This is a genomic window from Bacillus sp. SM2101, assembly GCF_018588585.1.
GTDB lineage: Bacteria > Bacillota > Bacilli > Bacillales > SM2101 > Nanhaiella > Nanhaiella sioensis.
Genome location: NZ_JAEUFG010000001.1, coordinates 346,027 through 456,777, shown reverse-complemented (window position 1 = coordinate 456,777; position 110,751 = coordinate 346,027). Strand labels below are relative to the sequence as shown.

100 protein-coding genes, 1 other RNA gene and 2 other annotated features are annotated in these 110,751 nt (G+C 35.1%); of the genes, 87 read left to right on the top strand and 14 right to left on the bottom strand.

What is annotated here, in order from left to right; translation table 11 throughout:
* Positions 1-286: 286 nt before the first annotated feature.
* Positions 287-676, bottom strand: coding sequence for a TIGR04086 family membrane protein (locus JM172_RS02230; RefSeq protein WP_214480421.1), 390 nt, complete (start codon positions 674-676; stop codon positions 287-289).
* A 401-nt stretch (positions 677-1,077) separates the two neighbouring features.
* On the opposite strand from JM172_RS02230, the gene JM172_RS02225 reads away from it, so the two are divergent.
* Positions 1,078-2,367 (top strand): ArsB/NhaD family transporter, encoded by a 1,290-nt coding sequence (locus JM172_RS02225; protein ID WP_214480420.1) that lies wholly within the window; start codon positions 1,078-1,080, stop codon positions 2,365-2,367.
* A 292-nt stretch (positions 2,368-2,659) separates the two neighbouring features.
* Positions 2,660-3,163 (top strand): GNAT family N-acetyltransferase, encoded by a 504-nt coding sequence (locus tag JM172_RS02220; protein ID WP_214480419.1) that lies wholly within the window; start codon positions 2,660-2,662, stop codon positions 3,161-3,163.
* A 229-nt stretch (positions 3,164-3,392) separates the two neighbouring features.
* Here JM172_RS02220 and spoVB read toward each other — a convergent pair whose 3' ends face one another.
* Positions 3,393-4,958 (bottom strand): stage V sporulation protein B, encoded by a 1,566-nt coding sequence (spoVB, locus tag JM172_RS02215; RefSeq protein ID WP_214480418.1) that lies wholly within the window; start codon positions 4,956-4,958, stop codon positions 3,393-3,395.
* A gap of 151 nt (positions 4,959-5,109) precedes the next feature.
* On the opposite strand from spoVB, the gene JM172_RS02210 reads away from it, so the two are divergent.
* The 6 genes from JM172_RS02210 to dtd all read left to right on the top strand — a co-directional run bounded on the left by JM172_RS02210 (position 5,110) and on the right by dtd (position 14,265).
* A complete protein-coding gene (locus JM172_RS02210; protein WP_214480417.1) occupies positions 5,110-5,409 on the top strand; it encodes a post-transcriptional regulator in 300 nt (99 codons plus the stop codon).
* A 178-nt stretch (positions 5,410-5,587) separates the two neighbouring features.
* Positions 5,588-7,819, top strand: coding sequence for a protein translocase subunit SecDF (secDF, locus tag JM172_RS02205; protein ID WP_214480416.1), 2,232 nt, complete (start codon positions 5,588-5,590; stop codon positions 7,817-7,819).
* A 367-nt stretch (positions 7,820-8,186) separates the two neighbouring features.
* Positions 8,187-10,544, top strand: coding sequence for a single-stranded-DNA-specific exonuclease RecJ (gene recJ / locus JM172_RS02200; RefSeq protein WP_214480415.1), 2,358 nt, complete (start codon positions 8,187-8,189; stop codon positions 10,542-10,544).
* Positions 10,535-11,047 carry an adenine phosphoribosyltransferase gene (locus JM172_RS02195; protein ID WP_214480414.1) on the top strand — a complete coding sequence of 171 codons (513 nt, stop codon included), beginning with the start codon at positions 10,535-10,537 and terminating at the stop codon, positions 11,045-11,047. The genes recJ and JM172_RS02195 overlap by 10 nt, the downstream gene beginning before the upstream one ends.
* Positions 11,048-11,602: 555 nt before the next feature.
* Positions 11,603-13,804 carry a RelA/SpoT family protein gene (locus tag JM172_RS02190; RefSeq protein WP_214480413.1) on the top strand — a complete coding sequence of 734 codons (2,202 nt, stop codon included), beginning with the start codon at positions 11,603-11,605 and terminating at the stop codon, positions 13,802-13,804.
* A 14-nt stretch (positions 13,805-13,818) separates the two neighbouring features.
* Complete coding sequence (dtd, locus tag JM172_RS02185) at positions 13,819-14,265, top strand: D-aminoacyl-tRNA deacylase (RefSeq protein WP_214480412.1); 447 nt, start codon at positions 13,819-13,821, stop codon at positions 14,263-14,265.
* A 47-nt stretch (positions 14,266-14,312) separates the two neighbouring features.
* Here the strand turns inward: dtd and JM172_RS02180 are convergent, their stop codons facing one another.
* Positions 14,313-16,094: an N-acetylmuramoyl-L-alanine amidase family protein gene (locus JM172_RS02180; RefSeq protein WP_214480411.1), complete on the bottom strand. Its 1,782-nt coding sequence runs from the start codon at positions 16,092-16,094 to the stop codon at positions 14,313-14,315.
* Between the two features lie 166 nt (positions 16,095-16,260).
* Here JM172_RS02180 and JM172_RS02175 point away from each other — a divergent pair, with 166 nt between their 5' ends.
* The 5 genes from JM172_RS02175 (at position 16,261) to JM172_RS02155 (ending at position 21,262) form a co-directional block, all read left to right on the top strand.
* Positions 16,261-16,437 (top strand): hypothetical protein, encoded by a 177-nt coding sequence (locus JM172_RS02175; protein ID WP_214480410.1) that lies wholly within the window; start codon positions 16,261-16,263, stop codon positions 16,435-16,437.
* A gap of 75 nt (positions 16,438-16,512) precedes the next feature.
* Positions 16,513-16,805: a binding site (T-box leader), on the top strand.
* 50 nt (positions 16,806-16,855) lie between these two features.
* On the top strand, positions 16,856-18,127 hold the full coding sequence (gene hisS / locus JM172_RS02170; RefSeq protein WP_214480409.1) for a histidine--tRNA ligase: 1,272 nt from the start codon (positions 16,856-16,858) through the stop codon (positions 18,125-18,127).
* 10 nt (positions 18,128-18,137) lie between these two features.
* Entirely contained in the window at positions 18,138-19,910 is a 1,773-nt protein-coding gene (gene aspS / locus JM172_RS02165; RefSeq protein WP_214480408.1) for an aspartate--tRNA ligase, read from the top strand.
* Between the two features lie 64 nt (positions 19,911-19,974).
* Positions 19,975-20,160: non-coding RNA, 6S RNA (gene ssrS, locus JM172_RS02160), on the top strand.
* A 334-nt stretch (positions 20,161-20,494) separates the two neighbouring features.
* Entirely contained in the window at positions 20,495-21,262 is a 768-nt protein-coding gene (locus tag JM172_RS02155) for a tRNA threonylcarbamoyladenosine dehydratase (protein ID WP_214480407.1), read from the top strand.
* Positions 21,263-21,347: 85 nt separating this feature from the next.
* On the opposite strand, the gene JM172_RS02150 is transcribed toward JM172_RS02155, so the two are convergent.
* A complete protein-coding gene (locus JM172_RS02150) occupies positions 21,348-22,070 on the bottom strand; it encodes an RsfA family transcriptional regulator (protein WP_214480406.1) in 723 nt (240 codons plus the stop codon).
* A 340-nt stretch (positions 22,071-22,410) separates the two neighbouring features.
* On the opposite strand from JM172_RS02150, the gene adhE reads away from it, so the two are divergent.
* Entirely contained in the window at positions 22,411-25,014 is a 2,604-nt protein-coding gene (gene adhE / locus JM172_RS02145; protein ID WP_214480405.1) for a bifunctional acetaldehyde-CoA/alcohol dehydrogenase, read from the top strand.
* Between the two features lie 15 nt (positions 25,015-25,029).
* Positions 25,030-27,285: a formate C-acetyltransferase gene (pflB, locus tag JM172_RS02140; RefSeq protein ID WP_214480404.1), complete on the top strand. Its 2,256-nt coding sequence runs from the start codon at positions 25,030-25,032 to the stop codon at positions 27,283-27,285.
* A gap of 112 nt (positions 27,286-27,397) precedes the next feature.
* On the opposite strand, the gene JM172_RS02135 is transcribed toward pflB, so the two are convergent.
* Entirely contained in the window at positions 27,398-28,693 is a 1,296-nt protein-coding gene (locus JM172_RS02135; protein ID WP_483297234.1) for a replication-associated recombination protein A, read from the bottom strand.
* Between the two features lie 510 nt (positions 28,694-29,203).
* On the opposite strand from JM172_RS02135, the gene cymR reads away from it, so the two are divergent.
* The 21 genes from cymR (at position 29,204) to JM172_RS02030 (ending at position 51,158) form a co-directional block, all read left to right on the top strand.
* A complete protein-coding gene (gene cymR / locus JM172_RS02130; protein ID WP_214480402.1) occupies positions 29,204-29,620 on the top strand; it encodes a cysteine metabolism transcriptional regulator CymR in 417 nt (138 codons plus the stop codon).
* A gap of 292 nt (positions 29,621-29,912) precedes the next feature.
* Positions 29,913-31,058, top strand: a complete 1,146-nt coding sequence (locus tag JM172_RS02125; RefSeq protein ID WP_214480401.1) for a cysteine desulfurase family protein — start codon at positions 29,913-29,915, stop codon at positions 31,056-31,058.
* A 30-nt stretch (positions 31,059-31,088) separates the two neighbouring features.
* Positions 31,089-32,201, top strand: coding sequence for a tRNA 2-thiouridine(34) synthase MnmA (mnmA, locus tag JM172_RS02120; protein WP_214480400.1), 1,113 nt, complete (start codon positions 31,089-31,091; stop codon positions 32,199-32,201).
* 211 nt (positions 32,202-32,412) lie between these two features.
* On the top strand, positions 32,413-33,066 hold the full coding sequence (locus tag JM172_RS02115) for a tetratricopeptide repeat protein (protein ID WP_214480399.1): 654 nt from the start codon (positions 32,413-32,415) through the stop codon (positions 33,064-33,066).
* A 267-nt stretch (positions 33,067-33,333) separates the two neighbouring features.
* A complete protein-coding gene (gene recD2 / locus JM172_RS02110; protein ID WP_214480457.1) occupies positions 33,334-35,703 on the top strand; it encodes an SF1B family DNA helicase RecD2 in 2,370 nt (789 codons plus the stop codon).
* Positions 35,704-35,737: 34 nt separating this feature from the next.
* Positions 35,738-36,211: a PRC-barrel domain-containing protein gene (locus JM172_RS02105; protein ID WP_214480397.1), complete on the top strand. Its 474-nt coding sequence runs from the start codon at positions 35,738-35,740 to the stop codon at positions 36,209-36,211.
* Between the two features lie 14 nt (positions 36,212-36,225).
* On the top strand, positions 36,226-36,417 hold the full coding sequence (locus JM172_RS02100) for a hypothetical protein (RefSeq protein ID WP_214480395.1): 192 nt from the start codon (positions 36,226-36,228) through the stop codon (positions 36,415-36,417).
* Between the two features lie 26 nt (positions 36,418-36,443).
* Positions 36,444-36,581 carry a YrzQ family protein gene (locus JM172_RS02095; protein ID WP_214480393.1) on the top strand — a complete coding sequence of 46 codons (138 nt, stop codon included), beginning with the start codon at positions 36,444-36,446 and terminating at the stop codon, positions 36,579-36,581.
* 89 nt (positions 36,582-36,670) lie between these two features.
* The gene (locus JM172_RS02090; protein ID WP_214480392.1) at positions 36,671-37,732 is read left to right on the top strand and encodes an AI-2E family transporter; all 1,062 of its coding nucleotides are present in this window, start codon (positions 36,671-36,673) and stop codon (positions 37,730-37,732) included.
* A gap of 589 nt (positions 37,733-38,321) precedes the next feature.
* On the top strand, positions 38,322-40,958 hold the full coding sequence (gene alaS / locus JM172_RS02085) for an alanine--tRNA ligase (RefSeq protein WP_214480391.1): 2,637 nt from the start codon (positions 38,322-38,324) through the stop codon (positions 40,956-40,958).
* 79 nt (positions 40,959-41,037) lie between these two features.
* A complete protein-coding gene (locus tag JM172_RS02080; RefSeq protein WP_214480390.1) occupies positions 41,038-41,304 on the top strand; it encodes an IreB family regulatory phosphoprotein in 267 nt (88 codons plus the stop codon).
* 4 nt (positions 41,305-41,308) lie between these two features.
* Positions 41,309-41,725, top strand: coding sequence for a Holliday junction resolvase RuvX (ruvX, locus tag JM172_RS02075; RefSeq protein ID WP_214480389.1), 417 nt, complete (start codon positions 41,309-41,311; stop codon positions 41,723-41,725).
* 12 nt (positions 41,726-41,737) lie between these two features.
* On the top strand, positions 41,738-42,025 hold the full coding sequence (locus JM172_RS02070) for a DUF1292 domain-containing protein (protein ID WP_214480388.1): 288 nt from the start codon (positions 41,738-41,740) through the stop codon (positions 42,023-42,025).
* A 529-nt stretch (positions 42,026-42,554) separates the two neighbouring features.
* Complete coding sequence (mltG, locus tag JM172_RS02065) at positions 42,555-43,679, top strand: endolytic transglycosylase MltG (protein ID WP_214480387.1); 1,125 nt, start codon at positions 42,555-42,557, stop codon at positions 43,677-43,679.
* Between the two features lie 334 nt (positions 43,680-44,013).
* Positions 44,014-44,661, top strand: a complete 648-nt coding sequence (locus JM172_RS02060) for an O-methyltransferase (RefSeq protein ID WP_352222720.1) — start codon at positions 44,014-44,016, stop codon at positions 44,659-44,661.
* 3 nt (positions 44,662-44,664) lie between these two features.
* Entirely contained in the window at positions 44,665-45,594 is a 930-nt protein-coding gene (locus JM172_RS02055; RefSeq protein ID WP_214480386.1) for a peptidase U32 family protein, read from the top strand.
* Positions 45,595-45,877: 283 nt separating this feature from the next.
* Positions 45,878-47,149 (top strand): peptidase U32 family protein, encoded by a 1,272-nt coding sequence (locus JM172_RS02050; protein WP_214480385.1) that lies wholly within the window; start codon positions 45,878-45,880, stop codon positions 47,147-47,149.
* A gap of 1 nt (position 47,150) precedes the next feature.
* The gene (gene udk / locus JM172_RS02045) at positions 47,151-47,786 is read left to right on the top strand and encodes a uridine kinase (protein ID WP_214480384.1); all 636 of its coding nucleotides are present in this window, start codon (positions 47,151-47,153) and stop codon (positions 47,784-47,786) included.
* A 185-nt stretch (positions 47,787-47,971) separates the two neighbouring features.
* Positions 47,972-48,448: a transcription elongation factor GreA gene (gene greA, locus JM172_RS02040; RefSeq protein WP_214480383.1), complete on the top strand. Its 477-nt coding sequence runs from the start codon at positions 47,972-47,974 to the stop codon at positions 48,446-48,448.
* A 49-nt stretch (positions 48,449-48,497) separates the two neighbouring features.
* Complete coding sequence (locus JM172_RS02035) at positions 48,498-50,264, top strand: peptidoglycan D,D-transpeptidase FtsI family protein (protein ID WP_214480382.1); 1,767 nt, start codon at positions 48,498-48,500, stop codon at positions 50,262-50,264.
* Between the two features lie 78 nt (positions 50,265-50,342).
* Positions 50,343-51,158, top strand: coding sequence for a YrrS family protein (locus JM172_RS02030; RefSeq protein ID WP_214480381.1), 816 nt, complete (start codon positions 50,343-50,345; stop codon positions 51,156-51,158).
* A gap of 284 nt (positions 51,159-51,442) precedes the next feature.
* Here the strand turns inward: JM172_RS02030 and JM172_RS02025 are convergent, their stop codons facing one another.
* The gene (locus tag JM172_RS02025) at positions 51,443-51,649 is read right to left on the bottom strand and encodes a YrzA family protein (protein ID WP_214480380.1); all 207 of its coding nucleotides are present in this window, start codon (positions 51,647-51,649) and stop codon (positions 51,443-51,445) included.
* A gap of 449 nt (positions 51,650-52,098) precedes the next feature.
* Between JM172_RS02025 and mtnN the strand changes: the two genes are divergently transcribed.
* The 22 genes from mtnN to argS all read left to right on the top strand — a co-directional run bounded on the left by mtnN (position 52,099) and on the right by argS (position 72,541).
* Positions 52,099-52,794 carry a 5'-methylthioadenosine/S-adenosylhomocysteine nucleosidase gene (gene mtnN, locus JM172_RS02020; protein ID WP_214480379.1) on the top strand — a complete coding sequence of 232 codons (696 nt, stop codon included), beginning with the start codon at positions 52,099-52,101 and terminating at the stop codon, positions 52,792-52,794.
* Positions 52,795-53,115: 321 nt separating this feature from the next.
* Positions 53,116-54,039 (top strand): PLP-dependent cysteine synthase family protein, encoded by a 924-nt coding sequence (locus JM172_RS02015; protein WP_214480378.1) that lies wholly within the window; start codon positions 53,116-53,118, stop codon positions 54,037-54,039.
* A gap of 1 nt (position 54,040) precedes the next feature.
* On the top strand, positions 54,041-55,177 hold the full coding sequence (locus JM172_RS02010) for a bifunctional cystathionine gamma-lyase/homocysteine desulfhydrase (protein ID WP_214480377.1): 1,137 nt from the start codon (positions 54,041-54,043) through the stop codon (positions 55,175-55,177).
* A gap of 216 nt (positions 55,178-55,393) precedes the next feature.
* Positions 55,394-55,630 (top strand): YrhC family protein, encoded by a 237-nt coding sequence (locus tag JM172_RS02005; RefSeq protein WP_214480376.1) that lies wholly within the window; start codon positions 55,394-55,396, stop codon positions 55,628-55,630.
* Between the two features lie 378 nt (positions 55,631-56,008).
* A complete protein-coding gene (locus tag JM172_RS02000; protein ID WP_214480375.1) occupies positions 56,009-56,149 on the top strand; it encodes a YrzI family small protein in 141 nt (46 codons plus the stop codon).
* Between the two features lie 793 nt (positions 56,150-56,942).
* Positions 56,943-57,464, top strand: a complete 522-nt coding sequence (locus tag JM172_RS01995) for a cytochrome c3 family protein (protein WP_214480374.1) — start codon at positions 56,943-56,945, stop codon at positions 57,462-57,464.
* Positions 57,465-57,469: 5 nt separating this feature from the next.
* Positions 57,470-58,921, top strand: coding sequence for an ammonia-forming cytochrome c nitrite reductase subunit c552 (locus tag JM172_RS01990; RefSeq protein ID WP_214480373.1), 1,452 nt, complete (start codon positions 57,470-57,472; stop codon positions 58,919-58,921).
* Positions 58,922-59,572: 651 nt separating this feature from the next.
* Positions 59,573-60,637: a hypothetical protein gene (locus tag JM172_RS01985; RefSeq protein WP_214480372.1), complete on the top strand. Its 1,065-nt coding sequence runs from the start codon at positions 59,573-59,575 to the stop codon at positions 60,635-60,637.
* 12 nt (positions 60,638-60,649) lie between these two features.
* Positions 60,650-61,090: a cytochrome c maturation protein CcmE gene (locus tag JM172_RS01980; RefSeq protein WP_214480371.1), complete on the top strand. Its 441-nt coding sequence runs from the start codon at positions 60,650-60,652 to the stop codon at positions 61,088-61,090.
* 16 nt (positions 61,091-61,106) lie between these two features.
* Complete coding sequence (locus JM172_RS01975; RefSeq protein ID WP_214480370.1) at positions 61,107-63,089, top strand: heme lyase CcmF/NrfE family subunit; 1,983 nt, start codon at positions 61,107-61,109, stop codon at positions 63,087-63,089.
* Positions 63,079-63,597, top strand: a complete 519-nt coding sequence (locus tag JM172_RS01970) for a cytochrome c-type biogenesis protein CcmH (protein WP_250886447.1) — start codon at positions 63,079-63,081, stop codon at positions 63,595-63,597. Before JM172_RS01975 ends, JM172_RS01970 begins: the two co-directional genes overlap by 11 nt.
* A 12-nt stretch (positions 63,598-63,609) precedes the next feature.
* Positions 63,610-63,996 carry a hypothetical protein gene (locus JM172_RS01965; protein ID WP_214480369.1) on the top strand — a complete coding sequence of 129 codons (387 nt, stop codon included), beginning with the start codon at positions 63,610-63,612 and terminating at the stop codon, positions 63,994-63,996.
* 1 nt (position 63,997) lies between these two features.
* Positions 63,998-64,396 carry a hypothetical protein gene (locus tag JM172_RS01960; RefSeq protein ID WP_214480368.1) on the top strand — a complete coding sequence of 133 codons (399 nt, stop codon included), beginning with the start codon at positions 63,998-64,000 and terminating at the stop codon, positions 64,394-64,396.
* A gap of 15 nt (positions 64,397-64,411) precedes the next feature.
* Entirely contained in the window at positions 64,412-65,110 is a 699-nt protein-coding gene (locus JM172_RS01955; RefSeq protein WP_352222712.1) for an ABC transporter ATP-binding protein, read from the top strand.
* A 1-nt stretch (position 65,111) separates the two neighbouring features.
* Positions 65,112-65,795 carry a heme exporter protein CcmB gene (locus JM172_RS01950; RefSeq protein WP_214480367.1) on the top strand — a complete coding sequence of 228 codons (684 nt, stop codon included), beginning with the start codon at positions 65,112-65,114 and terminating at the stop codon, positions 65,793-65,795.
* 3 nt (positions 65,796-65,798) lie between these two features.
* The gene (locus JM172_RS01945; protein WP_214480366.1) at positions 65,799-66,536 is read left to right on the top strand and encodes a cytochrome c biogenesis protein; all 738 of its coding nucleotides are present in this window, start codon (positions 65,799-65,801) and stop codon (positions 66,534-66,536) included.
* Between the two features lie 194 nt (positions 66,537-66,730).
* Positions 66,731-66,859, top strand: coding sequence for a CcmD family protein (locus tag JM172_RS01940; RefSeq protein ID WP_214480365.1), 129 nt, complete (start codon positions 66,731-66,733; stop codon positions 66,857-66,859).
* A 135-nt stretch (positions 66,860-66,994) separates the two neighbouring features.
* On the top strand, positions 66,995-67,513 hold the full coding sequence (locus JM172_RS01935; RefSeq protein WP_214480364.1) for a TlpA family protein disulfide reductase: 519 nt from the start codon (positions 66,995-66,997) through the stop codon (positions 67,511-67,513).
* Positions 67,514-67,934: 421 nt separating this feature from the next.
* Positions 67,935-68,648 (top strand): ABC transporter ATP-binding protein, encoded by a 714-nt coding sequence (locus tag JM172_RS01930; RefSeq protein WP_214480363.1) that lies wholly within the window; start codon positions 67,935-67,937, stop codon positions 68,646-68,648.
* Positions 68,645-69,409: an ABC transporter permease gene (locus tag JM172_RS01925; protein ID WP_214480362.1), complete on the top strand. Its 765-nt coding sequence runs from the start codon at positions 68,645-68,647 to the stop codon at positions 69,407-69,409. Before JM172_RS01930 ends, JM172_RS01925 begins: the two co-directional genes overlap by 4 nt.
* Before the next feature lie 324 nt (positions 69,410-69,733).
* Complete coding sequence (locus JM172_RS01920; protein ID WP_214480361.1) at positions 69,734-70,276, top strand: PadR family transcriptional regulator; 543 nt, start codon at positions 69,734-69,736, stop codon at positions 70,274-70,276.
* A gap of 73 nt (positions 70,277-70,349) precedes the next feature.
* Positions 70,350-70,596: a binding site (T-box leader), on the top strand.
* Positions 70,597-70,852: 256 nt separating this feature from the next.
* Positions 70,853-72,541 (top strand): arginine--tRNA ligase, encoded by a 1,689-nt coding sequence (argS, locus tag JM172_RS01915; protein WP_214480360.1) that lies wholly within the window; start codon positions 70,853-70,855, stop codon positions 72,539-72,541.
* Between the two features lie 693 nt (positions 72,542-73,234).
* Here argS and JM172_RS01910 read toward each other — a convergent pair.
* Complete coding sequence (locus tag JM172_RS01910) at positions 73,235-73,657, bottom strand: DUF4064 domain-containing protein (RefSeq protein WP_214480359.1); 423 nt, start codon at positions 73,655-73,657, stop codon at positions 73,235-73,237.
* Positions 73,658-73,866: 209 nt separating this feature from the next.
* Here JM172_RS01910 and JM172_RS01905 point away from each other — a divergent pair, with 209 nt between their 5' ends.
* Both JM172_RS01905 and JM172_RS01900 read left to right on the top strand, forming a co-directional pair.
* Positions 73,867-74,328: a 2-thiouracil desulfurase family protein gene (locus tag JM172_RS01905; protein ID WP_214480358.1), complete on the top strand. Its 462-nt coding sequence runs from the start codon at positions 73,867-73,869 to the stop codon at positions 74,326-74,328.
* Positions 74,329-74,917: 589 nt separating this feature from the next.
* A complete protein-coding gene (locus JM172_RS01900; protein WP_214480357.1) occupies positions 74,918-75,808 on the top strand; it encodes a DUF4349 domain-containing protein in 891 nt (296 codons plus the stop codon).
* A 74-nt stretch (positions 75,809-75,882) separates the two neighbouring features.
* Here the strand turns inward: JM172_RS01900 and sigK are convergent, their stop codons facing one another.
* Positions 75,883-76,596, bottom strand: coding sequence for an RNA polymerase sporulation sigma factor SigK (sigK, locus tag JM172_RS01895; protein WP_214480356.1), 714 nt, complete (start codon positions 76,594-76,596; stop codon positions 75,883-75,885).
* 203 nt (positions 76,597-76,799) lie between these two features.
* Between sigK and JM172_RS01890 the strand changes: the two genes are divergently transcribed.
* Positions 76,800-78,590, top strand: coding sequence for a M3 family oligoendopeptidase (locus JM172_RS01890; RefSeq protein WP_214480355.1), 1,791 nt, complete (start codon positions 76,800-76,802; stop codon positions 78,588-78,590).
* Positions 78,591-78,770: 180 nt separating this feature from the next.
* On the opposite strand, the gene JM172_RS01885 is transcribed toward JM172_RS01890, so the two are convergent.
* Positions 78,771-79,133, bottom strand: coding sequence for a VOC family protein (locus tag JM172_RS01885; protein WP_214480353.1), 363 nt, complete (start codon positions 79,131-79,133; stop codon positions 78,771-78,773).
* Between the two features lie 658 nt (positions 79,134-79,791).
* On the bottom strand, positions 79,792-79,932 hold the full coding sequence (gene sda, locus JM172_RS01880) for a sporulation histidine kinase inhibitor Sda (RefSeq protein WP_214480351.1): 141 nt from the start codon (positions 79,930-79,932) through the stop codon (positions 79,792-79,794).
* 592 nt (positions 79,933-80,524) lie between these two features.
* On the opposite strand from sda, the gene JM172_RS01875 reads away from it, so the two are divergent.
* The 8 genes from JM172_RS01875 to JM172_RS01840 all read left to right on the top strand — a co-directional run bounded on the left by JM172_RS01875 (position 80,525) and on the right by JM172_RS01840 (position 85,859).
* The gene (locus JM172_RS01875) at positions 80,525-81,040 is read left to right on the top strand and encodes a YqeG family HAD IIIA-type phosphatase (RefSeq protein WP_214480350.1); all 516 of its coding nucleotides are present in this window, start codon (positions 80,525-80,527) and stop codon (positions 81,038-81,040) included.
* A gap of 4 nt (positions 81,041-81,044) precedes the next feature.
* A complete protein-coding gene (gene yqeH / locus JM172_RS01870; protein ID WP_214480349.1) occupies positions 81,045-82,151 on the top strand; it encodes a ribosome biogenesis GTPase YqeH in 1,107 nt (368 codons plus the stop codon).
* Positions 82,152-82,490: 339 nt separating this feature from the next.
* Positions 82,491-83,333, top strand: a complete 843-nt coding sequence (gene aroE, locus JM172_RS01865) for a shikimate dehydrogenase (RefSeq protein ID WP_214480348.1) — start codon at positions 82,491-82,493, stop codon at positions 83,331-83,333.
* Positions 83,327-83,620, top strand: coding sequence for a ribosome assembly RNA-binding protein YhbY (yhbY, locus tag JM172_RS01860; protein WP_214480347.1), 294 nt, complete (start codon positions 83,327-83,329; stop codon positions 83,618-83,620). The genes aroE and yhbY overlap by 7 nt, the downstream gene beginning before the upstream one ends.
* A 12-nt stretch (positions 83,621-83,632) precedes the next feature.
* A complete protein-coding gene (locus JM172_RS01855) occupies positions 83,633-84,202 on the top strand; it encodes a nicotinate-nucleotide adenylyltransferase (RefSeq protein ID WP_214480346.1) in 570 nt (189 codons plus the stop codon).
* Entirely contained in the window at positions 84,192-84,779 is a 588-nt protein-coding gene (gene yqeK, locus JM172_RS01850) for a bis(5'-nucleosyl)-tetraphosphatase (symmetrical) YqeK (RefSeq protein ID WP_214480345.1), read from the top strand. The genes JM172_RS01855 and yqeK overlap by 11 nt, the downstream gene beginning before the upstream one ends.
* Positions 84,766-85,122, top strand: coding sequence for a ribosome silencing factor (rsfS, locus tag JM172_RS01845; RefSeq protein WP_214480343.1), 357 nt, complete (start codon positions 84,766-84,768; stop codon positions 85,120-85,122). The genes yqeK and rsfS overlap by 14 nt, the downstream gene beginning before the upstream one ends.
* Positions 85,119-85,859 (top strand): class I SAM-dependent DNA methyltransferase, encoded by a 741-nt coding sequence (locus JM172_RS01840; protein ID WP_214480341.1) that lies wholly within the window; start codon positions 85,119-85,121, stop codon positions 85,857-85,859. The genes rsfS and JM172_RS01840 overlap by 4 nt, the downstream gene beginning before the upstream one ends.
* A 100-nt stretch (positions 85,860-85,959) precedes the next feature.
* On the opposite strand, the gene comER is transcribed toward JM172_RS01840, so the two are convergent.
* A complete protein-coding gene (gene comER / locus JM172_RS01835) occupies positions 85,960-86,778 on the bottom strand; it encodes a late competence protein ComER (RefSeq protein WP_214480339.1) in 819 nt (272 codons plus the stop codon).
* A gap of 89 nt (positions 86,779-86,867) precedes the next feature.
* Between comER and JM172_RS01830 the strand changes: the two genes are divergently transcribed.
* The 3 genes from JM172_RS01830 to JM172_RS01820 all read left to right on the top strand — a co-directional run bounded on the left by JM172_RS01830 (position 86,868) and on the right by JM172_RS01820 (position 90,783).
* Positions 86,868-87,476 carry a helix-hairpin-helix domain-containing protein gene (locus tag JM172_RS01830; protein ID WP_214480337.1) on the top strand — a complete coding sequence of 203 codons (609 nt, stop codon included), beginning with the start codon at positions 86,868-86,870 and terminating at the stop codon, positions 87,474-87,476.
* Positions 87,477-87,772: 296 nt separating this feature from the next.
* Positions 87,773-88,342 (top strand): ComE operon protein 2, encoded by a 570-nt coding sequence (locus JM172_RS01825; RefSeq protein WP_214480335.1) that lies wholly within the window; start codon positions 87,773-87,775, stop codon positions 88,340-88,342.
* A 131-nt stretch (positions 88,343-88,473) separates the two neighbouring features.
* On the top strand, positions 88,474-90,783 hold the full coding sequence (locus JM172_RS01820) for a DNA internalization-related competence protein ComEC/Rec2 (RefSeq protein WP_214480334.1): 2,310 nt from the start codon (positions 88,474-88,476) through the stop codon (positions 90,781-90,783).
* 164 nt (positions 90,784-90,947) lie between these two features.
* Here the strand turns inward: JM172_RS01820 and JM172_RS01815 are convergent, their stop codons facing one another.
* Positions 90,948-91,082 (bottom strand): YqzM family protein, encoded by a 135-nt coding sequence (locus JM172_RS01815; RefSeq protein ID WP_214480333.1) that lies wholly within the window; start codon positions 91,080-91,082, stop codon positions 90,948-90,950.
* A gap of 299 nt (positions 91,083-91,381) precedes the next feature.
* Between JM172_RS01815 and holA the strand changes: the two genes are divergently transcribed.
* Positions 91,382-92,401 (top strand): DNA polymerase III subunit delta, encoded by a 1,020-nt coding sequence (gene holA, locus JM172_RS01810; RefSeq protein WP_214480453.1) that lies wholly within the window; start codon positions 91,382-91,384, stop codon positions 92,399-92,401.
* A 349-nt stretch (positions 92,402-92,750) separates the two neighbouring features.
* On the opposite strand, the gene rpsT is transcribed toward holA, so the two are convergent.
* Positions 92,751-93,017, bottom strand: a complete 267-nt coding sequence (rpsT, locus tag JM172_RS01805) for a 30S ribosomal protein S20 (RefSeq protein WP_214480331.1) — start codon at positions 93,015-93,017, stop codon at positions 92,751-92,753.
* 185 nt (positions 93,018-93,202) lie between these two features.
* Here rpsT and gpr point away from each other — a divergent pair, with 185 nt between their 5' ends.
* The 12 genes from gpr to mtaB all read left to right on the top strand — a co-directional run bounded on the left by gpr (position 93,203) and on the right by mtaB (position 108,688).
* A complete protein-coding gene (gpr, locus tag JM172_RS01800) occupies positions 93,203-94,321 on the top strand; it encodes a GPR endopeptidase (RefSeq protein WP_250886446.1) in 1,119 nt (372 codons plus the stop codon).
* Positions 94,322-94,440: 119 nt separating this feature from the next.
* A complete protein-coding gene (gene spoIIP, locus JM172_RS01795; RefSeq protein WP_214480330.1) occupies positions 94,441-95,640 on the top strand; it encodes a stage II sporulation protein P in 1,200 nt (399 codons plus the stop codon).
* Positions 95,641-95,960: 320 nt separating this feature from the next.
* Positions 95,961-96,323: a YqxA family protein gene (locus JM172_RS01790; protein ID WP_214480328.1), complete on the top strand. Its 363-nt coding sequence runs from the start codon at positions 95,961-95,963 to the stop codon at positions 96,321-96,323.
* Positions 96,324-96,890: 567 nt separating this feature from the next.
* Positions 96,891-98,717, top strand: coding sequence for a translation elongation factor 4 (gene lepA, locus JM172_RS01785; protein ID WP_214480326.1), 1,827 nt, complete (start codon positions 96,891-96,893; stop codon positions 98,715-98,717).
* A 183-nt stretch (positions 98,718-98,900) separates the two neighbouring features.
* The gene (gene hemW / locus JM172_RS01780) at positions 98,901-100,037 is read left to right on the top strand and encodes a radical SAM family heme chaperone HemW (protein ID WP_214480324.1); all 1,137 of its coding nucleotides are present in this window, start codon (positions 98,901-98,903) and stop codon (positions 100,035-100,037) included.
* A gap of 116 nt (positions 100,038-100,153) precedes the next feature.
* Complete coding sequence (gene hrcA / locus JM172_RS01775) at positions 100,154-101,185, top strand: heat-inducible transcriptional repressor HrcA (RefSeq protein ID WP_214480323.1); 1,032 nt, start codon at positions 100,154-100,156, stop codon at positions 101,183-101,185.
* A 191-nt stretch (positions 101,186-101,376) separates the two neighbouring features.
* The gene (gene grpE / locus JM172_RS01770; RefSeq protein ID WP_352222738.1) at positions 101,377-101,937 is read left to right on the top strand and encodes a nucleotide exchange factor GrpE; all 561 of its coding nucleotides are present in this window, start codon (positions 101,377-101,379) and stop codon (positions 101,935-101,937) included.
* Positions 101,938-101,987: 50 nt separating this feature from the next.
* A complete protein-coding gene (gene dnaK / locus JM172_RS01765) occupies positions 101,988-103,823 on the top strand; it encodes a molecular chaperone DnaK (RefSeq protein ID WP_214480320.1) in 1,836 nt (611 codons plus the stop codon).
* Positions 103,824-104,143: 320 nt separating this feature from the next.
* Positions 104,144-105,265: a molecular chaperone DnaJ gene (gene dnaJ / locus JM172_RS01760; RefSeq protein ID WP_214480319.1), complete on the top strand. Its 1,122-nt coding sequence runs from the start codon at positions 104,144-104,146 to the stop codon at positions 105,263-105,265.
* 324 nt (positions 105,266-105,589) lie between these two features.
* Complete coding sequence (prmA, locus tag JM172_RS01755; RefSeq protein ID WP_214480318.1) at positions 105,590-106,531, top strand: 50S ribosomal protein L11 methyltransferase; 942 nt, start codon at positions 105,590-105,592, stop codon at positions 106,529-106,531.
* A 40-nt stretch (positions 106,532-106,571) separates the two neighbouring features.
* Positions 106,572-107,324 carry a 16S rRNA (uracil(1498)-N(3))-methyltransferase gene (locus tag JM172_RS01750; protein WP_214480317.1) on the top strand — a complete coding sequence of 251 codons (753 nt, stop codon included), beginning with the start codon at positions 106,572-106,574 and terminating at the stop codon, positions 107,322-107,324.
* A 5-nt stretch (positions 107,325-107,329) separates the two neighbouring features.
* A complete protein-coding gene (gene mtaB, locus JM172_RS01745; protein ID WP_214480316.1) occupies positions 107,330-108,688 on the top strand; it encodes a tRNA (N(6)-L-threonylcarbamoyladenosine(37)-C(2))-methylthiotransferase MtaB in 1,359 nt (452 codons plus the stop codon).
* A 318-nt stretch (positions 108,689-109,006) separates the two neighbouring features.
* On the opposite strand, the gene JM172_RS01740 is transcribed toward mtaB, so the two are convergent.
* The gene (locus JM172_RS01740) at positions 109,007-109,948 is read right to left on the bottom strand and encodes a Na/Pi symporter (RefSeq protein ID WP_352222698.1); all 942 of its coding nucleotides are present in this window, start codon (positions 109,946-109,948) and stop codon (positions 109,007-109,009) included.
* Between the two features lie 160 nt (positions 109,949-110,108).
* Here JM172_RS01740 and rpsU point away from each other — a divergent pair, with 160 nt between their 5' ends.
* Both rpsU and JM172_RS01730 read left to right on the top strand, forming a co-directional pair.
* Positions 110,109-110,282, top strand: coding sequence for a 30S ribosomal protein S21 (gene rpsU / locus JM172_RS01735; RefSeq protein ID WP_003152957.1), 174 nt, complete (start codon positions 110,109-110,111; stop codon positions 110,280-110,282).
* A 14-nt stretch (positions 110,283-110,296) separates the two neighbouring features.
* Positions 110,297-110,743, top strand: a complete 447-nt coding sequence (locus tag JM172_RS01730) for a GatB/YqeY domain-containing protein (protein WP_214480315.1) — start codon at positions 110,297-110,299, stop codon at positions 110,741-110,743.
* Positions 110,744-110,751 lie beyond the last annotated feature (8 nt).

Below are 110,751 nucleotides of genomic sequence, written 5' to 3'. Positions count from 1 at the left end.
TTATTGGACATAAAAAAGCCCCCTTAAGGTAATCAGATTTTATTTTTTAATCTGTCTACCTTAAGGGGAGCATATCATATTATTTAGTCAACCTCTTTTCATTTGCACAGCCTTACTAAAAGACCTTTCATTTAGCATAGTTGATCATATCCGATTTAAATTCCATCGTTCTAGAAAGAAAAAATGCCGGTATCAATGTTCTTTTCATAGTTTGAAAAATTAATATGACTCCAACCTTCTTTTTTTACCTCATGTAATAACCGAGTAATGATCTTCTTTTACACATTTAAGTTTCTCTTGTTGGTGAGGAGGAAATATTCACTCCTATGATCCCTCCAAAAATAGAAGTAACTAAAAAGCCAGTGTGGAACAACAACTGCTGTAATGTAAAGGGAGAATCGTATCCTAAATATTGTACGAGGAAAACAATGAAAGTATACACAATACTAGTCATGGCACCGACTAGCCATCCTTTTTCTTTTCCTTTACCTCCTGAAACAAATCCTCCAATAAAGACAGCGATGAACCCAACGATTGTAATAACCCAAGAAAGAGACAATTCATTTAAGTTAGTAAACCTAAGAAGTAAGGAAAATAACATGCTCATTCCCAAGACAATAATTAAAATTGTTAATACTCCATAGAGTACTGCTCCACTCATTTTTTTTGTTTCCATTTTCACCATTCCCCTTCCGTATATATTGAACATTCGACTACGCTTTTCTTAATGTCCAGCTCCAACGCCTATCTCCTCGAGCTCACTTCACTATTTGATTCCAAGGCGAGAAATGCCTTCAAAAAAAATTCTTCCAGTGTTTGTCGGGGATAGTCCAAGGCGTCTCCGCTTTTCTTATAGTACGAGCATATTCAGTAAATAAAAAAATAGAATATAAATATTTTTTTGGATAAGCATCATATGATTATAAAGAAGGTGTTCAAAAAGTAGGAGAAAGATAAATAACATAACTGTACTGGAGCTTTATGTACCCATCTATATTCGCTATGAAACATTACAGCTCTTAGTAAGAATTTCTTTTTGAACAAGATATTTAAAGGGGACAAGGAAGGAGAAATGGAATGAGTTCTATGCTTGCTCTCATTATTTTTATTATTTCCTATATCGTCATTATGACTGAAAAGCTAGATCGGACCCTTGTTGCAGGACTTGGGGGAGTAACAATGCTAATAGTGGGGATTTTTGATATTGACGCTGCATTTTTAGAGTATATAGATTGGAATACAATTGCGTTATTGTTTTCCATGATGATTCTCATCTCAATTACGGGTCAAACAGGGGTATTTGAGTATGTTGCGATTGTCGTTGCAAAATTAGTAGGTGGGAAGGCGATTCCATTATTAATCGTTATCTCTTTAATAACTGCGGTTGGGTCTGCATTATTAGCTAATGTTACGACGGTATTACTACTAGTTCCAGTCGTCTTAACGTTAACTAAATTACTACATATCCCTGCTGTGCCTTATTTGATTGTAATTATCATATCATCGAATATAGGTGGGACAGCTACATTAATTGGAGATCCACCGAATATTATGATTGGTCAAGCAGTCAAACATTTAACGTTTAATTCTTTTATTATCCATCTCTCTCCAATCGTCTTAGTCATTTTTACATTAATTATCGGTGGTTTAGCTTTAATTTATGGAAAACAATTACATGTTAAAGAAGAATATAGGCAGCGATTAATGGAAATTGATCCTGTTGAATATTTACAAAAAAATGCTACGTTAGTAAAGGCGTTAACTGTTTTATGTATGACGTTTACTGGATTCATTTTGCATCCGTTTTTACATATTGACTTAACTAGCGTGGCATTGGCAGGTGCCCTGTTATTATTATTATTGACCCATAAAGAACACAAACCAGAAGATGTTTTTAAACAGGTAGAATGGGGAACTTTATTTTTTTTCATTGGGTTATTTCTATTAGTAGGCGGGTTAGAAGAGGTAGGTATAATTAATGAAATGGCTAGAGGAATTATGTATTATACAGAAGGAGATTTACCTAAAACAGCCATGTTAATTTTATGGCTAACAGGAATTTTTTCAGGATTTGTAGATAATATCCCATTTGTAGCAGCAATGATTCCAGTTATTGTGGAGTTTCAGGATTATGGAATGACTAATGTTGATCCATTATGGTGGTCGTTAGCGTTAGGAGCTTGTTTAGGAGGAAATGGTACGCTATTGGGGGCATCCTCAAATTTAGTCGTTGCTGGTTTAGCTGCAAAAGCGAAGCAACAAGTGAATTTTCTAGAATTTTTAAAAATAGGGTTTCCAGTTGTTGTAGTGTCACTATTTATTTCATCTATTTATGTTTATTATCGCTATCTAATAGAATTTTTATAAAGCTGGAATACGAACGAAGTTTAGTAGGGCTCTTTTCGTAAATATTGTTCCTCATGTTATCAAATTAGTACGTCGTAGTACAGAAGAAAATTTACACGAACTATAGTTGTGTACGTGTTTGGTTCTAAGTACGAAAAACAACAATTAATGCGAAAACAGCCATTGCAAATAAGTTTATGGAAATCATCCTCTGCAAAAGGATGATTTTTTAAAGATTTAATGGGATTTTATGTTAAAATAAAAAATATTTTATATGATGGAAATGAATATAGTAGGAAATGAGGGAGAGATAATGAATATTCGTATTTTGGCTGAGTCTGATGCTCCTATCTATCAAGAATTTAGATTAAAAGCCTTACAAACTAATCCTGAAGAGTTTGGTTCAACATATGAAAGAGAAGTCCAATTTTCAACCGATACCGTTGTAGAGCGAATAAAACCATCTAAAGACAAGTTTGTTTTAGGCTCTTTTGATAATGATGGTTCATTATTTGGAACTGTTACTTTTATTCGTGAAATTAATGTTAAAACTGCTCATAAAGGAAATGTTTTTGGCATGTGTGTAGCTCCCGAGGTTAGAGGGCAAGGTATCGGAAAAGCACTTATTTTGGAACTTATAAAAAAGGCAAAAGGGTGTGAAGGATTAGAACAAATCAATTTAACCGTAGAACATAATAACAACAATGCTAAAAATTTATATGAATCTGTTGGATTTAAAATTTATGGAACAGAGCTTAAATCATTAAAGTTTAATGGTCAATACTTTGATGAAGATTTAATGGTATTTGTTTTATAAGCTCTTCAACTACAAATTTGGGTAATCGAATATTTTATTATTTAGGATAGAAAAGACCGACTTAACAGAAGTCGGTCTTTTTGTGTGAATTGCAATGTGAATCAATAAGTGTTTCTTTTGCGAATTCATATATACTTTGCTTTAAGGATAGCTCTTTTCCTCTATAAGTAGAATAGCTTTAAATACCCTGGATAACGATTGCTAGATGTACATTTTTTTACCTTTTAAATTATTTGCCGCTAGTTATAAATAATTTTCTTAATATAGGAACCCGAGCGAGCTCATCAGGTTTGATTAAGTTAAAGATAATTAATAATAGAAAATATGTGAGAGATGTACTAATAATCGCAAATAACGTTCTAAATATTAATGAATCTATAGCTAATAAATAAGAAAATACATAGTGCCCAACAATACCTGAAATGACAATTGTTAAACCCGTTTTTATATAATCCTTTACGTAAAAAGTATAGGAAATGACTTTTAATACTGTAGAAAAATGAAGTAGAGTAACTAGCATCATTGATACGACAATAGCGAGTGCAGCCCCCATTATTCCTATTTCTGGCTGAGTTGCTAAGGCAAATATTGCAGCTAATTTAACGATTGCCCCTATTAAACTATTAATCATAGCGGCTTTTGCCAAATCAAGAGCTTGAAGTGTTGCTTGTAATGGACCTTGAAAATAATGTAAAATAAAAAAAGGAGCCATTAATTTTACATATATTGCTGCATTACTAGTCCCGTACATAATCTCCATAAGAGGTGTGGCAAAAATATAAAGAACTACTACAGCTAAACCTCCAGTAACAAAAGATAGACGTAATGCTTGCTGTAGCCTATATTCCACGATCTGCATTTTGTTATTTGCAGCAGCTTCACTAATGGCAGGTACTAGTGCAACTTGTAATGAATGAGTAATAAAAGAGGGTAAGAACATTAATGGAAGGGCATATCCTGTTAATTCCCCGTATTGTCTTGTAGCAAGAGATATTGAGAGTCCTGCTATAGCGAGGCTTTGGGCAACGACAATGGGTTCAAAAAACCATGAAATTGAACCAATTAATCTGCTTCCAGTAGTAGGCAATGCTATTCTCATCAGCCCATTAAACGTTTCTTTTCCATCTTTCATTGATTTAAAAAAATGTCGTCTAACTTTTATTCTCTTATTTAGCTTAAACATCGTTATCATATAAATAAGCGAAGCAAATTCGCCTATCACTACAGAAATCATTGCACCTGCAGCAGCAAATTCAATCCCATAAGGTAAAAAAGCTTTTGTAAAGACTGCTACGAGCGTAATTCTGACGATTTGTTCTATCACCTGTGAAATAGCTGGTGGTTTCATATTCTGCTTCCCTTGGAAATATCCTCTCATAACCGATGACAATGCAACAATAGGAACAATTGGGGAAATCGCTAACAAAGGATAAAGTGTTCTTGAATCGGTTAATAGCGTATTGGAGAGTAATGGGGCAAATCCAATCATTCCACTTGTAAAAATAACGCTCGTAATAAGAGTAATTGATAACGAGATAACTAATATTTTTTTGACTTTTCTTCTGTCACCAACTGCTTCTGCTTCTGCTACGAGCTTTGATATTGCAACAGGAAGTCCAAGCTGGGTTAAATTAATTGTTAGAATTAATGTCGGCACGGCCATCATATATAAGCCGACGCCTTCTTCACCAATCATTCTAGCAATTACTACTCTGTTAATAAATCCTAGAATTCTTGTTATTAAACCAGCTATAACGAGTATAAGCGTACCTTTCAAAAATGTTTGTTTTGTCATCTTGGTCCCTACCTTCTCAAAAAGGGTGATATCATATACAATTAACTATATGCATGTGGGTTGGCCAAGCATGACAAGTATAAGAAAAGAAATACGAGGTTGTTTCATAACATTTAAACGTTTTCTATTTCTAACGTAGGAGTGGATAATATTGAATAATAAATTGGATGTTCTTGAACAATTTAAAGCAATTTGTCAACCTGCCCTAACGAGTAAATTAGAAGAGTTCTGCATGTTTGGTTATGAAGATGTAACTGAGGAGCAGCTATGGGAGTGCTTAAAGAAAAAAAAGTGGAAGCGTGTAAAAGAAGGAAAGAAACTTTACGAAATGGTAAATGATATTTTGAGCCTTACGATAAGCGAATATATGAGCTATATAACAATTGAAGCATATAAAGCACCAAATTTATTTAGTGAAGAAGGAAAAGACGTCTTGAATCAACTATTGTAGGCGGGTATATCTTTTATTGAACAATGCATATTTATTGTGAAATTGACAGGTAGTTAAATATGTTTCATAATTGTTTTGTTAGACAAGGTTACAGACATATAAGATATACATTATTAACGCAAAGAATATTTCTAAGGTGCTTGTGCTTTTTTGTTAATTTTAAGGAGGATTTTTAGTTATGGTAAAAAGAGGTCGCATCGTAGCGTTTTTTTTGCTCGTGCTAGTGATTGGCAGCACGATGGGCTATACGCTAAAAGGAATAACCAACGACATTAAGTTAGGTCTTGACCTACAGGGGGGCTTTGAAGTTTTATATGAAGCTATACCCGTACATGAGGATGAAGAAATAACCAACTCTATTTTAGAAAGTACAGCTGCAGCTCTGGACCGACGTGTGAATGTTTTAGGTGTGAGTGAACCGAGTATTCAGATTGAAGGTACAGATCGAATTCGTGTGCAATTAGCAGGTGTTGAGGATCAAAATAAAGCAAGAGAAATCCTATCTACTGGTGCAAAGTTAACGATTAGAGATGTTAATGACAATATTATGTTAGATGGTACAGACTTGGAAGAGGGGGGTGCGAGTCCATCTTTCGATGAAAATGGCGCGCCGATTGTATCCCTTACAATAAAAGATGCAGATAAATTTGGTCAAGTTACAGAACAAATTTTAAATATGGCTCCAAATAATCAATTAGTTATGTGGCTTGATTTCGAAGAAGGTGTAGACTCATTTGAAGAGTTAAAGAACACCAATAGTAATAAAATTTTATCAGTTGCAAATGTAAATGAAGTATTGAATATTAAAACACCAATGATATCAGGTAACTTTACTGTAGCTCAAACGAAAGAGCTTTCTGATTTGTTGAATGCCGGAGCGCTACCAGTAGATCTAAAAGAGATTTATTCTACATCGGTAGGTGCAAAATTCGGTGAACAAGCAATGGAAAAAACGGTATTTGCGGGGATTGTCGGAATTGCAATCATCTTTATATTTATGATCGGTTATTATCGTTTTCCGGGATTAATCGCAACAATTACTTTAAGCATTTATATTTTCCTCATTTTACTCGTTTTTGATTTAATGAATGGTGTTTTAACTTTACCAGGTATCGCTGCGTTAATCCTAGGTGTAGGTATGGCTGTTGATGCAAATATCATTACATATGAGCGAATTAAGGAAGAAATTAAGCTAGGTAAATCGACGATGTCTGCTTTCCGGGCTGGAAACCGCAGGTCGCTATCAACCATTCTAGACGCTAACATTACTACACTGTTAGCAGCAACAGTATTGTTTGTTTATGGGACAAGCTCAGTTAAAGGGTTTGCAACGATGTTAATCGTAAGTATTATCGTCAGCTTTATTACTGCTGTATATGGCTCAAGAATTTTGCTTGGCTTGTGGGTGAATAGCCGCTTCCTAAATAAAAAGCCTGGTTATTTTGGAGTTAAGCAAGCGGATATATTAGATATTGCAGACGTAACAGATGAAACAGAGTTATCGACAAAATTTGATAAGGTTGATTTTGTAAAGCATCGTAAGAAATTTTTCCTATTCTCAGGGGCTATGATTGTAGTTGGAGTGATTCTCCTATTAACAATGAAGCTTAATCTCGGCATAGACTTTGAAAGTGGAACGAGGGTAGAAATCGGTGCTAGTCAATCGCTCACAGCAAAAGAAGTAACTGAAGAGCTTGGTCAGATAGGTTTAGTACCAGATGATGAGATCGTACTTTCAGGAACAAATAATGAAATTGCAGTTGCACGCTTTTTAGGAGTAATTGAGCAAGCTAAAATTAATGAACTAAAGTCTCATTTTATTGACAAATATGGTCAAGAGCCTAATGTAAGTACGGTTTCTCCAACTATCGGTAAGGAACTAGCTCGTAATGCATTCATATCTGTATTGATTGCATCTATAGGTATCATCATTTATGTTACCATTCGGTTTGAAATGACGATGGCGTTAGCAGCCATTGTGGCATTGTTACACGACTCATTTTTCATTATTGCATTCTTTAGTTTAACTAGACTCGAAGTCGATTTAACATTTATCGCTGCGGTCTTAACGATCGTAGGTTATTCGATTAATGATACGATTGTTACATTTGATCGTATACGTGAAAACTATAAGAAGAAAAAGAAAATTAAAACATTTGAAGATCTAGCAGCTGTTGTAAATAAAAGTCTGCAGCAAACGTTAGCAAGGTCTATTAATACGGTGCTTACTGTAGTTATTGCTGTAGGTGCATTGTTAATATTCGGAAGTGAATCAATTACAAACTTCTCATTTGCTCTACTGATCGGTTTAGTTGCAGGAACATATTCATCCATGTTTATCGCATCTCAGCTTTGGTTAGTTTGGAAAAGCAAGAAGCTAGGTCTTAGAAATCCTTCAAAAAAACAGTAAGAGAACAATTTGAGCTAAAAAAAAACGTTTTTTGCAAAGACTCTTTTCGAATACTTTGTTGCTGTTGTTACCAAATTAAACAGCTGCGAAATAACCCTTTGCAATAGCCGTGGTACATGTACTGCGGCTTTTTTTATGTAGGCACTTTTCGTAAACTTTTTTCTTCATAAAATAGAAGAAAAGATGCGACTAAAAATTTATTTTTTATATTAAAAACAACATTCTATATGAAAACAGTCTTATGTATTAAAAAAGGTGTAAGGTTAGAGACAATAAATTAATAAAGTCTGAGCTGGCAATAGATTGAATTTGAAACACAACTAGCTCTCTAGTATAATAGGGCTTGTTTTAATAAAGGGGAGATAGTATGCTACAGTCTAAAACTCGATGGAAAATAAATGAATGTAATGAAGAACAAGTACAGCAGCTTGCCGATGCACTAAGTATTACCCCTCTTGTTGCAAAATTACTCATCAATCGTGGCATAGATACTGTTGAAGATGCTCATGCCTTTCTAAATATAGAAAATCAAGATTTTCATGACCCGTTTTTACTAGAAGATATGGATGTTGCAATTGCAAGAATAAAGCAAGCAATTGAACTTGAAGAACAGATTCTCATTTTTGGTGACTATGATGCAGATGGTGTTAGTAGTACAGCAGTCCTATTATCAACTCTTAATGAAATGGGAGCTAAGGTAGACTTCTATATACCAAATCGGTTCACAGAAGGATATGGTCCGAACGAAGAAGCTTTTAAATGGGCAAAAGAAGAAGGGTTTTCGCTAATCATAACTGTAGATACTGGAATTGCTGCTTTAAATGAAGCGACGGTTGCTGGGGAATTAGGGTTAGATTTAATTATAACTGATCACCATGAGCCAGGTCCTGAGCTTCCTGATGCGTTAGCAATTATCCACCCTAAAAAACCAAATAGCGTATATCCGTGCAAAGACTTGGCAGGGGTTGGTGTTGCATTTAAAGTAGCCCATGCATTAATTGGCGAGGTACCGACATCACTCTTAGATATTGTCGCCATTGGAACAATTGCTGATTTAGTACCTCTATCAGGAGAAAACCGTCTAATTGCATATAAAGGAATAAAAAAGCTTCAAGTGACATCTAGAAAAGGTATAAAAGAATTATTGAAAGTTTGTCGTGTTGATGCAAATGAAATTAATGAAGATACAATTGGCTTTGCTATTGCACCGAGACTTAACGCAGTTGGTAGGTTAGATTCAGCTGATCCAGCAGTACATTTACTTATGACTGATAATGTAGAGGAAGCCTCCCACCTTGCTAATGAAATAGATTTGTTAAATAAGCAACGTCAGCAGCTAGTAAATAAAACAACAGAAGAAGCGATAAAACAAGTTGAAGAACAATACCCTCTAGAGGACAATGCTGTTCTAATTGTTGCAGACGAAGCTTGGAATTCAGGGATTATCGGTATTGTTGCCTCTCGTCTTGTGGATAAATTTTACCGTCCAACAATTGTTTTAAGTGTTGATCAGGAAAGTGGACTGGCAAAAGGATCTGCTCGAAGTATTGAAGGCTTTGATTTATTCGCAAATTTATCAAAATGTCGTGATATTTTACCTCATTTTGGAGGCCATCCTATGGCTGCAGGAATGACACTACAACTTGAAGATATTGAAGATTTACGATACCGATTAAATGCTATAGCTCAAGATGTTTTAATCGAAGAGGAATATGTACCAATTACCAATATAGATACCACATGTTCAATAGACGAAGTGACAATTTCAACAATTGAACAAATAGGAAAATTGGCACCATATGGAATGAACAATCCAAAGCCTAAGTTTTTGATAGATAATGTCAATATTAGTGATATGCGCAAGATTGGGACTGATCAAGCACACTTGAAAGTAGTGCTTGAAGAAGCTGGAAGTCAATTAGATACAATTGCTTTTAGATTTGGTTATTTGTATGATGATATATCTCCACTTTCTCGAGTATCTGTCGTAGGAGATTTATCTATTAATGAGTGGAACAATAATCGAAAGGCTCAGTTAATGCTGCAAGATATTAGCGTGAATGAGTGGCAGCTTTTTGATTATAGGGGTACAAAAGATGTAGAAAAATTGATTGAACTTATTCCATCACATAAACTACAGCTAATCATCTTTAACGAGCAAACGATAAGTAAATTACAACTTAGCGAATACGAGAATGTTATTTATAAAGTTGAAGCGCACGATGATGTTATCGACATAAATTCAAAACACGTTATAATGGTAGACCTACCATCATCGATTGAACAGATAAGTTTGCTACAACATGCTGGTTTACCTGAACGAATATACGCATTGTTCCACCATGAACAAGATCATTTTTTTACTACAATACCAACTCGAAAACACTTTTCTTGGTATTATCGCTTTTTAGTACAAAAAGGTTCTTTCGATTTGAACCGCTACGCTGAAAAGTTAGCTATTCATAAAGGATGGACAAAAGAAACGATAGAATTTATGTCAAAGGTGTTTTTTGAATTAGAATTTGTTAAAATAGACAATGGATTCATTTCTATATCAAATCATACAGAAAAAAGGGATTTGACTGAGTCAATAACGTATCGCTCAAAACAAGCACAGCTTGAGCTTGAACGTACATTTTCGTATTCATCATATCAACAATTGAAGCATTGGTTTGATAACAATAATAATAAAGGTTCGCAGGAGGCAGTGAACGAATGGATTTAAAAAAGTATGTTACCGTAGTACCAGATTTTCCTAAAGAAGGAATACAATTTAAAGATATCACCACGATTATGGATAAAGGTGAAGTCTATAAATATGCAACAGATCAAATTGTGAAATATGCAAGTGAAAGAAAAATTGATTTAGTAGTTGGACCAGAAGCAAGAGGATTTATTATTGGATGTCCAGTAGCATATGCTTTAGAAGTAGGGTTTGCACCTGTAAGAAAAGAAGGTAAATTACCTCGTGACGTGATAAAGGTAGATTATGGATTAGAGTATGGAAAAGATGTGCTTACGATTCATAAAGACGCGATAAAGCCAGGACAAAGAGTATTAATAACTGACGACTTATTAGCAACTGGTGGTACAATTGAAGCAACAATCAAGCTTGTAGAAGAGTTAGGTGGAGTCGTGGCAGGAATTGCCTTTTTAATCGAACTTTCGTATTTAGATGGGCGAAATAAGATTGATAATTACGATGTTCTTTCATTAATGGAATTTTAAGTTTTTCCACACGCTTAACATAGAATTTAAGAGAGCGCTCATTTTGAAGAGGGCTCTTTTTTCAAGCTTTATCAATTAAATAGGTTCTTTTCGTAAACTTTGTTGCTATTATAAGCTAATTATTACAAAAAATATTGGTTTTACATGGTCATTGTTGTATAGAAGGAAAGATGCCTCGAACTCTAGTTGTGTACGTGTTTGGCTCTTAGTACGAAAAGCAATAATTAATGCGAAAAAAACCATTATATAAGATCAACCTATGTCTATATCTTTCACAAATCCCCCCAAATCGTAAAAAGGTAAAACACCTTCATGGCGATATAATGCTAATGCTTGTCTTTGGGGGTAATGGAGATGCTTGAAATTGTTTTTCAGATGTCTAGCGATCGGGCCTAGCCCCGGCTAAAAAGTGGAGTGCATGCTTTTCGGGGAGAGTCATGGATGACGACATTCCGCCATTATCATGTGTCGGCTAGATTTTCCGTTTAATCAATACTTTACATCTACTCGAAATTTCATGATAATAAATACAATACTTATTGTAAAGGTGATATCATGGCTAATGAACATGTGTTAACAGCTGAACAGGTAATTGACAAGGCAAGAGCTTACTTGTCACAAGACGATATTGAATTTATCGCAAATGCATATCAGTTTGCGGAGCAAGCTCATCATGATCAATTTAGAAAATCTGGTGAGCCATATATTATTCATCCTATTCAAGTAGCAGGAATACTCGTAGATTTAGAGTTAGATCCTGCAACAATTGCAGCAGGTTTTCTTCACGATGTTATAGAGGACACTGATACTTCAATTGAAAAAATGACAACTGAGTTTGGCAAAGAAGTTGCTATGCTTGTAGATGGTGTAACAAAGCTCGGTAAAATTAAATATAAATCTCATGAACAACAACAGGCTGAGAATCACCGAAAAATGTTTGTTGCTATGGCAAAGGATATTCGCGTAATTTTAATAAAACTAGCAGATCGCTTGCATAACATGCGTACATTAAAGCATTTACCACATGAGAAGCAAATGCGTATATCAAATGAAACTCTTGAAATTTTCGCCCCATTGGCTCATCGCCTTGGAATATCAAAAATAAAATGGGAGCTAGAAGATACTGCTTTACGATATTTAAACCCTCAGCAATACTATCGCATTGTGAACTTGATGAAGAAAAAACGGGCTGAAAGAGAGCAATACTTAGCTGAAACGATACAGGACTTAAAAACAAAGATAAATGATGTATCGATTAAGTCAGAAATATATGGACGCCCTAAACATATTTACAGTATTTATCGAAAAATGATTCTACAAAATAAACAATTTAATGAAATCTATGATTTGTTGGCTTTGAGGATTATTGTAAATAGCATCAAGGATTGCTATGCGGTCTTAGGCATTATTCATACGTGTTGGAAGCCTATGCCTGGCAGGTTTAAGGATTATATAGCAATGCCAAAGCCTAATATGTACCAGTCTCTTCATACGACTGTTATAGGCCCTAAAGGTGAGCCTATGGAAGTACAAATACGAACGACTGAAATGCATCAAATCGCAGAATTCGGGATAGCGGCCCATTGGTCATATAAAGAAGGTAAAGCTGTTAGTGATAAATCCTCATTTGAAACGAAAATGACTTGGTTCCGGGAAATTTTAGAGTGGCAAAATGATGCAACAAATGCTGAAGAATTTATGGAATCTTTAAAGATTGATTTGTTCTCGGATATGGTATATATCTTTACACCAAAGGGCGATGTAATCGAATTACCATCTGGTTCGGTTCCTATTGATTTTGCTTATCGTATTCATTCAGAAATTGGTAATAAGACAATTGGTGCAAAAGTTAACGGAAAAATGGTAACACTTGATTATAAATTAAGAACAGGTGACATCATTGAAATATTAACATCGAAGCATTCTTATGGTCCAAGTCAAGACTGGTTAAAGCTTGCTCAAACTTCTCAAGCGAAAAATAAGATTCGACAATTTTTCAAGAAGCAGCGACGTGAAGAGCATATTGAAAAAGGGCAGGAACTTATTGAGAAAGAAATTAAGAATCTTGAGTTTGACGTGAAAGAAGTATTATCACCAGAAAATTTAAAGGTTGTTGCTGAAAAGTTCAACTTCAATAATGAAGAAGATATGTATGCAGCTGTTGGATTTAATGGAATTACAGCTGCTCAAGTTGTTACGCGTCTTACCGATAAATGGCGCAAAAAGAAAGACGATGAACTAGAGAAGAATATTACAGAAGCTGCATCGGAAGTAAGACAAATTCCTATTCCTCAAGCAAAAAAACGTGATGCAGGAGTTCGTGTGCAAGGAATTGACAACTTGCTCATTAGATTATCAAAATGTTGTAATCCTGTTCCAGGTGATGAAATTGTTGGCTTTATAACAAAAGGACGAGGCGTTTCCATACACCGTGCTGATTGTCCCAACATTAATACTGAAGATGCTGAGAAAAGACTTATTCCTGTCGAGTGGGAAGGTCATGCTAAAGAAAGTCGCGAATACAATGTTGAGATTGAGATAACAGGATTTGATCGTAGAGGTCTGCTTAATGAAGTTCTGCAGGCGGTTAATGAATCAAAAACGAACATTTCATCTGTCACAGGGAAAACAGACCGTAATAAAATGGCAATGATAAATATGGCCATTTTTATAAAAAACATTAGTCATTTACAAAAAGTAGTAGAGAGAATTAAGCAGATTCCTGATGTTTATTCTGTTAGAAGGATCATGAATTAGAGAGGATTAACGATATGAGAGTAGTCGTCCAACGCGCTAAAAACGGAAAGGTCATCGTAAATGAACAAACAGTTGGCCAAGTTTCTCATGGGCTTTTATTGCTAGTAGGTGTAACTCATACTGATACAGAAGAAGATGCCAAATATTTAGCTGAAAAAATTGTTAATCTTCGAATATTTGAAGATGACAATGGAAAAATGAATCTTTCATTATTAGATGTCGGTGGGCAAGTACTATCTGTATCACAATTCACATTATATGGTGATTGCCGTAAAGGACGGAGACCTAATTTCATGGAAGCAGCTAAACCTGAGCAGGCGAAAGCCATTTATGATTTTTTTAATAAACAATTAATGAACAATGGTGCTATTGTTGAGACAGGTCAATTCGGAAAAATGATGGATGTTGACTTTATCAATGATGGTCCAGTGACATTAATCATTGATAGTGAGAGAGCGTAAATGAAGAGGTTGTCCAGAAAGTCATTGAATGACTTTCTGGACAACCTCTAATTGTTATTAAAATATTGTGCGAGCCCATAATAGAGTGCATTGCCTATCGCTTCTTGAAAGTGTGTTGAATTGATCATTAATTCTTCTTCATTATTGCTTAAAAACCCTAATTCGAGAAGGGCTGATGGCTGCTTGTTTTCTCTTAATACATGATAATTGCCAAATCGGGCATTTCGGTCATTTAAATTAGTATAATTAATAAGTTGTTCATGTAAAGATACTGCTAATTGTTTATCCTTTGTTTCGTCATAGTAAAATGAAGTAATGCCACTTACCCCTCTATCAGTAGTACTGTCGTAATGTAAACTAATAAAGGCATCAGCATTATAGTAATGTGAAATACTTACTCTGTTTCTTAACGATACGTAAATATCTTCTTCTCTAGTTAAAAAGACTGTAGCTCCAGCAGCAGTTAGCTTGTCTTCTAAGATGTTTGCAGTCCTAACAGTAATGTTCTTTTCGAGCGAACCTTTCAAACCAGTTGTTCCGCCGTCACGTCCACCATGTCCAGGGTCGATGACGATAATTTTATCCTTTAAATATTGTTCAATGCCATTTTTTTCTATAATGGGTACGTTCGTAGATGCTTTGACAATCCAGCCTGCAACATAGGCAGTACTTTCATTAGGTAATTGAATTTTATACCAATCTCCATCAATATCAAGGATTGGATAAGTATCACCTTCATTTGCACGTACGACTATTTTTGCAGTCGTTGATGGCTTATCTCGTAAATTTGTACCATTATGTAAAATACGAACAGTACTTTCTTTCTCTTTAGGTTCGTTTATCGTGTTAGGGTTATTTTGTTCTTCTAAAAGCTTGACGTACCAGCTAGCAACCCAGCCTTCACCTCCGAGCCAATTGATTTTGTACCACTTGTTAATTTCTTCTAATATGAGTATCTCTTCTCCTTGAGGTATATTACCTACAATGTCTCCATCTAATGAATAATTGCTCCTTACGTTAAGTGTCGTTGCTGTTACTACACCTTTTATATCTGTGTGTTGCTGCTCCTCATGTTCTGAATCAGAACCATCGGTGTGCTCGTTTGGGTTTAATGTGTCAATTTCCTGTTGTTGTTCATTAATAATATTGACAAATGATCGATGAATCCAGCCAGAAGTATTCATATATGATATTTCAAGCCAATTCTCTTGCTCACTTAATATTGCATTTTCTTCTCCGTTATGAAGCTGTCCGATAATTTCTGACTCTAGAGAAGGTTCACTTCTAACATTTAAGCTATCTACAGATATTTGAGCAATGATTTGCGCTTGTTCCATAGGAGTGGATAAATCAGAATCAGATAGTGACAAGTATTGTGAAGAGACCCATCCAACTTGACTGGCAAATGAAATTTTAGTCCAATCCACTTGTTGCTCAATTACATTAGCATGATCACCCTGATTCATCGAACCAATAATTTCAAAATTACTTCCTGGACCTTGTCGTATACGTAGCTCATCTACAATTGCAGTAACTTTTGATGTCGAGCTATATTTTTCTGTAGTGAGATTTTGGACCAGCCATGAGGCAACCCAACCAGTTTGTTGATTTGGTAATTGTATTTGAATCCAATCGTCTTTTGTTGCTATTAATGTAAAGTGTTCATCCTGTTTAACATTTGTAATGACCTCATATGATAAACCAGGTCCTGTACGCACATTCAATGATGGAACATTCACTGCTATTGTTTCTGTTTCAGCATAAGTAATTTTATTATTAGGTATAAGAATAACAAGAATTAGGACAAATAAACATATCTTCTTGAACAAACAATGTACCTCCTCTATTAGCTTTTTGCCATCTTTACTCTTTCGCTAATTTTTTTATATTTCCTTGTATATTTAATGAAATATTTTCAGCCAGAAGGGAAAACTACAATTATTACGTAGAGAAATATAAATGCAGTAGAAAATGGTGTGGAAAGGAAGTTTTATTGTGAGATATAGTGAGAAAAGTGCGATTAGTGGAAAAGAAGGCAATCAATTATTCGGTGTGGATTTCCATGACTTTATTCAAAGAGAGAATGATTCTACATTAATAGAATTGGCGTCGGAGTATGGATTAGCAGTGAAAGATATAAAAAAACTAAAAAAACACTTGCATAGATCATAATAATTATCGAATTCTCTTGACAAGTTTTCTGTTCATACGTATGATAATATAAAATTCTTTCTGAAAATAATATTGAAGCAACCAGTGAAAGAGAACAGTAGTTAAGGATTCACATGAAAAGAGAAGAAATGCCATTAGGCTGAAAGCATTTCGTCATGCTGACTTAACGAATGAACACTCTGGAGGTTTCTCTCTGAAAAATTATCAATTGTTAACTGAAAATGGTCAAGAGTTTTTTGAACGTTTACAAGTAACAAGGTTTGACTAGGAGAAGGACGTAATCAGGCGTTAACTGACTAAGTGGAAGCAGATGAATAATGCTTCAACTAGGGTGGCACCACGGGTAAATGATAACTCTCGTCCCTACGAATAGTAGGGATGGGAGTTTTTTATTTTGGTTAATTTAGGAGGAAAATGTATGTCTTATCAAATACCAAGGGGAACACAAGATATTCTCCCGGATGAAGTTGAGCGCTGGCAATATGTTGAAGAAAAAGCTAGAGAGTTGTGTGGGAAATATAATTACAAGGAACTCCGGACGCCAGTTTTTGAACATACAGAGCTATTTGCTAGAGGGGTAGGAGAAACAACAGATATCGTCCAAAAAGAGATGTATACATTTGAGGACAGAGGACAAAGGAGTTTAACATTAAGGCCTGAGGGCACAGCATCGGTTGTTCGAGCTTTTGTAGAAAAAAAGATGTACGGGAGTCCTAATCAGCCTACAAAACTATTTTATATTGGCCCAATGTTTCGTTACGAAAGACCGCAATCAGGAAGGTTTCGTCAATTTGTTCAATTTGGCATAGAAGCGCTCGGAAGTAATGACCCTGCAATTGATGCTGAAGTAATTGCAATAGCAATGGACTTATACAAAAGCTTAGGGCTTACAAATTTAAAACTTGTTATCAACAGCTTAGGTGATCAAGAAAGTAGAGTGGCTCATCGTGATGCCCTTATTAAGCACTTTGAACCTAAAATTGATGAGTTTTGCACCGATTGTCAAACCAGATTAGAGAAAAATCCGTTAAGAATTTTAGATTGTAAAAAGGATCAAGGTCATGAATTGATGAATTCAGCACCTTCCATATTGGAATATTTAAATGATGAATCAAAAATATATTTTGATAAGGTTCAGACGTATTTAACAAGCCTACACATTCCCTTTGAAGTAGACGCTCGCCTAGTACGAGGACTTGATTATTATAATCATACCGCATTTGAAATAATGAGTAATGCAGAAGGCTTTGGTTCCATTACAACTTTATGTGGTGGGGGTAGATATAACGGTTTAGTACAGAGTATTGGTGGGCCAGAAACTCCTGGTGTAGGGTTTGCGCTAAGTATAGAACGACTGTTAGCAGCAATCGATGCCGAGAAGATACAGCTTCCAATAACGAGTCACATCGATTGTTACGTTGTTACGCTAGGAGAAAAAGCGAAGGATATGTCCGTCTCCCTAGTACATCAATTACGGAATGCTGGATTAATTGCGGAGAAAGATTATCAAGACAAGAAATTAAAAGCTCAATTCAAAGCGGCTGACAGGTTACAAGCAAAATTTGTCGCTGTATTAGGTGACGAAGAGATAGAGAGAAACGTAATTAATGTAAAAAATATGAGTACTGGTGAACAAAGTGAAATAAATCTGAATGATTTTACGTCATATGTAATGGAAAACATACAATAGGGGGATTCTTATGTTTGGAAGATCATATTTTTGTGGGCAAGTAACAGAGCAGGCAATTGGAGAAAAAGTAAAATTAAAAGGGTGGGTACAAAAAAGACGTGACCTAGGTGGCTTAATATTTGTTGATTTACGTGACCGTACGGGGATCGTTCAAGTAGTATTTAATCCAGAAATGTCTCCTGAAGCTTTAAGTATAGCAGAGAAAGTAAGAAATGAATTTGTTCTTCATATAGAGGGTAATGTAGTTGCTCGTGAAGAGGGCACGATTAACGAAAACCTTAGTACTGGAAAAATTGAAGTACACGCAGAACAGGTTACAATCATTAATTCAGCAAAAACACCTCCTTTTGTAATTGCTGATCAATCAGAGGTTTCTGAAGATACCCGCTTAAAGTATCGCTACCTAGATTTTCGAAGACCAGTCATATTTGATACGTTAAAAATGCGCCATAATATTACGAAATCAATTAGATCATATTTAGATGATGAAGGGTTTTTAGATATTGAGACGCCAATTCTAACAAAGAGTACACCAGAAGGAGCGCGTGATTATTTAGTACCTAGTCGTGTTCATGAGGGAGAGTTTTATGCTTTACCACAATCACCTCAATTATTCAAACAATTGTTAATGGTAGGTGGCATCGAAAAATATTATCAAATTGCACGTTGTTTCAGAGATGAAGATTTACGAGCAGATCGCCAACCTGAATTTACCCAAATTGATATCGAAACTTCCTTTATGGATCAAGAGGATATTATTTCGATGACAGAGCAAATGATGTCAAGAGTCATGAGTGATGTTAAAGGTCTTGAAGTATCGCTTCCGTTTCCACGCATGACCTATGACGAAGCTATGGATAGATTCGGTTCTGATAAACCTGATACGCGCTTTGAGATGGAGTTAATAGACTTATCGGAACAAGTTCAGGACTGTGGATTTAAAGTGTTTTCAGGGGCTGTTAATTCAGGTGGCCAAGTCAAGGCACTTAATGTGAAAGGTGCTGCGACCTCCTTTTCTCGAAAAGATATAGATGCTTTAGCTGATTTTGTTAGTGTTTATGGCGCAAAAGGGTTAGCTTGGTTAAAAGTTGAGGAAGAAGGGCTTAAAGGTCCAATTGCAAAGTTTTTCAGTGAAGAAGAACAAAATGGCTTTATTTCTTCTTTAGAAGCTGTTGCAGGTGACTTATTATTATTCGTCGCTGATAAAAAAGCAGTTGTGGCAGATGCTCTTGGTGCATTGCGCATAAAGCTAGGAAAAGAACTAAACTTAATTGATGAAAATAAATTTAATTTCCTGTGGGTAACAGACTGGCCTTTATTAGAGCATGATGATGAAGAAGGGCGTTATTACGCAGCACACCATCCTTTTACAATGCCTGCCCGAGAAGATATTGAATTGTTAGATACAGACCCTTCTCGCGTAAAAGCTGTTGCATATGATTTAGTGTTAAACGGCTATGAATTAGGTGGAGGGTCACTGCGTATATATGAAAGAGAGTTACAAGAAAAAATGTTTAAAGCTTTAGGCTTTACAAAGGAAGAAGCTAACGAACAATTTGGCTTTTTGATGGAAGCATTTGAATATGGGACACCACCTCACGGAGGTATTGCTTTAGGTTTAGATCGAATTGTCATGATCTTAGCAGGTCGTTCTAATCTACGTGATACGATTGCTTTTCCGAAAACTGCTAGTGCTAGCGATTTACTAACAGACGCACCTGGAGAAGTAAGCATCGAACAATTAGCTGAACTTAACTTAGCGTTAACTGTGAAAAAAAGCTAATATGTCCAATATTTCCTCAACTTGATAACTGTAAATTGGTGTGATATTATAATAACAGAACTTGAAAGTCCTGATGTGTTCGTCTTATAACCTATTGTTTTGACCGAACAATAAGTTATACGGGAGCTTGAGTTTTCAAACGGCGTACATGCCTTCTGGATTATAAGGACGTACTAACATTTGGAACAGGGCACCCACCTGCGGAGTGCGGGATCAAAACGAAGGCATCGACGGCACAATTGGGACTTCCGTTATAATAAAATAAAAAAGGTAAACCCTATACATGATGTATAGGGTTTTTGTAGCTATTTAGAGTACATAAATGCCATACATTTGTAACAGACGTAGCTTGAGGATCTTACAATGGGCTGTTTTTCTAAGAAATAAACGTGCCCCCAGTTAAAGTTCGTAGCAGCTTTTGTTCTAGATAACGACGGCAACGTTACAAAACAACTTTTTGCCAAGACTGTTACATTTTGTATTTTGACGAAAAAATGATCTTCAAATCTTGTATTTCTTATAATTTATGATATTATTTTTATCGGAAAACATTGAATAAGTTTGTGACAAACGGAGTTGAGAATATGTTACATCAATTTTCTAGAAATGAATTAGCGATTGGGATAGAAGGATTAAACATTTTAAAAAATAGCACAGTGGCAGTACTTGGAATTGGTGGTGTAGGTTCATTTGCAGCTGAAGCACTAGCTCGATCTGGTGTAGGAAGGCTTGTATTAGTTGATAAGGATGATGTCGATATTACAAATGTAAATCGACAAATTCACGCTTTACTCTCAACAGTCGGTAAGCCAAAAGCTGACCTCATGAAGGACCGTATAAAAGATATTAATCCAGAATGTCAAGTGATTGCGTTGAAAATGTTTTATACAGAGGAGACGTATGAGGAATTTTTTAGTTATGGAATAGATTTTGTTATAGATGCGTCTGATACGATTTGTTACAAAATCCATTTAATGAAGGAATGCTTGCAGAGAAAAATTCCAATTATTTCAAGTATGGGTGCAGCAAATAAAATGGACCCTACACGTTTTAAAATAGCTGATATTTCCAAAACTCACACTGATCCTATTGCAAAAGTTATTCGAACGAAGTTAAGAAAAGAGGGTATCCGTAAGGGGATTAAAGTAGTATTTTCTGACGAGAGTCCTATTGTGATTCGGGAAGATATTCGCAAGAAAATTGTACCTGATGAAAATACACCCATTAGAAAAGCTAAAATGCCACCATCATCCAATGCTTTTGTTCCATCAGTAGCAGGGCTAATAATGGCAAGTCATGTGGTTACTGAATTGTTAACAGATATACCAATTAAACGAGTAAATCAGGGCTAAAAATACGCTACATTTATCTGAGATCGACTTGGTTCTTCTCGTTCCGACAATGACAAAAACGTGGTCTAAAGATAGACCACGTTTTTTACTTAGCTAATTGTTCTAAGTTTCCGTTTTTATCCATTCTAAAAGCTGGAGAAGGTCTTTCTTCATTATCATCAAATAAAACCATTTTTCGTGCTCGATCCATAATTTGTACTAATGCTTGATAGTCTTCTTGTATCATAGATTGCTTTTCGGACATTTTTTCAAGCTTTATAACTAGTTCTTTATTTTGCTTTGAAAGAGTTTGGTTTTCTTGTTGTAATTGTACATTTTCCTGCTGCAATCTCATTGAATGTTGATCTTGTACTTTAAGTTCTTTTAAATAAGAAATGCAATCTTCTAGAGATATTGAATTTGATCCAGCTGATGGCTCTATAGGTGGAACTGATGTCGTCACTGGCGTAGTCAACAACTCTGTCGTGAACTCATTATTTAGATTATAGCTCTCTACTGGATGGTTATCATCAACTGTAGTAATCTGTGGTAGTGAAATTGTACTAGGAAGCTCATCTTGCTTCTTTAATCTGTCTAACGCTCTCTTTCTTTCTTTTCTTTGCTTTTTCGCAATGGCGATAGCTTGATCATACTTTCCTCTTACTTCCGCGTTCCACCGAAATCCACAAGCAGCAGAAGTTCGGTTAAGCTTATCACCAACTTCTTCGAAGGCTGATAACTGAGTTCCACCTTCACGAATATAGCGAAGTACTGTTTCTGCGAGTAATAGGTCTTCTTCATGAGACCATGCATCTTGACGAACTTTCACATAAACACTCCTATCTTCTGAAAAATTTAATTTACTATATAGTAGATTTTCTATTAATAGAATGGACGGCTATTATAATTTTTATACATTTACTAGTTTTTTTAAGGATTAAAAGGAGTAAAAGTCGAGGATATCAGTTTAATAACGTATGTGAAATTATTCACAATGTCGTCAAATTTAATGTAACTATTCGCAACATATCGATAGTATAATAAACGTGTAAGATAGTTAGTTAATAAATTTAGTAAAAAACGTAAAGTATCAAGTAAGTTGCTTTTTTTTAACATTCACATGTGAAAACATTCACAAACTTTAAGCGAGAAATTAGGAGGAGTTTCAAATGGCTGTTGAAGAAAAAGTATTAAAACAACAACAAGATGTTTCAAAAATGATTAATTCTTTAGTTGATCGTGGTTCTAAAGCTTTAAAAGAATTTCGCAATTATGATCAAGAAATGATCAATGACATAGTAAAAGAAATGGCTTTAGCAGGATTAGATCAACATATGCACTTAGCTAAGCTAGCAGTTGATGAAACAAAACGTGGTGTTTATGAGGATAAAATTATTAAAAACATTTTTGCTACTGAATATATTTATCATAACGTTAAATATGATAAAACTGTCGGCATTATTAATGATAATGAACACGAAGGTGTAATCGAAGTTGCAGAGCCAGTAGGTGTTGTTGCTGGTGTAACACCAGTGACAAATCCAACATCAACAACGATGTTTAAAGCAATTATTGCAATTAAAACTAGAAACCCAATTATTTTTGCTTTCCATCCATCTGCACAAAAATGTAGTAGTGAAGCAGCAAGAATTCTTCGTGACGCAGCAGTAAAAGCAGGAGCGCCTGAAGGTTGTATTCAATGGATAGAAACGCCATCTATCGAAGCAACAAAACAATTAATGAATCATGATGGGGTTGCGATCGTCTTAGCGACAGGTGGCCCAGGAATGGTTAAATCAGCTTATAGTACTGGTAAACCTGCGTTAGGTGTAGGTGCTGGTAACGTACCTTGTTATATTGAAAAATCTGCTGAGGTGAAACGTTCTGTAAATGATTTAATTTTATCAAAAACATTTGATAATGGTATGATTTGTGCTTCTGAACAAGCTGTTATTATCGATAAAGAAATTTATGATGAAGTGAAAAAAGAAATGATATATCATTCTTGTCACTTCTTATCAGAAAACGAAAAGAAAAAAGTAGAAAAACTTGTTATTGATGAAAACAAATGTGCTGTTAATCCAAACATCGTTGGTAAACCAGCTTATGAAATCGCAAAAATGGCTGGTGTAGAGGTACCAAAAGATACTAAAATTCTAATCGCTGAATTAAAAGGTGTAGGTGAAGCTCACCCACTTTCAAGAGAAAAGCTTAGTCCAGTACTAGCTTGTTATAAAGTTAATAATACAGAGGAAGGGATTACTCGTGCAGAAGAAATGCTAGAGTTTGGAGGTCTAGGTCACTCTGCTGTCATCCATTCTGAAGACCAAAAAACCATAGAAGCTTATGGAAAACGTATGAAAGCATGTCGTGTCATTGTGAATGCTCCATCTTCACAAGGGGCAATCGGAGATATTTATAATGCATATATTCCTTCATTAACATTAGGTTGTGGATCTTACGGTAAGAACTCTGTATCTTCAAATGTTGGAACAGCGAACTTATTAAATATCAAAAAAATTGCGAAAAGGAATGTCAATATGCAATGGTTTAAGCTTCCGCCAAAAGTTTACTTTGAAAAGCATTCTACTCAATATTTAGCAAAAATGCCTGAAATCTCAAAAGCATTGATTGTAACGGACCCAGGTATGGTGAAGCTTGGCTATGTTGATAAAGTTCTTTATTATTTACGTAAACGTCAAGATTACGTCCATTGTGAAATTTTCTCAAATGTTGAGCCAGATCCATCTATTGAAACTGTGATGAAGGGTGCAGAAATGATGAAAGAATTCCAACCTGATGTCATCATTGCACTTGGCGGTGGATCAGCGATGGATGCTGCAAAAGGAATGTGGTTATTTTACGAACACCCAGAAACAACGTTCCATGGCTTAAAACAGAAGTTTTTAGACATTCGTAAACGTACGTTCAAATATCCTAAACTAGGAAACAAAGCTAAATTTGTTGCAATACCAACAACTTCAGGAACTGGATCTGAGGTAACACCATTCTCTGTTATTACAGACAAGAAAAACAATGTCAAGTATCCGTTAGCAGATTATGAATTAACACCAGATGTTGCAATCGTAGATCCACAGTTTGTTATGACAGTTCCGAAGCACGTAACTGCAGATACTGGTATGGATGTTCTAACACATGCGATTGAAGCTTACGTTTCTAATATGGCAAATGATTATACGGATGGTTTAGCGATTAAAGCTATTCAACTAGTATTTGAATATTTACCAAAAGCTTATCATAACGGTGCAGATGAACTTGCAAGAGAGAAAATGCACAATGCATCTACAATTGCAGGTATGGCATTTGCAAATGCATTCTTAGGTATTAATCATAGCTTGGCACATAAAATGGGTGCAGAGTTCCATATTGCACACGGTAGAGCAAATACATTATTAATGCCACATGTTATTCGTTTCAATGCAACAAAACCGAAAAAGTTTACAGCATTCCCTAAATATAAACATTTCATTGCTGATCAACGTTATGCTGAAATTGCTAAAGCATTAGGTTTACCAGCACGTACAACTGAAGAAGGTGTAGAGAGCTTAATCCAAGCGGTAATTAAATTAGCGAAAGAACTAAATATTCCTATGAGTTTACCTGAGAATGGTGTAGATAAAAAAGAATTTGAAGAAAAAGTGGCAATTTTGGCAGACAGAGCATTTGAAGATCAATGTACACCAGCAAATCCAAAGTTACCATTAGTTACCGAGTTAGAAGAAATTTATCGTCAAACATTCAAAGGAGTATAATTTGGGGGGATTAGGATGAACAGATTGAGTACGATTCCAACGGAAGTTGCTTGGAAGAACTTCAAAGAAGGAAAATGGCTAGATTCCATAGATGTACGAGATTTTATTCAAACAAATGTTACACCCTATACGGGCAAGGAAGATTTCCTTGCCCCCCCAACTCTAAAAACCACTCAACTTTGGGATAAAGTATTAGAGTTGATGAAACAGGAACGGGACAATGGTGGTGTACTTGATATTGATACACAAACAGTATCAACCATTACTTCACATGAGCCAGGATATATTGATAAAAATCTTGAAAGCGTTGTAGGGCTACAAACGGATGAGCCATTAAAACGTTCCATCCAACCTTTTGGTGGTATCCGTATGGTAAAAGATGCTTGCGAGGCTTATGGATATGATCTCGATACAGAAGTCGAGAAAACGTTTACTGAGTATCGAAAAACACATAATCAAGGGGTCTTCGATGCTTATACTCCAGAAATGAGGAAGGCACGTAAAGCTGGTATCATTACTGGGTTACCAGATGCATACGGACGAGGAAGAATTATCGGTGATTATCGCAGAGTAGCATTATATGGTGTAGACCGTTTGATGGAAGAAAAAAGCAAGGCTCATGCTCGATTAGAGAATGATTTAATGAGTGACACAGTTATCCGTGATCGTGAAGAGATTTCTGAACAATTTAGAGCATTACAAGAGTTAAAAGATATGGCTGCATCATACGGGTATGATATATCAAAACCCGCTGTAAACGCTAGAGAAGCAATTCAATGGCTATATTTTGCATACCTTGCAGCGATAAAAGAACAAAATGGCGCTGCGATGAGTCTCGGTCGTGTATCCACATTTTTAGATATATATTTTGAAAGAGATATACACAATGGGGTTCTAACTGAATCAGAAGTCCAAGAATTAGTTGATCATTTTGTAATGAAGCTACGTCTTGTGAAATTTTTGCGTACTCCTGATTATAACGAGTTGTTTAGTGGTGACCCGACGTGGGTAACTGAATCAATTGGTGGTATGAGTCTTGACGGACGTCCACTTGTTTCCAAAACATCATTCCGCTTCCTACACACGCTTGACAATCTTGGACCAGCTCCTGAACCTAACTTAACAGTACTTTGGTCGACTGAGCTTCCAGATCATTTCACAAGATATTGTTCAAAAATGTCAATAAAAACAAGTTCCATTCAATATGAAAATGATGATTTAATGCGTAAAGAATACGGTGATGATTACGGTATTGCATGTTGTGTTTCTGCCATGAAGATAGGTAAACAAATGCAGTTTTTTGGAGCGCGTGCTAACTTGGCGAAGGCATTACTATATGCAATTAACGGTGGGATAGATGAAAAGTCAGGTGTGCAAGTTGGACCAAGCCTTGATCCAATTACTTCAAATATCTTGAATTATGAAGAAGTAATGAAAAACTATGATGAAATGCTAAATTGGCTAGCGAAGCTATATATGAATACATTAAATATTATACATTACATGCATGATCAGTATTCTTATGAGCGTATTGAAATGGCACTACATGATGAGGAAATATTACGTACTATGGCTTGCGGTATCGCTGGCTTATCGGTTGTAGCAGATTCTTTAAGTGCAATAAAATACGCAAAAGTAAGACCTATTCGAAATGAGTATGGAATCGCGGTTGATTTTGAAATTGACGGAGATTATCCACAGTTCGGTAACGATGATGATCGTGTTGACATGATTGCAACAGAGTTAGTTGAGACATTTATGAATAAGCTTCGTCTGTATCCGACGTATCGTTCTTCTGTACCGACACAATCTATATTAACTATAACTTCAAACGTTGTGTACGGGAAAAAAACAGGTACAACACCTGATGGAAGAAAAGCAGGTGAGGCGTTTGCACCGGGTGCCAACCCGTTACATGGACGTGATAAAAATGGAGCGTTAGCATCACTAAATTCTGTAGCAAAGCTTCCTTATGAAGATTGTCTAGATGGAATCTCTTGTACTTTTTCAATGGTTCCTAATTCTCTAGGTAAAGAAGAGCAAACGAGAATCAATAATCTTGTCTCTATCTTAGATGGATATATGGCACAACATGGTCATCATATAAATGTTAACGTGTTTGAACGTGAACAGTTACTTGATGCAATGGAGCATCCGGAAAAATATCCACAATTAACAATACGTGTTTCAGGTTATGCCGTGAATTTTATTAAATTGACACGCGACCAACAAATTGAGGTTATAAATAGAACATTCCATGAAAGTATGTAAGTGAAAAAAGGGAGAATTAAAATGATATAATTTAATTCTCCCCTTACGTACTTATTTTTTTGTTTTAGGCAGTTCGATGACATTTTGCTAGTATTCATTCAGGTGTTAAAGTTTACTTTCCATCAAATAAGTCTTTTAGCCGCTCATATACTTTAGCATATTGTTTTTCTTGTCCACTTTGCTTAGGTTGAAAGTACTCCTTATCCTTTAGCTCATCAGGAAGATATTGCTGATGTACCCAGCCATTAGGATAATCGTGAGGATACTTATAACCAATTCCATGCCCCATCGTTTTAGCTCCTTTATAATGAGCATCCCGTAAATGTAAGGGGATTTCACCTGTATAACCTTTTCTAACATCTTCTAGTGCCATATCAAGAGCTTTATATGCACTGTTTGTTTTAGGAGACAAACATTGATCTACAACGACGTTAGCTAATGGAATTCTTGCCTCTGGCAAGCCAAGTCTTTCAACTGCTTCGCATGCAGTAACCGTTCTTACTGCTACTTCTGGAGCAGCGAGAGATATGTCTTCATAGGCAATGACAATTAGTCTTCTAATAATTGATGTTAAATCTCCACCCTCTATTAACCGAGCTAAATAATGAAGTGCTGCATTTACATCGCTACCCCTAATACTCTTTTGCAAGCAAGATAATAGAGAATAGTATATATCGCCCTTTTTGTCGTGAGAAAAACCTTTATTTTCAACACATTCTTCTACTGTTTTAATAGGAACGATGATTTTTTCCACATCAACCTCTTTTGATGCTATTACTACATCCTCTAGAATATTTAATGCTGATCGTGCATCACCGTTAGTCGACTGAGTAATTATTTCAAGAGCTTCATCAGCAATTTCAATGTCTAAGCTACCTAAGCCTCTTGTCGAATCAGTCAATGCTCTCAATAGTAATGTCATCATATCTTCTCTAGAAATACGTTGTAATTCTTTTATTTGACCGCACCTGCTTCTAATCGCTGGATTTACATCATGAAAGGGGTTCTCAGTAGTTGCACCTATTAATGTGATTAAACCTTTTTCAACATGAGGTAAAAGATAGTCTTGTTGTGCTTTATTGAACCGATGCACTTCATCGACAAATAAGATTAAACTTCCTTCAACTTCCGCTTGTCTAACAGCATTTTCTATATCTTTTTTGCCTGCTGTAGTTGCATTAATAGAAACGAAGGGCATATTTACCGTCCCGGCAATAGCTTTGGCAATCGAAGTTTTTCCAATACCAGGTTCTCCATATAACAATATTGATGGCACATGGCCATTAACTATCATTTTATATAACGCCGTTTTTGGTCCAATTATATGTTGTTGGCCAACAATTTCGTCTAATTTCCTAGGTCTCATTCGAAATGATAACGGGGATTCAACCAATGACTCGAATAACAAAGTAATCATCTCTCCTACTTTTTGGAATCTTTGTTCTTGTTCTAGGATGTTAATATGTATTACAATACACTATTATGGTATAATGGCAAATGCTTAATGTTATATATGTAGACTCTTTAAGTAAGCATTGTTGTTTTTAGTATTGAAGTGATTTATTCTATTGGCATATTTTAATGAAGAAAAGAAGTTACGAATGGTGATTAAACAAATTGTTCGTACAACAACAATGCATGCGAGAACAGCCGTCTGTAACTATACAATGGTTAGCCATCAGCCATTTTATAATATAAATTTTGATTGTGAACGGGACTTAATGACTTCGATAATGTCTAGCCCCAGGCACCATCGGCTTCCGGTATAAGCCAATGCGACAAGAAGATGATCTTAAAAGCACTCTCGTAGGTTCGTCTTATGCTTATCACCAGGATCAAGATGACAATTTCACCATTGCCCACAGTCGTGGGGAAATCTAGTGTCTAAGCATTTCTTATTTGTGGAGGGATATAAAGGATGAAGATTTCGACTAAAGGTAGGTATGGACTTACAATAATGATTGAATTGGCCAAGAAATATGGTGATGGGCCGATTTCGTTAAAATCTATCGCTAAAACTCATGATCTATCTGAACATTATTTAGAGCAATTGATTGCTCCTTTACGCAATGCTAGGTTAGTAAAGAGCATTCGAGGAGCGTACGGTGGATATGTGTTAGCAGATGATCCATCAAAGATAACTGCTGGAGATATTATTAGAGTTTTAGAGGGACCAATTAGTCCAGTTGAGGTTTTAGATGATGAAGAGCCTGCCAAAAGGCAGTTATGGATACGAATTCGTGATGCTGTGAAAGATGTCCTAGATAATACTACACTAGAGGATTTAGCAAGTTACAGTGGTGGAGATCAAGAATCTTACATGTTTTATATATAAGTTGTTTGCGCATTTCATGGTAGTCTAGCTTCAGCGCCTATCCCCTCGAGGTCACTTCGCCATTTCACCTGAAGACAAAAAGCGTCTTCATGTGAAATGACTCCAGTGCTTGTCGGGGATGAGCAAGCCGCTTACGCATTTCATGGTAGTCTAGCTTCAGCGCCTATCCCCTCGAGGGTCGGGGATGAGCAAGCCGCTTACGCATTTCATGGTAGTCTAAGCTTCAGCAACTATCCCCTCGAGGTTCGGGGATGAGCATGTCGCTTGCGCATTTCATTTAAGGAGGAATACAATGGAAAGAATATATCTTGACCATGCGGCAACTTCTCCAACTCATCCAGACGTTGTTAAAGAGATGAGCCCATATATGAGTGGAATTTTCGGTAACCCTTCTAGTATTCACTCCTTTGGCAGGGAAAGTCGCCAAGCCATAGATGATGCTAGACAAACAATCTCTGCTAATATTGGTGCCAAGTCAACAGAAATTATTTTTACGAGTGGTGGTACGGAAGCAGATAATTTAGCTCTGATTGGAGTTGCATTAGCAAATAAACACCGAGGTAACCATATAATTACAACTAAGGTTGAGCATCACGCTATTTTGCATACTTGTGAATATTTAGAAACCCAAGGCTTTAAGGTTACGTATTTACCAGTGCAGGAGAATGGAATTGTTTCTATTGAAGATGTAAAGGCATCATTGACAGATCAAACGATTCTTGTGTCAATTATGTTAGCTAATAACGAAGTTGGTGCAATTCAACCTATTAAAGAGTTAAGTGAAATTGTAAGAGCAAATGGTGCGTATGTTCATTCAGATATTGTACAGGGGTATAATTTATTCCCTATTCATGTCGATGACCTTGGTATTGATTTATTATCGGTTTCAGGGCATAAAATTAACGGCCCAAAAGGTGTTGGGTATTTATACGTTCGTTCTGGAGTGAAAATCACTCCAAGTTTACATGGTGGTGAACAAGAAAGAAAGAGACGTGCAGGCACAGAAAACGTGGCGAGTATTGTCGGTCTTAAGCATGCTGTTCAATTAAGCAACAAAGGCAGGAATGAACGCTTTGAGCTATATAGCAACTATAAAAAACAAATGATAGATATATTCAAACAAGAAGAAATTGATTTCAGTATCAATGGAGACCTTGAATTGACTGTACCAAATATATTAAATGTTAGTTTTGCAGGAGTAAGTGTCGAGGCTTTACTTGTTAACTTAGATCTTATAGGTATTGCGGCTTCTAGTGGCTCGGCTTGTACTGCCGGTTCTGTTGATCCATCACATGTTTTAGTAGCGATGTTTGGGAACGGCTCTGAGAGAATACAATCTTCGATCAGGTTTAGTTTTGGTTATGGAAATAATGAGGAAGAAATCCGAAAAGCAGCATATGAAATAACCAAAATTGTGAAACGGTTAACAAAACATTAATTAATATTATATATAAATGAGGTGAAAGTAATGAGCAAAGCTCCTAACGATACACGTGTTGTTGTAGGTATGTCGGGTGGGGTTGATTCTTCGGTTGCTGCATTGCTGTTAAAAGAGCAAGGTTATGATGTAATTGGTATTTTTATGAAAAATTGGGATGATACTGATGAAAATGGCGTTTGTACAGCAACTGAAGATTATAACGATGTCATTCAAGTATGTAATCAGATTGGTATTCCCTACTATGCAGTTAATTTTGAAAAACAATATTGGGATAAGGTATTTACTTACTTTTTAGATGAATACAAAGCTGGTAGAACACCTAACCCAGATGTAATGTGTAATAAAGAAATTAAATTTAAAGCCTTTTTAGACCATGCACTAGCTTTAGGAGCCGATTATGTGGCGACGGGTCATTATGCTAGAGTTGCATATCGTAACGGAGAATACAAAATGCTCCGTGGGATAGATGAAAATAAAGACCAAACTTATTTTTTAAATCAACTAGGTCAAGAGCAACTTTCTAAAGTACTCTTTCCTCTTGGTGAAATTAATAAAAGTAAGGTTCGTGAAATAGCCCAACAAGCTGGGTTAGCAACAGCAACGAAAAAAGATAGTACGGGAATTTGCTTTATCGGTGAACGAAACTTTAAAGAATTTTTAAGTAATTATTTACCTGCTCAGCCTGGAGAAATGCAAACATTATCAGGTGAAATAAAAGGAAAGCATGACGGTTTAATGTATTATACGATTGGCCAACGTCATGGTTTAGGTATTGGAGGAAGTGGTGAGCCTTGGTTTGTAGTAGGAAAGGATCTAGAAAAAAATATTTTATACGTTGACCAAGGTTTTCATAATGATTTGTTGTATTCGGACGCAATTTTAGCTACAAATGTAAGTTGGGTATCCGATCGTGAAATAACAGATACACTAAAATGTACTGCGAAATTTCGTTATCGTCAACAGGACAATGCTATTACCGTCCATAGAATAGATGATAATAATGTCAAAATTATTTTTGATGAACCAATTAGAGCAATAACACCTGGACAGGCAGTTGTTTTTTATGATGGAGACGAATGCCTAGGTGGTGGGACAATTGATATTGTGTACAAAAATGGAGAAGAACTAGATTACGTGTAGTAAAATATTTTAGAAAAAGCTTCACCTCACTTATGCAGAGGTGAAGCTTTTTAGGTGCAATACAACCTCTTGTAATTATACGTTTTAGTAACAATAAAATTCTGTTATGATTGGATTTACAACTTTGATGAACGTAACAGTGCCATCAAAGTGTATTGAGGCACTAGTATCATTCCTATGCTATACTAATAGCTAATTGGAGGTTTTAAAAATGGTTGATAATAATAAGCTAGGAATTCAATATATGCAAGAAGGAAAATATGAAGAAGCTGCAAAGGTGTTTAATCAAGCTATTGAAGATTCACCAAAGGATCCAATCGCATATATCAATTTTGGGAACTTGCTTTCTGCCTTAGGTGAAAACGAAAAGGCGATAGCTTTTTTTAATAAAGCAATTGAGCTTGATGAAGATAGTGGTGCGGCTTATTACAGCACTGGTAACTTACACTACAATAATGAAAAATATACAGATGCAAAGAATATGTTCGAAATAGCTATGAAAAAAGGTTTAACAAACTCTGATACGTATTTTATGCTAGGTATGTCGTTGTTACAATTAGATCAACCCAAACTCGCTTTACCTTATTTTCAAAGAGCAGTTGAACTAAATGTCGATGATGCCGAAGCGAGGTTTCAATACGGCTTATGTCTTGCGAATGAAAATCTAATTGATCAAGCCATGGAACAGTTTCAACAGGTCATTCATTTAGACCCTAATCATGCGGATGCATTTTATAATTTAGGTGTTGCGTATGCATTCAAAGAAAATGGTGAGCAAGCTTTAGCGATGTTTAATAAGGCATGTGAGATTCAACCAGATCATGTATTAGCTGCTCATGGAAAAAAAATAATAGAGCAAACTTAATGTTTTCATAATAGATTTTATTCTTCGGTAATGTTTCTATAGTGATACAACCAGAAGTATTTTGGTACTTTTATCATCACTCTATAAAGGAAAGATGCCACGAATTGTAACTTGGTATCTGTCAATTAGATGCAGTACTGTAACAACGCCTTGATTAGTCGCTGTTACATTGTGCTAGGACGTGCTTTTATATAGTGTTTTTAGATCAAACGGCAACTCGTAACATACATATTTACGATTCGTAATGAAAGGAGGGAAATGATGCTGATGGAGCAACAAGGAGTGCTGGATTTGTATAATGAAGAGCAGAAGTATATGAAGGGTACACATCTAGTCACCATCTTTCACAATGAAGCCAATCTATATTCAGTCGTTCGCATCCGATTGCAGGAAACGAACGAACAATATACAGAAAAAGAAGCAGTTGTCACAGGTTATTTCCCTCGTATCCATGAAGATGAAACATATATCTTTTTTGGTAAACTGAAGGAACATCCTAAGTTTGGCATGCAATTTCACGTCGATAGTTTCAGGAAAGATCTTCCTCAAACGAAGCAAGGGATTATACAGTACTTATCAAGTGATCTATTTCAAGGAGTGGGTAAAAAAACAGCAAGCAACATTGTCGATGTATTAGGTGAAGCTGCAATCTCAACAATTTTACAAAATCCTTCAGCTCTTGAAAAGGTACCTAAACTTTCAAAAGATAAAGCTCAGCAAATAGTTGATACGTTAAAAGAACATCAAGGTCTTGAACAAATAATGATTGCGTTATCTCAATATGGATTCGGTCCGCAATTATCAATGAAGATTTATCAAGTATACAAAGATGAAACATTACAAATTATCCAAAACAACCCTTACCAGCTAGTAGAAGATGTTGAAGGAGTTGGCTTTAGTAGAGCGGATGAGCTTGGGTATATGTTAGGCATCTCGGGCAATAATCCGCATCGTATAAAGGCAGGTTGTCTTTATATGCTTGATCAGCAATCAATTCAAGAAGGGCATACATATCAATATTTACATCAATTAATTAGGGATGTAAAAGAATTACTAGAAGAAAATAAGCGTGATTCCATGGATGAAGAAGATATCTCTCGGATTATTACTCATCTGTCGGAAGAAGATAAAATTATTGTTGAAGAGGATAAAATTTACAGTCCTTCATTATTCTTTTCAGAAAAAGGACTTGTAACAAATATTGGTCGAATATTGAGTCAAACTGAATATGAGGATCAATTTCCAGATTCAGAATTCTTATTGTCGCTAGGTAATATAGAAGAATATCTCAATGTTCAGTATGCACCTTCACAAAAAGAGGCAATTCAAAAAGCCTTATTATCACCAATGCTTTTACTAACCGGAGGACCTGGGACTGGGAAGACGACAGTTATTAATGGAATTGTAAATGTATATGCAGATTTACATGGCTGTTCATTAAACCCTAGTGATTATAATAAAGAAAATCCGTTTCCAATACTACTCGTTGCCCCTACAGGTAGAGCTGCAAAGCGCATGAGTGAAGCTACAGGTTTAAAGGCTGTGACAATACATCGCTTATTAGGTTGGAATGGAGTCGATGGATTTGAACATGATGAAGATAACCCAATTGAAGGAAAATTGTTAATTGTAGATGAAATGTCAATGGTTGATGTTTGGTTGGCAAATCAACTATTTAAATCACTACCTGAATCTATCCAAATGATTATTGTTGGAGATGAGGATCAATTGCCATCTGTTGGGCCAGGACAAGTATTGAAGGACTTATTAGATGCTAATATTATTCCAACAGTTCGTCTAACTGAAATTTATCGACAATCAGAAGGATCCTCAATCATAGCGCTTGCTCATGACATTAAAAAAGGTCAATTGCCACGAGATATTGTTTCGCAAAAAACTGACCGATCTTTTTTACCATGTAGACCTAATCAAGTACTTGATGTTGTATCAAAGGTTGCACAAAGTGCAAAAGAAAAAGGATATAGTGCAAGAGATATCCAAGTTCTAGCACCCATGTATCGTGGGCCTGCAGGTATAGATCAATTAAATAAAATGCTACAAAGTATGTTTAACCCTCCGTCAGACCAAAAACGTGAAATGTCATTTGGGGATGTAATATATAGAATTGGCGACAAGGTGTTGCAACTCGTCAATCAACCAGAAAGTAATGTTTTTAATGGAGATATGGGAGAAGTTGTCTCAATATTCTACTCCAAGGAAAATACTGAAAAACAAGATATGGTTATTGTATCTTTTGAGGGAAATGAAGTTACTTATACAAAACAAGATTTGAACCAAATCACCCACGCGTATTGTTGTTCCATACATAAGTCTCAGGGTAGTGAATTTCCAATCGTTATTATGCCAGTTGTAAAAAGCTATTACCGCATGCTAAGAAGAAATTTACTATATACAGGTATTACAAGAAGTAAAAAATTTCTAATATTATGTGGTGAAGAGCAAGCTTTTCGACATGGAGTTAGCCGTAATGATGATGGTATAAGACAAACAACATTATGTGAAAAATTAAGAATGGCTCATGAAGGTGAAATTGACAACGAAGATGACATTCCTTTTATTGTACAAGAAGAAAAATTAATGGAAAACGTTACACCTTATGATTTCATGGATGATTGAGTAACCTAATAATGTTCGGGAAGGTGGGATATCTTTGCGGACATTTTCCTTATTAAAGGGGTTACCAGTTTATTCACATGATGGCAAACAGCTTGGCAACGTCGTTGATCTTTTAGTTCAAGAAGATGGAAAGGTCGCATCAATCGTTGTTGAAGGTAAAAGGCTTTTTCAGAGAGATACTTTTATTCCAATAGAATCAGTTTTATCTTTTGATAATGATGGAATTACGATTAGCAGTTCTACAACAAAATATTCTACACGCCAAGAGAAAAATACACATTACTTAAACACCCACCATAGCTTAGCAAAAAAATTCGTGAAATCTGAAAATGGGGAAGTTCTTGGAATATTAGAAGACGTATTTTTCCAAGAAGAATTGGGCACAATAGAAGGGTATAAAATAACAGATGGTTTCTTTTCTGATATAAGTGATGGAAAAAAAGTAATTAAAAGCAATGACTTTACCGTTAACAAAGATACCATCATTTTTAAAGCTAAGCGGAAATAAAGAGGTGTCGTTTGATGTTAATGTGTCCAAATTGTAAAAATAAAGATCTTGGTAAAATTGGTGTTAACCAATATTATTGTTGGAACTGTTTTATAGAAATGTCAGTAAACCAAGGTATCATTAATACCCATCAAGTTGAAGAAGATGGAACGCTTAGTTCATTGGATGATCTCTTTGGAGAAGAAGATCGTACGATAAATTTGTAATTGACTCTTTCATTAAGGAGGACAAAATGAACAGAACAATTACTGCGTCATTGGTTGCTTTAGGTATGGGGGTTGCTGCATACCAAATGAACCAAAGAAGTGACATCATGTCTCCAAAAAATATAAAGAGAATGAGAAAGAAAGTTGCTAAGATGCTTTACTGACTAAAAGGGGCTGACCCAATTACGGGTTCTGCCCTTTTTTAAAGTTGATATTTTGTAACGATCAGAATTTAATTAGAGGTGGGGTATAGATGAAGGACATTCGTTTAGTATGGATTTATCGCTTACTTCTCTTTTTATTAATGTTTGTATTGTTATACGTTTTTATGAAGCTTGCGCCGATTTGGAAACCAACGCTAAAGATGATTGCAATTGTAATTACCCCTTTTGTTATTGCCGCATTTATTACTTACTTACTTCATCCCATTATCGAGAAAATCCATCATCACGGAGTTCCCAGGTCTATTGCTATTTTACTTATATATACTTTGTTCTTTGGAGGAGTTGGTTTCGGCTTATATAAAGGAGTACCAATTATTATTGAACAGCTAAAGGATTTAAGTGAAAATGTACCAATATTTATGGAGACGTACCGAGATTGGATTGAGGAAATTCGTGATCAAACATCCCATTGGCCAAATGGATTTCACGATAGAATTGAGGAAGGGCTACAATCAATTGAGAAAGAGAGTGCATTACTAGTTACAAAGTTATTAAACAGTATGAAACGATTGCTGAACTATATTATTTTAATTGCTATCATTCCGTTTTTAGTTTTCTATATGCTTAAAGACTACCCAGATATAAATAAGGCAATATGGTACATAACACCAAAAAAATTTCGTACCCCTGGGAAAGAGTTTTTAAAAGGGGTTGATGAATCACTTGGTAATTACATTAGAGGGCAACTATTTGTGTGCTTTGCGATCGGAATTATTGCAACAATTGGTTTTTGGTTAATCAAAATGAAATACCCTTTGCTACTAGGAAGCATCATAGGGGTTACGAATATTATTCCTTATTTTGGACCAATTATTGGTTTAATTCCAGCCGTTATTATCGCAGCGACTATCTCAATGAAGATGGTTCTATTCGTATCCGGTTTAGTCCTTGTTTTACAATTTATTGAAGGTAATGTATTATCACCACTAATTGTAGGAAAAAGCCTGCATATGCACCCTATTGTTATAATGTTTGCACTGTTAGTTGGGGGAGAGATTGCAGGTGTATTAGGTTTAATAGTTGCTGTTCCTTTTTTAGCGATAGTAAAAGTTACGATACTTCATGCCAAAACATATTTAATGAATCATTGACAAATAAGTTTTGCTTGTCTATAATTCGCATTATAATACGGAAAACGATGACGGATCGAGTATGTTATAGTCCACCTTATGTAATTATAAAATCAGAGAGGAATTTCCCTTTAGGCTGAAAGAAATTCTAGGTGAAGGATAACAGAAAGCTAATCTTGAGTGCAGATAAACCCTGCCGTTTTGCCACGTTACGGCTTATCATGAGTGATGAACAAACATATTTTTCTGTAAGGCGCTTGTCATTTACCAGAAATGGTGGGGAATTTACGCTTTTCGAAATTGTTCATAATCAGGGTGGTACCGCGAGTATAACTCTCGTCCCTGCTTTTGGGATGGGGGTTTTTTATATTTTTAAGGCTGTTTTCGCAATGTTTGTTGTTTTTCGAATTAGTAATAAACACGTACACCACTTTCGGTGGTGGCATCTTTTTTTCTTAAAAAGATGTGAAACGTATTAAACTCTTTTTATTTTCTAATTCGGTGACATTAGCAACATAGCTTTCGGAAAGAGTCATTATTAAAGAGTGTTCAATTAGTGAAATATTTTTTTCAGTGCTTTATTGAACAATTTCTAAAAGGAGATATTAACATGAAGAAACTAAACTCTGCAGAAGTACGCCAAATGTTTTTAGATTTTTTTCAGGAAAAAGACCATGCAATAGAACCAAGTGCTTCATTAGTGCCACATGAAGACCCAACGCTGTTATGGATAAATAGTGGTGTTGCTACATTAAAGAAATATTTTGATGGCAGAGTTATTCCAGATAACCCAAGAATTTGTAATGCCCAAAAATCGATTCGAACAAATGATATCGAAAACGTTGGGCAAACAGCTCGTCATCATACTTTCTTTGAAATGTTGGGGAATTTTTCTATAGGAGATTATTTTAAAAATGAAGCAATTCATTGGGCATGGGAATTTTTAACAAGTGATAAGTGGATAGGGTTTGATCCAGAAAAGCTCTCTGTCACGATCCACCCAGAAGATGATGAAGCGTTTGAAATATGGAATAAGGAAGTTGGTGTTCCGAAAGAACGTATAATTCGATTAGAGGAGAATTTTTGGGATATTGGTGAAGGGCCAAGTGGACCAAATACAGAAATTTTTTATGATCGTGGTGAGCAATTTGGGAATGATCCCAATGACCCTGAATTATTTCCAGGTGGAGAAAATGAGCGCTATTTAGAAGTATGGAATTTAGTATTTTCACAGTTTAATCATAATCCTGATGGATCTTATACACCCCTACCAAAGAAAAATATTGATACAGGTATGGGACTTGAACGCATGTGCTCAATTATCCAAGATGTTCCAACCAACTTTGATACGGATCTTTTTATGCCAATTATAGAAGCGACAGAGCATATCTCAAATGAAAAATACCGTCAAGACAGTTCAAAAGATGTTGCATTTAAAGTAATTGCTGACCATATTCGCACAGTTACTTTTGCTGTAAGTGATGGTGCACTTCCATCAAATGAAGGAAGAGGTTATGTATTGCGTCGTTTATTACGTCGAGCTGTGCGTTACGCAAAGAAAATTAATATCCAACGACCGTTTATGTTTGAGCTTGTACCAACCGTAGCAGAAATCATGGTTGATTTTTATCCAGAAGTAAAGGCGAAAACTGAATTTATTCAAAAAGTTGTGAAAAATGAAGAAGAACGTTTCCATGAAACGCTTAATGAAGGCTTAACGATTTTAGCAAGTGTAATTAAAAAAGAGAAAGAAAATGGCAGTGATACAATCTCTGGAACAGATGTGTTTCGTTTATATGATACATACGGTTTTCCAGTTGAGCTTACTGAGGAATATGCAGAAGATGAACATATGAAGGTTGATCATGCAGGATTTGAAAAAGAGATGGAGCTCCAACGAGAACGAGCTCGTGCTGCTCGTCAAGATGTGGATTCAATGCAAGTGCAAGGCGGAGTGTTAGGTGACGTTAAGGTTGAAAGTAACTTTGTTGGTTATGAACAAACAAAGGCTGGAAGTAAAATTGAAATAATCGTTAAAGATGGTGACTTTGTTGAACGTATAGAACAAGGGCAAGAGGCACAAATTATCGTTGATAAAACACCTTTTTATGCTGAAAGCGGTGGGCAGATTGCTGACCAGGGATTATTTGAAAATAAAGATACTGTATTAAAAGTAAAAGATGTTCAAAAAGCTCCAAATGGACAAAATATTCATCATGTTAACGTTGAAAAAGGTACACTACAAAAAGGTCAAGCATTTGAAGCGAAAATAAATGAAGAAAAACGGTTAAATATTATTAAGAATCATACAGCTACTCACCTTCTCCACCAAGCGTTGAAAGATGTATTAGGAAAACATGTTAATCAAGCTGGTTCATTGGTAAATGCTGATCGTCTGCGATTTGACTTTTCACATTTTGGTCAAGTAACACAGGAAGAATTGGATCAAATAGAGTCTATCGTTAATGAACAAATTTGGAAAAGCATTGCAGTTCAAATTGACTATAAATCACTTGACGAAGCAAAAGAAATGGGTGCAATGGCACTTTTCGGTGAAAAATATGGAGAGGTTGTACGTGTTGTTCAAGTTGGTGACTACAGTTTAGAGCTATGTGGTGGTTGCCATGTACCGAATACCTCGGTCATCGGTTTATTCAAGGTTATTTCAGAATCAGGTATTGGTGCTGGAACAAGGCGTATAGAGGCCGTTACTGGTCAAGGAGCATATCAAGTAATTAATGAGCAAGTTCAGTTATTACATGAAGCTGCAAACAAATTAAAAGTAAATCCGAAGGATGTTACGAGCAGAATTGAATCTTTGACATCCGAATTACGTATGGTTCAGCGTGAAAATGAATCCTTATCGGCAAAGTTAGGAAATATCGAAGCAAGTAATTTAGTCAATGCAGTTAAAGATGTGAATGGAGTTTCGGTTCTAACGAGTATAGTAGATGCAGCAGATATGAATAATTTACGCTCAATGGTTGATGAATTAAAACAAAATTTAGGCTCAGCCGTTGTTGTCTTAGGTGCTATTAATGATGATAAAGTGAATATAGTAGCGGGTGTTACTAAGGATTTGATTCAAAAGGGCTACCATGCCGGCAAAGTAGTCAAAGAAGTAGCTACACGCTGTGGCGGTGGCGGTGGTGGTCGACCTGATATGGCACAAGCAGGTGGAAAAGACCCTAATAAACTTGAAAGTGCATTAAACTATGTTGAAGAATGGGTTAAATCCGTTTTATAATTTATATTTTTAGTGTACAATGTAAGTATGAAAAACTTGACAGATTCAACAGTCGGATCTTGAGGGTGAGGTGCATATAATGAGCTCGTTCGATAAAACAATGCAATTTAATTTTTCAGAAGAACCTGTCGAAACAAATGTAAAAGATGTACTTTTTACAGTTTATGATGCTTTGCAAGACAAAGGTTACAATCCAATTAACCAAGTTGTAGGATATTTATTATCTGGCGATCCTGCCTATATTCCTCGTCATAAAGACGCTAGGAACATTATAAGACAAATTGAACGTGATGAATTGATTGAGGAGTTAGTTAAATCTTATTTAGAGCATCACCGTAAGGAGTAAGTATATGCGAATCCTTGGATTAGACGTCGGTACTAAAACGATAGGGGTAGCTGTAAGTGACGAAATGGGTTGGACTGCCCAAGGTATCGAAACAATAAAAATCGACGAAGAGAGAAATGAATTTAGGTTGGACCGTCTAAAAGAACTCATTCAACAATATGAAGTTCAGAAAATTGTTGTCGGCTTTCCTAAAAATATGAATGGTACAGTTGGTCCAAGGGGAGAAGCTTGTATAGCATTTGCTAAATTGATGGAAGAAACATTTCAGCTTGAAACCCAATTATGGGACGAGCGTTTATCTACGATGGCAGCTGAACGTGTATTATTAAGTGCAGATGTTAGTCGTAAGAAAAGAAAGAAAGTCATTGACAAAATGGCAGCAGTGATGATTTTACAAGGATATTTGGACAGTAAAAACTAATGAGGTGAAAGTATGACACACAACGAAGATCAAATAACGGTAGTAGATGAAAACGGGAATGAACAGCTATGTAAAGTGCTTTTTACATTTGAAAATGCTGAATTCGGTAAATCATATGTACTTTATTATCCAGTTGGAGCAGACCATGATGAAGATGAAGATATAGAAATTCATGCATCAAGCTTTGTTCCGAGTGATGACAATAAAGATGGTGAATTACAGCCTATTGAAACTGATGAAGAGTGGGATATGGTTGAAGAAATGCTTAATACTTTCCTTGATGAAAACGAAGAAGTGTAAAAGTAGTTATTATTACAGATGAGGACCAGGCTGACTCTAATGGTAGCTTTTTAGCTACAAAATAGAGTCGGCCTTATCTATTTTAACAGATAAAAAAGTGAGATTTCTCTGAACTATATTTACTGCATGGTGTTTATCATTATTTATGTTTCTTTTCGTAAAAAATGTAGCTATTGTTTTCAAATTAGTGCGTCGATGTAGATGCCACGAAAGCTAGATGTATACGTGCGTATAAATCTTAGTATGAAAAGCAACAATCTATGTGAAAACAGTCTTTTTTATACGCATTGCCTTACCCATCAAAGTCACTTTATCATTTTCCCTGAAGGTAAAACGCCTTCAAATGAATGACCTCAAGGCTTGTCGAGGATGAGTGAAACACTTATGTTTTCTGAAAATTGTGATTACATGATTATTCTACGGTACCACTTAACTCATTTTACCTATTAAGATTAGAATAATTTTGTAAGCAAATGGCGAATGATAAAAAAAATGTAGTATAATAGTTCGAGTGAAAGGAGGACTCGATATGTCTGAGAAAGAAGCACAGAATGAAAAGCAGGAAAAAATTATAGAACAACATAAAGAAGCTAGAGTTATTAGAAGGATTGTACTTGTTATCACCTTAGTTTTATTAATTGTAATAGCTGGAGTTATTGGAGGCGGCTATGTATATATAAAATCAGCTCTACAACCAGTAGAACCGGAAAATGAGGAAACTGTTAATATTACGATACCGATTGGTTCTTCATCAACTGCTATTGCAAATATTTTAGAGGAAAACGGTCTTATAAAAGATGCTAAAATATTTCGCTATTATATTAAGTTTAAAAATGAATCAGGTTTTCAAGCTGGAGACTATGAATTGAGTCCGTCGATGACTTTTCAAGAGTTGATCGATAGTATTAAAACCGGTGTGGTTATACAAGATGTTGTTTTTAAAATAACGATTCCTGAAGGTAAACAACTAACACAAATCGGTAAAATAATTGCAGAGAAAACGAATTATTCTGAAGATGAAGTGATGGCAAAACTTACAGACAAAGAGTATATAGCTACACTTCAATCTCACTATCCTGATCTCTTGACGGAAGAAATTCTAGGTGAAAATATTAAATATCCCCTTGAAGGATATCTCTTTCCGGCAACTTACGATTTTTACAAAGAAGATCCTTCAATTGAGGATATTGTAGAAAAAATGTTAGCTAAAACACAAGAAGTATTATTAAATTATGATGCAGAAATTGCTGGGTTAGGAATGTCTGCACACACAGTCTTAACGATGGCTTCATTAATTGAAGAAGAAGCTACAGCAAAAACCGACAGAGAACAGATATCTAGTGTATTTTACAATCGAATGGATATTGGTATGCCGCTACAAACCGATCCTACAGTGTTATACGCATTAGGAAAGCATAAGGATCGCGTACTATACGAAGATTTAGAAGTGAATTCTCCATATAACACTTATATGCATGCTGGTTTACCTCCAGGTCCGATTGCTAATGCAGGAGAAATGTCCATCATTGCTGCATTAAACCCAGCAAGTACAGACTACCTATATTTCTTAGCAGCTCCATCGGGAGATGTCTTTTATGCAAAAACACTTGAAGAACATAATGCGCTAAAAGCACAATATATTACGAATGACTAAGAGATCGAACAAATTATATGTATAAAAAGTGGTAATTAAAGGGGGGGCGGAGAATAATTCGCAATCCCCTTGTTGTTATGGTAAAATATATCGAGTTGTTGGGAGTTCTTTTGTCGAACTCTTCTTTTTTTAAGGCTCTTTTCGATCAATTTGTTGTTTTTGTTACTCAATTAGAATCGTAAGAAGTGGATTTATAAGTTTGTATTGTTTTATACATGCAAAGATCACCAGAACGTTAGATGTAACGGGTTTATATTCTTAGAACGTAAACAACCATCAATGCGAAAACAGTCTAATAGAACAATGATAATCTACAGGAATGAGGTAGCATAGCGTGGATGTCGAGCTAGTGAATACCTATTTAGAGAGTCTCGTAAGAGAGAGACAGCCTCTAATACACGAAATGGAGCAGTATGCAAACGAGCATCATGTACCGATAATGGAGCTCGTTGGAATAGAAGCAATACTACAAATATTACGTATTGTGCAACCTAAAAAAATTTTGGAAATTGGAACGGCGATTGGCTATTCTGCTATAAGGATGGCATTAACTTTGCCACATGCAGAAATTGTAACAGTTGAACGTCACAAACAACGATATGATACTGCACGTGAATTCGTAAAAAAGAGTGGATGTTCAAAGCAAATAGATATTTTATTTGGCAATGCCCTTGAACTTGAAGAACAAGTGAAGCATAGAGGTCCATTTGATTTTTTATTTATAGATGCAGCAAAAGGGCAATATAAACGATTTTTTGAATTGTATAGCCCTATGCTCTCACAAAATGCAATAATCATTACTGATAATGTTTTATATAAAGGTTTTGTAGCTTCCAAAATAGATACAGAAAATAAACGTACTAATCAACTTATTAGCAAAATAAGAAATTATAACGAGTGGTTAATGAAGAACCCTTTATATGATACAACTATTTTACCAGTAGGAGATGGCATGGCAATTAGTAAGCGAAGAGGTGACTAAAAAATGAGGATACCAGAATTATTAGTTACCCCTACTTGTGTGGAAGATATTGAGCCACTTATTCAAGCAGGGGCTGATGCTTTTATGATAGGTGAACAAAGGTATGGTTTAAGATTAGCTGGGGAATTTAGTAGAAATGATATAAAAGAAGTAGTACAAATCGCCCATGCGAAAAATAGAAAAGTATATGTAGCTATGAATGGCATATTTCATAACGACAAAATTGGTGAACTACCAGACTACATTTCTTATTTAAATGAAGTTGGGATAGATGCAATTGTCTTCGGTGATCCTGCTGTGTTAATGACTGTGAAAGAGATCGCACCAAATATGAGGTTGCATTGGAACACGGAAACAACAGCTACTAACTGGTATACATGCAACTATTGGGGAAGAAAAGGTGCTGAACGTGCTGTTCTAGCTAGAGAGTTAAATATGGATGCGATCCTTGAAATGAAGGAACATGCTAAAGTGAAGCTAGAAGTACAAGTCCATGGTATGACATGTATGTTCCATTCAAAACGTTCATTGATTGGTAACTACTTTGAATTCCAAGGTAAGTCAATGGAAGTAAAGAACGATAGCAATAACAAAAATTTATTTCTACACGATAATGAAAGAAACAACAAATATCCAATCTTCGAAGACGAAAATGGAACACATATTATGAGTCCAAATGATATTTGTATAATAGATGAGTTAGAAGAAATGATGGATGCTGAAATAGAAAGCTTTAAAATTGATGGGGTATTAAAATCACCTCAATATTTACTTGAGGTTACAAAAAAATATCGATATGCGATGGATTTATGTGCTAAAGATCGAGAGCAATACGAAGAACAAAAAGACCTGCTTATTGAAGAAATTGAAAAGATACAACCCCAAAATCGTCCGTTAGATAGTGGATTTTTCTTCAAAGAAACAGTTTATTAAAGAAAAGCGCAAGCGCCTCGTACATTCCCGACAAGCACTGGAGTCAAATCACAAGAAGGCGTAGTTTGCCTTCGGGTGATTAGACGAAGTGACCTCGAGGGAATAGGCGCTGGAGCTAGACAATAAGAAAAGCGCAAGCGCCTCGTACATTCCCGACAAGCATAAGGAAAGTCGCAGGAAGGTTGTTTTTTTAACCTTATTGGCGGCTTAGCTTATGACTTCCAGGAGATAGGTGTAAGAGGTAGAACAAAAGAAAAGCTAGACATAAAAGGAGGTAGTAATTATGGTTGCATTAAAAGATGGAATTTCTGCTATGATTAATGGCCAAAGAGTTATTACTAAAAAGCCTGAATTACTAGCCCCAGCAGGTAATTTAGAAAAGTTAAAAATAGCTGTCCAGTACGGAGCAGATGCAGTGTATATTGGAGGTCAAGAATATGGCTTACGTTCCAATGCTGATAATTTCTCCCATGAAGAAATGGCAGAAGGGGTTAAGTTCGCCAATAATTATGATGCTAAAATATATGTAACTACAAATATTTATGCTCACAATGAAAATATTGATGGTTTAGAAGAATATTTACAAGGGCTTCAAAGTGCTGGTGTAACAGGAATTATTGTTGCAGATCCGTTGATTATCGAAACATGTCGACTAGTTGCTCCTAAGTTAGAGGTCCATTTAAGTACACAACAATCACTTTCAAACTGGAAGGCAGTTCAATTTTGGAAAGAAGAAGGACTGGAGCGTGTTGTATTAGGTCGTGAAACGAGTGCGGAAGAGATAAGAGAAATTAAGGAAAAGACTGATATTGAAATTGAGACATTTATCCATGGGGCAATGTGTATTTCCTATTCAGGGCGCTGTACGTTAAGTAATCATATGACTGCACGTGATTCTAACCGTGGAGGTTGTTGCCAATCTTGTAGATGGGATTATGACTTGTATAGCCTTAACTCAAACGATGATGAAGTGGCATTGTTTGAGGAAACTGATGCACCATTTGCAATGAGTCCGAAAGATTTAAAGTTAGTTGAATCGATTCCAAAAATGATTGACTTAGGTATTGACAGTTTAAAGATTGAAGGTCGTATGAAGTCCATTCATTATGTAGCTACTGTAGTAAGCGTGTATCGAAAAATTATTGACGCTTATTGTGCTGATCCAGATCATTTTACTATTAAACAAGAATGGCTAGAGGAACTTGATAAATGTGCAAATCGTGAAACGGCTCCAGCATTTTTTGAGGGTGTACCGGGGTATAAAGAACAAATGTATGGAAATCATAGCAAGAAAACAGCATTTGATTTTGCTGGATTAGTATTGGACTACAATAAAGAATCCAAAATAGTTACTTTACAGCAACGTAATCATTTTAAGCCAGGAGAAGAAGTCGAATTTTTTGGACCAGAAATTGAAAATTTCACTCAAAAAATCGAAGAAATTTGGGATGAGGATGGGAACGTTCTGGATGCAGCAAGACATCCATTACAAATCATTAAATTTAAAGTGGACAAGGATGTCTTCCCGAACAACATGATGCGAAAGGAGAACTAAGATGGGGAAGAAACCGGTAGTAATAGGTGTAGCTGGAGGTTCTGGCTCTGGTAAAACAAGTGTTACTAAAGCAATTTACGAGCATTTGAAAGAGCATTCGATTTTAATCCTTGAGCAAGACTACTATTACAAAGATCAAATTCATTTATCTATAGAAGAACGACGTAAAACAAATTATGATCATCCGTTAGCATTTGACAATGATTTATTAATTGATCATATAGAATCGCTGCTTGCATTTGAAAGCATTAAGAAGCCAGTATATGATTTTACGATTGATACAAGATCAGAAGAGGTTATCCCTGTTGAACCAAAAGATGTCATTATTCTTGAAGGCATGTTAGTTTTAGAAGATGAACGCTTAAGGAATTATATGGATATTAAGCTATATGTAGATACTGATGCAGATATAAGGATTACCCGTCGTATATTGAGGGATATTAAGGAGAGAGGACGAACTGTAGATTCAGTCATTGATCAATATGTGTCTGTAGTACGCCCTATGCACAATCAATTTATTGAACCATCGAAACGTTATGCTGACATTATCATCCCTGAAGGGGGACGCAATCATGTTGCGATTGACCTAATGGTAACAAAAATTCAAACAATTCTTGAACAAAAGTCTATTTTGTAATACGATAGCATAGATAAATGTAAATGCAATCATTGTATAATATTCATATCTTTGGCATGACAATTTTAATGATACGTGATTAATTATCATTAAAATTGTCGTCTTTAAGATATTCGTAAATGGTAATTGTACATATGTAAGAATAATTCAAACTTTGATCGTTAATAACAAGAGGAGTGAAGGGAATGGCAGCTGAAAAAATATTTCCAATGACAGCAGCAGGTAAGGAAAAATTAGAGCAGGAATTAGAATATTTAAAATCAGTACGTCGTAAAGAGGTAGTTGAACGTATAAAAATTGCACGTAGTTTTGGTGACCTTTCTGAGAATTCAGAGTATGATTCTGCAAAGGAAGAACAAGCATTTGTTGAAGGTAGAATTACAACAATTGAAAATATGATTAGAAATGCCAAAATTATTGAAGAAGACTCCAGTAATTCAAATATGGTTTCTATCGGAAAATCCGTTACGTTTGTTGAACTACCGGATGGTGAAGAAGAAACATATACGATCGTAGGTAGTGCTGAAGCTGATCCATTTGAAGGGAAAATCTCAAATGACTCACCTATTGCAAAAAGTCTAATTGGTAAGCAAATAGGTGAAGAAGTACAAGTTCAAACGCCTGGTGGAGAAATGTTAGTGAAAATAGTATCCGTCCAATAGGTTTTAATCCGAAACACCTTGTCAAAACTGCTGATGAGGTGTTTTTTTTATGGATGTTAGAAAAAGAACAATAAATTTATCCGTTGGTGTAATTATTTTTATCATAGTCCTGATCATTAGACTTATACAAATCCAGCTTATTCAAACAGAAGAGTTTTCAAAGCACAATATCAATTTATTAGAAGCAAGTGTTTCACAACGCACTCAGCAGGTTGTAATTGACCAAGGACGTGGGAAGTTTGTTGATAAAAATAATGAACCACTAACATATGTTAATCAACCTAGTTTAATTTTATTTCCATTTCTTAAGAATATGGACTGGCCAGTCGAACAAGTTGCCCGTTTAATAAATGTGTCTCCAGAAAAGCTAAATGTGGCAGTAAAAACTGCAAACGAACCTATTGTATTTGAAGAGGGGAAGGCTTTTACCTTAACAGATACTCAAATGACAGAGATAAATGATTTGAAGATTCCAGGTGTTTTTGCTGTGAACCGGCAGAATGAAATGCCAGACAAAATTGCAGAACATTTAATTGGCTTAGTACGTGAATATGAGCATGCACCAGTAAATAGTGAAGAAGTCAACGGAACAAAATCGATTAATCTAAAAGGTGGTATTTCTGGTCTACAACAACAGTTTAATGAATTTGTCTTGCCTGAAGCAGAATCTAAGCTCCTGTATCATGTAGATGGAAAAAATGGACCGTTGTTTGGCTTAGAAGTAAAATATACTGAGCCAGCAAATCCTTTTTACCCTGTAACTATCAAAACGACGATTGACAAAGAAATTCAAATTGCAGCCGAAAAAATTGTGAACAAACACCAACTTAATGATGGTGGCCTCGTGTTAATTGACATAGCTACAAATGATGTGGTTGCAATGGTAAGCGTACCATCAATTAACCATTCAGACCCGTACGTGGATGATGCACTAGAAAATAGAATGTTAACAGTGCAAACCCCAGGTTCTGTGTTTAAACCAGTTATTGCTGCTGCAGCGATTGAACACAATTTATTGCAATCGAATCGCATATTTGATTGTGACTTGGATATGTATGGAGAGGGGAAATCACAGTATCTTTCTGGTATGTTAAACTTTGAAGAAAGCTTTGCTAATAGTTGTAATTATACATTTTCAGTATTAGCACAAGAGCTTATGGAATTAAACTCGCAAAGTATTGAAGAATATGCTACTAAACTGGGCTTAATAAATCCTGTAATTTGGAATGGCGATGTATTTCATTTTGAAGAATTTAACCAACTGCCATACGTAGGGACTGGAACGATTTGGGTTGAAGAATCTGATAAGACATCTCCGAAAGCTATTGCACAAACTGCAAATGGACAAAAAAATGTTAAAGTTACACCATTGGCTATTGCCAATATGATGGCTACAATCGCAAGAGGTGGTAAAGAGCTGCAAGTAAGAGTAGTCAGTGATATACTATATAAAAATGAAACAACACTATATTCATTTCCTATACAAACAGTTAAAGACAATCAACCCCTTTCACCCTATACAATTTTAAAATTACAGCAACTTCTTCGTACAGTTGTCTTGGAGGGAACAGGAAGGGCATTTCAAGGGAATTCATATGAGGTTGCTGGTAAATCAGGAACAGCTCAACTAGGTATTAAGAATGATGATGGTGAGGAATTACATAATAAATGGTTTGCGGGATATTTTCCTGTGCAAAATCCTAAATATGCACTTGTTGTAGTTGATTTAAAACAACAAGAAAACAATGCTGTGACAAATGATGTCTTCTATGAAATAATTGAAACAATATATGAAATTGAACAAGGTAGCTCATAGAATGGCAAAACTTATATAATAGCTACCTATCTAATGATACAATGAGACATATACATATAAGAGTGAGGAGGACTTTTTGTGAGGGGAAATATTGAAGATTTATATGAGGGACCTCGCTACGAAAGGAATAAAAAGCGTAAGAGAGGGAATTTATTATTAAATATTTTAATTGGAATAGTCATTTTGTTAATTGTTTTCTTTGGAGGAAAGCTACTATTTTCCAAAGGTAGTGATCCAGTTGCATCAGATAGTATTGAGCAACAAGATAATGGTAATGCAACTGTTGGAATAACGGAAGATGACGAATCTCAAGAAACTAACTCAACAATTGATGAAACTGATGATAATAATAACATAGAGAATAACGAGAATAATCTTGAAGAGAGCAATGAAGGTAGTATAGAAGAAAGCAACGAAGCCGTTTCTAACGAAGATGACAACAATACTTCTAACACTAACGAACAAATAGCCGAGGATAGTTCACCTGAACCAGTTACAGATTTAGATGAAACAACTGCTAGCGAAGATTCTAACATTATTAAAACAATAACTAGTGATTCATGGCAACCAGTCGGTACGGAGCAAGCAGATCATGTGGTGACCGTTTTTGACGAAGGCACAACAGACCGAGTTGAGATGGAAAAAACGATAAGTTATGCAACAGGAATTGCTAAAGAAGATTATACTTTGTGGTTTTTAGGGAATGACGGTCCCAATAAATCTCTTGCTACAATTGCTTCAAATGTAGACGCTAGCTTAATTTACAAAGTATATATGGAATGGGTAGACAATGAAGGCTGGAAGCCTACTAAAGTAGAGCAATTAAAAGAGAATGATAGTCCATATTACAAAAACACAGAGGAAGAATCGAGCGAGGAGTCCTCAGAAGATTAAGTATAAACCGCCATTTGCTACTTGCAAAGGCGGTTTATTTTAAATCAAGGATGATTTTCCCATTTTCGTTCTAATGTATAAAAGCACGTATACACCTAGCGTTGGTAGCACCTTTTCTACTTCAATTACTGAGCTCTCATAAAGCTCATCAGGTTGTCCATTTTAGTAAATAAACAATAAAGTTTATGAAAAGAGCTTAAATCAAAATAGTATATACTTAATTCATCAATGTATAAGTTTACTAAGCTTTCAGAGGTGAAGGTGGGTAAGAACAAAAAATGTATCTAATTGCTGCGTTTAAAGTGAACAACAGCACTAAAATATCTTCTACCGTCTTGATCAAACTGCATTTGATGAGAAATATGATGAACCTCTAATAATATAGCTTTATTCACTTCGATTTGTTCATTAACTTTTTTTTCTAATGTTGTTAAATCTTGCGCTTCAAAAAATTCAACCTTATCTTTGAGTATATCTAAAGAAAAATCCATTTGACTGACACCCTTCCACAATTGTATGTATCGTCCATTTTATCAAATTTGAGAGTGAACGAAAATATTATATTTGACTCTTTTACGATAATATTAACGATGATATACTTGCAAATTGCTAAGAAATAATTTCTATGATAAATTAGAAGCACTTAAATGAATTCGGGGTATAGAAATGTGTATAATAGGCTTTTTGACCTGAATTGATCTAAGTTTATATTAAGGAATTTAACCCCACTTCTATAGATGGGATATTTCAATCAGGTCGAGTAGAGTTTCCACCTGATTTCACTGATACTCAAGTCTTTCACTAGCAGTGGAGATAGATTATTGCAGTAAATGGTTTAGCTGTTGAATATGTTACAATATTGAGTGGAGTTTTAGTATATCCTCGTGACACGGAGAAATGGTATAAGGAATAAAGGAATATAGAAATGAGGGAAACCAAGATGAGAATAGGAATTATAGGTGCCATGGAAGAAGAGGTCATCATCTTAAGAGATAACATTAACAACGAACAAGTAAGTGTTATTGCTGGATGTGAATTCACTGAAGGTTCTTTACATGGAGTTGAAGTTGTATTACTGAAGTCAGGAATTGGCAAAGTAAATGCAGCAATGAGTACGTCAATTCTACTTGATCGCTTTGACGTTGACTATGTCATAAATACTGGCTCAGCTGGAGGACTATTGGAGTCATTAAACGTTGGGGATGTGGTGATCTCAACAGAAGTACGCCATCATGATGTAGATGTAACAGCTTTTGGTTATGAATATGGACAAGTTCCACAATTACCACCAGCTTTTCTAGCAGATAATAATCTTCTGAACGTAGCGGAAAAAGCAGCAGAGAACATTGAAAATATTCAAATCGTGAAAGGACTTATTGCTACTGGTGATTCTTTTATGAGTGACCCTAGCCGAGTAGCAATGGTACGAGATAAATTTTCCGATTTGTATGCAGTTGAGATGGAAGCGGCAGCGATTGCTCAAGTTTGTTACCAATTTGAGGTTCCTTTTGTAGTAATACGTTCTCTCTCAGACATAGCTGGTAAAGAATCAGATATCTCTTTCGAACAATTTTTACCAACAGCTGCTTTACATTCAGCCAATTTAGTTATGAATATGGTAGAAGGGCTTAAATAAACTCACAGAACTTCGCACTTATTACAAAAGACTCTTTTCGCAAACTTTGTTGCTTTTTGTTACGTAAATTTGAGTAACTGATGCGTATAGTATGATTCTTTAGAGAAGAAAAGGTGTCGTAGTGTATAGCTTTTATTACAAGGCTCTTTTCGTGAATTTTTTTATAGTTCCTAAAATAGATACTTACGCAAACTAATCATATCCGTGTTTATTCTTTTAGCACGAAAAACAACATTCTATACAAAAACAGCCTATTATTCTAAAGCAACAATTAATGCGAAAATATCATTCAGAAAAAAATTTTGAGGTGACAAAATAATTATGCGTGTTGTTCACAGCGTACATGACTTAATTGGTAATACCCCAATGATTGAGCTAACGCAATTTCCTTTACCAAAACAAGTAAAGCTTTATGCAAAACTTGAATATTACAATCCTGGTGGCAGTATTAAAGATCGGTTAGGTAAAGAGCTCATTGAAGAAGCTCTCCAGTCTGGTGCAATTAAACCTGGCGGTACGATCATTGAACCTACTGCAGGAAATACAGGCATCGGATTAGCATTAGCAGCACTAAGACATAAGCTGAAAGTAATTGTATGTATGCCTGAAAAATTTAGTATAGAAAAACAATTGCTAATGAAAGCGCTAGGTGCTGAAATTATACACACACCAACGAGTGAAGGTATGAGGGGAGCAATTTCAAAAGCTCAACAACTACTTAATGAGATTCCAAACTCGTACTGTCCTCAGCAATTTAACAACCCGGCAAATCCAATGACCTATTATAAAACCTTAGGACCTGAAATGTGGAGCCAACTAGATGGTGATATTGATATGTTTATTGCAGGAGCAGGAACGGGTGGAACATTTATGGGAACTGCGAAATATTTAAAAGAACAAAATAATTTGTTACAAACAGTCATCGTTGAACCCGAAGGATCTATTTTAAATGGTGGTGATATAGGCCCCCACAAGACAGAAGGAATCGGTATGGAATTTCTTCCAGATTATATGGATACAAAATATTTTGATCAAATTCATACAATATCTGATAATAATGCCTTTATGAGAGTAGAAGAACTAGCAAGAAAAGAAGGGCTTTTAGTTGGTAGTTCTTCAGGGGCAGCACTCCATGCAGCTCTTATTGAAGCAAGTCGGGCTAAGAAAAAAATGAACATCGTAACTATTTTTCCAGACAGTAGCGAACGTTATTTAAGTAAACAGATTTATGGAGGTTCGATATAAAATGAAACCAAAGACAAAATTAATCCATGGTGGCATTCCGAATGATCAACAAACAGGTGCTGTCTCTATTCCCATTTATCAAGTAAGCACATATAAGCAAGATGGGATAGGTGAGCATAAAGGATTTGAATACTCACGAACAGGTAATCCAACAAGACATGCTTTAGAGGAGCTCATTAAAGACCTTGAAGAAGGAACAGCAGGGTTTGCATTTAGCTCTGGAATGGCAGCAATTACAGCAGTGATGATGTTATTTAACAGCGGCGATCATGTCATTTTAACTGATGATGTATATGGTGGAACTTACCGTGTAATGACGAAAGTTTTAAACAAGCTAGGAATAGAATCAACTTTTATTGATACGAGTAATTTGTCAAATATCGAGACAGCAATCCGTTCAAATACGAAAGCAATATATATTGAAACACCTACAAATCCGTTGCTAAAAATTACTGATATTAGAGGAGCTTCTAAAGTCGCAAAGGAACATAACTTGTTAACAATCGTAGATAACACGTTCAGTACACCATATTGGCAAACACCTTTAAATCTTGGAGCAGATATCGTATTGCACAGTGCAACAAAATATATTGGTGGTCACAGCGATGTCGTTGCTGGTCTCGTTGTAGTCAATTCCAATCAATTAGCGGAAGACCTACATTTTGTTCAAAATTCTACAGGTGGCATATTAGGCCCTCAGGATTCATGGTTATTAATAAGAGGAATCAAAACGTTAGGAATACGAATGGAAGAGCACGAAGGAAATACTAAACAAATTATTGAATTTTTACAAAATCACCCAGGTGTAGAAAAGATATATTACCCTGGATTAAGTAGTCATCCGAATCATAATATAGCAAAAAAACAAGTTAGAGGCTATGGTGGTATGATTTCATTTGATGTTGGTAGTGAAGAAAAAGCAGAACAACTACTTAAGCAAGTTAAGTATTTTACATTGGCGGAAAGCCTTGGCGCAGTTGAAAGTTTAATTTCAGTTCCTGCAAAAATGACACATGCTTCGATACCAAAAGAACGTCGTGAAGAGCTAGGTATAACAGATGGTCTTGTCCGCATTTCAGTAGGACTTGAAGATGTGGAAGATTTAATCGCAGACTTAGCTAATGCACTTAAAGGATAAATAAAAAAAGGCGAAAGTATTTTCGCCTTTTTTTGTTCCAGTTAGACACCTATTCTCTATAGATTATGAGCCCATTCACAACAGCCATAGTGACGTTAATTTATTTTTGTGATTGGTTCCTACCTTATAATTGGTTAAAGTTACATTCATTTTGACCTACTAAGATATGTTAAAGTAGATTTATAGATACTTAGAAAAGTAGGTGACAAACTTAAAATGGATGAGAAGCAATTACGTAATTTGAAATTTAAAATTGTCGACTTTACAAGAATTGCATTTGTTTTAATTGCAATTAGTGTCTTTTTATATTTAGGTGTTGTTATTAATCAACATGTTCAGGAAGCGACTAATGTCAACTTATTAATGGCAATGACATATATTTTTTTATTTGTAGCGTATCTCTTATTTAACATGGTAATTAAGTATAAAAAAATAGTAAGTGATCTAGAATAAGAAAATTATTTTATTTTTTACAAAAAAGCCCTTTACAAAACATCATAAATTGGTTATACTTTCCTATGAAATAAACAAATTCTGATAAGGAGGTCGAATTTAATGTTAGGCAAATTATTTAAACTTATTAAATTAAATAGTATTTCTTACTACTCGACCGATGTCGGAATGCGGGTGTTTCAATAACTAACTAAGCATACACGCCACAGGTTGAATAGTATACCTGTGGCTTTTTATATAAATAGCATCTTTCCTTTTAATGCTTATTTATAAAATAATTTTGATTATTTTAACCACAGGTATAGAAAATTTACCTGTGGTTTTTTATCGTCAAATTGAACATAGTGTATGCAATGAACTTAAAGGAGGTGAAGCCATATGAAATTCAATATTTTGTCTATCACAATTACAATTAATAAACGAACGTATTCAATTGAAAAAGCTTATCGAGAAGAGCAAGTAAAAAAAATGATTGATGAAGAAAGAGAAAAGTCGTTTAGAGCTTACCCAATCATATAATAATCATTTCAAATAATTACAGGAGGGTGATAAAAATGATAATGAAAAATTTGTTGATCGTTAAGTTAATTGATAAGGAAAATTTTACGTAGTTACTAAACAAAGAACGATCATTACAAATTATAAATGTATTATCTTTTCATCATTACAGCTAAGTAGGATGACTCTTTACATTAGGCTGTTTTCGCATTGGTTGTTGCTTTTCGTTCTAATAGATAAGCACGTATAAACCGAGCTTTCGTAGCATCTTACATTGAAAACAGCCATTAGGTAAAAACGAACATATATATTCATTCAGGTAGGTTTTACTTTTTATTAGTAAAGCCTACTTTTTTTATTTGCTAGCTCTCTCACCTAGCCTGTCAAGACGTTATAACTGACTGAGAGAAAACAAAATATTTTTTCTTCAACAACGTTCCAATGCTTGTTGAGAGGAAACAGTTTGTTCCGTTTTTGTTAAATATACTTGAATCAATTATTTTTCCAAATGTACACAATTTGGCCTTTTTATAGACAATAGTTTGTCAATTATGGTTTATCAAACATTCAATAAAATATGGTAATGTTTAGTTGGAAAGGTACAATAAACCTATAGGTAGGCTTTTTTTCACAATTGTTATTATTCGTGAATGAAATATGGTTATACTTTTCTATCATCACCAAGCGGTAAATCAATATTTATCAAATTGCTCATTTTTTCACATGTGTCAATTTATTAAGTGGCTGACATACTAATTAGCCTTTTAATTTGTATGAAGAAGATATAAAAATGACAGAAGAGGAGGGGGAAGGTATGGTGAAAAAGCTTAAAGCGCTGGATAAAAAAGTCGTTATTTTAATTGGGCTATTTTTAGGAGTTGTTGTGGCAGTAGCAAGTGCTGAGACAATGCATTATACAGATAGTGCAGAATTTTGTTCGACTTGTCACCCTATGGATTCAGCCTATAGTAGCTTTGCAGACTCTACACATGCAAATATCGCCTGTAATAAGTGTCATGCTCCAACTGATAGCCTTGGAAGGAAAATACTATTTAAAGCGAAAGCTGGAACGCATGATATTTACATGAATACATTTGGGGCAGATAAGATTCCTGATGTTATTCATGCGAAAACAGCCACCATTGACGTTATTCAAGAAAACTGTAAAAGCTGTCACGAAGGAACACTAAATAATTTATCACATGATGCAAAAGAAAATTGCACGGATTGTCATAGGCAAATCCCTCATGGTAATGGCAACTTTAAGACAGATGAATGGTTTAAACCTGCGGATTATGACATTAATAATCGAAACGAATCTTTTGAGAAAGGGTGAGGAAAATGTATAGAAACATCAAAAGAATTATAGTTCCCACTGCTTTAGTAATTTTTTTAATCTCTATTATTGCTGCCTGTGGTTCAGATGAAGCGAAAGAAAGTATAACTGCTAAAAAGTTATACAATACGGGACTATCAGCTGACGAAATAAATAATGAAGCATTTGCTGATATTTTTCCGTTACAGTATGAAAGCTATAAGCGTAATGAAGAAATGTCTGATACGAAATACGGTGGATCAGTACCAACGTCAAAATTTGATCATACTAAAGAGCCTTATTTACCAATAATTTTTAATGGTTACGGATTTGCAAAGGAATATAATGAAGATCGTGGACACATTTACGCCATTGAAGATAATGTAAATATTGCTAGAATTACAGATAAGTCAATTGGTTCTTGTTTAACTTGTAAAAGTACTGCAGTTCCTATTTTGTTAGAGGAAGACGAGTTTGGAGACGGATACTGGTCGGCAAACTTTCGAAACGAGATTGTACCTCGTGCTGAAGAATTAGGACATTCTCCTATCGGTTGTTCAGATTGTCATGATCCCGAAACGATGGAATTACGTGTCACTCGTCCAATGTTTGCAACAGCTATGGAAGCAAGGGGAGTAGACATTTCAAACCCTACAAAAAATGAAATGCGTACGTATGTATGTGCACAATGTCACGTAGAGTACTATTTTGAACCAGAAAAGAAGGCAGTAACATTCCCATGGACAAATGGATTAAAGCCAGAAGAAATGTATGAATACTACGATACGATAGCAAAAGATTCTGGGTTTGCACAAGACTGGATTCATACTGTTTCAGGTGCACCAATGCTAAAAGCTCAGCATCCAGAATTCGAAATTTGGTCTGAAGGCCCTCATGGAATTGCTGAAGTTTCCTGTTCGGATTGCCATATGCCATACGAACGTTCAGACGGTAAGAAAAAGATTACTAGTCACCAATGGACTTCACCTTTAAAAACGGTTGAGCAATCATGTCGTACATGTCATGCAGACAAGACTGAGCAAGAGCTTATAGATCGGGTTGAAGGCATTCAAGATGCTCATATGGAAAACTTACACAAAGCCGAAGAAATATCCATTGATGCACATTACTATATTAATAAGATGATAACTACTGGTGCTCCTGAGTCTAAAATTGAAGAAGCACAACAACTTGTTCGTAAAGGACAGTGGTTATTTGATATTGTAGCTGCAGAAAATTCTGCTGGATTCCATGACCCTCAAGGTGCAATGGATAGTATGAAAAAATCTACTGAAGCATTAAATGAAGCTATTATTATTGCAACTGAAGAGTTAGTGAAACTTGATGTAAATATTGACGAACTAAAAGAAGAAATAGCAAAAGTGAAAAAAGCTGTTTATGATGAACCAGATGTCTTTAAAAAGAAAGACCATGTCATAAATGATTACTTTCCAAATCAACAACCACCAAAAAATTAAGCACTTACAGAACGATGATTAACAAACTAATTTTCACCGTACAATACGGCTATATTGTACGGTGCATTTTTGTTCATTTAAAAACTATATTTCCATTGTTTATAAGGTGGTAACAATTTCGTGCAAGGATATGTTTGACATTGTACAAATATCACACTAATTTGATCTAGATGTTTTATCAATAGTAGAAAAATGTTTTGATAAGAGCCTTCATAAGACAATGGTCTTAATATATATGTGAAATAAATCACAAGAATCGTGTTTATAATTAATATACTGTAAATTTTAAATTGAATCAAGCTGAATGGTTTATTTTTTAAATGGATTTCAGATAGCTGCTTCCATCTTTCAATACAGCTTTTCAGTAAAACGAAGTGGCTCGAATACACTAGCTAAGGAGCCAAAATGGTATTAAAGTAACCTTCACAAGACACGACTTTTGGGCCTAGTGGGATTACGGTATTGTCAAGGATTAGCGCCTAACCCGCAAGTCACCACTCCAATCATTGAAGGGTGAAGGTCATCTCTATATTATAGGAATCTGTCATTCGTCGGGTGATGATCCTTAGTGCGATTCTATGTTTCGGTAATGTCTGTAACATAAGTCACAATTTGGTATGAAGTTTTTGTGAACTAAAATATGGATGATTTTTGACAATAGGTTTACCAATATGTTGTAACCAAGCAATTTTTAATACAATCATATTAGAAATGAAAGAAATGGGAAATAAGGTGAAAAAAATGAAGACTCCTTATGTTAAAGAAAAATGTTTTCCAATATTCATTTTGGTACTAATGAGTATTCTCTTTCCTCCATCTATACTAGCATCTTACGACAACATATCTATAGAAGACATTACAATAATCGTTATGCCGGAATATACGAATCATCCTCATGCTAATAATGATGAACCAACTGTTCTTGTTGGTTATCATGGCACTATTGTAAATCAATCTTCTGAGTCAATTAGCCAAGGTATCGAACTAACATTACCTGTGAATAAGAAAAATTTTTTTATAGGGCTAGCAGCACATACCCTCGATGGAACAAAAGAATCACTTCAAGAAATTGAAGTACAAATGAAGAAGAATTCTAACAAAGTAACGATTATGCCAGACGAACCTATTGATCCAGGGCAAGGCTATAAATTTGTTATTGAATATTACTATCATGATATAAACCATACCGGGAATAAGAAAAATTTTACATATGAATACGTAGCTGACAATAATATGGACGCTATAAACATTATTTTCTTTGAACCATTAGGGGCAAGTGATTTTGCCATACAACCAACAACTGATCAGCATTCACAAGATACAATGGGGATTAACATGTATTTGTATGAGGTTATTCAATTAACAGCTGGGGAGAAGAAAGTATTTGATGTGTCTTATGAGAAGAAAGACAACGAAACGACAACTAGTAAAATTGATGAAATAGCACCAAATAACAACAATAGTGTCCTAATACAAACTAACTCATCAAATAATGGAGGGTTATCAACAAATACAATTATTGCAATCGTTGTCATTTCATTAATATTTTTATTCACAATCATGCTGTTAATTTTTCAGAAAAAGAAACACAAAGAACGTGAAAGCGAAATTAAAGCTACAAACCGACAACAAGATAAAAAGAAGTTAAGAAACATGTTGGCTAATGGTGAAATTGATGAACAAACGTATCGCAAAAAAATGAGTGAACTAAGTTGAGGGGTGAATGGAATGAACAAAAATAAAAAAGTATTGTTTGGTGGAAGTTTGATCATCATAGCTATTCTCACATTGCTCATAGCTGCTACACCAGGTTCAAGCGGTACAGAGTTGACACTTACACAACTTTTAGCAAATGAAGAGAAGTACAGCGATAAATTCGTCATGACCCAAGGATTATTAATTGAAGATTCAATTGATTGGAATGCAGATAATATAGAACTTCGCTTTACAGTACGAGACGAAGATGGTAATGAGCTTCCTATATTTTATCAAGGGGTGCGACCAGACAATTTTAGTGAAGATGTAACTGCAATTGTAGAGGGGTATATACAAGAGGATGGTGTGTTTTTTGCTGAGAAACTTCAAACTAAGTGTCCATCCAAATATGAAGACCAAGATAAAAGTGACTATGACCCAGAGCTTCATAAAAAGATAGAAAATGAGGAGTAAAGAAAGGTGATTAGCCATGTATTTAATTGGTAGTACAGCTGTTTATTTAGCATTAGTCATTTCAATCTATTCATTTATTATTCTCATATTAGGAATAAGAAAGCAAAACCAAAAGTTAATAAATAGTGGGAAGAATGGTGTGTTATCGATCTTTTTATTAACAAGTGTTTCAATGTTTGTCTTATTCTACGCTTTAGGTACAAGTCAATTTCAATTTAAGTATGTTTCTACGTATACAAGTAGCGATTTACCACTTATATATAAGCTTTCAGCATTATGGGCAGGTAATGCAGGTTCTTTATTATTATGGACATTTTTCTTAACGATGTACGCAACGATGGTTGTGTTTTCAAGAAAAATGAAAGGCAATCCAATGGTTCCTTATATTGGAACAATCATGCTTGGAAATATTATTTTCTTTTACTTCTTGTTAGCAACGACTACGAAACCTTTTGAACTGAATGATATTATTCCAGAGGTTGGGAAAGGTTTAAATCCAATGTTACAAGACCCAGGGATGATTTTACATCCAGTAACATTGTACTTAGGTTATGTAGGACTTTCTGTACCTTTTGCATTTGCTATCGCTGCTTTAATACTAAAGAATGTAGACGCTTTTTGGATTCGTATGACGAGACGTTGGACAATAGTAGCGTGGTTATTTTTAACTCTTGGCAATATAATCGGAGGTTATTGGGCTTATCTTGAGCTCGGATGGGGTGGCTATTGGGCATGGGACCCTGTTGAAAATGCATCCTTCATGCCTTGGTTAACTGTTACTGCTTTTTTACACTCGGTAATGATTCAAGAACGCAAGCAGATGTTGAAGATTTGGAATATTAGTTTGATTATTCTTTCATACGCATTAACATTATTTGGAACTTTCCTTGTAAGAAGTGGCGTCTTAACTTCAGTTCATGCTTTTGGAGATAGTAATTTAGGTACTTACTTTTTAATTTTTATGGCACTTGCAGTCTTATTTGCACTATATGTAATGATGAGTCGCTTTCATTTATTAAGACAAAACAGCGGACAGTTTGAGTCATTTTTATCAAAAGAAAGTAGTTTTTTAATCAATAATTTAATACTTGTTGGTGCGACATTTGCAGTATTTTGGGGAACAATTTTTCCACTCATTTCTGAGGCGGTTAAAGGAACGAAGGTTACGGTTGGTGTCCCTTTCTTTAATACAGTTATGTCACCTATCATGCTTGCATTAATGTTTGTTATGGCTATTTGCCCTTTAATCGCTTGGCAACGCTCAACTGTAAGAAATCTACGAAAAAACTTTTTAATTCCAGCAATTTTGAGCTTACTAGTTGCTATGTTACTAATACTTCTAGATATTAAAAAAGCTTATCCGATTATCGGCTTTGCTGTTGTTGCATTCATGATTTTTACTCATATTCTTGAAGTTAGTCGCGGGGTAAAGGCTAGAAAGTCAGTTACTGGAGAAAATGTCATTGTTGCACTTGGCCGTTTAATGTCACGTAATCGCAGACGGTACGGTGGCTATATCGTTCATATTGGGATAGCTCTAATGGCAGTAGGTATAATTGGTTCAAATAACTTCAATGTTGAAACAATGAAGACGCTAGCGATGGGAGAAAGTATTGAACTTGCAGAGTACACAATTACCTATGAGAACTTACAACAAAAGCGTGAAGGTATCAATGATGTAGTGTTTGCCACTCTAAAAATTAACAAAAACGGTCAAGATATAGGATATGCTGAAGCTGAGAAAATCTTTTATGGTTCATTCGAACAACCGTCTACTGAGGTAGCTCTTATTAGTAATTGGGACGAAGATCTTTATATTGTGTTAAGTGGTTGGGAGCAAGATTTAAGAGCTACATTTGTTATTCGGATTAATCCACTTGTAAAATGGATTTGGACGGGTGGCATGGTTGTTTTAATAGGCGCAATATTTGCTGTTTGGAGCGGAAAATACGGCAATATTACTCCGAGATATAAAGGGGTACAGCGACATGTATCTTAAGGGTTTGGGTAGAAAGGATGGGGAAATGATGAAGCGCTTATTCATTTTAACTGGGCTTCTTATACTTTTATTTTCTTCCGGTACCTATGCAGTAGAAGATGTTGATTATAGTTCGGCACAATTTCAGAGCATTGTTGCAATGCTTGCCATGGAAGGACATGCGGGGGATGATTTGGCTACTTGCCCTGTTAAGCAAGAATATTACGAAGAAGTTGCTCAAATGATGCAAGAAGGGATGAACAAGGAAGAGATCTTAAATTTCTACGTTGAGGAAATTGGCGAAGAGGCATTGTCAGCCCCACTTAAGCAAGGATTTAGCCTTTCTGCATGGATCACACCATTTATCGTATTGATTGTAGCTGGAGTGATTGTATTTACAGTTATTCGTAGTTGGATCAAAAAAAATAACAGTGCTCATTCAATAACAACTGATGAAGCTTTACGTGACGAGAACACCGATTCTGTTTTAAGAGAAATGATTGATAAAGAAAGAAAAAAGCTTTTCTAGGATGTGATTGATATGGATCTAGTCTCAATTATAACAGCCACATTATTAGTAGTAGTTTGTAGTTATTTAGTAATATCTCCACTGCTGTCAAAAAAGAATGTAACTTTTCATGAAAGCATGATAGATGAAGTAGATATCATAAAAAAAGAAGAAATATTTGCGACACTAAATGAACTCGAAATGGATTATAACATGAAAAAATTATCGACAGAGGATTATGAGAAATTAAAAAATAACTACGAAAAAATGCTTCTTCCTATTATGGCGGAGGAAACGTTAGTAGACGATGTTCATGTTGCTAATACAATAAAAAATATGCCTGAACAAGTTAAAAAGGATATAGAAAATGAAATAGCTAATGAACTTGATCAAACGAGAAAACAGCGGGGAGGGAAGTAAGGTGAAAAGCATTTTTATGATGAGTGCTGCAGTCACACAAACTTCTCCAAGCTTTCATAATCCAGGACATTTACGGATGTGGTTTGATTCACCGTTAAGACAATTTAACCCACATATATTATTAATTATTCTTGGTGTAATCATAATTGGAGGAGGGCTGTTTTTCATTTACTTTCGTCAAAAAGACCAGAATAGGCAAATTTCTTTGACCGAGGATAAAGAGGAGAAGATTTTTCAACAATTGCTTGGAAAGCGCGATGCAATTATGACGAAAATGATCGATTTAGAAGATGAACTGAAAGCAGGAAAAATATCTGAAGATAAGTTCCATGAACAGTTTAATGCTTATAAAGAATTGTTAATTCAAGTGAAATTTAATATAAAACAAATGACTGAATAGATTGGAGGGATCTGCGTGATAAAAACATCTTTGCTAACGAAAAAGATAGGTGAGAAAGCGATTCTACGTGGAGTCAATCTAACAGTAAAAGAAGGGGAAACGATCGCTTTACTAGGTCCCAACGGAGCAGGGAAAAGTACAGTATTAAAAATAATTAGTGGATTGCTGGAGGCGACATCTGGTGATGTTTTGATAAATAATATGAAGCTAAAAGCGAACGAAGAGGTTATTAAGAAAACAATTGGATTCTTATCACATAGCAGTTACTTATATGATCACTTTTCACCGATTGAGAATCTAGTTTATTACGGAAAGCTCTATGATGTAGAAGATATTGAGGTAAGAGCAAAAGAACTCATTTCTATGGTAGGTTTAAGCTTATTTATGCATGAGCCTGTTCGCTCATTTTCAAGAGGAATGCTACAAAGAATTGCGATTGCTAGAGCGATTATTCATTCACCTAGTATTCTACTTCTAGATGAACCACATACTGGGTTAGATCAACGGGCAGTTTCAATTTTAAATAATGTTATTTTGCAATTGAAGCAGGAAGGTACAACTATAATTATGGTTACACATGATTTCCATCAACTCATTGAAACATGTGATAAAGCAATCGTGATGAAACAAGGATTGTTAATTGATGATTTTGCTATTTCAGGTGAAAAAAACGTGAAAGATATCAAAGAAATGTATGCAGGACTGGTGAGTTAACATGATTAAACTATTTAAATCTGCATGGATTATCGCTTGGAAAGATCTATATTCTGAGTGGAAAACAAAACAACTATTAAGTACTATGTTAATCTTTTCAGGGCTTGTTATTGTGACTTTTAGCTTTGCATTTGACCCTACGAGTAATGCTGTCAAAGCAGTGGTACCTGGAATGGTATGGGTCATTACTATCTTTGCTGGAATATTAGGGTTGAACCGCTCATTTTTAGCTGAAAAAAATCAAGATAGCTTACATGGAATGATTGTCGCACCTATTGATCCTTCAAGTATTTATTTTGGCAAAATGCTCGCTAATTTCATTTTTGTACTATTAGTTCAATTGATTTCTATACCATTATTATTTATCTTATTTGATTTTCGCTTACTGGGAAACGTTCCCTTATTTTTAGCAGTTATCTTTTTAGGAACTTTTGGTTTTATAAGCATTGGTACATTTTTAGCTGCATTAACTGCTAATTCAAGGAGTAGTGAAATGCTATTACCAATTGTCTTATTTCCTATAGTTAGTCCGATTATTATTGCAGCTGTGCAGGCAACAAAAATATTGCTAGTTAATCTTGAGAATTTATCAAGTGCTATATCGTGGATGCAATTGATGATTGGGTATGATCTTGTGTTTTTTGTTATTTGTTTCTTATTATTTGAATATGTGATGGAGGTGTGAAAAATGACAAAGAATAATGTGGTTTGGCAATCAGAATCAAAACTTCATAAGATACTTCTTTGGTTAACAATTCCAATAGGTGTAGTAACAATGTTTTTAATATTTATATGGTCTCCAGTCGAAGTTACGATGGGCGTAGTACAAAAAATATTTTATTTTCACGTAGGTTCAGCTTGGGTTGCGTTTTTGGCTTTTGGAGTCGTGTTTGTTTATAGTATTTTATACCTTATAAAAAGGAAGAGAATTTATGATATCATTGCAGGAATTTCGGCTGAAATTGGTGTTGTTTTTACAACTATCGTCTTAACAACTGGACCTATTTGGGGACGAAGTGCATGGAATACATGGTGGACTTGGGAGCCTAGATTAACAACGACATTGATTTTATGGTTTATTTATGTATCTTATATTATGGTTCGTCGTATGGACGGAGCATGGGAAAAGAAAGCAAGATTAGCCTCAGTATTTGGAATTATTGGTTTTATTGATGTTCCAATCGTATTTATGGCAATACGTTGGTGGAACTCAAAGCTTCATCCAATCGTGTTTGGTGATGGTCCGACACAACAAGGAGGCGGAATTGAGCCTGAAATGTTATTCACATTGTTATTTACGCTAGGTTTTATTACTTTGTTGTATATTGTTTTACTCCAAAAAGGTATTTATATAGAAAAAGCAAAAATTGTGATCGCTCAAAATAAGAAAGCTATTCAAGAGAAGTTAATGAATAAAATTTCGTAAAAGTTAGTAACGAAAAATACCGTAGCATATGTAGGTTTACAGAATCCAAATTCACTAGACCTTAATTAACTATTTGCAGGGGAGATTATTTCCTGTCTGGTATAGGATAGGCGACTAAGGAAAGTACTTTCATAGCTAAAGGTGCTATGCGTACGATGGAATAGTAAATAAACAATAAAGAGGAGGAACTGAAAATGGGGTATTTATTTAGTGCATACACAATTGCATGGGTCTTAATTGCTGGATATGTAGTTATGCTTGGGAAACGGCAAAGAAAACTAGAAAAAGAATTAGATTATATACAAGAGTTAGAGAAGCAATAAGCTCGTTCTAGTAAACTTCAATATTAGTATTGAATTAACAGTACACGTCCTTTTTGATTGTGCTGTTAACTGTATTCATCAACTGGTAGAACGTAACTCTTAATGATGATAAATCCAGTTTAGAGGATGATTTGTATGAACAAAAGAAGAATGATTCAAATCATAGTACTATGCTTGGTGGCAGCCATATTTTTCTTTTTAGCTTCAGGAATACAAGGAGTCAAAGGAGTTAAGGTTGGTGACTCAGCTTATGATTTCACACTAGAGGATTTAGATGGAGATACTCATACTTTATCTGACTATCAGGGGCAATTCGTTGTATTAAATTTTTTCGCTACATGGTGTAAGCCGTGTGTAGATGAAGAACCTGAACTCGAAGCCTTTCATCAACAATATGGAGATAAGTATAAGCTTCTTATTATCGACCGTGGAGAACCTAAAAGTCGTGTTGAAAAATTTATAACAAAACATAATTCAACAACACTGTATTTATTTGATACAGATGATAATGTCTCAAAAAATTATTTAGTAGTTGGCCAACCTGAAACTTTTATCATTGACCCAAGCGGCATTATCCGAGAAAAAATAGTTGGTCCAACGACAGCAGAAACTTTAGCAGGGAAAATTAGTTTGTTAAAATTAAATGGAAAATAAGCCACAGCCAAATTGCTGTGGCTCATCTATTGTAGGGCATCAACACGTATTCAACTGGTTGTTCCTTATAACTTTTCTATTAACAAATAGCAATCAATTTTTAATTTTGTAAAATTTATCAATAAAGTTTACGAAAAGATCTTGCTATTCATTCGTTAAACTATTTTGCAGCCTTTGTTAACTGTGGGATTTACACATTATATTGCCAAATCAAAATGACTAGCTAACTAAACCAATGTATCGAAAAGCTGATAACAAACAAAAATATCCAATAGTGTAAAAAATATCTTTACAATTATTTACGTATGAGATATGATGAATTTGTATAAAATATACTCAACGTTGATTAAACAATATAAAAAAATCTTATTTTTTTGCTGCTATACTCAATGTTGAGTAAACAATGAAAGAGGTGTGTAATATGTCAACAACTTTAATAAGAGTTAATGAACTTTCTAAGTTGTACAATGAAAGACCAGTTGTTAATAAGGTTTCATTTGAAGTGAAAGACCATGAAGTTCTTGCGATTATTGGGCCGAATGGAGCGGGGAAATCGACAACATTGGAAATGGTGTTAGGTCTTCGTAAGCCTAGTGAAGGTATGATTCAATTTTGGCGGGAAGATTATATGAATGGTATTGGGGTACAGCTGCAAGTAACTTCCTTCTTCCCAGGTTTAAGTGCACTAGAAAATCTTAGGTTGTTTGCTGCATTTTATAAAAAATCACTTCCCCGAGAGGAAGCAACACAGTTGTTAAAACAATGTGGACTTAATGAGGTTGCAAACGTAGATGCATTAAAATTATCGGGAGGTCAACAAAAGCGACTATCAATTGCCATTTCATTAGTACACAATCCTGTAGTAGTATTTCTAGACGAACCAACAGCAGCTCTTGATCCTCAAGCTCGTCGTGACATCCATAAAATTGTGAGACAGCTTAAAGATAAAGGGACCTCGGTAGTTATTACAACTCATGATATGGATGAAGTAATGAAAATTGCTAACCGTGTCCTTATAATGAGAGATGGTGTAATAGTAGAAGCTGGGACACCTAAGGAACTCTGTGAGAAGTATGGGTATGTAAGTTTAGAGGAAGTATATTTGCATGTAACGAATGGGGGTATTGTAAAATGATTATTAGAGCAATATTTATTACAACTATTAGGGATAAAATATCGTTGTTTTATGCAACAGTTTTCCCAATCATATTAATGATAGGAGTTGGCATATTTGTTAATTCAGTATCATATTATCCGCAGCTCGTTACTGCTGTTCTTGCAATTAGCACTCTTTTTTGGGGTGTCCAAGGAACTGCGTTTCAAGTGTTCGGACAACGAAATAAAGGTGTCTATAAAATGCTAAAGGTGACACCTTATAAAACACTGTATTTTATCATAATGAATGCTTTTGTTAGAGCTTTATTAGGTATTGCTATAAACTTACTCGTTCTAATTGTTGGAGTCATTTATTTTGATTTACAAATCTCTATTTTAGGTACTATACAATTAATCGGGGTATTAGCAATAGGAACGAGTTGTTTTTCTTGTTTAGGCATATTCATTTCTAATTTAGCAAAGAATGAGGGACAGATTAATATGCTTGCTAACCTCATTCAAATACCTATGGTATTTTGTAGCCAAGCATTTTATAGCCTTGAAAAAGCACCTAGTTGGATTAAGGTTATCGGAGAAATACTCCCATTTGAGTATTTTGCCAGATTGATATTAGGTTCCCTATTTACAAGTATAAATGATATGGTAGTCTCGCTGATAATCCTTGTATTCTTTACACTTGGATTTCTCTTTTTAGGAGTTACTACATTTAAGTGGGAAGTTGATCAGCCAGTGTTTTCAGTCTTGAAGGGTAACAGAGTTGTAAAGAAAACAAATAATTAAAAGTCGGTATTAAGTATGGTACGCATGTATATTATTATATAGCAAAATGAGTCATAGGCGCGAGCTACTTAACCATGATACTGGAGTTAATCCAACCCTTATATGTGGTTTAGTGCTTAAATGTTAGATGCTGTAGCAGGAGCCCAATGCATTTCTAAGGACTAGCATCACCCTATTAGATCGTTTTCTTCATTCACCCTTCATCCAATAACCAAGGTACGTCTACATTTCTTGCAACCATTATGGTCTTTACTCCACAATAATAGTAGTGATATAGTAATGATAATTTAATCAACGTTGTTTAATTAGATTTGAGGTGTGAAAATGACGCGTTTAATGGTATTAGGAATTTTAAGAATGAAGCCAATGTCAGGCTACGAAATTCAGCAAGTCTTACAAATATCCCAGACAGATGCTTGGGCAGGTGTGTTACCAGGATCGATTTATCACGCGTTAAAGAAGATGGAAAAGGAAGAACTCGTTGAAATTGCTTCGCTTGAGCAAACTGGTAACCGAACAAAAGCCATATATAAGATTACCGACAAAGGGCATAATGAATTTCAAAGTTTATTAATCGAATCGTTTGCTACGTCATCAGTTATTTTACCTACTACGTTGTATACGGGGTTAATATTTGCTGAGTCTAGTGCAAGCAAACAAGTCATTCGGGCAATTGATGAGCAAAAAGAGTTATTAACAAAGCAACTTTCAGCTTTAAGAGAAGGAGAAGAACATAAGGAGAAAGCAATGGGTGAACTATCTCCGATTACTAAAGCCACATTTGAAAGTATTTATTCTCAGTACGAATTACAACTAGCATTTTTAGATAAAATACAAAACATTTTACAACATGATGTAGAAAAATAAATGAGAATAAAAAAATTTATGGAATAAATAACCTTGAAATATTTCTAAACTTTATTTATAATTTGTAAAAATAATTCATTCGTTGAAGAAGACAGTAATTTTGAATATACGTGTAGCGAGTTAGGGATGGTGAAAGCCTAATCGATTATTCATAATGAAACGTACTTCGGAGAAGCAGTCCGAAAAAGTATTAGCGTTATTTTTATTTAAATAACCTTGTACAAGTAGGGTATGCCGGTTAATCAACCGTTATCAATGACATTAAGATGGTTCAATTTGAACAATTAGAGTGGTACCGCGGGGAAAATCTCGTCTCTTTTAAGAGGCGGGATTTTTTTAGTTTTATCAGAAGGGGTGTACCAAATAAAAAAGGTAATTCATATTTTTCCTGCTATTAAAAATCAAGCTACAAGAGTTCCGGAAAGAATATGATCTGCTCTAGTTACATAGTTAACCACACATTACTGTAGGTATACCCTTTTGAAACACGATTTCACATTCCCTAGTATGGACAGTAGACATAGAGACTTGGACAGTAAACGTACTGATGAAAATAACAGGTAGGAGATGAAGAAAATGAATTATTCAGAAATATATGCTAAGGAAATTTCACAAGTTTTAAAGGATGTTATAACTTATGAAGAGACGTTACAGATAATTGAAAGACCAAAGTTTCATACTCAGGGTGATATTGCTTTTCCGTGCTTTTCCTTAGCCAAAAAGTTTCGAAAATCTCCAAATCATATTGCTAAAGAAATAGCTGAACAGGTTAGCCACACATTATTTGATAAAGTTGTAGCTGATGGTCCATATGTAAATGTTTTTTTGAATAAAAAGGAAGTTAGTAAAGAAGTAATGGCTATAATCCTAAAGCAAGGTAATCATTTTGGAACTTTAAATATTGGAAATGGTGAAAATGTAGTTATTGATTTTTCATCCCCAAATATCGCTAAGCCATTTTCTATGGGACATTTAAGATCAACAGTTATAGGAAATTCACTGGCACTTATAGCAGAAAAATGTGGATTTCAATCCATTAAAGTTAATCATTTAGGGGATTGGGGTACACAATTTGGTAAATTAATAGTTGCTTATAAACACTGGGGAAATGAAGAGAAAGTAAAAGAGAATCCAATTAAACAGTTATTGGAATTGTACGTCAAATTTCATGATGAGGCTGAAAAAGATAAACACTTGGAAGATGAAGCAAGATTGTGGTTCAAGAAACTTGAAGATGGAGATGAACATGCAATCGAACTATGGAATTGGTTTCGTGATGAATCACTTAAAGAATTTTCGAGTATTTATAATTTACTAGGTATCAAGTTTGATTCTTATCATGGCGAAGCTTTTTACAATGATAAAATGGAAGAAACGCTGAACTTACTTGTGAAGTCTGGGTTACTTTCCGAATCAGAAGGTGCAGATGTTGTTGATCTAAGTGAGTATAATTATCCACCGTGTTTAATCAAAAAATCTGACGGTGCAACTCTATATGCAACGAGAGATTTAACAGCTGCTATATATAGAAAAGAAACGTATCAGTTTAGCAAGGCATTGTATGTTGTTGGCCATGAACAAAGTCTGCATTTTAATCAAGTCTTTGCTGTTTTAAAAAAGCTAGGTTTTACATGGTCGAACAATCTCGTTCACATTCCATTTGGCTTTATTTTAAAAGACGGTAAGAAGATGTCGACGAGAAAAGGAAAAGTTGTTCTACTTGAGGAGGTTATAAACGAAACAATCAGTCTAGCTAAACACAGTATAGAAATGAAAAACCCAAAACTAATAAATAAAGACAAAGTAGCTAAAATGGTTGCTATCGGTTCACTTATTTTTCACGATTTAAAAAATGAACGATTAAATAATGTAGAATTCTCAATGGAAGAGATGTTAAAGTTTGAAGGGGAGACAGGACCTTACGTCCAATACACTCATGCAAGAGCTAACTCTTTGTTAAGAAAATCGGGACAAGAACAGGTACACAATATAGAAGGTTTAGCTGATGAACTTAGTTGGTCAGTCATTAAATTGTTAATAGACTTTCCAAATGTAATTAAGAGAAGCTATGAAAAATTTGAACCATCCCAAATTGCAAAATACCTAATTGACCTAGCACAAGAATTTAATAAATATTACGGTAATGTGAAGGTGTTAGTCAAAGATAGCGAGCTGATATCTCGACTTGGACTAGTAACTTCAGTAATGGTCGTTTTACAAGAAGGCTTAAGATTGTTGGGAATTGAAGCTCCAGAGGAAATGTAATTGATTGTAGAACTATTACTCGGTAATTAAAATATGACTGTTTTGCATTTTATGGTTATGCAGTTTACAACTTGAATTCGCGGCTCGACAGTCGATAATAACATATAGATTGATTGTTTTCACATCGATTGTTGTTTTTCGTACTAGGAAATGCACTCCGTATACAACTATCATTTGTGGCATTTTTTTTTCTATACAACGATGAGAATAGCTTTAATTCCCTTTTGTTAGAATTTCATAAGTATACGAGAAAAGCCTATGAATTAAATAGCAGAAGAGTGTTCGACATGAGCCTTTCGAAACTAACAGATTATTGGCGGGTAAATACGATCAGGAAGAGTGAGCACAAAGCTATAGGTTTCATGCTTCCCCTTTCTACTAGCTGTATTAGTATTATTGTATTTAACAAGAATGCTGAAAAAATCAGTAACAGAACTTTCACAGTTACTAAATTTATTAAAGTTAAATATGTGGTAAATTGAATATAGAGATATTGGGTCATTCTTTTACAAAGGGGAGTGAGCGTATGTTTGCAATCGTAATGGGCATAACGATTACCGTTGTTGTCGGCATAGTAATTGGTACTGAAATTAGTGAAGAAATTTAATTATAAAAAAGAATTAGGTGGTCACACCTAATTCTTTTTTTATAATGGAAATCGGTCATAAGGCTAAAAATCGATTTCATCATTTCTTAATCGTATATGTTTTGCTTCGGCTTACGTACTAAACTCATAATCCCTGCAATTAAGAACAGTAGAGCGATTGGCCATGCAAATAACACAGTCATTAAGGCGACTAATAATGCAGCAATAATTAATAAAGTCCCAGCAAGCTTTGGCTTATTATTTCCTTTTAAACAAAAGGCTGCAATGATACTTAATACTAAACCAACCATACCGGCAGCTACAACAATCCATCCAGTATTACCTATAATTTCCATCAAGTCTGCGATATTGAATGTAGCAAGCTGAGGGTCAGTAGCAAATTGTGCCTCTAACTCCTGTAAAAATGCTTCATTGGTCATTAAATAAGTAAATGCCCCTCCTATAATTGCTAAAAAGCCACTAAGTACGGCTCCGATTATACTTAAAACTATTTCTCCGGTTCGCTTCACTAGTAGGTTCCCCCTTATTGGTATCACTTTATAAATACGAGCATATTTACGTAAAGTTTCAGTTAACTATAACACTTTTTCATATATTTATAAATTATAACCTCTACAGTATAAATATTGATATGTGTTATCACTTTTAAAAGCATGACAAGTTCATGTGGTAAAATAAATAGTAAGGATGAACATTTTCATAGGGAGGCCGCATATAAATGATATTAGTAAGCGCTTGTTTAGCAGGAAATGAGTGTCGTTATGATGGAAATCATAGTTTACATCATGTAATAAAAGATTTAGTTGTTAAGAAAAAGGCTGTAGCGGTATGTCCAGAAGTGTTAGGAGGCTTAGCTACTCCTAGGGAACCAGCTGAAATTGTCGGTGGCTGTGGCAAAGATGTTCTTAGTGGAGATGCAAAAGTACTATCAATTTCAGGACAGGATGTTACTGAACAATTTATAAAGGGTGCTTACGATACGTTAAAAATCGCTAAACAATATAAAGCATCTACTGTAGTCTTGAAGGAAAATAGCCCTTCTTGTGGTTCCACACACATTTACAATGGGGATTTTAATGGGATGAAAATAGCTGGTAACGGAGTTACAGCTGCATTGTTGGAGAGCCATGGATTCAAAGTCGTCTCAGAAAATAACTTCGGTGAACTACTCAATCAGTAATTAAAACTTGCTTTAGAAATGTAGCTTAGTATATCAAACCATGATTGTAGGTGCTTTTTTCGAAATTTTTTTGCTAATTGTGCTAATTTAGAACGGCTCGAGGGATGATACAGCTATTATCGTTATTAAAGATGAAATATATCCTGAATGCTTGCTTATATCATAGTGTTCAACGCCACAACAACCTTTTTAGATATATAAATGTAACAAAATGGTTCGAAAATTCGTCTATGCTTTTAATAGACTGTTTTCTAATAGCTCGTTGTTTTTTAGGCTGTTTTCGCATTGACTGTTGTTTTTAGTTCTTAGATATAGACACGTATACTTATTGCGTGCGTGGTCTCCTTACTTCTCAAAAATCTATAAATCATATCAAATACACCATTTACTCAAATAAATGTAAAAAAAGCTACAAAGTATATGAAAATAGCCCTTTCTTAAATAGTAAAAAAACACCAACAACTAGATTTTGGTTTACTTTCTTTAAAACGATGTAAACCTAACACCACTACTTCATCATAGAATTTTTTATTTAGCTAACAACAGAGTTTACGAGATAGTCTATCAATAACAGGTGAGGGTGGTAGTCTTGAAGCATATATTTAAAAAGCTTTGTATGGTTGTTTTTATCAATTTACTATTATTTGGTTGTAGCTCGTACAATGAAGGTAAAGCAAGTTTATCAAATGAAAATACAGCTGAAATAGCAATGGACTTAACCACATCAGAAGAATCTGCACCAAACGAAACAGAGATAACAAATAATCCAAACCAAGACAGAATGGTTATTTATCAAGCTAATATAAGGATGGAAGTGGAGGATTATGAACGAACGTTTAAGCAAATTCAAATTGATGCTGAAGCTATCGGGGGTTATATCGTTCAATCAAATGTGTATAACGAACATAAAGAACAGCTTGAAGGTGCAGTAGTATTACGGATTCCTCAAAATAACTTTTACTCATTTCTAGATAAACTTGAACAATTAAGCGTGAAAGTTTATTCAAAAAATATCTCTGGCGAAGATGTGACAGAAGAATATGTCGATTTACAATCAAGATTAAAGTCAAAAAGGATTGTAGAGGATAGATTATTACAATTTTTAAAAGATGCCAAGGAGACAAAAGATGTACTTGCCATCTCACAAGACTTAGAGAGAGTTCAAGAGGAAATCGAGCATCTTGTTGGTAGAATTAAATATTTAGATAACCAAACTAGTCTATCGACAGTAACTGTGTCAATGATTGAAAACAAAGTCGTTATAGCTAATATTGATAACGACGGGTTAAACACTTGGGATAAAGTAAAAAAAGAATTTGTAGAAAGTATTAATGGACTGATCAGTTTTGCCTCTACAATGCTTGTGCTTATTATTGGTTACTCTCCAATATGGCTCTTGATCATTACTATATTAATGGGTGTTTTTTATATAGGGAAGATATTCAAAAATAGAAAACTTCAAAAAGATAAACAAAAATAATCACAGTTGCAAAGACAACGAAAATATTACTCTATAGTTGTATGCTTGTCGTAGGTGTAATAAATTTCGTTGTTTTATTTTCTCCCTCTTTCTTTTTCAGCTCGATAAAATTCATGGAACATTTTCATTAATGCTCTTTTTTCAATGCGAGAAACATAGCTTCGAGATATACCTAATTCTTTTGCAATTTCCCGTTGAGTTTTTTCTTTTTTTAGATCTAGACCAAACCGTCCAATAATGACTTCCCTTTCTCGTTCATCCAGTATATCGATATATTCTTTAATCTTTTCTAACTCCATATTTAATTGAATCGTTTCAATCACGTCTTCAGCTTCTGATTTTAATACATCAATCAAGCTAATCTCATTTCCTTCTTTATCTTGCCCAATTGGATCATGAAGTGAGACATCTTTTTTAGTTTTTTTCAAAGCTCTTAAATGCATAAGTATCTCGTTTTCAATACATCTAGCTGCATATGTCGCAAGTTTTGTTCCTTTTCCTGAAGAGTAACTCTCGATTGCTTTAATTAAACCTATCGTACCGATGGAAATTAAATCTTCTGCATCTTCACCAGTGTTTTCAAATTTTTTCACAATATGTGCAACTAAACGTAAGTTATGTTCAATTAATATGTTTCTTGCATGTTCGTCACCATTCGCCATGAGCTGTAAATATTTTTTTTCTTCAGAGGGAGACAACGGTTGTGGAAAGGCATTGTTTTTTACATGTGATACTAAAAAAACTAACTCCTTTATGAAATAACCTAATGCAGATAAAATTTCTGTCACCCAATCACCTCCACATTCATTCTCTAGGCAAAAGCCTATTAATAATTCTTATGAGCGTGATGTGGATTTTGTGTCTGTCCCAGCAAAAAAGGCAATTTAAACAATTATAAATGCTATTAGTAGCGAATTAAGTTATTTGAATTTTTTTATAGAATAAAATAATATGAAGATATAATAATTTTATAGAGGAGAGGTATGTCAGAATGAATAATGCTTATTTAGATACATGGGACTTAGAGTCTATTTTTAAAGGTGGAAGTGATTCTGAGGACTTACAAAATTATATTGAACAAATTGAAATAAATATGAAGGAGTTTCAAAATGCTGTACAGACATTTGAATCTCCTAGCAGTGGGAATGATGTAGAAGGTTTACATAATCTTATTCATCTCTTTCAATCAGTTGCAAAGAAAATTAGACAGACGGGTGCATTTGTAAGCTGTCTTCAGGCACAAGATACTTCTGATGTGAAAGCTAACATATTACGTGGTGAAATTACCCAATTGAATGCAGCTTTTGCAACGATTACTACACACTTTGATGAACATCTTGTGTCAATAAGTGATGAAGTGTGGGGTCAATTACTATTAGATCCATTATTAGCAGAACTGTCATATGTATTAACTGAACGCAGGAAACGTGCAAGTGAAAAGCTACCCATTGAACAAGAAGAGCTTATAAATTCTTTATCTGTTGACGGTTATCACTCTTGGGGACAAATGTATAATTTAGCTGTTGGTAAGATGAAAATCCCATTTGAAGTAGATGGAAAACTCCAAAATTTATCAATAGGTCAAGCTGCCAATCAATTTTCAAGTAAGGATAAAGATACAAGGGAGAGCATGTTTGAAAAATGGGAGCAAGCTTGGGGAGAGCAAGCTGATTTTTATAGCGAAATATTAAACCATTTAGGAGGTTTTCGCTTACAAGTCTACAACAAAAGAGGTTGGGATGATGTCTTAAAAGAACCGCTTGACATTAATCGTATGAGCAAACAAACATTGGATACGATGTGGTCAGTTATTACAGATCTTAAGCAACCATTTGTCGACTATTTAAATAGAAAAGCAAAACTGTTAAATGTAGAAAAACTAAGCTGGAGTGATTTGGACGCACCTGTTGGTAAAACTGACTCAACAGTTACTTATCAAGAAGGTGCAGAGTTCATCATAAAACAATTTGGCTTATTTGGGGAACAAATTACTGATTTTACACAAAAAGCATTTAATAATAGATGGATTGAAGCAGAAGATCGATCAGGAAAACGACCAGGTGGCTTTTGCACAAGTTTTCCTGATAGTGATGAATCTCGTATTTTTATGACTTTCTCTGGTACACCATCAAATGTATCAACTTTGGCACACGAGCTAGGACATGCTTTCCATCAACATGCGATGGGTGATGTACATCCACTAAATCAAAGTTATGCAATGAATGTTGCTGAGACAGCATCAACCTTTGCTGAAATGATTGTGGCAGATGCAGCAGTGCAGCAGGCAAATTCAAAGGAAGAAAAGATTGCTTTACTTGAGGATAAAATTCAGCGAAGTGTAGCCTTTTATATGAATATACATGCTAGATTTATGTTTGAAACTGCGTTTTACGAAGAGCGTAAAAAGGGTATGGTTAGTACAAAACGACTAAATGAACTAATGCTTCAAGCACAAAAAGAAGCTTATTGTGACTCATTAGAGCAATATCATCCGCATTTTTGGGCTTCTAAGCTACATTTTTATATTACAGGAGTGCCATTTTATAACTTTCCATATACATTTGGTTATTTATTTTCACTTGGAATTTATAAAAAGTCTCAAGAAGAAGGTAAACAATTTGAAGAAAAGTATATCGCTCTTTTACAAGATACAGCAAGGATGACTGTTGAAGAGTTGGCACATAAACACTTAGGAATTGATTTGACACAAAGAGATTTTTGGGAGCAAGCAGTAAAACTCTCTATTGAAGATGTCAAGCAATTTATGGAATTAACTGAATAACATAGGGGTTTTGTTGAAGTTCAGCGTGTTGAAATTGAGGTGCAGAACGAGAAAACACAATCATTTCTCATCGTAATCGCAATTAATCACCAAGCGAATTCTTATCAACAAAGAGCTTAGGGGAAACCCCTAAGCTCTTTGTTTTCTTCATCTAAATACTAATATGAATTAAAAAGGAACCTAAATTTCTTGAATCATCTCTACTCTGTTTCCGAACGGATCTCTAAATTCAAAACGCTCAAAATTTGGAATAGGTACTCCTTCAATGATCTGAATGTTATATTGTTCTAACACGTTTCGCCAATAAGATATATTCTCTACCTGATAAGCTAAATGAGCCTTTGTTGATAAGCGGTCAAAACCATCTTCTATACCTATATGTACATCTCTATCTCCTACTGTTACCCAAAACCCTCCACGTCCTTTTAACGATTCAGGCTTTTCTTTCTCAGGTAAACAAAGAATCCCGCAATAAAAGTTTTTTCCCTCTTCTTCAGCCCCTTTTGGAATCGTTATCTGAGCGTGATGTAAACCAAGGATCATAAAACCCACTCCCATTATTAATAAAAATTTATATATTTTCTACAACTTTATAATCTTAGAAGTTGCTAAATTCTCTTTTATTTTATAAATCTATATACGATAAGTAAAATATTTGTTATTTATGATGTTTGATAAGTATTACTTATTGTTGTCATGATTTTCTTCAAACCATTCTAATGTTTTTACTTCTATGTCTTTAACATTATCGATGGTTACTGTGTAAGATTAAATTCATTTAGGTGGGCGATATTACTTAAGGTTCTTTTCGTATTACATTGTTGCTTTTTTACACTTACATTTGAGTAAGTAACTGACGTGTTGTAAGTTACACTCAAAGTCTATAGAGAAGAAAAGGTGTCTCTAGTTGTGTACGTGTTTTTTCCTTAATACGAAAAACAACAATCAATTTGAAAACAGCCCATTGCGAAAAGAAAAATCCAAAGTTAGCATCAAAAGCAAAGAGAGAGGAGATTAGCAAGAAGTGCTATTCTAGCTAGAATTTATAGGGATGTCAACGTCCGAGATTATATATAAGCCATTAATCAAATATTCCTATATTAAGAAATCTTACTGTTTACACAGCTTCAAAATTTCCTACTTTCCAAGAAAGTGAATGGCATCTTTGTGGTTCAACTAAGACCTAGGAGTTTGCTTGCTCTTATGAGGGAATTTTTATTTTGTTGTTCAATGACCTACGATTTATTTCGAGTTTAATTAAATGGATAAATTCATTGCTAAGTTTAAGGTCCATCGCTTTAAAATAAGATTGAATTAAAAGTTCATCTGATAAACGTTTCATATCAGCTGCCAAATTGGCATGTCACCTCCTAAACAAGTCATCTTTTTTTAGGCTCTTTTGTAAACTTTTAGCCTAGTAAAACAGCAAGGTGATGCGAATGCGACTTTCATCTTTAAAAGATGTTGGTGTGTGATTTTCTAAAGACGAACAACGGTCATCAATGTGAAAACAGCCTTTATTAAATGTAAGTAGGTATAGTAGTCATCGTTTTTACAAACGCTTAAAGGAAAATAGTTTTTGGAGTTCTAAATGATGTGGAGTAAACATATTATGGTAAGTTGATTAGATTATCTTCACTTTAACATGAATAAATGTAGAGAACAACCGTTCTGTTATCCACAGTTTGAGGTGGACAACCTGTGGGTAAGTTGTTCATAAGTTTCTTTAGGGGCGTTAAATCAGTATGTATAATGTGTATAAAATTATCCACATTTTTTATTGGGAATATTTTGTCGAAAAGTTTTTTGCTAATTATTGAATAAAACAACATTTGACAAAATGTCAATAAAAGATTGTTTTGAAACTAAACACAAAATTAGGTATGATAATAAGGTTATATAGAGACAATCAAAAGATTAAGGTGGTATCTGAATTGCTTAGACATTTTCTACCTAATGAACACGTGAAAAGTGTATTAGATATTAAAGCGCAACACCTTCAGGAAAAAGGAATTAAAGGTGTGATAACGGATCTAGATAACACATTAGTGGAATGGGACCGTCCGAATGCAACACCGAGGTTAATTGAATGGTTTAAAGATATGGAGGAAAGCGGCATTAAAGTTACAATCGTTTCAAATAATAATGAAAAAAGGGTAAAATCTTTTTCAGATCCTTTGCATATTCCATTCATATTTGAAGCAAGGAAACCTTTAAAACGTGCATTTGGAAAAGCGCAAAAAAGCATGGAGATTTTAAAAGAAGAAACTGTTGTTATTGGAGATCAACTATTAACAGATATATTAGGTGGGAATAGAGGAGGCTATCACACGATTCTTGTCGTACCTGTTGCACAAACAGATGGTTTTTTCACTAGAATTAATCGTAAAATTGAAAGACAACTTTTAGCTTGGATGAAGCGAAAAGGCATGCTTTATTGGGAGGAATAAATAAGTGGAAAATGAACGGATTAGCTGTATCGGCTGTGGCGTAACCATTCAAACAATTGACCCTGATGGAATCGGTTATGCACCAAAGGGTGCACTAAATAAAGGAAATATTATTTGTAAAAGATGTTTTCGGTTAAAACACTATAATGAAATTCAAGATGTATCCTTAACAGATGATGATTTTCTAAATATTCTAAATGGAATTAGTAAAACAGATGGATTAGTTGTGAAAATTGTTGACATCTTTGATTTTAACGGCAGCTGGTTACCTGGGTTACACAGGTTTGTGGGCAATAAAAATATTCTACTAGTCGGTAATAAAGTTGATTTATTACCAAAGTCTGTGAAACATACTAAGGTGATCAATTGGATGAAGCAATCAGCTAAAGAATTAGGCTTGCAGCCGATTGACACGTATTTAATTAGCGCTACAAAAGGTCACGGTGTGCGTGAAGTTGCAGAAATGATTGAACAATATAGAAATGGTAAAGATGTATATATTGTCGGTTGCACAAATGTAGGTAAATCTACATTCATTAATCAAGTAATTAAAGAGTTTAGTGGAGATGAGGATGTCATAACAACTTCTCAATTTCCTGGAACTACATTAGATATGATAGAAGTACCATTAGATGATGGCTCTTCTCTATACGATACACCTGGAATTATAAATCATCATCAAATGGCTCATTTTGTTGATAAGCGAGATTTAAAGATTATTTCGCCTAAAAAAGAAATCAAACCAAAGGTTTATCAGCTTAATGAGGGCCAATCTTTATATTTTGGAGGTCTAGCACGCTTTGACTTTATAAAAGGAAATAGAACATCATTTGTTTGTTATGTTTCCAATGATTTAGCAATACACAGAACAAAGCTTGAAAATGCAGATGATTTATATAAAAAGCATGCTGGGGACCTTTTACAACCCCCGCGAAAGGAACATGTTGATGAATTTCCACCACTAATCGCTCATGAATTTACGATTAAAGAAAGAAAAATGGATATAGTATTTTCTGGTTTAGGTTGGATAACTATAGATGAGCCAGGCTTAACAATTTGTGCGCATGTACCGAAAGGTGTGGGTGTATCAATTAGAAAGTCACTAATATAATCATTGACAATTGCTTTAATTTATGTGAAGTTGCACATGAAACAGTTAATGCGAAATGAATATAAATCTTTAAACATTAAGTATATTTCACAAACTTTGTTGTATTCGTTACTGAAATAGAACAGTTTTTGAACCAAGATAAAATGATGCTAATAGACTATGTTGTGTTTAAACTTTAATTTAGGGTCTTTTTTCGTAAACTTTGTTGCTGATGTCATTGTTTTACAGAAAAGGATGCTACGAACGCTTGTTATGTATGTGGCAATTTCTTACGATGACAAACAACAAATGCAAATACAGCCTGCTTTAAAAATAGATTTTAATAGGGGATGAGGAAAAGTGACAAAATTATTTGGACTAATTGGTTGTCCAGTTGCTCATTCATTGTCACCACAAATGCATAATGATGCTTTTGCTAATTTAGAGATAGATGCAAAGTATCAAGCGTTTCATGTTGAACCAGAAAATTTAGAGAATGCAATATTAGGGTGTAAAGCTCTACAAATTGCTGGTTTTAATGTTACAATACCACATAAAGTAAGTATCATGAAGTACTTAGATGATATTGATCAACTAGCTGAGCAAATAGGCGCTGTAAATACAGTTGTAAATAATAATGGAAGATTAATTGGATATAATACCGATGGACCAGGCTATGTTCGTGCTTTAGCTAATATGGTTACATCACAATTAAATAGCAAAAAGATATTAATCATTGGTTCAGGTGGAGCTGCTAGAGGGATCTATTTTTCACTCGCAAAACATGGAGTGCAGACCATAGACATTTGCAATCGAACGATGACTACCGCAGTAGAGTTAGTAAAACAATGTCAGTTTGATGTACAATCATCGGCGTTGACTTTACATGAAGCCGAAACACGCATACATCATTATGACATTATTATTAATACTACATCTGTAGGTATGAGCCCCCAAACCAATGCTGTACCTATAAGTACAAAAAACATTAATAAGAACCATTTCGTATCTGACATTATCTATAATCCACTTGAAACAAAATTGTTAACAGAAGCACAAAACAATGGAGCAGTGGTCCAAAACGGCGTAGATATGTTTGTTTACCAAGGCGCCCTAGCGTTTGAAACGTGGACCAGTATGTTTCCAAATACAGATCGCATGAAAAATATTGTGTTAAATAAACTAGGAGGAACAACATGCTAACAGGAAAACAAAAAAGATTTTTACGTTCAAAAGCTCATCATTTAACTCCAATTTTTCAAGTAGGTAAAGGTGGGGTTAATGAAAACATGAATAAACAAATTGGTGAAGCACTAGAAGCAAGAGAACTATTAAAAATAAGTGTACTACAAAATTGTGAAGATGATCGCAACGTAGTTGCTGAAGATATAGTGAATGGTACAAAGGCTGAATTAGTTCAAATAATAGGTAACACGATCGTATTATATAAAGAATCAATAGATAACAAGCAAATTAAACTGCCTTCATAGGGTTAGTTACGTATGAAAAAAGTAGGAATTATTGGTGGGACATTTGATCCTCCTCATAATGGACATTTATTAATAGCAAATGAAGTTTTAGATAAGCTACATTTATCAGAGGTCTGGTTTTTACCAACGTATACACCTCCACATAAACAACATAAATATATATCAAGTAGTGAAGATAGACTTAAGATGCTGCGACTCGCAATTGAAGATAACCGGTTATTTAAGCTAAATACGATTGAAATTGACCGACAAGGAGTATCATATACATATGATACAATGAAGACCTTGATTGAAAAGTATAGTGATTACAAGTTTTATTTCATTATTGGTGCTGATATGGTGGAATATTTGCCTAAATGGTATAAAATCAATGATCTACTGAAGTTAGTAACATTTGTAGGTGTCAAAAGGGAGCAATATGATTTGAACACGAATTACCCTATACTACAAGTAGTAATTCCACAGTTTGATGTTTCTTCTTCATTGCTGCAACAGAGATTAAAAGAAGGCAAGACGACTCACTATCTTATGCCGAGTAAGGTTAGACAATATATTGCGGAGAATAGGTTATATGAAACGTGAAGAAGCTTTACAAATTGTAAAAGAACAATTAACTGAGCATCGTTATCTACATACGATTGGCGTTATGGAAACTGCACTTAAATTAGCAAAGCGGTACGATTGTGATCAAAAGCAGTGTGAATTAGCTGCTATCTTTCATGACTATGCAAAATTTAGATCGAAAGAAGAAATGAAAAAAATCATCATTGAGCAAAAAATGAATCAAAATTTATTGCACTTTCATAATGAACTATGGCATGCACCAGTGGGGGCTTATCTAGTACAAACAGAAGTAGGTATTGAAGATTTAGCTATCATTGATGCGATAAAATATCATACTTCTGGTAGAGAAAATATGACTTTACTTGAAAAAATTATCTTTTTGGCTGACTATATTGAACCTGGCAGGCATTTTCCTGGTGTAGAAGAAGTAAGAGCTATAGCTTCTCAGAATTTAGATGATGCTGTCATTCAGGCTTTGCATAACACGATGATGTTTTTAATGAACAAAAAACAGTTAATTTATCCGGGTACATTATTAACGTATAACGATTTACTTATGAAAAAAACGGAGGACCAAAAATATGACAAATCATGACTTGTTATTACTTGCTGCCAAAGGTGCAGATGATAAAAGAGCAGAGCAAATTGTAGCTTTAAATATGCAAGGTATTTCACTTATTGCTGATTATTTTTTAATTTGCCAAGGGAATTCTGAAAAACAAATACAAGCAATTGCAAAGGAAATTAAAGATCTTGTTGAAGAACAAGACTATACGGTTAAACGACTCGAGGGCTATGATGAAGCTCGATGGGTTTTAATAGATATTGGAGATGTTGTAGTGCACATTTTTCACAAGGATGAAAGAAGCTATTATAATCTTGAAAAGCTTTGGGGAGATGCACAGAGGGTAGACCTACAACAAGAGCTAAGTCAATGACATACAATCATTTTGCATATTACTATGACCGCTTAATGAAAGATGCCCCCTATGATTTATGGCTGAAGTTCGCGAAAGAAAATATAACAAAGTATAGAATTGGTCCCAAAATACTTGATTTGGCTTGTGGTACGGGGGAATTATCCATCCGATTAGCAGATGAAGGATTCGATGTTACGGGTGTAGATATGTCAGAGGATATGCTAGCTGTAGCTTTGGAGAAGTCATTGTCCAATAAACATTCGATCTCATTTATACAAAAAGATATGAAGGAATTATCAGGGTTCCCGTTATTTGATTGCGTTCTTATATTCTGTGATTCTTTAAATTATTTAATAGAACAACAAGACGTTGAACAAACCTTTCACCATGTATATAATCAACTAGAAGATGGTGGTTTGTTAATGTTTGATGTTCACTCTGCAAGTAAAATCAGTAACTATATAGCAACACACACTTTTGCACACCATGAAGAAGACATTAGTTATATTTGGCAGTGTTTTGATGGTGAACTTGCGAATAGTGTAGAGCACGACCTAGCCTTTTTTGTGAGGGAAGAAGATACAGAGTTATATGCACGCTATGATGAAACTCATACGCAACGTACGTTTTTAATAGATCAATATGAACAGTGGCTTGTTCAAGCAGGGTTTACTGTACTGTCTATCAGTGGTGATTTTACCGTTGAACCAATGAATGAACAGACAGAAAGAATATTTTTTGTGGCAAAAAAATAAAACTTGTTACATACAATCAAAGGGTCAGACTGAATACAGTCTGACCCTTTGAAACCAAATGAAAAAATTTTGAAGGGATTTTGCTTGAAATGTAGAATAATTAAATGAATTGGTTATGAACATCCTCTATATCTTCACAAAACTTGTCATGGGTGCTTTGAAATAAATGTTCAAACATGTCGCCTAGTTCTTTTTCTAATACTGCGATACCTACCCCAGTAACACCGCCTTTTACACATACCTTCTCCTGAAGCGTTTGTAAAGTGAAAATATCTTTTTGTAAAAGCTCACCCATCCCAATTATCATTCCTGTCGCCAAAGTAGTTGCTTGCTCTCTCGTAATCTCCGTCTCATTTGCAGCCGCATCGATAAATCTCTGTATTAAATAACTGAAAAATGCTGGTCCACAGCTTACTATATCAGATGCTACTCTAGTCACTTGTTCTTCAATGAGAACGGGTTCAGATATATTTGAAAATAAGTAATTAATATAGGATATATAATGCTGGCTACAACTTTCGCCAAAGGATATTAATGAAATTCCAGAAAACGCTCGATTTGTAATACTTGGAATAACCCTTGCAACTTGACAGTTTACCATAGATTCAATTTGATGTACTGATATTGGACTAGTTATTGAAACGAGACATTTATTATGTGTTAAACAAGGTGAAATTTGTTGTAAAAGGGGGTGAATTTGTAGTGGCTTAACACAAATAAAAATGATATCTGACTGGTTTATGACATCTTCAGCATCAGAAGTAACTGTTATTTCAGGGAAGTTTATCCTAATTTTTTCTGCTTTTTCAATCGTTCGATTGAATATACACAGTTTTGATGGTAATAGAGCTTTTGATTCAATAAATGCCTCAATTAACACCTTGCCCATATTTCCGGTACCGATAATCCCTACATTCATTGTAATATCCCCTCCTGACGTAACAATATCTCTCATATACAATATGATTTTTATTTTTACTTTATGACTGAATTGAAAGGAGCTTAATAATGGAATTTCTAAGAAAATATCAGCAGTATTGGTTTGTTGCTTTAATAATTTTAATTATTTTGACTGGTATTGTTGTTAATATGATAACGAGACCTGATGAAACAGCTATCGTTGACAGTAGTTTACCATCTTTTTTGGAGCAACAAGACAAACCGATTGCAGAAAGTAGCACGGAAGTATCTCATGTGATATATGTCGATATAAAAGGAGCCGTCACATCGGAGGGCGTCTATGAAATGGCAGAAGGCTCTCGGGTAATGGATGTTATTGAACAGGCAGGAGGAGCATTAGAGTTAGCAGACATGTCTAAAGTAAACTTGGCACAATTGGTTTATGATGAAATGGTTCTTTATGTACCTAAGCAAGGGGAGGAGGGGTATGATTTACAATATTCATTAATGGAAAAAGAAAAAGATAAAGTAGATCTAAATCGTGCCACGATGGCTGAATTAGAATCTTTGCCAGGAATTGGAGGTAAAAAGGCTGAGGCGATTATATCGTATCGTGAGGAGTACGGCTCATTTCAAGCGGTTGAAGATTTGTTAAAAATATCTGGAATTGGTGAAAAATCATTGGAAAAGTTGCTTGAATACGTAGTAGTAAGGTAAATGGATGAAATTGACATGACCTTATCACAAATTAGTTTATGATTGCTGTATTAAATAATTATACGAGGTTGTTATGCAATGATCAGCATTTTAAAGTAGAATTACTGGCTCGAATTTCTTAGTAGAAAAACAACCACAAAAAACAACAGAAAAAGCTGTTGAGAAGCTTACTGTTTATAAAAATATTTTCTACGATTGATTGTTATTAGTATTCAAAAAGCATGATATCGAAAATTGACGAATCTACACATCTTTCATTACACTATTGATATATTGAACATATTGGGGGAGTCTTTATGGAACGCATTTCATGGGATCAATATTTTATGGCACAAAGTCATTTACTAGCATTGCGAAGTACTTGTACAAGGCTTGCTGTAGGTGCCACAATTGTAAGGGATAAGAGGATAATTGCTGGTGGATATAATGGATCTATAGCAGGTGGCACACATTGTATTGATGAGGGTTGTTATGTAATTGATAACCACTGTGTGAGGACGATTCATGCAGAAATGAATGCTATTTTACAATGTGCTAAATTTGGGGTTCCTACAGAAGGTGCTGAAATTTATGTTACACATTTTCCATGTCTACAGTGCTGTAAAGCGCTCATACAGAGTGGAATAAAGGCAGTATATTATGCGAACGATTATAAAAACCATCCGTATGCACTAGAAATGTTTAAAGAGTCTAATATATTGGTCGATCAAGTTGAAGTAGATGAAATGATTATTGATTTAAAAAATCAAGAAAAACTGTTATTCGTCACCTCGTTAATTAAGAGGTTGGCTGATGAAGGTTTAGATAATAAAGAAATTAGTAAGCTACATGATGAGACAAATAAGCTGTTTACCTCATATGTGTAAATAGAAAAGCCTTGAAAATCAGTCAGACACAAATGAAGAACGTAGGTGGAGACCGCTCTCCACCTGTATTTGTATCTAAGAGCTAGAATGTTATGAGCTATTAATAACACCTTCGTATTAAGGAGGTATTTATGAACAAAAGTTACATATATGCTTTAATAGCAGCTGTATTAGGGATATTAACCTCATATTACACATTACATCCTACCGTATTGTTTTGTTTACTCCTCTATGTTGTTTACGTATTTATTAGAGAGAAATTTACTACAGCCGTTATTTTCTTCGCACTGTACATTTTTTTCTTCCTTTATTCAACTTATATAGATGAACAAAATAAAAGTAACATCTCTTCAACAGCTACCGGATTTATTATTAAATTTACTTCGGATATTCAAATTAATGGTAACCAGTTAACGACAACAGTCAAACTTCCAAATAAGGAAAAACTGTTATTACGATATAAAATAAGCTCTAAAATGGAGAAGGAAGCTTTATCTTCTATACAAATAGGTATGAAGTGCTATTTAGAAGGGACACTTGAAGAACCAGCTAATGGTAGAAATCCTTATGAATTTAATTATAAATCATATTTGCGAAGCCACAGAGTGCATTGGATTCTTAAACCAAAAAGCATTCAATTAACTCAATGCTCCACAGATGGTATGACGGTGTATGATCACATGTTATCAATGAGACAAAAAGGTATCAAGTTTACGATGGACAATCTTTCTACCAAATCGTCAGGGTTCGTTACAGCATTAATATATGGATATCGACATGCTATAGATGAACAAGTGTTATCCTCTTATCAGAAATTAGGTATCGTTCATTTGTTAGCCATTTCAGGACTACACGTTGGGTTTGTGACAGGTTTCATATATTTAATAGGCTTGAGGATTGGCATAACACGTGAAACAATGACTAATTTACTACTAATTATCATCCCTGTATACATTATTGTAGCAGGAGGATCACCTTCGGTAATGAGGGCAGGTTTAATGGCATGGTGTGTATTCTTAGCCTTTAAATTTTCATTAAAAGTCCACATCATCAATATTCTAAGTATCATTTGTTTATGTATGTTACTCATCGATCCGTATCAGTTACTTGAAGTTGGGTTTCAGTTGTCATTTATCGTTACTTATTCATTGATTTTTTCAGCCAGCAAAATTATCGGGCGCAGAAAGAATAGGATATCCCAATTATTATGTGTGTCAGTAATTGCTCAATTATCAGCATTACCAATTATTGTATATAATTTTTATGAAATATCTCCTCTTAGTATCCTTCTAAACCTTATATTCGTACCATTTTTTTCTTTGTTTATTCTCCCTTTGTCATTTATAACATTAACTAGTTTTTTCATTTATCCATCAATAGGTCAGTTACTTGATTTATGCCTTTCATTTGCTCTAAATAATGCAAATGAGTTTGTTTCTTTGTTATCCAGTATTTCAATATCATCTCTTACATTTGGAAGACCAACTACAATCGTTATGTTTGGGTATGCATTTAGTATTATTCTGTTCTTTACATATTTAGAGAAAGAAGGGACTTGGAGAAGGTTAACCGTTCCGGTTTGTATATTTTTCATTGTAGTATTGTTTAACTGGAACTGGTATTTTTTTAGCAGCCAAGGGGAAGTCATAATGCTTGATATTGGTCAAGGCGACAGTATATTAATTACACTTCCAAATCGAAAGTCGGTTTATTTCATTGATACAGGAGGTTCTATACCATTTACTCAAGAATTATGGCAACAGAAGAGTAACACATTTCAAGTAGGTGAAGATGTAATATTACCTTTATTAAAAGCAAAGGGTATTAGAAAAATTGATAAATTAATTTTAACTCACAGTGACATGGATCATGCAGGAGAAGCGTTTACGTTGTTTGAAAACATCGACATAGACGAAGTAGTATTGTCTAATACCAAGCTTGTCACTAATTTTGAAAAGGAATTAGTTGCAAAAGCAATATCTTCAAATACACATATAAATTTAGTGAAAAAAGGTGATCAATGGCTAGATCATGGGTATACATTTTATGTGTTATCACCAAGTGGAACAGAAATAGATGAGAACAATCAATCAATTGTGATTTTCACCTCTATCGGTGGTTTAAATTGGCTTTTTACTGGAGATTTAGAGGCGGAAGGAGAGTTGTCACTTATTAGATCCTTTCCGAATTTATCAAGTAACGTATTGAAAGTTGGTCATCATGGTAGCGATACTTCGACTACAGAACAATTCCTTTCAGTCATCAACCCATCAATTGCATTAATATCCGCTGGCAAAAATAATAAATTTAATCATCCGCATGAAAAGGTAATAGATCGTTTAGCTATAAGAAATATTCGTATATTTAGAACAGATAAACACGGAGCAATCATATACACATATACTAATGAAACTGGAACCTTTTACACAACATTACCATAACATAAATTAAGAAAACGTAGGCCGCTCCAATATTAATTCTTCTAAGCAGTCTTAACAGTTATTTTAAAGTAAGCTGTTTATTTCTATGTACGAAAAAAATCAATGCGAACACAGCCTCAAAAAAAGACTGTCATACGACAGTCTCAAGTGTGATGAGGTGGTTATTAAGAACCTACAAGTTTAATTACAGTAGCAATGATAAACATAGTTGCAAAAAATCCGAAAGATACGATAAACCCAACTCCTGAATCTACAGCATCGTTTCGCTTACTTTGGACATTTTCTTCAAATTGATTCACAAAATACCCCCCCTAATTCAATAATAGTATAAGCGAAAGTTCATAAAAAATCTACATTCATTAGTTTGTTTTCCTACAATGACAAGAGTTGTCACAAATAGTTCTTAATTTATACGGGAATGATATTCATACAAATTAATATCGTTACAATATAAGTGACTCGGGGCTTATGCTGTAACGTTCATATAAACTGGGAATTGGTCGTTTTGGGAGATCGGTTCCCATTACCACTTGTAAAAGTGGGAAAATACTTTTACCATATGAAGAGAACCATTTCGAACGTAGATCGGAGAGAAAAAATGGCACTTGACATATGGAGGAAAATTAAACAAGAGAATATTAACAACTTATACTTATTATATGGAAAAGAGACATATTTACTCAATGAGACAAAAAAATTACTTATATCTCACGGGTTAAAGAATGAAGAAAGAGAATTTAACTTGTCTACATATAATTTAGAGGAAACTCCTATAGAAGCTGGGATAGAAGATGCAGAAACATATCCGTTTTTTGGTGACAAAAAAATCGTCATATTTAACAATCCTACTTTCTTGACTAGTGAGAAGAGTAAAATCGAACATGATTTAAAAAAACTAGAATCTTTTATAAATCAGCCAGCAGATTTTTCAATTATAGTATTTTATGCTCCATATGAAAAATTAGATGAGAGAAAAAAGCTTACTAAATTACTAAAGAAAAAAGCGGAATTACTTGTAGCTAACACGTTGACAGAACAAGAGCTTCAAAAATGGATAGTGGAAAGGGCAGAATCATTTCAAGTGCTCATTCAAAATGAGGCCGTGGAAGAAATGCTACGTTTAGTAGGTACGAATCTTATGCTACTAACAACTGAAATTGATAAATTAGCATTATACGTAGGACCTGGTGGAAATATATCACATGAAACAGTAACATTACTTGTAGCTAGAACACTTGAACAAAATATATTTACACTAATAGATTTTATTGTTCAGAGAAAACCAGCTGAAGCAATGCAAATTTTATTTGATTTAATCGAGCAAAAGGAAGAACCGATAAAAATATTGTCTTTAGTATCAAACCAGTTTCGCTTAATATATCAAGTGAAAGAATTAGCTAGGCAAGGCTATAACCAACAAAAAATTTCATCTATTATAAAAGTTCATCCATATCGCGTAAAGCTTGCTGCTGGACAGGCTAAGCTCTTTGGGGATCAAGAATTAAAAGGAATTATCGGTCAACTAGCAGAAGCAGACTACAATATGAAAGTTGGTAATGTAGATAAACAATTGATTTTAGAACTATTTATTATGTCATTACAAGAGCAAATACATTAAACGCATTTACAGCTGATTCTACATAACATACATTCATAGAGTATTTTTAACGATGGCTGTTTTTCTAGGAAATAAACACAAATACAGCATCACTCGTGGCATCTTTTCTGATATAAAGGCTAAAAAATCTTATAAAACATACTTCCCAATCATGTGTATAGTGCAGCTAGCAACAAAGTTTACGAAAAACAAGCTTGAACATCGTGTATAAGATGGTCAAGCTTGTTTTTTATGGGGACTGCACCCCTATGCTTAAACTAGCATTCAAAGTATTATAAATGGCTATTTATTAACCTTGAGCAAAGAGCCTTTATAAAAGAAAACGACCCTTTAAAAGGATCGCATGTTATTAAGCAGTAATGCTGTTTAATTTTTTTGCTAAGCGAGACTTTTGACGGGATGCAACATTTTTATGGATAATCCCATTGCTTGCAGCTTTATCTAGCTTTTTAGAAGCTAATACAAATGCAGCTTGCGCATTTTCAACGTCTTTGTTGTCAACAAGTACTTCAAAGTTTTTAACAGCAGAGCGCATTGCAGATTTAAGTGTAGCATTATGAGCACGACGCTTATCGCCTGTTTTTACACGTTTAATAGCTGATTTAATATTTGGCATGTATTTCACCTCCCAAAAATAACAATCGAGATGATGTAAACTCGACATATCACTTACATTAGAACACATGATATTCTATCAAACGAGGACTAATAATGCAATACTTATTCGACAATGAATGTTTCTATTGACTGGTGGTAAAACTAGATTATAAATCGATTTGAAAAAAAAGGGGTGCATTCTTTTTGTCTCAATTAGACGTAAGTAAGTATTCTGTGCGAACCGATTTAGCAATAGAAGCTCATGAAATGGCATTAGAAAGCAATGCGAGGGAAGAAGCGACAAAGGAACAATCATCAATCAATGGAGTGGTAGTAAAAGAGAATGATATCGGCGGTGTAAAGGTTACGAAAGTTGATATAAATAATGACGGTGCTAAGGCGGTAGGAAAAAAAGCTGGATGTTATGTCACTCTTCAAGCAGAAGGGATTAGACAACAGGATACTGAGTTACAACAGCATGTTGAAGAAGTTTTCGCTAATGAATTCAGTAATTTTTTACAGCAGTTAAACATTCAAAAAGACGCTAGTTGCTTAGTCGTTGGCTTAGGAAACTGGAATGTTACTCCTGATGCGTTAGGACCTATAGCAGTAGAAAACTTGTTAATAACTAGACATCTATTTAAGCTGCAACCTGAAAGTATCCAGGGTGGCTTTAGATCAGTAAGTGCCATCGCGCCAGGTGTAATGGGTTTAACTGGGATAGAAACGAGTAATATTATTCATGGGGTTATCGAAAAGTCACAACCAGATTTTGTTATTGCAATTGATGCATTAGCTGCAAGGTCAATTGAACGTGTAAATGCTACAATTCAAATCTCTGATACAGGCATTCACCCTGGGTCTGGTGTGGGTAATAAGCGTAAAGAACTGAGTATTGAAACGTTGGGCATTCCTGTTATAGCAATTGGTATCCCAACAGTTGTTGATGCAGTTTCAATTACTAGTGACACCGTTGACTTTATATTGAAACACTTTGGCAGAGAAATGAAAGAGGGAAGCCGCCCATCTCGTTCACTTGCACCTGCGGGAATGACGTTTGGGGAAAGACGAAAGCTGACAGAAGAAGATTTACCGGAAGATACGCATCGACAAACGTTTATGGGGATGGTTGGTACTCTAGAAGAAGATGAGAAGCGAAAATTAATTCATGAGGTGCTATCACCACTAGGGCATAACTTAATGGTCACTCCGAAAGAAGTAGATGTATTTATTGAAGATATGGCAAATGTTATTGCATCAGGCTTAAATGCTGCTTTACATGATCAGGTTGATCAGGATAATGCAGGAGCGTATACACATTGAGGAAGTTCTATGGAACGAAAGAAGCTGAGCTTTAAACATGCACTTCAAGGTGGGGAAGGTTCTATTTCTCAAGGTTTGTTCATACTGATTAAGTAGACAAGCTTTGGAGGGATATGCCCATGAGATTTGAGCGAGGTCAAGGAATGGTTATGACAATAAAGGGATCTAATATAAAAAAAACAATAATCATCATGATGTTAGGTTGCATGATGATATTTTCGGTTACTGCAATACTGACATCGCTAAAGCCAAAATATCGTATTTCGTCATCTTCCATCAACGATTTAACAACTAGCCTTACTAGTGAATCATTACTTTACTTATTATCACTTGAAAATCATTATTTTTCTCAAATTTTATCAACTAAACCAGAAACAAATTTCCCTTCTCTACTTTTTGAAATGGCAACGAGCATTAACCTTGATGACCCACGGAGCTTGCTTGGCAGTGAATTACCTGGTTATGCATTGTATGACAGTAAAATAATTGTCGCTGGTGATGGAACTAATTATACAAATTTACCTTATGAATCAGCGCCTCCAATAGAGGTATTATTAGCAGAAAGAGATGCTTCTGTTCAAAATATGGAAGAAATGGAAGGTGGAACTGAAGGAACTGAAAAAGTAACTCCCCCTGTATTAACAACAAACGGCAAAGACGTTGTTTATATTTATCATACACATAGTCGTGAATCGTACTTGCCTCATCTTGAAGGGGTAACTGATCCGGATAAAGCTTATCATTCCGAAGTTAATGTTACCTTAGTTGGTGAGCGTCTTGAATCTGAGTTGGAAAAAAGAGGGATAGGCGTTCAGCTAGATCAGACAGACATAATGGGGCAATTAATCGCTAACAAGTTGAAGTTCTTTCAGGCATATGACCAATCCAAACCTTTAGTGCAAAGTGCAATGACAAATAACCGTGATTTGCAGTATTTTATAGATATACATCGTGATGCTAATAGGAAAGAACAAACAACACATGTGATTAATGGGAAATCATATGCTAAGACCGCTTTTGTTATTGGAGGAAATAATGCTCGTTATGAACGTAACCTTAAGCTCGCTGATGACCTACATCAATTGTTACAGCAAAAATATCCTGGTCTAAGTAGAGGGGTATTTGAATGGAGTGGAGAAGGACAAAATGGCATGTATAATCAGGACCTATCGGACAATGTTATGCTTATAGAATTTGGCGGCGTGGACAACACCTTTGAGGAATTGAACCGTACTGCAGCAGCTATTGCTGATGTTTTCAGTGAGTATTATTGGCAAGCTGAGAAAGTATCTACCGAATCAGATACAACTGCACAGTAATTTATGCAATCTAATTGTTCATTAAATCATCGTTCTCATGAAAGAAATTTCTTTGTTTTAGGCTCTTTTCGTAAACTTTATTGCTATTGTCATCAAATTAGTAATAAAAAAGTGGTTTTACATTGTTAGTTAGCGTTGTAAAGAAAAAAAGATGCCGCGTACTCTAGTTATGTACGTATTTATGTCATGATAAATCGATGCGGAAACAGCCTTATTAGTGTTTTACGTTCTTAAGTGTGAGACCATTAATCCTGATGAAGTTAGTTTATTACATATGAGCTTAGCGGTGCTTCCGTAATAAGTCTGTGAGGGTGAGTATCATGTGGAAATTCATGATGAAGTGCTTTCTTTTATGTACGGTCCTTCTTTTTGGTGTTTTGATAGGAATGCAGAAGGCCAATAGTGGGATTATTGAGATGAAAGGGTATGATGATCCTTCATTTCGAGGTGCATTAGAAATTGTAGAAACCTCTAATGGGGAATTTGAGGCAAGTGTTCTAGGTTTGGAAGCAACGAGTCATGATTTGAAACAAAAACAACAGCAATTAGCTGAAATTAAAGCCTTTAATCTATTTTCATCAATGGGGAAAACAATTGCGGAAGCGGTAAGTAATACATTTCAGAAAATATTACAAATGATTGATACTCTCTTTGAGAAAATTATGGAAGGTAAATCAGGGTAACCGTGCTTTTCATGTCAAGTACAATTACTAAACCATCTCACATTAAGAATGGTTTTTTCTTTGTGGCGAATTAATAAGTACCTTCCGATCTTTCCTTATCCCTTTGAGGTTGCTTCGCCATAGCATCTGAAGGCGCAAAGAACACCTTCGTGTGCTATGCCTTTAGAGTTTGTCGGGAATGAACGATGCGCTTCTGCTTTTTCTGTTGTCTAGCTCCAGCACCTATCCCCTCGAGGTCACTTCACTATTTCATCTGAAGTCAAAGTTCGCGTTCATATGCAATAGTTCCAGTGCTTGTCGGGGATAAACAAGCTGCTTGTGCTTTTCCTGTAGTCTAGCTCCAGGCGCCATCGGCTTCCGCTTTTCCTGTAGTCTAGCTCCAACGCATATTCCCTCGAGGTCACTTCGCCAAATCACCCGAAGGCAAACAACGCCTTCATGTGATTTTACTCCAGTGCTTGTCGGGAATGAACATGCGCTTCTGCTTTTCCTGTTGAATGTATGTTTGGCAATTGATATAATCAATGCTAGTGTATGTTGTGCCGATAATGGTAGGAGTGAATTAAAATGAACAAGAAAGAAAGAGTAAATAGGCAATCAAAAATACGGAACTTTTCTATAATAGCGCATATTGATCATGGAAAATCAACCTTAGCAGATCGTATATTGGAGAAGACGGGTGCTTTAGCCCAACGTGAGATGAAAGATCAATTGTTAGATTCAATGGATCTTGAACGAGAGCGTGGAATTACAATTAAATTAAACGCCGTTCAATTGAAATATAATGCCCAGGACGGGGAAGAATATATATTTCATTTGATTGATACACCAGGGCATGTTGATTTTACTTATGAAGTCTCTAGAAGCTTAGCTGCATGTGAAGGTGCAGTATTAGTAGTTGATGCAGCTCAAGGTATTGAAGCTCAAACATTGGCAAATGTATATTTAGCACTGGATAATGATTTAGAGATACTACCTGTCATAAATAAAATAGATCTACCGAGTGCCGACCCTGAAAAAGTAAGACAAGAAATAGAAGATGTTATCGGTCTGGATGCTTCTGATGCAGTTTTAGCTTCTGCTAAAGCTGGTATTGGAATTGAAGATATACTTGAACAAGTTGTTCAAACTGTCCCTGCACCAACTGGAGATCCAGAAGCACCGCTTAAGGCTCTCATTTTTGATTCTTTATACGATTCCTATCGAGGAGTAATTGCATATATTCGAGTCGTTGAAGGAACAGTAAAGCCTGGTCAAAAAATAAGAATGATGGCAACTGGAAAAGAGTTTGAAGTTAACGAAGTAGGAGTATTCTCACCTAAAGCCGTTTTACAGGACGAACTTAGTGTTGGTGACGTAGGCTTTTTAACAGCATCTATTAAAAATGTTGGTGACACCCGTGTAGGTGATACAATTACTGATGCCAAAAACAGTGCAGTAGAACCGCTTCCAGGTTATCGACGCTTGAATCCAATGGTGTTTTGTGGATTATACCCCATAGATACCGCCAGATATAATGATCTTCGTGAGGCATTAGAGAAATTGGAGCTTAATGATTCGGCATTGCAATTTGAACCAGAAACTTCTCAAGCACTTGGATTTGGATTCCGTTGTGGATTTCTCGGTCTATTGCATATGGAAATCATCCAAGAGAGAATTGAACGAGAATTTGGGATTGATTTAATTACAACAGCACCGAGTGTAATTTATCAAGTTTATTTAACAGATGGTATCGAGGTGCGAGTTGATAATCCATCCAATATGCCAGATCCACAAAGTATTGAACGAGTAGAAGAACCATATGTTAAGGCAACGATCATGGTTCCTAATGATTTTGTAGGTGCTGTCATGGATCTATGCCAAAATAAGCGCGGTATCTTCATCGATATGCAGTATTTAGATGAAAATCGAGTTAGTATAATTTATGAAATTCCATTGTCAGAAATTGTGTACGATTTCTTCGATCAGTTAAAATCAAACACGAAGGGCTATGCTTCGTTTGATTATGAGCTCATCGGTTACAAAGCTTCAAAGCTTGTAAAAATGGACATTTTATTAAACGGAGAGCAAGTAGACGCATTATCATTTATTGTTCACCGTGATTCTGCATATGAACGTGGGAAGATTATCGTTGAAAAACTGAAGGAATTAATACCAAGACAACAGTTTGAAGTACCTGTTCAAGCTACAATTGGTACTAAAGTAGTTGCTCGTTCCACGATTAAAGCTATGCGGAAAAACGTATTGGCAAAATGTTACGGTGGGGATATATCCCGTAAGCGGAAGCTTCTTGAAAAGCAAAAAGAAGGAAAAAAACGGATGAAGTCAGTTGGATCTGTCGAAGTTCCGCAAGAAGCATTTATGGCAGTGTTAAAGATGGATGAAGAAAAATAACAAATCTACAACCCATTTGAACACATAGGTAAATGTACTTTATAATGTTACTTGCCGCAGAAAATTCTGCGGCTTTTCTATATACTCAAGTTGAAGTTAGGAATAGATAAATTTAACAGACAGAGTGGTATGACAGCTTACGAATTATTTAGCTGAACTTAAAAAGGAAAAGGTAGTGATGAAGTGGCATCTGGAGTGTATATTCATATACCCTTTTGTGAGCATATATGTCATTATTGCGATTTTAATAAAGTTTTTTTAAAGGGGCAGCCAGTAAATGAGTATTTAAATTCTTTAGAAGAAGAGATACAACAAACTCTAGAGCGCTACCCTTCAAATGATATTCGTTCGATATTTGTTGGCGGAGGGACACCGACATCCATAAATATTAAACAACTTGAAAGGTTACTTGAAAGTATTAATCGATATATTAATCCAGTGAATGATAAGTTAGAATATACGTTTGAAGCGAACCCTGGTGAAACATTAACAAAGGAAAAGATAAAATTGTTATACGATGCTGGCGTAAATAGAATCAGCTTTGGAGTGCAGTCATTTGATAATAAGATTTTACAACAGATCGGGCGAGCCCATCGCAAAGAAGATATCTTTAAGTCAGTAGATTGGGCTAAAGAGATAGGATTTAACAACGTTAACCTTGATTTAATGTATAGTTTACCAGGACAAACAATTTCTCAAGTGGACGAGACTTTACAAGAGGCATTCTCTCTTAATGTAGATCACTTTTCAGCATATTCCTTAATTGTTGAACCAAAAACTGTTTTTTTTAACTTGCAAAAAAAAGGGAAATTACACCTTCCATCTCAAGAAGAGGAAGTTAAAATGTTTGAGCATGTCATACAACAAATGAAAAAACATGGATATAACCAATATGAAATTAGTAATTTTGCTAAGCCTGGTATGGAGAGTGTGCATAACCTAACATATTGGAATAATGAGGAATATTATGGATTTGGTGCTGGTGCTCATAGTTATATTGATGGGAAAAGAATAACCAATGCAGGCCCACTAAATAAATATATCACAGAAGTGGCTAGACATGGACAAGGAGAGACAGAGAGTCATGAAGTAACGCAACAGGAAAAAATGGAAGAAGAAATGTTTCTCGGGTTGCGTAAAATAAAAGGGGTGTCAAAAGGAGCCTTTTTCAATAAATTTAATGAAGATATCCATGATAGGTTCCATAGTCAAATTATTGAGCAACAACGAAAAGGCTTGTTAGAAGAAGATGAACATTATATTAGATTAACTCATAGAGGCATGTTATTAGGTAATGAAGTGTTTCAAGCATTTATATAAGTATTCTAAATGATTGACATCTCGCATTTGTTTTGGTAATTTATTATTAGATTTAGCACTCGGATAGACAGAGTGCTAACAGAGGTGATGACAGTTGCTAACAGAGGTGAGTACAGATGCTAACAGACCGTCAGTTATTAATTTTGCAAGTTATCGTTGATGATTTTATTCAATCTGCCCAACCAGTTGGCTCTAGAACGTTGTCGAAAAAAGATGAAATCATGTATAGTTCAGCGACAATTAGAAATGAAATGGCTGATCTTGAAGAATTAGGTTTTATTGAAAAAACACACAGTTCATCAGGACGAGTTCCATCTGAAAAGGGCTACCGTTATTATGTAGATAATTTACTGTCACCTCAATTGTTAACCAAGGAAGACGTAGGGAATGTGAAATCGATTTTTACAGACCATATTTATGAATTGGAAAAAATCATTAAAAAATCATCTCAAATTTTGTCAGAAATGACAAATTATACAGCGATTGCTTTAGGGCCAAAGGTCTTTGAACATAAATTAAAACGTATTCAAATCGTTCCGATCAATAGTGAGACTGCTGTCGCTATTATCATTACAGACACAGGTCATGTAGAAAATCGCACGATATCATTTACAAGTTCTATCGACCCTAGTGATATTGAAAAAATGGTTAATTTGTTAAACGAGAGATTAGTTGGTGTACCATTAATTGAGTTACATGATAGAATCGTCATGGAAGTATCGAACTTATTACGTACTGAAGTGGATAGCTATGACAGATTATTAAATGAAATCTTGAATTCACTATCTTTAAAGAAAGAAAATGAGGTTTACTTTAGCGGTAAGACAAATATGCTAAGTCAACCAGAGTTTCACGATATTCATAAAGTTCGTACGCTACTTACGATGATTGATCAAGAAAAAGAATTTTATGACTTGATTAGGCCTAACAATGTTGGATTAAGCATAAAAATTGGCAAAGAGAATAAGCTGTCTGCGATGGAAAATTGTAGCTTGATAACAGCAACGTACTCCATTGGTAGCGAACAGCTTGGATCTATAGCTATTTTAGGCCCAACAAGGATGGAATATTCACGTGTGATTAGCTTGTTATCATTACTTTCTACTGACTTATCAAAGGTATTGACTAAGCTGTATCAAAATAATTAACAGTGGAAATATTGAATAAGGATGGGAGTATGATCCCATCCATTTCGTATGATCCCATCCATTTCGTATGACCACTTCATAGAAAATAAGACCTGTATTCCAACTTTTAATTAGTTTTAGGTGAGGTTTGTTTTATTTTAAGGGAGGTGAAATCATTGGTTAATGATAGTAATGTAACTGAAGATAAGGGTATAAATGAAAGTGAAAATGTTGACCAAGTTGAAGAAAATAAAGTTGATCTTCAAAATAATGACAATCAATCAGATGAGAATCCTGAAGAAACGAGCGAGGAATCAAGTGTAAACCCAAGAATTAATGATTTAGAGAAAAAACTTGATGAAGCAGAAAATCGCACGTTTAGGATACAAGCTGATTTTGATAATTTCCGTCGCCGCACACGTCTTGATCGTGAAGCAGCTGAAAAATATAGAGCCTTTAATTTAGTGTCTGATATTTTACCAGTATTAGATAATTTTGAAAGAGCACTCCAAGTAGAAGCAGATGATGATAAAACAAAATCTATACTACAAGGTATGGAAATGGTTTACCGTCAGCTATTCGATGCACTACAAAAAGAAGGTGTAGAAGTAATTGAAGCTGTTGGGGAGTCATTTGATCCGCATCTACATCAAGCTGTCATGCAAGTAGAAGATGCTGAGCATGACCCAAATACTGTTGTAGAAGAGCTGCAAAAGGGTTATAAACTTAAAGACCGAGTTGTTCGACCATCGATGGTAAAAGTGAATGGGTAGCAAATAAAGATTTATTACATATTTATAATTTTTAGGAGGTAACGAAGAAAATGAGTAAAATTATTGGAATTGATTTAGGGACGACTAACTCATGTGTTGCTGTGATGGAAGGTGGAGAAGCAAAGGTAATTCCTAATCCAGAAGGTAATCGCACGACTCCGTCAGTTGTTTCATTTAAAAATGGTGAAAGACAAGTTGGTGAAGTTGCTAAGCGTCAGGCAATTACAAACCCAAATACAATCATTTCGATTAAACGTCATATGGGAACAGATTACACGGTAGAAGTAGAGGGTAAAAAGTATACACCACAAGAAGTATCGTCTATAATTTTACAGCATTTAAAATCTTATGCAGAAGAGTATTTAGGAGAGCCTGTTACTAAAGCTGTTATTACTGTTCCTGCATATTTCAACGATGCCGAACGTCAGGCAACAAAAGATGCTGGTAAAATTGCTGGTTTAGAAGTAGAACGTATTATTAACGAGCCTACAGCAGCAGCTCTTGCTTATGGATTAGATAAAATGGAGGAAGACCAAACTATCCTCGTCTATGACCTTGGTGGGGGTACATTTGACGTATCTATTTTAGAGCTAGGTGATGGTGTATTTGAAGTTAGATCTACAGCAGGTGATAACCGTCTAGGTGGAGATGACTTCGACCAAGTAGTTATTGACCATTTAGTTGCTGAATTTAAAAAAGAAAATGGTATCGACCTTTCAAAAGACAACATGGCTTTACAGCGTTTAAAAGACGCAGCTGAAAAAGCTAAGAAAGATTTATCAGGTGTTACACAAACTCAAATTTCATTACCGTTTATTACTGCTGGTGAAGCAGGACCGTTACATTTAGAGGTAAGCTTAACGCGTGCGAAATTTGATGAGTTATCCGCAGATCTCGTTGAACGTACAATGGGACCTACTCGTCAAGCGATGTCTGATGCAGGCCTATCTGCAAGTGAAATAGATAAAGTTATCTTAGTTGGGGGATCTACTCGTATTCCTGCTGTTCAAGAAGCTCTTAAAAAAGCTGTAGGACAAGAGCCTCATAAAGGTGTTAACCCTGATGAAGTAGTTGCTTCTGGTGCGGCTATTCAAGGCGGTGTTTTAACAGGAGATGTTAAAGACGTAGTGTTATTGGATGTTACACCGTTATCTTTAGGGATTGAAACGATGGGTGGAGTATTTACAAAATTAATCGATCGTAATACTACAATTCCAACTAGTAAGTCACAAGTTTTCTCAACTGCAGCAGATAATCAACCAGCAGTTGATATTCACGTGCTACAAGGAGAAAGACCTATGGCAGCAGATAACAAAACATTAGGTCGCTTCCAATTAACAGATATTCCACCAGCACCACGTGGTGTACCACAAATTGAAGTATCATTTGATATCGATAAAAATGGAATCGTTAATGTGCGTGCAAAAGATTTAGGAACTAATAAAGAACAAACAATTACGATTAAATCTTCAACAGGGCTATCTGATGATGAAATTGAACGCATGGTTAAAGAAGCGGAAGACAATGCTGAATCAGATAAACAACGAAAAGAAGAAGTTGAACTTCGTAATGAAGCGGATCAGCTAGTATTTACTGCTGAAAAGACTTTGAAAGACCTAGAAGGAAAAGTTGATGAAGCTGAAGTGAACAATGTAAACGAAGCGAAGGATGCTCTGAAGGCAGCTATAGAAAGTAATGAGCTAGAAGAAATCCGTGCTAAGAAAGATGCTCTTCAAGAAATTGTTCAACAGCTATCAATGAAACTTTACGAGGAAGCAGCTCAACAAGCTCAAGCTCAACAAGGTGCTGAAGCTGGTAACAATGAAGGTCCTAAAGGTGACGATGTAGTAGATGCGGAATTTGAAGAAGTAAAAGACGATAAATAAGCTTCACAAAGTCAAAGTCAGTCATAATATGACTTTGACTTTTTTATAAGGAAGCCGAAACTATATTTAATTCCCATTATTATCAGTTGAATGGATAATGGCGCTTGTGCTTATCGGGGATGAGCAAGGCGCTTATGCATTTCTAATTGTCTAGCTCCAGCGCCTATCCCTTGAGGTCACTTCGCCATTTCACTAGAAGGTAAAAAGCGCCTTCAACTGAAATGACATTAGTCTTGTCGGTGATAAACAAGCGCTTGCGCTTTTCTTATGATAGATGATAGAATTATCTTTATGTGAATGAACCGGGAGTGGATTTTTAAATGAGTAAAAGAGATTACTATGAGGTGCTAGGGATTAGTAAAAGTGCTTCACAAGATGAAATTAAGAAAGCCTACCGCAAACTTTCCAAAAAATATCACCCTGACATTAATAAAGAACCAGACGCTGCAGATAAATTTAAAGAAGTAAAAGAAGCATATGAAACTTTGAGTGATGATCAAAAGCGTGCCCATTATGATCAGTTTGGTCATACAGATCCAAATCAAGGATTTGGTGGTGGTGGTGACTTTGGTGGTTTCGGTGGTTTTGAAGATATTTTTAGTACATTCTTTGGTGGCGGAGGACGCCGTCGTGATCCAAATGCTCCCCAACAAGGGGCAGACCTTCAATATACAATGACATTAAAATTCGAAGAAGCAGTTTTTGGTAAAGAAACTGACATTGAAATTCCAAGAGAAGAAGAATGTAAAACATGCCATGGTTCGGGAGCAAAACCAGGAACGAAACCTGAAACGTGTAAACATTGTAATGGTAGTGGTCAGCTAAGTGTTGAACAAAATACACCGTTTGGCCGTATAGTTAATAGACGTGTTTGTCATCATTGTGAAGGTACCGGGAAAAAAGTGACCCAAAAATGCTCAACTTGTAATGGAGCTGGAAAAGTAAAGAAAAGAAAAAAAATACACGTGAAAATTCCATCTGGAATTGATGATGGTCAGCAACTACGTGTAACAGGTCAAGGGGAAGCCGGTATAAACGGTGGACCAGCAGGTGATCTCTATATTGTCTTTCATGTGAAACCACATGAATTTTTTGAGCGTGAAGGTGACGATATTTATTGTGAAATGCCGCTTACATTTGCTCAGAGTACTCTGGGTGACGAAATTGAAGTTCCTACTCTTCACGGAAAAGTTAAGCTAAAAATACCAGCAGGTACTCAAACAGGAACAAAGTTCCGTCTTCGTGGTAAAGGTGTACCAAATGTTCGTGGGTATGGTCAAGGTGACCAGCATATTCAAGTTAGAGTTATTACACCAACAAAGCTTACTGAAAAACAAAAACAATTGTTAAGAGAGTTTAATGAGCTGGGGAATCAGGAAGCTCCTGACGAACATGATGACAGCTTTTTTGCAAAAGTTAAGAGAGCTTTTAAGGGGGATTAACCCACGATTCAAATTAAACATATTAATCAGGTGGGTTTTTACCTCACCTGATTAATATGTTTACAAGCTGTAAATATGACCTAGACTTTTATTATAACTGTTATATTATCTATTAAGGGTATGATTTAAGGGAACTAAATATCATCAAAAGGTATTCAACACTGGAATTATTGATTCATTTCATGATTGTAAATGAATCTTTTGTTATGATAATATAACATACTTAATTAACGTTCCTATAAAGAGTAAGTACTCAACTAAAAAGTAACAATTAACATCGAAGATTACGAAGAGTCTAAATAATTATTAATGGAGTTGGTAGATATGAAATGGTCTGAAATTTCTATTCATACGACACAGGAAGCTGTCGAACCTATTTCTAACATTTTACATGAAGCAGGTGCAGGTGGTGTAGTTATAGAAGATCTACACGATTTAACAAAGGAAAGAGAAACTGCATACGGTGAAATCTACCAACTCAACCCTAATGATTATCCTGAAGAGGGCGTAGTCATTAAAGCATATTTACCTGTTAACAGCTTTTTAGGGGAAACAGTAGAGGAAATTAAAGAAGCTATTAATACGTTATTAATATATGATATTGATATAGGAAGTAACAGAATTACAATTAGTGAAGTAAATGAAGAAGAGTGGGCAACTGCTTGGAAAAAGTATTATAATCCTGTTAAAATTTCTGAGAAGTTCACGATTGTACCAACTTGGGAAACGTATACGCCAGTGAGCAGTGATGAGCTAATTATTGAGCTTGATCCTGGCATGGCATTTGGGACCGGGACACATCCAACAACTGTCATGTGTATTCAAGCACTTGAGCGAACAGTAAAGCAAGATGACAAAATACTTGATGTTGGTACAGGTTCTGGAGTACTAAGTATAGCAGCAGCTTTACTAGGTGCTGACAAAGTGTTCGCTTATGATTTAGATGAAGTAGCAGTTGCAAGTGCAAGAATCAACACGAAATTGAATAAAGTAAGTGATAATGTCATAGTTGAGCAAAACAACTTATTAGATGGAATTGAAACCAAAGTAGACATCATTGTTGCAAACATATTAGCTGAAATTATACTTAGGTTTGTTAAAGATGCCTATCGCCTTTTAAAACCAGGTGGCATGTTCATTACGTCAGGTATTATTAATACAAAAAAAGCCTTGGTGAAAGAGACATTGCAAAATACTGGGTTTGTTATTGAAGAAACAATCACGATGGAAGACTGGGTTGCTATGATTGTCAAAAAGCCCCTGTAATAGTAATTTACTACCCTTTTGTGGATAGAAGGTGTTCAATATGCAGCGCTATTTCATAGATGACAAAAAATACGAGCAAAATGACCAAATAATAATAACTAATGATGATCATCATCATATTACCCGTGTGATGAGGATGAACGTAGGAGATAGTATATATGTAATAGTTGGACAAAGGACTGCGCGTTGTGAAATAGTGGAAATTACCAATGAAGAAGTATTAACAAATATTGTAGAATGGGTAGAGAGCTCAAATGAACTACCTATTAAAGTAACAATAGCGAGTGGGTTGCCTAAAGGGGATAAGCTTGAATTAGTGATTCAAAAGGGAACTGAATTAGGTGCCAATTCGTTTATCCCTTTTAATGCTGCTCGTTCAATCGTGAAATGGGATGAACAAAAAGGCTTAAAAAAAATTAAACGCTGGCAGAAAATTGCTAAAGAAGCGGCGGAGCAGTCTCATCGAAATAAAATTCCAGATATATACGACCCAATGACCTTTAAGAAGTTACTTGAAAATAGTGCTAATTATGATTACAAGCTGATTGCATATGAGGAAGAAGCAAAAATAGGAGAACAATCGGTACTTGCTGCTACCTTAAGCAAAATGGTCGCTAGTCAATCTCTGTTAGTAGTATTTGGTCCAGAAGGTGGACTTTCAGAAAAAGAAGTAGAAGAATTACGTTCCCACGGTTTTAAATCTTGTGCCCTAGGTCCAAGAATCTTACGGACAGAAACAGCGCCGATATATTTATTATCTGCTGTTTCTTATCATTTTGAACTATCGAGGTGATGAAGATGCCTTCAGTTGCGTTTCACACTCTTGGTTGTAAAGTTAACCATTATGAAACAGAAGCTATTTGGCAATTATTTAAAGAAGCAGGCTATGAACGTATTGAATACGATCAAACTGCTGATGTTTATGTAATAAATACTTGTACTGTAACAAATACAGGTGATAAAAAAAGCAGACAGGTGATTCGTCGTGCTGTTAGAAGAAATCCAGATGCGGTCATTTGTGTAACGGGTTGTTATGCGCAAACCTCTCCAGCAGAAGTAATGGCTATTCCTGGAGTCGATATTGTTGTCGGGACACAGGATCGTATAAAAATGCTGGATTATATTGAGCAATATCAAGCGGAACGTCAACCAATTAATGGTGTTGGAAACATTATGAAAGCCCGTACTTATGAAGAGCTCGAAGTTCCAACATTTACAGATCGGACTAGAGCATCTTTAAAAATACAAGAAGGTTGCAATAATTTTTGTACATTTTGTATCATTCCTTGGGCACGTGGACTCATGCGTTCACGAGATCCACAGGAAGTAATTAAACAGGCACAGCAGCTCGTTGATGCTGGATATAAAGAGATTGTATTAACAGGTATTCATACGGGTGGATATGGCGAAGATATGAAAGATTATAATTTGGCAATGCTTTTACGTGAGCTTGATGAACAAGTAATAGGCTTAAAGCGTATTCGTATATCGTCGATTGAAGCAAGCCAAATTACGGATGAAGTGATAGATGTCCTAAATAAATCAGATAAAATAGTTCGTCACCTGCACGTTCCATTACAATCAGGTTCTGATACTGTCTTAAAACGTATGCGTAGAAAATATACGATGGAGCATTTTGGGGAAAGGTTGACAAAACTTAAAGAAGCCCTTCCAGGTCTTGCAATTACATCAGATGTGATTGTAGGATTCCCAGGAGAAACATCTGAAGAATTTATGGAGACATATAATTTTGTTAAAGAACATCGTTTCTCAGAACTTCATGTGTTTCCATATTCTAAGCGAACTGGAACACCAGCAGCTCGTATGGAAGACCAAGTAAACGAACAAATAAAAAATGACAGAGTCCATCAATTAATAGCGTTATCAGATCAATTGGCAAAAGAGTATGCTTCTGATTTTGAAGGAGAAGTACTTGAGGTTATTCCTGAAGAGCGGTTAAAGGATGATCCTAGTGGTGAATTATATGTGGGCTATACAGATAATTATTTAAAAGTAATCTTGCCTGCAAATGATGAAATGATTGGCAAAATAGTCAAAGTAAAAATTACAAAAGCCGGTTATCCTTATAATGAAGGCCAATTCGTTAAAGTAATTGAAGATGACAATGTTATTAACAATATTAAGCTTTCGTCTTAAAAGTCCAGATTACGCTGGACTTTTTTTGTTTAGGCCCATTCTATCATTAATGTTGTGAATTAATTAATCAGCATTTTAAAAACAGCATAGATGCCAAGAAACTATCGTTGCAGCCTACGAAAAACAACAAACAATGTGAATGGAGCTTTTTTAATGGGCTAACACAGCGTCATCATAATATGACTTTATGGTCATTAACTTAACCTTTGATGACGCTGTTCAAGTGTGCACGATTTTGCTCATTATGTAGCTTGATTGCGTATTCAGTTATATCTATGCCATATGATGGTAACAAACTACAATAAAAGTAAACTTTAGTTAAGCTATTTTTTTTGTGCTATGGATTCGAATAATAAATGAAGCAATTAGGCCAGTAAGTGGCAGGGCGATAAGAGAGCAAATAACATTAAAAATAACGCTAACATGAGCTAACTGAACATCAGGAATAGTGGTGAGGAGTTCAGCTATTGTACCTAGGCTTTTTATAAAAGGGTAGAAAATGGCTACACCTAATACATTTAACCAAATATGTGCATACGCAGTTAATTTTGCCTCATGACTAGCACCGATACTAGCTAAGAATGCAGTTATACATGTTCCGATATTTGACCCTAAAATAATGGCGATTCCGGCCTGTAAACTTAAGACATTTTCATTCATAAAGCCCATAACAATTCCTGTTGTCGCAGTACTAGATTGTATAATTGCTGTCAAAAACGTTCCTAAACCTACGCCAAAAATACCACTTTTATTTGTAATCTCTAAAAAAGACTGCACAGAAGGTATGAGCGATAGGGGTTCTGCTAATTGCTCAAAGCCATTCATTGCGACGAATAAGCAGCCTAATCCAAATGCGATGGCTCCTGTACTAAAAAGCTTAATATTGTTTGTAAATAAAAACAAAAATCCTATGATAATGAGTGGCAAAATTGCTGCTTCTAAATCAATGGTTATGAATTCTGTAGTAAATGTTGTTCCGATATTTGTTCCTAGGATTATTCCAATAGACTGTTTAAAGTTTATGTAGCCTGTTGCTACTAAGCCGATTGTTATAATCATAACTGCAGAACTACTTTGCAATAATGCAGTAACAACAATCCCGACTAGAAAACCGCTAAACGGATTTATTGTAAGTCTTTTGATAACATGTTTCATCTTTTCGTGTGAAATATTAAATAAACCTATCCGCATCACGGTCATTCCAAATAGAAATATTGATAAATAAACAGCAAATAATGAAATGATTTTTGCCATTGCCATGTAAATCACCTCTCCTATCACATTGTATGGACAAGGGTAACATTACATGACACCAATTTTGGTTGACCTTTAATACCGATTATACTATAATTGCAAAGTACATGTTTAATTACATGTTGTTTAGATTGTGAGTGGTTGTTTTCGGAGGGAGGGAAATAGAATGTCAAAAACTGTCGTTCGTAAAAACGAATCGCTTGAAGATGCTCTTCGTCGTTTCAAACGTTCGGTTTCTAAAACAGGTACGTTACAGGAAGCTAGAAAGCGTGAATTCTATGAAAAGCCAAGCGTAAAACGTAAGAAGAAGTCTGAAGCCGCTAGAAAGCGTAAATTCTAAAAGAGGGTGTAGTTATGGGTCTTCTTGAACGTTTAAATACTGATATGAAGCAAGCGATGAAAAATAAAGAAAAAGAAAAACTTTCCGTCATTAGGATGGTTAAGTCTTCACTTCAAAATGAAGCCATTAAAATAGGCAGTAGCCAACTATCTGAAGACGAGGAGTTAACTGTACTTTCTCGCGAATTAAAACAACGTAAAGACTCCCTCCAAGAATTTGAAAAAGCTGGTCGTTCAGACCTGGTAGATAAACTGAAAGATGAAATTTCATTATTAGAAATTTATATGCCAAAGCAACTTTCAGAAGATGAAATTAAAGAAATAGTGAAAGAAACCATTGCTGCAGTGAATGCTTCTTCCAAAGCTGACATGGGTAAAGTAATGGGAGCGTTGATGCCAAAGGTCAAAGGTAAGGCCGATGGTTCTCTCGTGAATAAAGTTGTACAACAATTTCTTTCTTAATAAAACAG

Bases quoted from the DNA above. Each gene is read 5' to 3' on its own strand.
- JM172_RS02230 (WP_214480421.1), bottom strand. From the start codon at position 676: ATGGAAACAAAAAAAATGAGTGGAGCAGTACTCTATGGAGTATTAACA.
- JM172_RS02225 (WP_214480420.1), top strand. From the start codon at position 1,078: ATGAGTTCTATGCTTGCTCTCATTATTTTTATTATTTCCTATATCGTC.
- JM172_RS02220 (WP_214480419.1), top strand. From the start codon at position 2,660: ATGAATATTCGTATTTTGGCTGAGTCTGATGCTCCTATCTATCAAGAA.
- spoVB (WP_214480418.1), bottom strand. From the start codon at position 4,958: ATGACAAAACAAACATTTTTGAAAGGTACGCTTATACTCGTTATAGCT.
- secDF (WP_214480416.1), top strand. From the start codon at position 5,588: ATGGTAAAAAGAGGTCGCATCGTAGCGTTTTTTTTGCTCGTGCTAGTG.
- recJ (WP_214480415.1), top strand. From the start codon at position 8,187: ATGCTACAGTCTAAAACTCGATGGAAAATAAATGAATGTAATGAAGAA.
- JM172_RS02195 (WP_214480414.1), top strand. From the start codon at position 10,535: ATGGATTTAAAAAAGTATGTTACCGTAGTACCAGATTTTCCTAAAGAA.
- JM172_RS02190 (WP_214480413.1), top strand. From the start codon at position 11,603: ATGGCTAATGAACATGTGTTAACAGCTGAACAGGTAATTGACAAGGCA.
- dtd (WP_214480412.1), top strand. From the start codon at position 13,819: ATGAGAGTAGTCGTCCAACGCGCTAAAAACGGAAAGGTCATCGTAAAT.
- hisS (WP_214480409.1), top strand. From the start codon at position 16,856: ATGTCTTATCAAATACCAAGGGGAACACAAGATATTCTCCCGGATGAA.
- aspS (WP_214480408.1), top strand. From the start codon at position 18,138: ATGTTTGGAAGATCATATTTTTGTGGGCAAGTAACAGAGCAGGCAATT.
- JM172_RS02155 (WP_214480407.1), top strand. From the start codon at position 20,495: ATGTTACATCAATTTTCTAGAAATGAATTAGCGATTGGGATAGAAGGA.
- adhE (WP_214480405.1), top strand. From the start codon at position 22,411: ATGGCTGTTGAAGAAAAAGTATTAAAACAACAACAAGATGTTTCAAAA.
- pflB (WP_214480404.1), top strand. From the start codon at position 25,030: ATGAACAGATTGAGTACGATTCCAACGGAAGTTGCTTGGAAGAACTTC.
- cymR (WP_214480402.1), top strand. From the start codon at position 29,204: ATGAAGATTTCGACTAAAGGTAGGTATGGACTTACAATAATGATTGAA.
- JM172_RS02125 (WP_214480401.1), top strand. From the start codon at position 29,913: ATGGAAAGAATATATCTTGACCATGCGGCAACTTCTCCAACTCATCCA.
- mnmA (WP_214480400.1), top strand. From the start codon at position 31,089: ATGAGCAAAGCTCCTAACGATACACGTGTTGTTGTAGGTATGTCGGGT.
- JM172_RS02115 (WP_214480399.1), top strand. From the start codon at position 32,413: ATGGTTGATAATAATAAGCTAGGAATTCAATATATGCAAGAAGGAAAA.
- recD2 (WP_214480457.1), top strand. From the start codon at position 33,334: ATGGAGCAACAAGGAGTGCTGGATTTGTATAATGAAGAGCAGAAGTAT.
- JM172_RS02100 (WP_214480395.1), top strand. From the start codon at position 36,226: ATGTTAATGTGTCCAAATTGTAAAAATAAAGATCTTGGTAAAATTGGT.
- JM172_RS02095 (WP_214480393.1), top strand. From the start codon at position 36,444: ATGAACAGAACAATTACTGCGTCATTGGTTGCTTTAGGTATGGGGGTT.
- JM172_RS02090 (WP_214480392.1), top strand. From the start codon at position 36,671: ATGAAGGACATTCGTTTAGTATGGATTTATCGCTTACTTCTCTTTTTA.
- alaS (WP_214480391.1), top strand. From the start codon at position 38,322: ATGAAGAAACTAAACTCTGCAGAAGTACGCCAAATGTTTTTAGATTTT.
- JM172_RS02080 (WP_214480390.1), top strand. From the start codon at position 41,038: ATGAGCTCGTTCGATAAAACAATGCAATTTAATTTTTCAGAAGAACCT.
- ruvX (WP_214480389.1), top strand. From the start codon at position 41,309: ATGCGAATCCTTGGATTAGACGTCGGTACTAAAACGATAGGGGTAGCT.
- JM172_RS02070 (WP_214480388.1), top strand. From the start codon at position 41,738: ATGACACACAACGAAGATCAAATAACGGTAGTAGATGAAAACGGGAAT.
- mltG (WP_214480387.1), top strand. From the start codon at position 42,555: ATGTCTGAGAAAGAAGCACAGAATGAAAAGCAGGAAAAAATTATAGAA.
- JM172_RS02055 (WP_214480386.1), top strand. From the start codon at position 44,665: ATGAGGATACCAGAATTATTAGTTACCCCTACTTGTGTGGAAGATATT.
- JM172_RS02050 (WP_214480385.1), top strand. From the start codon at position 45,878: ATGGTTGCATTAAAAGATGGAATTTCTGCTATGATTAATGGCCAAAGA.
- udk (WP_214480384.1), top strand. From the start codon at position 47,151: ATGGGGAAGAAACCGGTAGTAATAGGTGTAGCTGGAGGTTCTGGCTCT.
- greA (WP_214480383.1), top strand. From the start codon at position 47,972: ATGGCAGCTGAAAAAATATTTCCAATGACAGCAGCAGGTAAGGAAAAA.
- JM172_RS02035 (WP_214480382.1), top strand. From the start codon at position 48,498: ATGGATGTTAGAAAAAGAACAATAAATTTATCCGTTGGTGTAATTATT.
- JM172_RS02025 (WP_214480380.1), bottom strand. From the start codon at position 51,649: ATGGATTTTTCTTTAGATATACTCAAAGATAAGGTTGAATTTTTTGAA.
- mtnN (WP_214480379.1), top strand. From the start codon at position 52,099: ATGAGAATAGGAATTATAGGTGCCATGGAAGAAGAGGTCATCATCTTA.
- JM172_RS02015 (WP_214480378.1), top strand. From the start codon at position 53,116: ATGCGTGTTGTTCACAGCGTACATGACTTAATTGGTAATACCCCAATG.
- JM172_RS02010 (WP_214480377.1), top strand. From the start codon at position 54,041: ATGAAACCAAAGACAAAATTAATCCATGGTGGCATTCCGAATGATCAA.
- JM172_RS02005 (WP_214480376.1), top strand. From the start codon at position 55,394: ATGGATGAGAAGCAATTACGTAATTTGAAATTTAAAATTGTCGACTTT.
- JM172_RS02000 (WP_214480375.1), top strand. From the start codon at position 56,009: ATGAAATTCAATATTTTGTCTATCACAATTACAATTAATAAACGAACG.
- JM172_RS01995 (WP_214480374.1), top strand. From the start codon at position 56,943: ATGGTGAAAAAGCTTAAAGCGCTGGATAAAAAAGTCGTTATTTTAATT.
- JM172_RS01990 (WP_214480373.1), top strand. From the start codon at position 57,470: ATGTATAGAAACATCAAAAGAATTATAGTTCCCACTGCTTTAGTAATT.
- JM172_RS01980 (WP_214480371.1), top strand. From the start codon at position 60,650: ATGAACAAAAATAAAAAAGTATTGTTTGGTGGAAGTTTGATCATCATA.
- JM172_RS01975 (WP_214480370.1), top strand. From the start codon at position 61,107: ATGTATTTAATTGGTAGTACAGCTGTTTATTTAGCATTAGTCATTTCA.
- JM172_RS01970 (WP_250886447.1), top strand. From the start codon at position 63,079: ATGTATCTTAAGGGTTTGGGTAGAAAGGATGGGGAAATGATGAAGCGC.
- JM172_RS01965 (WP_214480369.1), top strand. From the start codon at position 63,610: ATGGATCTAGTCTCAATTATAACAGCCACATTATTAGTAGTAGTTTGT.
- JM172_RS01950 (WP_214480367.1), top strand. From the start codon at position 65,112: ATGATTAAACTATTTAAATCTGCATGGATTATCGCTTGGAAAGATCTA.
- JM172_RS01945 (WP_214480366.1), top strand. From the start codon at position 65,799: ATGACAAAGAATAATGTGGTTTGGCAATCAGAATCAAAACTTCATAAG.
- JM172_RS01940 (WP_214480365.1), top strand. From the start codon at position 66,731: ATGGGGTATTTATTTAGTGCATACACAATTGCATGGGTCTTAATTGCT.
- JM172_RS01935 (WP_214480364.1), top strand. From the start codon at position 66,995: ATGAACAAAAGAAGAATGATTCAAATCATAGTACTATGCTTGGTGGCA.
- JM172_RS01930 (WP_214480363.1), top strand. From the start codon at position 67,935: ATGTCAACAACTTTAATAAGAGTTAATGAACTTTCTAAGTTGTACAAT.
- JM172_RS01925 (WP_214480362.1), top strand. From the start codon at position 68,645: ATGATTATTAGAGCAATATTTATTACAACTATTAGGGATAAAATATCG.
- JM172_RS01920 (WP_214480361.1), top strand. From the start codon at position 69,734: ATGACGCGTTTAATGGTATTAGGAATTTTAAGAATGAAGCCAATGTCA.
- argS (WP_214480360.1), top strand. From the start codon at position 70,853: ATGAATTATTCAGAAATATATGCTAAGGAAATTTCACAAGTTTTAAAG.
- JM172_RS01905 (WP_214480358.1), top strand. From the start codon at position 73,867: ATGATATTAGTAAGCGCTTGTTTAGCAGGAAATGAGTGTCGTTATGAT.
- JM172_RS01890 (WP_214480355.1), top strand. From the start codon at position 76,800: ATGAATAATGCTTATTTAGATACATGGGACTTAGAGTCTATTTTTAAA.
- JM172_RS01885 (WP_214480353.1), bottom strand. From the start codon at position 79,133: ATGATCCTTGGTTTACATCACGCTCAGATAACGATTCCAAAAGGGGCT.
- sda (WP_214480351.1), bottom strand. From the start codon at position 79,932: ATGAAACGTTTATCAGATGAACTTTTAATTCAATCTTATTTTAAAGCG.
- yhbY (WP_214480347.1), top strand. From the start codon at position 83,327: ATGCTAACAGGAAAACAAAAAAGATTTTTACGTTCAAAAGCTCATCAT.
- JM172_RS01855 (WP_214480346.1), top strand. From the start codon at position 83,633: ATGAAAAAAGTAGGAATTATTGGTGGGACATTTGATCCTCCTCATAAT.
- yqeK (WP_214480345.1), top strand. From the start codon at position 84,192: ATGAAACGTGAAGAAGCTTTACAAATTGTAAAAGAACAATTAACTGAG.
- rsfS (WP_214480343.1), top strand. From the start codon at position 84,766: ATGACAAATCATGACTTGTTATTACTTGCTGCCAAAGGTGCAGATGAT.
- JM172_RS01840 (WP_214480341.1), top strand. From the start codon at position 85,119: ATGACATACAATCATTTTGCATATTACTATGACCGCTTAATGAAAGAT.
- comER (WP_214480339.1), bottom strand. From the start codon at position 86,778: ATGAATGTAGGGATTATCGGTACCGGAAATATGGGCAAGGTGTTAATT.
- JM172_RS01830 (WP_214480337.1), top strand. From the start codon at position 86,868: ATGGAATTTCTAAGAAAATATCAGCAGTATTGGTTTGTTGCTTTAATA.
- JM172_RS01825 (WP_214480335.1), top strand. From the start codon at position 87,773: ATGGAACGCATTTCATGGGATCAATATTTTATGGCACAAAGTCATTTA.
- JM172_RS01820 (WP_214480334.1), top strand. From the start codon at position 88,474: ATGAACAAAAGTTACATATATGCTTTAATAGCAGCTGTATTAGGGATA.
- holA (WP_214480453.1), top strand. From the start codon at position 91,382: ATGGCACTTGACATATGGAGGAAAATTAAACAAGAGAATATTAACAAC.
- rpsT (WP_214480331.1), bottom strand. From the start codon at position 93,017: ATGCCAAATATTAAATCAGCTATTAAACGTGTAAAAACAGGCGATAAG.
- spoIIP (WP_214480330.1), top strand. From the start codon at position 94,441: ATGAGATTTGAGCGAGGTCAAGGAATGGTTATGACAATAAAGGGATCT.
- JM172_RS01790 (WP_214480328.1), top strand. From the start codon at position 95,961: ATGTGGAAATTCATGATGAAGTGCTTTCTTTTATGTACGGTCCTTCTT.
- lepA (WP_214480326.1), top strand. From the start codon at position 96,891: ATGAACAAGAAAGAAAGAGTAAATAGGCAATCAAAAATACGGAACTTT.
- hrcA (WP_214480323.1), top strand. From the start codon at position 100,154: ATGCTAACAGACCGTCAGTTATTAATTTTGCAAGTTATCGTTGATGAT.
- dnaK (WP_214480320.1), top strand. From the start codon at position 101,988: ATGAGTAAAATTATTGGAATTGATTTAGGGACGACTAACTCATGTGTT.
- dnaJ (WP_214480319.1), top strand. From the start codon at position 104,144: ATGAGTAAAAGAGATTACTATGAGGTGCTAGGGATTAGTAAAAGTGCT.
- prmA (WP_214480318.1), top strand. From the start codon at position 105,590: ATGAAATGGTCTGAAATTTCTATTCATACGACACAGGAAGCTGTCGAA.
- JM172_RS01750 (WP_214480317.1), top strand. From the start codon at position 106,572: ATGCAGCGCTATTTCATAGATGACAAAAAATACGAGCAAAATGACCAA.
- mtaB (WP_214480316.1), top strand. From the start codon at position 107,330: ATGCCTTCAGTTGCGTTTCACACTCTTGGTTGTAAAGTTAACCATTAT.
- JM172_RS01740 (WP_352222698.1), bottom strand. From the start codon at position 109,948: ATGGCAATGGCAAAAATCATTTCATTATTTGCTGTTTATTTATCAATA.
- rpsU (WP_003152957.1), top strand. From the start codon at position 110,109: ATGTCAAAAACTGTCGTTCGTAAAAACGAATCGCTTGAAGATGCTCTT.
- JM172_RS01730 (WP_214480315.1), top strand. From the start codon at position 110,297: ATGGGTCTTCTTGAACGTTTAAATACTGATATGAAGCAAGCGATGAAA.